The organism is Streptomyces sp. ALB3 (assembly GCF_044385685.1).
Taxonomy (GTDB): domain Bacteria; phylum Actinomycetota; class Actinomycetes; order Streptomycetales; family Streptomycetaceae; genus Streptomyces.
Window position 1 is genome coordinate 173,015 of sequence record NZ_JBISCE010000008.1, and the last position, 113,358, is coordinate 286,372.

General features: G+C 72.0%; 97 protein-coding genes, 1 pseudogene and 1 riboswitch (2 of these 99 only partly in view). Of the genes and pseudogenes, 60 read left to right on the forward strand and 38 right to left on the reverse strand.

The genetic code is table 11. From position 1 onward, the window contains the following. Together ACHFIV_RS07665 and ACHFIV_RS07670 are read right to left on the reverse strand one after the other, a co-directional pair. Window positions 1-376, reverse strand: partial view of a GNAT family N-acetyltransferase gene (locus ACHFIV_RS07665; RefSeq protein ID WP_398964938.1) — the 5' portion only. 107 nt of this gene lie to the left of the window's left edge; 376 of the gene's 483 nt are visible here — the first part of the coding sequence; its start codon is at window positions 374-376; its stop codon lies off the left edge, out of view. 335 nt (window positions 377-711) lie between these two features. After that, complete coding sequence (locus tag ACHFIV_RS07670) at window positions 712-2,451, reverse strand: SpoIIE family protein phosphatase (protein WP_398964939.1); 1,740 nt, start codon at window positions 2,449-2,451, stop codon at window positions 712-714. A gap of 941 nt (window positions 2,452-3,392) precedes the next feature. On the opposite strand from ACHFIV_RS07670, the gene ACHFIV_RS07675 reads away from it, so the two are divergent. From ACHFIV_RS07675 to ACHFIV_RS07695, 5 genes are all read left to right on the forward strand, one after another. Beyond that, the gene (locus ACHFIV_RS07675; protein WP_398964941.1) at window positions 3,393-4,118 is read left to right on the forward strand and encodes a glycoside hydrolase family 11 protein; all 726 of its coding nucleotides are present in this window, start codon (window positions 3,393-3,395) and stop codon (window positions 4,116-4,118) included. A gap of 494 nt (window positions 4,119-4,612) precedes the next feature. Next, a complete protein-coding gene (locus ACHFIV_RS07680; protein WP_398964943.1) occupies window positions 4,613-4,816 on the forward strand; it encodes a cold-shock protein in 204 nt (67 codons plus the stop codon). A gap of 337 nt (window positions 4,817-5,153) precedes the next feature. Further along, the gene (locus tag ACHFIV_RS07685) at window positions 5,154-6,647 is read left to right on the forward strand and encodes a DEAD/DEAH box helicase (protein ID WP_398964945.1); all 1,494 of its coding nucleotides are present in this window, start codon (window positions 5,154-5,156) and stop codon (window positions 6,645-6,647) included. A 210-nt stretch (window positions 6,648-6,857) separates the two neighbouring features. Beyond that, on the forward strand, window positions 6,858-7,262 hold the full coding sequence (locus tag ACHFIV_RS07690) for a CBS domain-containing protein (protein WP_398964947.1): 405 nt from the start codon (window positions 6,858-6,860) through the stop codon (window positions 7,260-7,262). Between the two features lie 54 nt (window positions 7,263-7,316). After that, a complete protein-coding gene (locus tag ACHFIV_RS07695) occupies window positions 7,317-7,625 on the forward strand; it encodes an SCO5918 family protein (RefSeq protein WP_398964948.1) in 309 nt (102 codons plus the stop codon). A 92-nt stretch (window positions 7,626-7,717) separates the two neighbouring features. Here the strand turns inward: ACHFIV_RS07695 and ACHFIV_RS07700 are convergent, their stop codons facing one another. The 5 genes from ACHFIV_RS07700 to ACHFIV_RS07720 form a co-directional block, all read right to left on the reverse strand. Continuing rightward, on the reverse strand, window positions 7,718-8,077 hold the full coding sequence (locus ACHFIV_RS07700) for a hypothetical protein (protein ID WP_398964950.1): 360 nt from the start codon (window positions 8,075-8,077) through the stop codon (window positions 7,718-7,720). Window positions 8,078-9,009: 932 nt separating this feature from the next. Continuing rightward, a complete protein-coding gene (locus tag ACHFIV_RS07705; protein ID WP_398964951.1) occupies window positions 9,010-9,885 on the reverse strand; it encodes a class I SAM-dependent methyltransferase in 876 nt (291 codons plus the stop codon). Between the two features lie 120 nt (window positions 9,886-10,005). Continuing rightward, complete coding sequence (locus tag ACHFIV_RS07710; protein WP_398964953.1) at window positions 10,006-10,617, reverse strand: helix-turn-helix domain-containing protein; 612 nt, start codon at window positions 10,615-10,617, stop codon at window positions 10,006-10,008. 99 nt (window positions 10,618-10,716) lie between these two features. Further along, window positions 10,717-12,234: a glycerol kinase GlpK gene (glpK, locus tag ACHFIV_RS07715; protein WP_398964954.1), complete on the reverse strand. Its 1,518-nt coding sequence runs from the start codon at window positions 12,232-12,234 to the stop codon at window positions 10,717-10,719. A 24-nt stretch (window positions 12,235-12,258) separates the two neighbouring features. Then, window positions 12,259-13,107, reverse strand: coding sequence for an MIP/aquaporin family protein (locus ACHFIV_RS07720; protein ID WP_398964955.1), 849 nt, complete (start codon window positions 13,105-13,107; stop codon window positions 12,259-12,261). A 286-nt stretch (window positions 13,108-13,393) separates the two neighbouring features. Here ACHFIV_RS07720 and ACHFIV_RS07725 point away from each other — a divergent pair, with 286 nt between their 5' ends. After that, a complete protein-coding gene (locus ACHFIV_RS07725) occupies window positions 13,394-14,905 on the forward strand; it encodes a cryptochrome/photolyase family protein (protein ID WP_398964957.1) in 1,512 nt (503 codons plus the stop codon). A 67-nt stretch (window positions 14,906-14,972) separates the two neighbouring features. Here ACHFIV_RS07725 and ACHFIV_RS07730 read toward each other — a convergent pair whose 3' ends face one another. Further along, complete coding sequence (locus ACHFIV_RS07730) at window positions 14,973-15,926, reverse strand: alpha/beta hydrolase family protein (protein WP_398964959.1); 954 nt, start codon at window positions 15,924-15,926, stop codon at window positions 14,973-14,975. Between the two features lie 312 nt (window positions 15,927-16,238). Between ACHFIV_RS07730 and ACHFIV_RS07735 the strand changes: the two genes are divergently transcribed. Beyond that, on the forward strand, window positions 16,239-17,207 hold the full coding sequence (locus ACHFIV_RS07735) for an AraC-like ligand-binding domain-containing protein (protein WP_398964960.1): 969 nt from the start codon (window positions 16,239-16,241) through the stop codon (window positions 17,205-17,207). A gap of 212 nt (window positions 17,208-17,419) precedes the next feature. Next, window positions 17,420-18,037, forward strand: a complete 618-nt coding sequence (locus ACHFIV_RS07740; protein ID WP_398964962.1) for a TOPRIM nucleotidyl transferase/hydrolase domain-containing protein — start codon at window positions 17,420-17,422, stop codon at window positions 18,035-18,037. Window positions 18,038-18,094: 57 nt separating this feature from the next. Here the strand turns inward: ACHFIV_RS07740 and ACHFIV_RS07745 are convergent, their stop codons facing one another. Continuing rightward, window positions 18,095-19,165 (reverse strand): glycoside hydrolase family 43 protein, encoded by a 1,071-nt coding sequence (locus ACHFIV_RS07745; protein WP_398964963.1) that lies wholly within the window; start codon window positions 19,163-19,165, stop codon window positions 18,095-18,097. A gap of 287 nt (window positions 19,166-19,452) precedes the next feature. Between ACHFIV_RS07745 and ACHFIV_RS07750 the strand changes: the two genes are divergently transcribed. The 3 genes from ACHFIV_RS07750 (at window position 19,453) to ACHFIV_RS07760 (ending at window position 24,444) form a co-directional block, all read left to right on the forward strand. After that, window positions 19,453-20,661, forward strand: coding sequence for a CaiB/BaiF CoA transferase family protein (locus ACHFIV_RS07750; protein ID WP_398965949.1), 1,209 nt, complete (start codon window positions 19,453-19,455; stop codon window positions 20,659-20,661). 565 nt (window positions 20,662-21,226) lie between these two features. Continuing rightward, window positions 21,227-22,792 carry a polysaccharide lyase family 1 protein gene (locus ACHFIV_RS07755; RefSeq protein ID WP_398964965.1) on the forward strand — a complete coding sequence of 522 codons (1,566 nt, stop codon included), beginning with the start codon at window positions 21,227-21,229 and terminating at the stop codon, window positions 22,790-22,792. A gap of 434 nt (window positions 22,793-23,226) precedes the next feature. Beyond that, window positions 23,227-24,444, forward strand: a complete 1,218-nt coding sequence (locus ACHFIV_RS07760) for a cysteine desulfurase-like protein (RefSeq protein ID WP_398964966.1) — start codon at window positions 23,227-23,229, stop codon at window positions 24,442-24,444. A gap of 77 nt (window positions 24,445-24,521) precedes the next feature. Here the strand turns inward: ACHFIV_RS07760 and ACHFIV_RS07765 are convergent, their stop codons facing one another. After that, on the reverse strand, window positions 24,522-25,310 hold the full coding sequence (locus ACHFIV_RS07765) for an IclR family transcriptional regulator (protein WP_398964967.1): 789 nt from the start codon (window positions 25,308-25,310) through the stop codon (window positions 24,522-24,524). 161 nt (window positions 25,311-25,471) lie between these two features. On the opposite strand from ACHFIV_RS07765, the pseudogene ACHFIV_RS07770 reads away from it, so the two are divergent. Beyond that, a pseudogene (locus ACHFIV_RS07770) lies at window positions 25,472-25,666 on the forward strand (GntT/GntP/DsdX family permease); the annotation flags it as partial. Between the two features lie 279 nt (window positions 25,667-25,945). Next, window positions 25,946-27,274, forward strand: a complete 1,329-nt coding sequence (locus ACHFIV_RS07775; protein WP_398965952.1) for an enolase C-terminal domain-like protein — start codon at window positions 25,946-25,948, stop codon at window positions 27,272-27,274. A gap of 120 nt (window positions 27,275-27,394) precedes the next feature. Here ACHFIV_RS07775 and ACHFIV_RS07780 read toward each other — a convergent pair whose 3' ends face one another. Next, window positions 27,395-28,270: an SDR family NAD(P)-dependent oxidoreductase gene (locus ACHFIV_RS07780; RefSeq protein WP_398964969.1), complete on the reverse strand. Its 876-nt coding sequence runs from the start codon at window positions 28,268-28,270 to the stop codon at window positions 27,395-27,397. A gap of 145 nt (window positions 28,271-28,415) precedes the next feature. Here ACHFIV_RS07780 and ACHFIV_RS07785 point away from each other — a divergent pair, with 145 nt between their 5' ends. Next, a complete protein-coding gene (locus ACHFIV_RS07785; RefSeq protein WP_398964970.1) occupies window positions 28,416-29,363 on the forward strand; it encodes a LysR family transcriptional regulator in 948 nt (315 codons plus the stop codon). 185 nt (window positions 29,364-29,548) lie between these two features. On the opposite strand, the gene ACHFIV_RS07790 is transcribed toward ACHFIV_RS07785, so the two are convergent. Then, window positions 29,549-30,502: a hypothetical protein gene (locus ACHFIV_RS07790; protein WP_398964972.1), complete on the reverse strand. Its 954-nt coding sequence runs from the start codon at window positions 30,500-30,502 to the stop codon at window positions 29,549-29,551. A gap of 184 nt (window positions 30,503-30,686) precedes the next feature. Between ACHFIV_RS07790 and ACHFIV_RS07795 the strand changes: the two genes are divergently transcribed. Together ACHFIV_RS07795 and ACHFIV_RS07800 are read left to right on the forward strand one after the other, a co-directional pair. Next, window positions 30,687-32,957 carry a heavy metal translocating P-type ATPase gene (locus ACHFIV_RS07795; RefSeq protein WP_398964974.1) on the forward strand — a complete coding sequence of 757 codons (2,271 nt, stop codon included), beginning with the start codon at window positions 30,687-30,689 and terminating at the stop codon, window positions 32,955-32,957. A gap of 74 nt (window positions 32,958-33,031) precedes the next feature. Then, window positions 33,032-33,484, forward strand: a complete 453-nt coding sequence (locus tag ACHFIV_RS07800; protein ID WP_398964976.1) for a flavodoxin family protein — start codon at window positions 33,032-33,034, stop codon at window positions 33,482-33,484. 6 nt (window positions 33,485-33,490) lie between these two features. Here the strand turns inward: ACHFIV_RS07800 and ACHFIV_RS07805 are convergent, their stop codons facing one another. The 4 genes from ACHFIV_RS07805 to ACHFIV_RS07820 form a co-directional block, all read right to left on the reverse strand. Next, the gene (locus ACHFIV_RS07805) at window positions 33,491-35,425 is read right to left on the reverse strand and encodes an ABC transporter permease (protein ID WP_398964977.1); all 1,935 of its coding nucleotides are present in this window, start codon (window positions 35,423-35,425) and stop codon (window positions 33,491-33,493) included. 28 nt (window positions 35,426-35,453) lie between these two features. After that, window positions 35,454-36,233 carry a molybdate ABC transporter substrate-binding protein gene (modA, locus tag ACHFIV_RS07810; RefSeq protein ID WP_398964979.1) on the reverse strand — a complete coding sequence of 260 codons (780 nt, stop codon included), beginning with the start codon at window positions 36,231-36,233 and terminating at the stop codon, window positions 35,454-35,456. 47 nt (window positions 36,234-36,280) lie between these two features. After that, window positions 36,281-36,676: a molybdopterin-binding protein gene (locus tag ACHFIV_RS07815; protein ID WP_398964980.1), complete on the reverse strand. Its 396-nt coding sequence runs from the start codon at window positions 36,674-36,676 to the stop codon at window positions 36,281-36,283. 369 nt (window positions 36,677-37,045) lie between these two features. After that, window positions 37,046-37,276 carry a hypothetical protein gene (locus tag ACHFIV_RS07820; RefSeq protein ID WP_398964982.1) on the reverse strand — a complete coding sequence of 77 codons (231 nt, stop codon included), beginning with the start codon at window positions 37,274-37,276 and terminating at the stop codon, window positions 37,046-37,048. Window positions 37,277-37,660: 384 nt separating this feature from the next. Next, window positions 37,661-37,820: riboswitch (cyclic di-AMP (ydaO/yuaA leader) on the forward strand. Window positions 37,821-37,822: 2 nt separating this feature from the next. Here ACHFIV_RS07820 and ACHFIV_RS07825 point away from each other — a divergent pair. Together ACHFIV_RS07825 and ACHFIV_RS07830 are read left to right on the forward strand one after the other, a co-directional pair. Then, entirely contained in the window at window positions 37,823-38,689 is an 867-nt protein-coding gene (locus ACHFIV_RS07825; protein ID WP_398964984.1) for a transglycosylase SLT domain-containing protein, read from the forward strand. Between the two features lie 216 nt (window positions 38,690-38,905). Further along, window positions 38,906-39,457: a hypothetical protein gene (locus tag ACHFIV_RS07830; protein WP_398964985.1), complete on the forward strand. Its 552-nt coding sequence runs from the start codon at window positions 38,906-38,908 to the stop codon at window positions 39,455-39,457. Window positions 39,458-39,560: 103 nt separating this feature from the next. Here ACHFIV_RS07830 and ACHFIV_RS07835 read toward each other — a convergent pair whose 3' ends face one another. Beyond that, entirely contained in the window at window positions 39,561-40,454 is an 894-nt protein-coding gene (locus ACHFIV_RS07835) for an SIS domain-containing protein (protein ID WP_398964987.1), read from the reverse strand. Between the two features lie 400 nt (window positions 40,455-40,854). Here ACHFIV_RS07835 and ACHFIV_RS07840 point away from each other — a divergent pair, with 400 nt between their 5' ends. From ACHFIV_RS07840 to ACHFIV_RS07920, 17 genes are all read left to right on the forward strand, one after another. Further along, the gene (locus ACHFIV_RS07840) at window positions 40,855-41,847 is read left to right on the forward strand and encodes an MBL fold metallo-hydrolase (RefSeq protein WP_398964989.1); all 993 of its coding nucleotides are present in this window, start codon (window positions 40,855-40,857) and stop codon (window positions 41,845-41,847) included. A gap of 66 nt (window positions 41,848-41,913) precedes the next feature. Next, window positions 41,914-43,416 (forward strand): ATP-binding protein, encoded by a 1,503-nt coding sequence (locus ACHFIV_RS07845; RefSeq protein WP_398964991.1) that lies wholly within the window; start codon window positions 41,914-41,916, stop codon window positions 43,414-43,416. Next, window positions 43,413-43,835, forward strand: a complete 423-nt coding sequence (locus ACHFIV_RS07850) for a roadblock/LC7 domain-containing protein (RefSeq protein WP_398964993.1) — start codon at window positions 43,413-43,415, stop codon at window positions 43,833-43,835. The genes ACHFIV_RS07845 and ACHFIV_RS07850 overlap by 4 nt, the downstream gene beginning before the upstream one ends. Beyond that, the gene (locus ACHFIV_RS07855) at window positions 43,832-44,185 is read left to right on the forward strand and encodes a DUF742 domain-containing protein (protein WP_398964995.1); all 354 of its coding nucleotides are present in this window, start codon (window positions 43,832-43,834) and stop codon (window positions 44,183-44,185) included. The genes ACHFIV_RS07850 and ACHFIV_RS07855 overlap by 4 nt, the downstream gene beginning before the upstream one ends. Further along, complete coding sequence (locus ACHFIV_RS07860) at window positions 44,163-44,777, forward strand: GTP-binding protein (RefSeq protein ID WP_398964997.1); 615 nt, start codon at window positions 44,163-44,165, stop codon at window positions 44,775-44,777. The genes ACHFIV_RS07855 and ACHFIV_RS07860 overlap by 23 nt, the downstream gene beginning before the upstream one ends. Next, a complete protein-coding gene (locus ACHFIV_RS07865; protein ID WP_398964999.1) occupies window positions 44,774-46,081 on the forward strand; it encodes a cytochrome P450 in 1,308 nt (435 codons plus the stop codon). The genes ACHFIV_RS07860 and ACHFIV_RS07865 overlap by 4 nt, the downstream gene beginning before the upstream one ends. A 75-nt stretch (window positions 46,082-46,156) precedes the next feature. Next, a complete protein-coding gene (locus ACHFIV_RS07870; RefSeq protein WP_398965001.1) occupies window positions 46,157-46,564 on the forward strand; it encodes a cell division protein SepF in 408 nt (135 codons plus the stop codon). 97 nt (window positions 46,565-46,661) lie between these two features. Then, a complete protein-coding gene (locus tag ACHFIV_RS07875) occupies window positions 46,662-47,882 on the forward strand; it encodes an ATP-binding protein (RefSeq protein WP_398965003.1) in 1,221 nt (406 codons plus the stop codon). Beyond that, window positions 47,879-48,238 carry a nucleotide pyrophosphohydrolase gene (locus ACHFIV_RS07880; protein ID WP_398965005.1) on the forward strand — a complete coding sequence of 120 codons (360 nt, stop codon included), beginning with the start codon at window positions 47,879-47,881 and terminating at the stop codon, window positions 48,236-48,238. The genes ACHFIV_RS07875 and ACHFIV_RS07880 overlap by 4 nt, the downstream gene beginning before the upstream one ends. A 136-nt stretch (window positions 48,239-48,374) precedes the next feature. Beyond that, window positions 48,375-48,917 (forward strand): DUF6099 family protein, encoded by a 543-nt coding sequence (locus ACHFIV_RS07885; RefSeq protein ID WP_398965007.1) that lies wholly within the window; start codon window positions 48,375-48,377, stop codon window positions 48,915-48,917. 87 nt (window positions 48,918-49,004) lie between these two features. Continuing rightward, window positions 49,005-49,928 carry an LLM class F420-dependent oxidoreductase gene (locus tag ACHFIV_RS07890; RefSeq protein WP_398965009.1) on the forward strand — a complete coding sequence of 308 codons (924 nt, stop codon included), beginning with the start codon at window positions 49,005-49,007 and terminating at the stop codon, window positions 49,926-49,928. A gap of 188 nt (window positions 49,929-50,116) precedes the next feature. Further along, window positions 50,117-51,052, forward strand: coding sequence for a homocysteine S-methyltransferase (gene mmuM, locus ACHFIV_RS07895; protein ID WP_398965010.1), 936 nt, complete (start codon window positions 50,117-50,119; stop codon window positions 51,050-51,052). A 43-nt stretch (window positions 51,053-51,095) separates the two neighbouring features. Then, window positions 51,096-52,571: a 3' terminal RNA ribose 2'-O-methyltransferase Hen1 gene (locus ACHFIV_RS07900; protein WP_398965012.1), complete on the forward strand. Its 1,476-nt coding sequence runs from the start codon at window positions 51,096-51,098 to the stop codon at window positions 52,569-52,571. Then, the gene (locus ACHFIV_RS07905) at window positions 52,568-55,129 is read left to right on the forward strand and encodes a polynucleotide kinase-phosphatase (RefSeq protein WP_398965014.1); all 2,562 of its coding nucleotides are present in this window, start codon (window positions 52,568-52,570) and stop codon (window positions 55,127-55,129) included. The genes ACHFIV_RS07900 and ACHFIV_RS07905 overlap by 4 nt, the downstream gene beginning before the upstream one ends. Before the next feature lie 67 nt (window positions 55,130-55,196). Then, window positions 55,197-56,429: an arginine deiminase gene (locus tag ACHFIV_RS07910; protein WP_398965016.1), complete on the forward strand. Its 1,233-nt coding sequence runs from the start codon at window positions 55,197-55,199 to the stop codon at window positions 56,427-56,429. Between the two features lie 163 nt (window positions 56,430-56,592). Further along, entirely contained in the window at window positions 56,593-57,609 is a 1,017-nt protein-coding gene (gene argF, locus ACHFIV_RS07915; RefSeq protein ID WP_398965018.1) for an ornithine carbamoyltransferase, read from the forward strand. A 173-nt stretch (window positions 57,610-57,782) separates the two neighbouring features. Continuing rightward, complete coding sequence (locus ACHFIV_RS07920) at window positions 57,783-59,261, forward strand: amino acid permease (protein ID WP_398965020.1); 1,479 nt, start codon at window positions 57,783-57,785, stop codon at window positions 59,259-59,261. Here ACHFIV_RS07920 and ACHFIV_RS07925 read toward each other — a convergent pair. Then, the gene (locus tag ACHFIV_RS07925) at window positions 59,209-59,667 is read right to left on the reverse strand and encodes an ATP-binding protein (RefSeq protein WP_398965021.1); all 459 of its coding nucleotides are present in this window, start codon (window positions 59,665-59,667) and stop codon (window positions 59,209-59,211) included. The genes ACHFIV_RS07920 and ACHFIV_RS07925 overlap by 53 nt on opposite strands. A gap of 290 nt (window positions 59,668-59,957) precedes the next feature. On the opposite strand from ACHFIV_RS07925, the gene ACHFIV_RS07930 reads away from it, so the two are divergent. Both ACHFIV_RS07930 and ACHFIV_RS07935 read left to right on the forward strand, forming a co-directional pair. Next, complete coding sequence (locus tag ACHFIV_RS07930) at window positions 59,958-60,785, forward strand: enoyl-CoA hydratase family protein (RefSeq protein WP_398965022.1); 828 nt, start codon at window positions 59,958-59,960, stop codon at window positions 60,783-60,785. Window positions 60,786-60,789: 4 nt separating this feature from the next. Then, entirely contained in the window at window positions 60,790-63,120 is a 2,331-nt protein-coding gene (locus ACHFIV_RS07935) for a bifunctional salicylyl-CoA 5-hydroxylase/oxidoreductase (protein ID WP_398965023.1), read from the forward strand. Here ACHFIV_RS07935 and ACHFIV_RS07940 read toward each other — a convergent pair. From ACHFIV_RS07940 to ACHFIV_RS07950, 3 genes are all read right to left on the reverse strand, one after another. Next, window positions 63,107-63,565, reverse strand: a complete 459-nt coding sequence (locus tag ACHFIV_RS07940; protein WP_398965025.1) for a hypothetical protein — start codon at window positions 63,563-63,565, stop codon at window positions 63,107-63,109. The two genes, ACHFIV_RS07935 and ACHFIV_RS07940, sit on opposite strands and share 14 nt — an antisense overlap. Next, a complete protein-coding gene (locus ACHFIV_RS07945) occupies window positions 63,562-64,383 on the reverse strand; it encodes a GNAT family N-acetyltransferase (protein ID WP_398965027.1) in 822 nt (273 codons plus the stop codon). Before ACHFIV_RS07945 ends, ACHFIV_RS07940 begins: the two co-directional genes overlap by 4 nt. A 132-nt stretch (window positions 64,384-64,515) precedes the next feature. Continuing rightward, window positions 64,516-66,135, reverse strand: a complete 1,620-nt coding sequence (locus ACHFIV_RS07950; RefSeq protein WP_398965029.1) for an AMP-binding protein — start codon at window positions 66,133-66,135, stop codon at window positions 64,516-64,518. 91 nt (window positions 66,136-66,226) lie between these two features. Here ACHFIV_RS07950 and ACHFIV_RS07955 point away from each other — a divergent pair, with 91 nt between their 5' ends. Continuing rightward, complete coding sequence (locus ACHFIV_RS07955; RefSeq protein ID WP_398965031.1) at window positions 66,227-67,360, forward strand: acyl-CoA dehydrogenase family protein; 1,134 nt, start codon at window positions 66,227-66,229, stop codon at window positions 67,358-67,360. Beyond that, complete coding sequence (locus tag ACHFIV_RS07960) at window positions 67,357-67,758, forward strand: RidA family protein (RefSeq protein WP_398965032.1); 402 nt, start codon at window positions 67,357-67,359, stop codon at window positions 67,756-67,758. Before ACHFIV_RS07955 ends, ACHFIV_RS07960 begins: the two co-directional genes overlap by 4 nt. Window positions 67,759-67,822: 64 nt before the next feature. On the opposite strand, the gene ACHFIV_RS07965 is transcribed toward ACHFIV_RS07960, so the two are convergent. The 6 genes from ACHFIV_RS07965 to ACHFIV_RS07990 all read right to left on the reverse strand — a co-directional run bounded on the left by ACHFIV_RS07965 (window position 67,823) and on the right by ACHFIV_RS07990 (window position 73,769). Then, entirely contained in the window at window positions 67,823-68,956 is a 1,134-nt protein-coding gene (locus ACHFIV_RS07965) for an FAD-dependent monooxygenase (RefSeq protein ID WP_398965034.1), read from the reverse strand. Window positions 68,957-69,000: 44 nt separating this feature from the next. Further along, window positions 69,001-69,570, reverse strand: coding sequence for a GTP-binding protein (locus ACHFIV_RS07970; RefSeq protein WP_398965036.1), 570 nt, complete (start codon window positions 69,568-69,570; stop codon window positions 69,001-69,003). A 6-nt stretch (window positions 69,571-69,576) separates the two neighbouring features. Continuing rightward, window positions 69,577-69,984 carry a DUF742 domain-containing protein gene (locus ACHFIV_RS07975; protein ID WP_398965038.1) on the reverse strand — a complete coding sequence of 136 codons (408 nt, stop codon included), beginning with the start codon at window positions 69,982-69,984 and terminating at the stop codon, window positions 69,577-69,579. Then, a complete protein-coding gene (locus ACHFIV_RS07980) occupies window positions 69,981-70,418 on the reverse strand; it encodes a roadblock/LC7 domain-containing protein (protein ID WP_398965040.1) in 438 nt (145 codons plus the stop codon). The genes ACHFIV_RS07975 and ACHFIV_RS07980 overlap by 4 nt, the downstream gene beginning before the upstream one ends. Then, complete coding sequence (locus tag ACHFIV_RS07985) at window positions 70,415-73,258, reverse strand: nitrate- and nitrite sensing domain-containing protein (protein ID WP_398965041.1); 2,844 nt, start codon at window positions 73,256-73,258, stop codon at window positions 70,415-70,417. The genes ACHFIV_RS07980 and ACHFIV_RS07985 overlap by 4 nt, the downstream gene beginning before the upstream one ends. Before the next feature lie 328 nt (window positions 73,259-73,586). Further along, window positions 73,587-73,769: a hypothetical protein gene (locus ACHFIV_RS07990; protein ID WP_398965043.1), complete on the reverse strand. Its 183-nt coding sequence runs from the start codon at window positions 73,767-73,769 to the stop codon at window positions 73,587-73,589. Window positions 73,770-73,952: 183 nt separating this feature from the next. Between ACHFIV_RS07990 and ACHFIV_RS07995 the strand changes: the two genes are divergently transcribed. The 7 genes from ACHFIV_RS07995 to ACHFIV_RS08025 all read left to right on the forward strand — a co-directional run bounded on the left by ACHFIV_RS07995 (window position 73,953) and on the right by ACHFIV_RS08025 (window position 81,350). Continuing rightward, window positions 73,953-76,856 carry a Na+/H+ antiporter subunit A gene (locus ACHFIV_RS07995; RefSeq protein WP_398965045.1) on the forward strand — a complete coding sequence of 968 codons (2,904 nt, stop codon included), beginning with the start codon at window positions 73,953-73,955 and terminating at the stop codon, window positions 76,854-76,856. Continuing rightward, window positions 76,853-77,446 carry a Na(+)/H(+) antiporter subunit C gene (locus ACHFIV_RS08000; protein WP_398965047.1) on the forward strand — a complete coding sequence of 198 codons (594 nt, stop codon included), beginning with the start codon at window positions 76,853-76,855 and terminating at the stop codon, window positions 77,444-77,446. The genes ACHFIV_RS07995 and ACHFIV_RS08000 overlap by 4 nt, the downstream gene beginning before the upstream one ends. Then, window positions 77,443-79,098 carry a Na+/H+ antiporter subunit D gene (locus ACHFIV_RS08005; protein WP_398965049.1) on the forward strand — a complete coding sequence of 552 codons (1,656 nt, stop codon included), beginning with the start codon at window positions 77,443-77,445 and terminating at the stop codon, window positions 79,096-79,098. Before ACHFIV_RS08000 ends, ACHFIV_RS08005 begins: the two co-directional genes overlap by 4 nt. After that, entirely contained in the window at window positions 79,095-79,736 is a 642-nt protein-coding gene (locus ACHFIV_RS08010) for a Na+/H+ antiporter subunit E (RefSeq protein WP_398965051.1), read from the forward strand. Before ACHFIV_RS08005 ends, ACHFIV_RS08010 begins: the two co-directional genes overlap by 4 nt. Then, window positions 79,733-80,056: a monovalent cation/H+ antiporter complex subunit F gene (locus tag ACHFIV_RS08015; protein ID WP_398965053.1), complete on the forward strand. Its 324-nt coding sequence runs from the start codon at window positions 79,733-79,735 to the stop codon at window positions 80,054-80,056. The genes ACHFIV_RS08010 and ACHFIV_RS08015 overlap by 4 nt, the downstream gene beginning before the upstream one ends. Continuing rightward, a complete protein-coding gene (mnhG, locus tag ACHFIV_RS08020; protein WP_398965055.1) occupies window positions 80,053-80,487 on the forward strand; it encodes a monovalent cation/H(+) antiporter subunit G in 435 nt (144 codons plus the stop codon). The genes ACHFIV_RS08015 and mnhG overlap by 4 nt, the downstream gene beginning before the upstream one ends. Window positions 80,488-80,618: 131 nt before the next feature. Further along, the gene (locus ACHFIV_RS08025) at window positions 80,619-81,350 is read left to right on the forward strand and encodes a CDP-alcohol phosphatidyltransferase family protein (RefSeq protein WP_398965057.1); all 732 of its coding nucleotides are present in this window, start codon (window positions 80,619-80,621) and stop codon (window positions 81,348-81,350) included. On the opposite strand, the gene ACHFIV_RS08030 is transcribed toward ACHFIV_RS08025, so the two are convergent. Continuing rightward, on the reverse strand, window positions 81,319-81,768 hold the full coding sequence (locus ACHFIV_RS08030) for an adenylyltransferase/cytidyltransferase family protein (RefSeq protein WP_203183039.1): 450 nt from the start codon (window positions 81,766-81,768) through the stop codon (window positions 81,319-81,321). The genes ACHFIV_RS08025 and ACHFIV_RS08030 overlap by 32 nt on opposite strands. 166 nt (window positions 81,769-81,934) lie before the next feature. Between ACHFIV_RS08030 and ACHFIV_RS08035 the strand changes: the two genes are divergently transcribed. The 3 genes from ACHFIV_RS08035 to ACHFIV_RS08045 are packed head-to-tail and all read left to right on the forward strand — an operon-like array spanning window position 81,935 to window position 86,102. After that, window positions 81,935-83,179, forward strand: a complete 1,245-nt coding sequence (locus tag ACHFIV_RS08035; RefSeq protein ID WP_398965955.1) for a glycosyltransferase — start codon at window positions 81,935-81,937, stop codon at window positions 83,177-83,179. After that, the gene (locus tag ACHFIV_RS08040) at window positions 83,176-84,864 is read left to right on the forward strand and encodes a lipopolysaccharide biosynthesis protein (protein ID WP_398965059.1); all 1,689 of its coding nucleotides are present in this window, start codon (window positions 83,176-83,178) and stop codon (window positions 84,862-84,864) included. Before ACHFIV_RS08035 ends, ACHFIV_RS08040 begins: the two co-directional genes overlap by 4 nt. After that, window positions 84,861-86,102, forward strand: a complete 1,242-nt coding sequence (locus ACHFIV_RS08045; RefSeq protein ID WP_398965061.1) for a hypothetical protein — start codon at window positions 84,861-84,863, stop codon at window positions 86,100-86,102. Before ACHFIV_RS08040 ends, ACHFIV_RS08045 begins: the two co-directional genes overlap by 4 nt. On the opposite strand, the gene ACHFIV_RS08050 is transcribed toward ACHFIV_RS08045, so the two are convergent. Next, window positions 86,071-87,585, reverse strand: a complete 1,515-nt coding sequence (locus ACHFIV_RS08050; protein ID WP_398965062.1) for a hypothetical protein — start codon at window positions 87,583-87,585, stop codon at window positions 86,071-86,073. The genes ACHFIV_RS08045 and ACHFIV_RS08050 overlap by 32 nt on opposite strands. Before the next feature lie 133 nt (window positions 87,586-87,718). Between ACHFIV_RS08050 and ACHFIV_RS08055 the strand changes: the two genes are divergently transcribed. Then, window positions 87,719-88,876, forward strand: coding sequence for a glycosyltransferase (locus ACHFIV_RS08055; RefSeq protein ID WP_398965064.1), 1,158 nt, complete (start codon window positions 87,719-87,721; stop codon window positions 88,874-88,876). Between the two features lie 4 nt (window positions 88,877-88,880). Here ACHFIV_RS08055 and ACHFIV_RS08060 read toward each other — a convergent pair whose 3' ends face one another. The 5 genes from ACHFIV_RS08060 to gmd are packed head-to-tail and all read right to left on the reverse strand — an operon-like array spanning window position 88,881 to window position 96,439. Then, complete coding sequence (locus ACHFIV_RS08060; protein ID WP_398965066.1) at window positions 88,881-89,708, reverse strand: glycosyltransferase family 2 protein; 828 nt, start codon at window positions 89,706-89,708, stop codon at window positions 88,881-88,883. Then, window positions 89,708-90,406 carry a hypothetical protein gene (locus ACHFIV_RS08065; RefSeq protein WP_398965068.1) on the reverse strand — a complete coding sequence of 233 codons (699 nt, stop codon included), beginning with the start codon at window positions 90,404-90,406 and terminating at the stop codon, window positions 89,708-89,710. The genes ACHFIV_RS08060 and ACHFIV_RS08065 overlap by 1 nt, the downstream gene beginning before the upstream one ends. Continuing rightward, window positions 90,403-92,658: a LamG-like jellyroll fold domain-containing protein gene (locus ACHFIV_RS08070; RefSeq protein ID WP_398965070.1), complete on the reverse strand. Its 2,256-nt coding sequence runs from the start codon at window positions 92,656-92,658 to the stop codon at window positions 90,403-90,405. The genes ACHFIV_RS08065 and ACHFIV_RS08070 overlap by 4 nt, the downstream gene beginning before the upstream one ends. Next, window positions 92,655-95,429 carry a LamG-like jellyroll fold domain-containing protein gene (locus ACHFIV_RS08075; protein WP_398965072.1) on the reverse strand — a complete coding sequence of 925 codons (2,775 nt, stop codon included), beginning with the start codon at window positions 95,427-95,429 and terminating at the stop codon, window positions 92,655-92,657. Before ACHFIV_RS08075 ends, ACHFIV_RS08070 begins: the two co-directional genes overlap by 4 nt. Continuing rightward, on the reverse strand, window positions 95,426-96,439 hold the full coding sequence (gene gmd, locus ACHFIV_RS08080; RefSeq protein ID WP_398965074.1) for a GDP-mannose 4,6-dehydratase: 1,014 nt from the start codon (window positions 96,437-96,439) through the stop codon (window positions 95,426-95,428). Before gmd ends, ACHFIV_RS08075 begins: the two co-directional genes overlap by 4 nt. Before the next feature lie 115 nt (window positions 96,440-96,554). On the opposite strand from gmd, the gene ACHFIV_RS08085 reads away from it, so the two are divergent. After that, window positions 96,555-97,538 carry a GDP-L-fucose synthase family protein gene (locus ACHFIV_RS08085; RefSeq protein WP_398965076.1) on the forward strand — a complete coding sequence of 328 codons (984 nt, stop codon included), beginning with the start codon at window positions 96,555-96,557 and terminating at the stop codon, window positions 97,536-97,538. A gap of 71 nt (window positions 97,539-97,609) precedes the next feature. Here ACHFIV_RS08085 and ACHFIV_RS08090 read toward each other — a convergent pair whose 3' ends face one another. Next, window positions 97,610-99,160 carry a sugar transferase gene (locus ACHFIV_RS08090; protein WP_398965078.1) on the reverse strand — a complete coding sequence of 517 codons (1,551 nt, stop codon included), beginning with the start codon at window positions 99,158-99,160 and terminating at the stop codon, window positions 97,610-97,612. A 201-nt stretch (window positions 99,161-99,361) separates the two neighbouring features. On the opposite strand from ACHFIV_RS08090, the gene ACHFIV_RS08095 reads away from it, so the two are divergent. After that, window positions 99,362-99,739, forward strand: a complete 378-nt coding sequence (locus ACHFIV_RS08095; RefSeq protein ID WP_398965080.1) for an ankyrin repeat domain-containing protein — start codon at window positions 99,362-99,364, stop codon at window positions 99,737-99,739. A 140-nt stretch (window positions 99,740-99,879) separates the two neighbouring features. Here ACHFIV_RS08095 and ACHFIV_RS08100 read toward each other — a convergent pair whose 3' ends face one another. After that, a complete protein-coding gene (locus ACHFIV_RS08100) occupies window positions 99,880-101,343 on the reverse strand; it encodes a catalase (protein WP_398965957.1) in 1,464 nt (487 codons plus the stop codon). Between the two features lie 25 nt (window positions 101,344-101,368). Further along, the gene (locus ACHFIV_RS08105; protein WP_398965081.1) at window positions 101,369-101,815 is read right to left on the reverse strand and encodes a Fur family transcriptional regulator; all 447 of its coding nucleotides are present in this window, start codon (window positions 101,813-101,815) and stop codon (window positions 101,369-101,371) included. A gap of 132 nt (window positions 101,816-101,947) precedes the next feature. On the opposite strand from ACHFIV_RS08105, the gene ACHFIV_RS08110 reads away from it, so the two are divergent. The 7 genes from ACHFIV_RS08110 to ACHFIV_RS08140 all read left to right on the forward strand — a co-directional run bounded on the left by ACHFIV_RS08110 (window position 101,948) and on the right by ACHFIV_RS08140 (window position 111,740). Then, a complete protein-coding gene (locus ACHFIV_RS08110; RefSeq protein WP_398965082.1) occupies window positions 101,948-103,435 on the forward strand; it encodes an AlkA N-terminal domain-containing protein in 1,488 nt (495 codons plus the stop codon). 79 nt (window positions 103,436-103,514) lie between these two features. Then, a complete protein-coding gene (locus ACHFIV_RS08115; RefSeq protein ID WP_398965084.1) occupies window positions 103,515-104,024 on the forward strand; it encodes a methylated-DNA--[protein]-cysteine S-methyltransferase in 510 nt (169 codons plus the stop codon). 421 nt (window positions 104,025-104,445) lie between these two features. After that, complete coding sequence (locus ACHFIV_RS08120; protein WP_398965086.1) at window positions 104,446-104,964, forward strand: hypothetical protein; 519 nt, start codon at window positions 104,446-104,448, stop codon at window positions 104,962-104,964. Next, window positions 104,964-106,355, forward strand: a complete 1,392-nt coding sequence (locus ACHFIV_RS08125; protein ID WP_398965088.1) for a hypothetical protein — start codon at window positions 104,964-104,966, stop codon at window positions 106,353-106,355. The genes ACHFIV_RS08120 and ACHFIV_RS08125 overlap by 1 nt, the downstream gene beginning before the upstream one ends. Beyond that, on the forward strand, window positions 106,352-107,776 hold the full coding sequence (locus ACHFIV_RS08130; protein ID WP_398965090.1) for a vWA domain-containing protein: 1,425 nt from the start codon (window positions 106,352-106,354) through the stop codon (window positions 107,774-107,776). The genes ACHFIV_RS08125 and ACHFIV_RS08130 overlap by 4 nt, the downstream gene beginning before the upstream one ends. Before the next feature lie 53 nt (window positions 107,777-107,829). Then, window positions 107,830-108,942, forward strand: a complete 1,113-nt coding sequence (locus tag ACHFIV_RS08135) for an AAA family ATPase (protein WP_398965091.1) — start codon at window positions 107,830-107,832, stop codon at window positions 108,940-108,942. Next, window positions 108,939-111,740, forward strand: a complete 2,802-nt coding sequence (locus tag ACHFIV_RS08140) for a hypothetical protein (protein ID WP_398965093.1) — start codon at window positions 108,939-108,941, stop codon at window positions 111,738-111,740. Before ACHFIV_RS08135 ends, ACHFIV_RS08140 begins: the two co-directional genes overlap by 4 nt. 450 nt (window positions 111,741-112,190) lie before the next feature. On the opposite strand, the gene ACHFIV_RS08145 is transcribed toward ACHFIV_RS08140, so the two are convergent. Continuing rightward, window positions 112,191-112,553, reverse strand: coding sequence for a hypothetical protein (locus ACHFIV_RS08145; RefSeq protein ID WP_398965094.1), 363 nt, complete (start codon window positions 112,551-112,553; stop codon window positions 112,191-112,193). 101 nt (window positions 112,554-112,654) lie between these two features. Here ACHFIV_RS08145 and sigJ point away from each other — a divergent pair, with 101 nt between their 5' ends. Next, window positions 112,655-113,358 carry the 5' portion of an RNA polymerase sigma factor SigJ gene (gene sigJ, locus ACHFIV_RS08150; protein WP_398965096.1) on the forward strand. Its footprint extends 184 nt past the window's final position, so 704 of the gene's 888 nt are visible here — the first part of the coding sequence; its start codon is at window positions 112,655-112,657; its stop codon lies beyond the right edge, outside the window.

Sequence of the window (113,358 nt, forward strand, 5' to 3'; positions counted from 1 at the left end):
CCAGCGTGGCCTTGGCGCGCAGCCCGGTGAGTCCGTACTGTGCGGCAGCGAGCCCGCGCACCTCACGCACCGCTGCGGTGGCCAGTCCCTGCCCGGCGGCCTTCCGCGCGATCCGGTAACCGAGCTCCGCCGATCCGTCCGCCACTTCGGTCAGGTTCACCCGGCCCACCACCTCACCACCCTCGGTCACCAGCACGTGGAGGTAATCCGTCCCGGCGGCCTGCCACTCGAGCAATTGCTCGAGCCGCGCGTCGAACTCGGCGAAGAACTCCTCGCCCCGGTCCGGCACCGACGCCGCGAAGTAGGCGCGGTTCTGCCGCTCGAAGTCGAGCAGGGCCGACGCGTGGCCGGGGCGGATCAACTGAAGTTCTGGCATCGGTGGTCAGAGGCGCGGTGTCGTTCCCGACCCGGTCACCCCGTCCCCCTTCCTCGTGATGTGTGTGACCGGGGTCGCTGAGGAGACGAATCCGCCCCGGTGACAATCCCGGCAGGGCCATGTGCCACGTCCGTACTCCTGCCGGCAGCGGACCGCGCGAGCTGGTGACGAACGCCGTGGCCGCCCTGCCTGAACGGGCCGGGGCCGGCGCCCGCCCCACCCGGGCCCGCGGCCTCGGGGCGCTCCAGGGAACCCCGAAGCCGACCACCTCGCGCGTCGGGCGCCCGGCCACCGGGCCGGTGAAGGCCGCCCTGCTCGCCCTCCCCACGCGCGGGTCAGGCGGGTCGTACGGCAGGGGGTGTGCGCAACGCGATCATGGCGACGTCGTCATCGTTGTCACTGGGGCGGACCTGGTCCAGCAGCAGGTCGCAGAAGGAGTCGAGGGGGCGGTGCGCGAGGGAGGCCGCGTGCCGGCTCAACCGGTCGAGCCCGTGATCGATGGAATGGTGCGGGGATTCGACCAGTCCGTCGGTGTAGAGCAGGAGCGTGGCCTCGGGTGGCAGGACGGTGACGGCGTCGGGGCGGGGCCGGGTGACCCCGGTGCCGAGGAGTATGCCGTGCGCCTCGTCGAGGTAGCGGGCCTGACCGTCGTGGGTGATGAGCAGGGGCGGAGGGTGTCCGGCGTTCGTCCAGCGCAGGTGCCACAGTGCGTCGTCGCCGAGGGTGAGTCTGGCGAGGATCATGGTGGCCATGGGGACCTCGGCCACGTGCATCACCGCCTCGTCGAGCCGGGTGACGACGGCGCTGGGTGCGGCCTCGGGCTGGGACCAGGCGAAGGCGCGCAGCATGTTGCGTACCTGTGCCATGCCGGCTGCGGCGTCGAGATCGTGTCCGACGACGTCGCCGATGGCCAGCGCGTGGACGTGGGCGGCCAGGGCGAAGGCGTCGTACCAGTCACCGCCCACGGAGGAGGCGTCCGGAGCGGGTACGTAGCGCGCGGTCATCTCCAGCCCGGGCAGGACGGGCAGCTGGGGCAGCAGGTGGCGCTGCATGGTCTCGGCGACCTTGCGCTGGCGCTGGTACAGGCGCGCGTTGTCCAGCGCCAGGCCTGCCCGGCGGGTGAGGTCCTCCAGCAGCGGAAGATCGGCGGAGGTGAAGGCGTCATGACGCCGGGCGCGGCCCAGGGTCAGGGCGCCCAGTACGTCGCGCAGTCCGCGAATGGGTGCGATGACGGCGGAGTGCATGCCTGTGGCGGTGAACAGGCGCTGCTGCTCGACCGCGATGCCGGAGTCCGGGGGGCCCTGGTAGGTGGCGGGGCCGGCGAGGGAGGAGGCGGCTCCACGCAGGGCCCGCGAGAGGGGCATCGGCGACTCCTCCGGCACGGGAGGCATCGGGCCCTGCAGGTCGTCCCGCTCGACGAGGATGCCGTCCTTGTGCTCCATCACGAGGACACGCCGTACCTCGTCACGCTCGGTGAGCAGGTCGAACACGGCCCAGTCCGCGAGCCGGGGCACGGTCAGGGCCGCCAGTCGGTGCAGCGCCTCGTCCACATCCAGGGTGGACGTGAGCTGCGTCGTCGTCTCCGCCAGCAGGCCCAGGCGGTCCAGATCCGTCAACGGAGCGGAGTGCCCGGCGTCGCTGTGGCGCACGTCCGGCTGCTTCGGCTCGTACAGCAGCGTCAGCGCACCCGCCCCACCCGGGCCGGACGCGTAGGGCGTGACCAGCCAGGACAACCGGACCAGGGCGCCGTCGCCGCGGGCGAACCACTCGCCGTCGCCCTGACCGGTGTCGCCCGCCAGGAGCGCCTTCCTGATCCGGCAGCGCGTGCGCGGCACCGAGTGCCCGTATCTGTCCCGGTGCAGCAGGTCGTGGAAGTCCTGACCGACGAGCTCCGAGGCTTCCCTGCCCAGCAGGCCTCGGGCCGCCTTGTTGACCGCGACGATGAGGCCGTCGTCATCGACCGCGAGGGCGGACGCCCGCAGGTCTTCCAGCGTTCCGTCGAGCAGGGCGTCGGCACGCGCCTGGTGCCCGGACAGGGAAAAGCCCTCCCTGCCTGGATCGGCGACGTCGTCCATGTCCCTCCTCTGCTGGAACTCCGATCAGGTCGATTACCCCGACCGGATACCGCCATGCGCCGGAGGGGCGTCATCCCCGCTGCGACGGCCTGAGCACATTCCCATGGTGCGGGAAGAACGTGCTGTCCTCAAAGACTCGCATGCCGAGCGCGATTGCGGACGGGGGAGGGAACGCCGGCCGTGACGCTTCGCGCACGTACGCGGAGCTATGCCGCACAACGGACCCTGATCCGAGGGCCCTTCGTGACTCGCGCGGCCGGCCGCTTCTCGATGACCACCACGTGGAGTGCGCGGGGAGTCAGGGGCTCGCCGCGGAAGTGGACCGTACGCAGGCCGGGCCGCCGGTCAGGCCGTGGACCGGCTGCCGAGGGGCGGCGGCAACCGATGGCAGGAGGCCGACTCCACCCGCGGGCTCGCCGACGTCGAGGGTCCAGGCCGGGGGGCAGGGCGAATTTCCCCGCGCCACCGCGTCCGGACGTCGGCGAAGGTCGCGGACCCCGCCGGGTCGTACACGGTGAGCCGGGCCGGGGCCGTCCGCGCGAAGCCGTTACGAGTGGCGCGCCGCCGTGGTGGCCTCACACCTCTCGAAAGTTTCGAAAGCAGTACCCATGCTTACGTTGCGTACCTCCCGGAACTCGTTCGACCTCTCGCGTCGGCTCGTTCACCAGGCAGCTTGACCAGCGCGTCAGTACGCGTCAAGGCTTCGCGCGGCACTCGATTCATTTCCGAAACATTGCCGAAAGTGTTGACAGGTTCATGAGGTGCTACGAAAACTATGGCCACCGAACGGCAGGAGTCCGTCGTCCCCGTCGCGCCATGTGGCCGGGAGCGGCGGTCGGTCACCACCGCACGAGGGCGGCCGACACCCCCGCCGTGTTTCATGCAAGGCCGCCGGGCGGCAGAAGCCGCCCGGTCCCCATCAGCCTTCACCGGGAGGATGCATGCAGCAGGACGGCACGCAGCAGGACCAGATCCGGCAGAACCCCGCTCCCCTCAACGGCCTGAGCCGAAGAGGCTTCCTCGGCGGCGCCGGCACCGTCGCGCTCGCCACCGCGTCCGGGCTGCTGCTGCCCGGCACCGCCCACGCCGCCACCACCATCACGACCAACCAGACCGGCACCGACGGCATGTACTACTCGTTCTGGACCGACGGCGGCGGCTCCGTCTCCATGACGCTCAACGGCGGGGGCAGCTACAGCACCAGGTGGACCAACTGCGGCAACTTCGTCGCCGGCAAGGGCTGGAGCACCGGCGGACGCAGGACGGTCCGCTACAACGGCTACTTCAACCCGTCGGGCAACGGTTACGGCTGCCTCTACGGCTGGACCTCGAACCCGCTGGTGGAGTACTACATCGTCGACAACTGGGGCAGCTACCGGCCCACCGGCACCCACAAGGGCACCGTCCACAGTGACGGCGGCACGTACGACATCTATCAGACGACCCGGTACAACGCCCCCTCCGTGGAAGGCACCAAGACCTTCCAGCAGTACTGGAGCGTCCGGCAGTCGAAGGTGACCAGCGGCTCCGGCACCATCACCACCGGCAACCACTTCGACGCCTGGGCGCGCGCGGGCATGAACATGGGCCAGTTCAGGTACTACATGATCATGGCCACCGAGGGCTACCAGAGCAGCGGGAGCTCCACCATCACGGTCAGCGGCTGACCACTGTCCGGCGGACGACCGCCTGCGGGCCCCGTCCTCGTGACGGGTCCCGCAGGCGTGGACGACGCGGACGGCGTGGGGCCCCAGGCGGCCGCGCGGTCCTGCCACCTCGACGCCCCGGCCGCGGCGCGACGCCCGGCGCCGCACCGTGAGGAGCCGCCGGCCGCCCCCTGGGGTGACGTGGGTGGGCCGTCCGGATTGTGCGCTCCGGGTGAATCAATATCTGTGCCCGTGAAATGAGGGTTCCACGGGCCCCGTGGTGAGAGTTATTGCCGCGGTGAGCAGGGTGAAATTACGCGGCGCGTGCAGGCCGTTCCTGCGTGCTACTGTCATCTCAGTTGCAGTTGTGGTTCCCAAAACTTCAAGTGCCTCCACCGGCTTCTGCCGGAGGAGCACTTCTGTATTTCCGGTCATTTCCGGTCGGGGTAATCATCGCGGCGACACGGCATCCGTACATTGCGGATCCCGATGTACTGCCCCAAAGGAGATATGACATGGCTGCTGGTACCGTGAAGTGGTTCAACGCGGAAAAGGGCTTCGGCTTCATCGAGCAGGACGGTGGCGGCCCCGACGTGTTCGCCCACTACTCGAACATCGCCGCGCAGGGCTTCCGCGAGCTGCTCGAAGGCCAGAAGGTGACCTTCGAGATCGCGCAGGGCCAGAAGGGCCCGACGGCCGAGAACATCGTCCCGGCCTGACCGCTGACGCACCTTGTGTAGCTGGGGCCCGCATCCTCCGGGGTGCGGGCCCCAGCTGTACGCATTTCCCGTACAAGCCGCACCGGCGGACGCGGAGGTACCGCGATCGCGCCCCGCGCGGATTTCCCCTCAGGGCGCAGGCCCCTCCCGAGGCGGCACACCGCGGCTCGACGCCCGGTTCTCACGCCCGTCGCTTCACCCACTCGGCACCTGCACCGGCGTGTATTCCCGCCGGGCAGATCTGCTCTCTCCACTCTTCGGTCCATTCTCGAAATTCGCCGAGCTGCTTCTTGCTGCGGGAATTCCTTGATATGCGCCGTATCGAGGAAGGTTCCGCATGAACCGCACACGTACGAACGACCGCAACGCCCGCACCCGGAACAGCGGTGTCGATGCCGGAAAAGCTGGAAGCCGCTACGGCTCGTCGGCACCGCGCCGGGCCGGCGGCCCGGCCCGCTCCGGCGGTCACGGCCGCAGGCCCGCGCCGACACAGGGTGAGTTCGCGCTCCCGGAGACGGTCACTCCCGCCCTGCCCGCCGTCGAGAGTTTCGCCGACCTCGGAATGCCCGAGCAACTGCTGGCCGAGCTCGGCCGGCAGGGTGTGACCGTGCCGTTCCCGATCCAGGGCGCGACGCTGCCGAACTCCCTGGCGGGCCGGGACGTCCTGGGCCGTGGACGCACCGGTTCCGGCAAGACCCTCGCCTTCGGGCTCGCTCTCATCGCCCGCACCGCAGGGCAGCGCGCCGAACCCCGCCAGCCGCTGGGACTGATCCTCGTACCCACGCGTGAACTGGCGCAGCAGGTGACGGACGCGCTGACGCCGTACGCGCGGTCCGTCAAGCTGCGGCTGTCCACGGTCGTGGGCGGGATGTCGATCGGGAGGCAGGCCGGCGCGCTTCGCAGCGGCACGGAGATCGTCGTCGCGACCCCTGGCCGGCTCAAGGACCTCATCGACCGTGGCGACTGCCGACTGAACCAGGTGGGCGTCACCGTCCTGGACGAGGCCGACCAGATGGCTGACATGGGGTTCATGCCGCAGGTCACCGCGTTGCTCGACCAGGTGCGTCCGGAGGGGCAGCGGATGCTGTTCTCCGCCACCCTGGACCGCAACGTCGACCTGCTGGTGCGCCGCTATCTGACCGACCCCGTCGTGCACTCGGTCGACCCGTCGGCGGGCGCGGTGACGACGATGGAGCACCACGTCCTGCACGTCCAGGGGGCCGACAAGCACGCGGCCACGACCGAGATCGCCGCCCGTGACGGCCGGGTGATCATGTTCCTCGACACCAAGCACGCCGTGGACCGGCTCACCCAGGACCTGCTCGACAGCGGCGTCCGGGCAGCAGCGCTGCACGGCGGCAAGTCGCAGCCGCAGCGCACCCGCACGCTGGCGCAGTTCAAGTCCGGGCACGTCGGCGTGCTGGTGGCGACCAATGTCGCGGCGCGCGGCATCCACGTCGACCACCTCGACCTCGTCGTCAACGTCGATCCGCCGACCGACCACAAGGACTACCTCCACCGCGGCGGCCGTACCGCCCGCGCCGGCGAGTCGGGCAGCGTCGTCACCCTCGTGACGCCCCGCCAGCGTCGTGACATGGTCCGCCTCATGGCGGACGCCGGTATCCGGCCGCAGACCACCCAGATCCACTCGGGCGGCGAGGCCCTGAGCCGGATCACCGGCGCCCAGGCCCCCACCGGGATCCCGGTCGTCATCACCGCACCGGTGTCCGAACGCCCCAAGCGCGCCGCCTCCTCGCGAGGCCGGCGCCGCCCCGCTCCGGCAGCGCGGCGCACGCCGGCAGGCGGGTCCGGCCTCGGCGCGGCAGCCTGAAAGCTGTCCCGTCATCCCCGGCGGACGCACGACGACAGCTACGGCACCTCGCCGTGCTGTCGGAACGCCCGCATACATCCGGTGTGCGGACGTCCCTCCGCCCTGCGGCGCACCGCATCTGACGCCGGACGCTGATGCGCCAGGGATACGGGACAGCCCCAAGGGACGCACGTGATCAGGAAGCTGACCCACCACCTCAGGAGGCACCCTTTGACGCCGGTTCAGACGCAGCTCCTCGTGACGGGCGCCGACCCCGCACACCGTCCGGTGACCGAGGCCATGGACGCGGCCGGGCCGCAGGTGTGCGACGACATGAGCGTCGAGGTCGCTCTGGCTGTCATGGCCGCCGCCCGCACGGGCCGGCTGGTCGTCTGCGACCAGGACGGCCGACGCACCGGACTGGTCACCCTGGCCGAACTCGCCGCCGTCCGGGACGGTCACGCCTACACGGACCGGGTCCGCCTGCGCGACCTTCTCGTCGACCACCGATCGCTCACCTCACCCGTGACCGGCGGGGCAGGAGCCGGGCAGGCGACGCGCCACCTCCGGCTCGGTTCCCGTCCGGTGGCCGCCGGGCGAGGCGGCGCCCCGGGCGCCCCTGGCCTTTCCCGCTGACCCGCTCACCCGTGGTCGGACCGTTCCGTTCCCCACTTCTCACCGTGAGGTCACATGCGCTGTGTCATCGCCCGCTTCCCGTTCGATCTCACCAGGAGTGGCGTGCTGGACTCGATGAGGGGAGTCAAACCGGAGCCGGGTGCGGGTGAATCCGTGATCATCGGCCGCCGCCACTACCCCGTCAAGCAGGTCGGTCAGGTCATCACGCACCAGGACCGACGCGACTTCAGTGCGGCAGAGGTCCTCCGGGCCATGAGCAAGCTCGGCTTCACCTGCCGGACTTCTCCCACGGCCGCCCCCGAGGTCACCCTCAGTCCGCTCCAGCGGGCTTCCGCGATGCTGGGCACTCCCGACGCGGCCTGAGCCGCAGGGGACAGCGGGATCCCGGACACCCGGGAAGGGCCTGACCGGCATGCCGGTCAGGCCCTTCTGCGTGCGACTACCGCCGGAACCGCTCAGAGGTCCGAATAGCTGAAGTCGCCCACCGTCCAGGCGCTGACGTCCTCGATCGCCACACGGTACATTCCGCCCGTCTCCGGGATCCCCACCGTGCCCTGCAGGATCCGGGCGACATGGAAGTGCAGATGTGTGGGAACCCCGTCCTTCTTCGCGGGTGCCTTGAAGACGGCGGAGAACTCGCCCAGGCGGGCCGAATCCGTGAGGACATCCGACACCCTCTGCCTCCACACGGCTTCAGGGGCCAGCCGACCGGTGATGACAGCGCCACCGGTGACCACGGTCATTGACATCTGGTTGCTCTGCCCGGATTCCACCAAGGTGGCGATGTCAGCGAGCAGCTCGTCAGGCTTCGACATGGAGCAGATTATATTCGCTGGTCGTCCGGCCGCCCCGGCGGTGGCGGTACGGGCTGGACGGGCCGCTTCGAAGTACGTGCGGGAGCCCGGTGGCCGTGCGGTACCGGGCGGGGCCGGCGGGGGTGCCGACTGCGATCCGGGGCCGGCCCGCAGGCCGGGGCGCCCGTGTTCCGCTGTCACGTGCACCTCTCCGCCGGGCGCGTGGAGGGGCCCTGGTGCCGTTGGCACCAGGGCCCCGAAGGAACTGCTACACCATCTGCCGGCCTGTCAGTGACGCGCCGGCCTTCTGTTTCCGCGTGCCCGGCCCGAAGGCTGCCGGGGGTGCGGGGATCGCGGTTGCCTGACCGGAGACCACCTCACTTCGATGTCCTGCGGTACCGGGCTCATGACGTCCGCCCGGGCGATCCTGATGGCGTGGCGCCTGGCTCCTCCGTTTCTTCCCTCTGGGGTCACGCACGTGCCCTGTTGCCCTACTCCCGGTGCGCGCGTCCGCAGCCGACGCCTTCACCGGGGAACTGCTCACCGACTTCGCTGCGGGGTACTTCGCACTGCGTCCGGTACTGCTTCGCGGCGGCCCCTGATCACTGCGGGCCACCCGGTCCGGTCGTCAGCCCCGTCGCCGTCCCGCGACAACCCTGGCTTCGGAACTCCACCACCGAACCGTCCTGCGTACTGCGGCAATCCGTACTGCTGCCCGGCAGTTCGTCTCTGCCGGGCCCTGCTGTCCTTCTGGCTACGTGAGAAACCATAACCACACCGCCCCCGGATGTCTACTCTGCCCACGATAGATTTCTGTGTCTGCGGTGGTGAGGTAATCGACCCCGAACGCCGACGTACGGCGATGCGCGGCGAGGCGCGGGAAGGATGCGCAGGAGGGCGGACACCGGCACGGCGGCGTTCCACCTGCTCCAACGGGCCGGACGTGCCGCGCATCAGTTGCCGCGGCGTGCGGCCCAGACGGTGCGTTCGGTGCGTACGGCAAGGTCGGTGCGGCGCAGGATGCTGTGAGGGCTGTCGGTGTCGAGGAGTTGGTCGAGGGCGGTGAGGTCCTCGTGCGGCAGCGCGGGCGCGGCGGTGTCCCGGATGCCTCGCAGGACGCTCAGGGCGTAGCGGCCGATCGCATCGGTGCGGGAGCCCTCGATGTCCACGGTGATGGTCCGTTCCCCTTCCACGGTGAAGCCGGCGGCAGTGAGCATCGGCCCCCAGTCGGCGCCGCGGTGCGGGACGTGCTCGGTGTGGAAGCGGTCGGTCGCCGCGTGGCAGCGGTCCTCCAGGCCGGGCCGGCCCTCCGGTGCGCTCCCGGGCAGGAAGCGCGGGAAGCCGGCCAGTTCCACGACGGCGAACAGGCCGCCGGGTGCGAGCACGTCATGGACGTGGCGCAGGGCGCGGCCGGGGTCGGCCATGTGGTGCATGGAGGCGGACGCCCATACGAGGCCGGGCCTGCCCAGTGCGGGCCAGTCGGCGGCGTCGAGGTCGGCCTGTACGGTGCGCACGCGCTCCCGCACCCCCTTCGAGCGCGCCTTCTCCCTCAGGCGGTGCAGGTACTCGGCCGAGGTGTCCACCGCGGTGACATGTGCGTCCGGGAAGCGGTCGAGGAGGGCGAAGGTGCCGGTGCCGGTCCCGCAGCCGAGGTCCACGATCTCGTGGGGGGCCGGCTCGACGGGCAGCCACGCGGTGATCGCGGCGGTGTGCTCGGCGAGGACTTCCGCGTCCAGGTCGAGGATCTCCGCCTGTGTGCCGGAGTCGGCGGAGGGCTGGTGAGCGTGGTGTGCCCCGTGGTGGGGGGTGTGCTGATGCGTGTGGGCCATGCGTTCACGGTAGGACGAGGTTGCCGCACAAGCATGATCAGTTGCCGGATACGCAAGAAAACGGTGGTGGGCGGTGCCGTACGCGCACGCGCCCGAGCGGCGACGCCGCGAGGGGAGACGTCACGTACGGGGGACCCCTGGCCCGGAGTTCCCGGTGGCGTCTGCGTCGGCGCCGTCGCGCTGGTGGCCGCGGCGGGCGTCACGGTCGAAGATGCCGAGGATCTCGCAGGGGCCGCCCTCCGCTCCGATGGCGTGCGGCAGCATGGTGGGGAACTCCGCGGCATGGTCGGTCTCGACGCGGAAGCGGCGGTGTCCCAGCATGAGGAGCGCGGTACCGGACAGGACGACGAGCCATTCCCGGCCCGGATGGGCGCGCATGCGCGAGGGGCTGTCGGGAGGGGGTTCGGTGATGCGCCGGCGCACGACCGTCATGCCGGGGTCTGCCTTGACGTGCCAGCGCATCGATCCGTGGGCGCTGTCGATCTGCGGACTCGTGACCACGTCGTCCGGCGCGGTCTCCACGAGCTGGTCCAGGGACGTGTCCAGGGCGCGGGCCAGGGTGACCAGCTGGTCCAGCGCGAGGCGGCGCTGACCGTTCTCGATGCGGCTCAGGGTGGACTGGCTCACGTGGGCGCGGGCGGCCAGTTCTTCCAGGGACCAGCCCTGCGCCACACGCAGGGCCCGGATCCGTTTGCGCACCAGGCTGTCCAGCTCGGCATCGGGGGGCGTCATGGGCGTCAGCGTATGCCCGTGCGGCAGGACAGGAGCGGGGCGGCTGCGGTGTCCGCGGCAGGCGCGAACGGTCGCGGACCCACGTCGGCAGCCGGACGCTCAGGGGACGTTCACCCAGTCCAGTGTGCGTTCCACGGCCCTTCTCCAGCCGGCGTACCCGTCCGCGCGCTGTTCGTCGGACCACTGGGGCGACCACCGCCGGGATTCGTGCCAGTGGGTGCGCAGTTCGTCGGTGTTCGCCCAGAAGCCCGTCGCCAGTCCCGCCGCGTAGGCGGCGCCGAGCGCGGTCGTCTCCGCGACGACGGGGCGGCTGACGGGGACGCCCAGGACGTCGGCCTGGATCTGCATGCAGAGGTCGTTGGCGGTGACACCGCCGTCGACCTTGAGGACGTCGAGGTGGACGCCGGAGTCCTGCTCCATGGCCTCGACGACATCGCGGCTCTGGTAGCAGATGGCCTCCAGGGTGGCTCGTGCCAGGTGCGCGTTGTCGTTGTACCTCGCCAGGCCGACGATCGCGCCTCGGGCGTCGGACCGCCAGTAGGGTGCGAACAGGCCCGAGAAGGCGGGGACGAAGTACATCCCGCCGTTGTCGTCGACCGTACGGGCGAGGTCCTCGCTCTCGGCCGCGGTCTTGATGATCTTCATCTGGTCGCGCAGCCACTGCACCGCGGAGCCGGTCACCGCGATGGATCCCTCCAGCGCGTAGACCGGAGGGCTGTCACCGAACCGGTACGCCACGGTGGTGAGCAGACCGTGCTGGGAGCGGACCAGCTCCGTGCCGGTGTTGAGGAGCAGGAAGTTGCCCGTGCCGTAGGTGTTCTTGGCCTCGCCGGGTGAGAAGCAGACCTGCCCGACCGTGGCCGCCTGCTGGTCGCCCAGGACCCCGCCGATGGGGACGGCGGCCCGCAACGGCCGGGAGGTGCGTGTCGTGCCGAAGGCCTCCGGGTGCGACGAGGGGTGGATGGCGGGCAGCATCGCCCGGGGGATGCCGAAGAAGCCGAGGAGCTCGTCGTCCCAGTCGAGGGTCTCCAGGTCCATCAGCATGGTGCGGCTCGCGTTGGTCACGTCGGTGGCGTGGATGCCGCCGTCAGGACCGCCGGTCAGGTTCCACAGGACCCAGGCGTCCGTGTTGCCGAAGAGGGCGTGGCCCTTCTCCGCCGCCGCCCGCACGCCGTCCACGTTCTCCAGGATCCACTGGACCTTCCCGGCGGAGAAGTAGGTGGCCGGCGGCAGTCCGGCCTTGCGGCGGATCACCTCGCCCCGGCCCGTGCGTTCGAGGTTCGCCGCGATCGTGTCGGTCCGGGTGTCCTGCCAGACGATCGCGTTGTAGTAGGGCCGCCCGTTGCGCGGGTCCCAGACGACCGTGGTCTCACGCTGGTTGGTGATGCCGATCGCCGCGAGGTCCTGGGGGGACAGGCCGCCGTAACGCAGGGCGTTCTGCATCACCGAGTTGGTGCGCTCCCAGATCTCCACCGGATCGTGCTCCACCCAGCCGGAACGGGGGAGGATCTGTGCGTGCTCCAACTGGTGCTTGGCGACCTCGTTGCCGCCGTGGTCGAAGATCATGAATCGGGTGCTGGTGGTTCCCTGATCCACCGCGCCGATGAAGTCCGCCATGGTGTGCCACCTCTCCGGCCGGTGTTATCGGTGCTCGCTCGCCGGGACCCGTCCCGGCGGTTCGGGCTCCGCGGTCGGCAGGAACCGGCCGACGAGGCCCTTGTACAGGCCCGCGCCGAGCAGGCCGCCGATCAGCGGGCCCAGGATGGGCACCCAGAAGTAGAGATTTCCGTACTGGTCCCGCCACGCTCCGCCGTAGCCGGTGATGAAGCTCGCCAGCCGGGGGCCGAAGTCGCGGGCCGGGTTGATCGCGTAACCCGCGTTGGTCCCGAACGCCATTCCGATCGCGACCACGACCAGGCCGATGACGAACGGAGCCAGGTTCGCACCGGGCGGGGTGTTCAGCATGTCGGTGATGGCCATGATCAGCAGCAGCAGGATGGCGGTACCGATGACCTGGTCGCGGAAGGCACCCCATTCGTGCACCGGCAGGGCGGGGTTGCCGTTGGCCGGGAGCGTGGAGAACACGGTCTGTGTCTTGACGGTGTGTCCGGGGTCGGCCTTCGCCAGTGCCTCGCTGTAGTTCCAGCGCACCAGAAGGGCCGCCACGAACGCCCCGGCCGTCTGCGCGAGCGCGTACGGAGCCACCTTGCTCCAGGGGAACCCCTTGAACGCGGCGAGTGAGAGCGTCACCGCGGGATTGAGATGGGCGCCGCTCAGCCGCGCCGCCACGTACACGCCCAGAGTGACACCCAGGCCCCAGGCCCAGGCGATGCTGTCGTGGTCCCCGAGGCCGCCGGGCGGATCGGTCAGTGCACCGCCCGCCGCCACCTGGGCCACCACACCGCACCCGAAGAGGATGAGGATCATCGTGCCCGCGAACTCGGCCGACAGCTCGCCCAGCAGGCCGGATCCCGTACGTCGTTCAGCCATGGAAGCTCGCCCTCCGCCGGCCGGACCGGCCGTCGACCGCCCAGCAGTACGAGCAGGCTAAGGCGCCGGGAGAAAGTGCGCATATCGGGGCGCGAGTGCCGAGGGCGGTGCGCGTGCCGAGGGGGCGGGCCGCGCACCACGCGGTGCGGACGGACCGGCGGGAAGCGAGGTGACCGGCGTGTGCGGGGCCCGGGCCACCACCTCGTGCGCTTTGATCTGTGAGGGAGAGCGGCGTCGCGTCGCGGTGCGCCGGCCACGCAACAGTTCGTCAACGGAGCGCTCGCCCATGACCGATGAAGAGTCCCGCACGCCCCACTGGCTTTTCGGCGATCAGCTCGGCCCCCATTTCACCGATCCGGCGCGAGGCGGTCCACGCCGGGACGCGCCCCTGCTGATGATCGAGTCCCGCGGTGTGTTCCGGCGCCGGCGATTCCACCGCGCCAAGGCCCATCTGATCCTTTCGGCGATGCGCCATCGAGCCGCCGAGCTCGGTGACCGCGTGCGGTACGTCAAGGCGGACACCTATGGCCAGGGCTTGCGCGAGGCGGTGGGGGACGGTCCGGTGACCGTGCACCACCCCACGTCCCGGGCGGCACTCGCATTCGTGCGCGCCCAGCCCTCCGTACGCGTTCTGCCGGCGCGCGGCTTCCTCGTGACGCATGACGAGTTCAGGGCCTGGGCGGACGGCCGTGGCACGAGACACCTGCGCCAGGAGGACTTCTACCGGTGGGTCCGCCGGACGCACGACCTTCTGATGGAGGGCGATCACCCGGCTGGGGGGCGATGGAACCTCGACCACGACAACCGGCGGCCACCGCCACGCGGTGCCACCGGCCTGGGCGTCCCGGCCCCTTACCGGCCCAGGGAGAGCGACATCGACGCCGAGGTGCGGTCGGACCTCGACCGCTGGGCACGTGACGGGGACGTCCAGTTCGTCGGTCAGGACGCACCGCGCGGGTTCCCCGCCACGCGCCGCGAGGCGCTCGCGGCGCTCCACCGCTTCGCCGGGCACCGGCTCGCCACGTTCGGGGCGTACGAGGACGCGGTACTCGCCGGCGACGCGACCATGAGCCACAGTCTGCTCTCCTCCTCGCTCAACCTCGGCCTGCTGGACCCGGCGGAATGCGTCGAACAGGCGGAGGCGCGATGGCGTGCCGGCGACGTGCCGCTCAACAGCGCCGAGGGATTCGTCCGGCAGATCGCCGGATGGCGTGAGTTCGTCTGGCACGTCTACTGGTACTTCGGCCAGCGATACCGGACGAGCAACGCCCTGGGGCATCACGTGCCACTGCCCGACTGGTTCACGGAGCTGTCCCCGGACGGGACCGGGGCGAACTGCCTCTCGCACGCCCTGGAGCAGGTCCGGGCGACGGGCTGGACCCATCACATCCCGCGCCTGATGATCCTCGGCAGTTTCGCCCTGCAGCGGGGATGGGACCCCGGCGCGGTCACCGACTGGTTCCACCGCAGCTTCGTCGACGGCTACGACTGGGTCATGGTCCCCAACGTGGTGGGCATGTCGCAGTACGCGGACGGGGGCCGCATGACCACCAAGCCCTACACGTCCGGCGGCGCGTACATCGACCGCATGAGCGACCTGTGCGGCCCCTGCCGCTACAAGCCGTCCGTACGGGTCGGGGAGGACGCGTGCCCCTTCACCGCCGGGTACTGGCACTTGCTGCACCGCCACCGCGGCCGTTTCGAGCACAACGCGCGGATGACTCAGGCCGTCCGGGGGCTCGACCGGCTCAAGGATCTCGACGCACTGCTGGAACAGGAGCGCGACCGCCGGGACTGAGACCTTCGGCGCGACGCAGGCGTCCTGCGGGTGTCCCGCCGGGCCGGTCGCGGCAGGGCCGCCGGACCTACTTGGTCCGGATGTCGCCGACCGGTTCGTCGCAGGCCGCCAGATCCTCGCGTGCGGTCCGCCAGGTGTGGTCGCCGGGGTGGAGCCGGGTGCGGAGGTAGGCCGAGGTGAGCCGCCCGACGGCGGCGACGCGCGCGGGGCTCTCGTCCGTGGTCTCGGCGGCGTCGTAGCCGGATATCCCACCGAGTGAGTGCCCCGCGCCGAACAGAGTGAGCAGGGCCTTGGGGCCCGGAGCGAGGGTGTAGGGGTCGGCGTGCCAGGACGGTCCCACGTCCGTGAAGTGACGGGGGTCGTCCTCGTCGCCGGCGACCACCAGGGCGGGCGTGGTCATCGTCGAGAAGTCGACGGTCCGCAGGACCGGCAGCCGTTCGGCCATCGGCCCGTCGAGGACGTCGCCCCTGCCGGGTGCGGCGAGCAGGACGCCGGCACTGATCCTGGGCTCGAGGAGGTTCACCACCTTCCCGTTGCCGGGATCGGTGAGCCTCGCGCCGAGCAGGAGGCCGGCGGTGAAGCCGCCGAACGAGTGTCCGGCGACGGCGATGCTGCTGTGATCGATCCGCCCGGCGAGTTGCGGCACCGCTGCTTCGATCACGTCGAGCCGGTCGAGGACGTGTGTCATGTCCTCAGCGCGTGACCGCCAGAAGAAGGGCGCGCCGGGGGCGTCGGCGACCAGATGGCTGAGGGTCCTGGAGCTGAGGTGGGTGGGCTGCACGACGACGAATCCGTGGGCGGCCCAGAAGTCGGCGAGGGGTGCGTAGCCGTGGGAGGAGGAGAGGTTGTTCGAGGGGCCCTGCCCGTGGGACAGGAGGATGACGGGAAGGCCGGTTCCGGTCACCGGCGCGGAGACGCGTACCTGCAGGACCACGGGCCGTCCGGGTACGGACAGCTCCACCGGGCCCAGGGACAGGACCGGGACGGGCGGGCCGGAGATACCGGCGGTGGATGTGCTCATGATGCGTCGACTCCCTTGCGGTGGGCCCTGCCCGGCGTTCCGGTGCAACCGGTGGAGGGCACGGCGAGCAGGCGGTCGCCACCTCGGCCGACCCGAAGTGGAACGCTGCTCCGGATCACTATCCGGAACAGTGCTCCGTATTGTCAAGCGGTCAAGAACCGTCGCGTGCCCGGGGTGGCGTTGTTGTGCGGCACCGGGGAGGACCGACAGACTGCGGTCGGGAACCGTCCGTGGGCGAGGGGGATCTGTGGGGGAGCGGGCCGGGGCGCCGCCAGGCCGGCGTCATTACCGACGCGGGCGGAGGGATGCCTCGTGAGTCCGGTCCTGGACACCGCGTTCATCGCGCCGCGGGACCGGGAGGAAGTGGTCCGGAACGCGGTGTGGGAGTCCGTGGTGGCCGTCGACATCGATCACGGCCCTCCCGCCGAGGACCTCTCCGTGCGCATAGGACTGGGTGCTGTGGGGCCCCTCAGGATCTGCTCGGCGCGGGCGACCGCCGTCACCATCCGCCGGACGGACCGGCTGGCCCGGCAGGACGAGGAGCCGGCCGTCTTCCTCGGCCTCCAGGTGACGGGCACCAGCCTGGTCGCGCAGAACGGTCGCGAATGTGTGCTGCGGCCGGGGGAGTTCGCCCTCTACGAATCGATCGCTCCGTACACACTTCTCTTCGACGAGGGAGTCGACCACCACTTCCTGCGGTTCCCCCGCGCGGCACTCGCGCTCCCGGACCGGTTGTTACGGGACACCGGCGCAGTCGCCCTGGGGCCGGACAACCCCGTCGCGCGCCTCGCGTTCACCTACTTCTCCCAGCTGGCCGCCAGTGGCGAGTTGCACCAGGGCCCGCACGCCGAAGCCGTCGTGGAACCCAGTGTCGACCTCCTCCGTGCCGTCCTGACATCCCAGCGAGGTGACTCCGCCCTGGCCAGGGCGCCGTTGGAGGCGACACTCGGCCTGCGGGTCACTCAGTACGTCAGGGAGCATCTGGCTGATCCCGATCTGTCGGCGGCACGGATAGCCTCCGCGCACGGCATCTCCGTACGTCACCTCTACGCCGTGCTGTCACGGTCGGGGATCAGCCTCGGGGACTGGATCCGCACGCGCCGGCTGGCCGAGTGCAGGCGAGAGCTGGCGGGTCCGTACGGCCGGCTGCGGACGATCGCGGCGACCGGACGGAGATGGGGCTTCGTGAACGCCGCCCACTTCAGCAAGGTCTTCAGGCAGACGTACGGCATCTCGCCCCGGGAGTGGCGCGACCGGAATCATCCCCGCCCCTCCGCGTGAGATCGCCGCGTGGCCACGTGTCCGCGCCCGGCCCCGGGCGCGGCCCGGGCGGGATCGGGACCGCGCGGGATCGGGACCGCGCGGACCGGTGGGGCCGGTCGGCCCCTTGAGGCCACGGGCGGTCAGGTGCTCGCCGGATACGGATGCTGAACCGGCCCGGAGGCCCCCGAAAACGCCTGTCGCCGGGACGTCGAGTGGCGGAGACTCGTCCCATGGCTGACATGGGGGCGTTCAGGGAAGCGGTCACCGCGTGGGCGGCGGGTGGCCCCGGTGACCCGGCGTGCGGTATCGCCGCGCGGCTGTCCGTCCGGGCGGCCGTCCTGCTCGAAGGGCCGAGTGACGTCGCGGCGGTCGGCGCCCTGGCTGCGCGCCGGGGCCGGGATCTGGCGGCCGAAGGGATCTGCGTCCTGTCGATGGGCGGTGCGATGAGCGTCGGACGCTACGCGCACATCCTCGGGCCCCCCGGCCTCGGCCTCCGTCTGGCGGGGCTGTGCGACGAGGCCGAGCACCCCTTCTACGTCCGGGGTCTGGAGCGGGCCGGTGCACCGCAACGGGGCTTCTTCGTCTGTGCGGCGGATCTGGAGGACGAACTCATCCGTGCCCTGGGCGCCGCCCGGGTGGAGGAGCTCGTCCGCGCGGAAGGCGACCTGCGCGCCCTGCGGACGTTCCTGAACCAGCCAGCGCAGCGGGGGCGCACGTCCCAGCAGCAGTTGCGGCGCTTCTTCGGCACCAAGAAGGGGCGCAAGATCCACTACGGCCGGGTCCTCGTCGAGGCCCTCGGCCCCGGCCAGGTGCCCGCCCCGCTCGACGGGCTGCTCGCGGCCCTCTGACCGGCGGGCGCCCCCGCATGTGTCAGAACGCGCGTGCCCGGCACCGGCTTCGACGGCTCACTCGAAGAACTTCAGGCTCCACCCCGTATCGGCGCCGGAGCCCGGGACGTTCGCGCGCCTGTAGGTGGTGCCGCCCCACCAGCTGAACGTCCCCGTGTACCAGTACCGGTTCTCCCAGGAGTACGGCGTCCCCTTCGCGACCGCGTGGAACATGAGGGGGAACCGCGGACCGGCAGGCGGGCTGGTCGCGATGTCACCGTCGAGAAGGACGAAACTGTGGTGGCCCGGACCGTCGACGTGCAGGGTGGGATCCCAGCCGGTCATCATCGTGGCTCGGTCGGAGCCGAACAGGCAGCCGTTCGACTTGTACCAGTCCCATACGTACGTGGGGTCGCCGCCGGCCCGGAGCCGCAGGTCCGCCAGGCAGTACCGGTCGCTCCAGCTGCCGTTGGCCGAGTAGACGATGTGCAGCTGCCCGTTCGGATCCTTGACCGCCTCGGGTGCCTCGTTGATGAACGGGTTGCCGACCACCCGCTCCCAGCTCTCCCTCGGCTGTGAGATGACGTACCGCGCGCCCGTCGGTGTGGTCGGGGTGCTCATCCGGGTGATGTAGAGGTTCTGCTCGACGTTCGTGTCCCCGGCCCAGCCGGACCAGACGAACCAGCGCTGTCCGCCGAAGGTGAACAGCGTGCCGTCGATGGCCCACTTGTCGTCGGCCAGCGCGAGTCCGGTCTCGGTGGTGTAACCGCTGTCGGGTACGGCCGAGCTGATGACGTACATCCGGTGGGCGGGCCCTCGTCCGGCCGAGAAGTAGATGTAGTAGCGGCCGCCGTCCCTGACGATCTCCGGGGCCCAGACCTCGCCGAGGCCCCGGGCGTCCGACCAGACCTGGCGGGCGGGCGCCGAGGCCAGGGCCGCCGTCGACGGAGCCTGCCGGACGGCGATGCCGCCCCCGGTCGACTGCGCCGAGATGTAGGTGCCGCCGACGCGGAGCACGCTGGGATCCGCGGCCCGGAGCCCGGTCCGCTCCGCCCGTGCGGTCCCGGCGGAGGAGAGCGTCATCGCCGCGGCGATGACGACGGACAGGGCGAAGGCGGCGATACCGGAAAGGTGACGAGAGAGCTTCATGTCCCGCTCCATGGTCGGCCCCCGCGCCGGCCCGGCACCGCGAGTGCGGCCGGCGCGCGGGCAGGGGCTGGTGGGTCACGCCGACGGCGGCTGCGGAGACGGCTCCACCGTCCCTCCCGCCTCCCCGCCGACGTGTACATCGATGCAAAGAGCGCTCTCACAGCATCGTAAGTCGTCCTGCTCATGTCAATACTGCGGAACCCGCCGGGGTTGCCGTCTCCCCGGACCCCGCAGGAGTGCGCATGATGGAGCCCACTCGGATCGCCGACACCTCCGGAGGACGACGTATGGCCGGGAACCCAGCGCCCGCCGACGACCTGCCGCTGTCCGGCATCACGGTCGTGAGTGTCGAACAGGCGGTGGCCGCCCCTCTCGCCACCCGTCAGCTCGCCGATCTCGGAGCGCGGGTGATCAAGGTGGAGCGCCCGGGTGACGGTGACTTCGCCCGCCGTTACGACACCACCGTGCACGGCCAGTCCAGCTACTTCGTGTGGCTGAACCGCTCCAAGGAATCGCTGACCCTGGACCTGAAGTCGGAGGAGGGGCGGGGGATCCTGGAGGAACTCCTGGCGCGGGCGGACGTGTTCGTGCAGAACCTGGCTCCCGGCGCGGCCGCGCGGATGGGCCTGGGCGCGGACGACCTGGCGAAGCGGTTCCCGTCACTGATCCCGTGTGCGGTCACCGGCTACGGATCGAGCGGGCCCTGGGCGGACCGCAAGGCCTACGACCTGCTGGTGCAGTGCCAGACCGGCCTCGTGTCGCTGACCGGCAGCGCCCAGGAGGCCGCCCGGGTCGGGGTGTCGGTCGCGGACATCGCCGCAGGCATGTACGCGTACAGCGGCATCCTCACCGCCCTGTTCACCCGGGCGACCCGGGGCTCCGTACGCGCCGTCGAGGTCTCGCTCTTCGAAGCGCTGGCCGAATGGATGAGCCAGCCCGCCTACTACACGGCGTACAGCGGCGCGCAGCCGCCCCGGGTCGGCACCCGGCACGCCACCATCGCCCCCTACGGCACCTACACCGCGGCGGACGGCAGGGACGTCCTGCTCTCGGTGCAGAACGAGCGCGAGTGGGCCGCCCTCTGCGAGCGTTTCCTCGGCTCCCCGGACCTCGTCGGTGACCCGCGCTTCGCCACCGGTTCCGCCCGGGTGCGCCACCGCGAGGAGGTCGACGCGCTCCTGGCCGAGCGGATCGCCGCGTCGGACAGCGGCGAGGTGATGAGGCTGCTCGACAGCATCGGCATCGCCAACGCACCGGTCAACGACGTCCAGCAGTTCCTGGAGCACCCCGTACTGGCCGGACGCGACCGCTGGCGCGACGTGCTCCTGCCCGGCGGGGAGACGATGACGGCCCTGCTGCCGCCCGTCGACCTGGCCGGCGCCGTCCCGCGCATGGGCGCCGTCCCCTCCGTCGGCGAACACACCGAAGCCATCCTGGCCGAGCTGGGCCACACCCCTGCCCGGATCGACGCGTTGCGCGCCCGCGGCGCCGTCTGAGGGCCAGGCACGCGAGCGGGACGGCAGGGGCATCGAGCCCGTCGCGCGGGTCCCCGGCCGCGCCGGCACCTGCCCGGAGGCCCCCGTCGGGCGGACGAAGGGACCGGCACCCGGGATCTCCGGCTCCCGGCAGTCGGGCCGGTCCCGCGGAAAGCACGGCGGAGTCCTGTTCCGCAAGTGTCATGAACCTTGTCAGTTCGGCGGCGTGCGCTCTATTGTCGCGGACAGAAAGCGCTTTCCCCTTCTGGTTCAGTCCGGTGGAGGCGTCCGTCGCGAAGGCCATCGCGACCGGGCGCGCATGAGCCGCCGCCGGGCCGCTCCAGGGCTTCATCAAGGACGTCGACGACAGCGGGACGAAGGTGCGCGACACCGGTCCGCCGCTGTGGCCGACAACCTCGCACGTCCGGGCCGGGCAGGTACCGCCGGCTCGATCGCATCGAGAAGTACACGCACAACCGGCCCACGAGGGCCGCCCGGTGACAGGCCGGCGGCCTCGGTGGCTTCGCCGTTGCGACCGCGGCATGGAGCAGCAACACAGCTTGTGAAGATGAATGGGGACACGAAGATGAGACGACCAGGCGCACTGCGACTCAACGCCGCGCTGGCCACGTTGGCCGTGGCTGCCGCGACCGGTGTGGTGCTGACGATGCCCGAGGCGTCGGCCGCGGTCACCGGCAGTGCCACCGGCTACGCGACCCAGAACGGCGGGACCACCGGCGGTGCCGGCGGGACGACGGTGCGGGCCACCACGGGTACCGCGATCCACGCGGCCCTGTGCGGCCGGGCCAGCAGCAGTACCCCGATCACCATCGAGGTCGAGGGCACGATCAACCACGGCAACACCGCGAAGGTGTCGGGCGAGAGCTGCAACACGGCCGCCGGTGTGATCGAGCTCAAGCAGATCAGCAACGTGACGCTCGTCGGCGTCGGCAGCGGGGCGGTCTTCGACCAGCTGGGCATCCACATCCGCCAGTCCAGCAACATCATCATCCAGAACGTGACCGTCAAGAACGTCAAGAAGTCCGGCTCGCCCACCTCCAACGGCGGTGACGCGATCAGCATGGAGAGCGACGTCCGCAACGTCTGGGTCGACCACACCACGCTCGAGGCGTCGGGCGGTGAGTCGGAGGGGTACGACGGCCTCTTCGACATGAAGGACAACACCCAGTACGTCACGCTGTCCTACAGCACCCTGCGCAACTCCGGCCGCGGTGGCCTCATCGGATCCAGCGAGTCCGACGTCTCGAACGGTTACGTCACCTTCCACCACAACCTGTACGAGAACCTCGACTCGCGCGCACCCCTGCTGCGGGGCGGCATCGCGCACATCTACAACAACCACTACGTGAAGCTCAACGAGTCGGGCATCAACTCCCGGGCCGGCGCGCGCGCCAAGGTGGACAACAACTACTTCGAGGACTCCAAGGACGTCCTGGGCACGTTCTACACCGACGCGGCCGGATACTGGCAGGTCAGCGGCAACACCTTCGACAACGTGACCTGGTCGGCGCCGGGCACCGACAACAAGCCCGCCGGGCCGAACCCGACGTCCAACACCACCGTCAGCATCCCCTACTCCTACAAGCTCGACGGTGCGAGCTGCGTGCCGGGGATCGTGGCCGGGACCGCGGGCGCCAACAAGGGGCTGAAGGTGTCGGACGGCAACTGCTCGCCGCAGACGCCGGACCCCACGCCCGACCCCACCGACCCGACGCCGGACCCGACGGACCCGACGCCGGACCCGACGGACCCCACGCCGCCCACCGGGACCAACCTCAGCATCGGCGCGGGCGCCGACGGCTCGAGCAAGGCCAGCGGTTCCAGCTACGGCAACGTGCGCGACGGTGACATGAGCACCTACTGGTCGCCGGCGGGTTCGACCGGTTCGGTCTCGGTCAAGTGGGGAACCGCCACCTCCGTCTCCAAGGTCAACATCCGCGAGGCGTCGGGCTCCGCCGGCAGCATCAGGACCTGGAGGGTCCTCAACGGCGACACCGGTGCCGTCCTCGCCTCCGGCAGCGGGGCCGGTGTCATCACGGTTCCCCGGACCTCGCTGAAGAAGATCACCTTCGAGATCACCGGCTCCACCGGGGCGCCGAAGGTCGCCGAGTTCGAGACGTACGCAGGCTAGTGGCACGGTCCCGGCGTCCGCCCGGGATCCTGGTGGGCCCCGGGGCACTCAGGGCCGCCGGACACGCGTGAGGCGGCACGCCGGGACCCCGGCGTGCCGCTGACCGCCCGGGAGCGGGGGCCGTCGTACGCGACGGCCCCCGCTCCCGTGTGCCGGGAACCGGGCGGGGCGGGCCGTGGCGGAAGCCTGCGAACGCCTGCCCGGCGGGGCGGGCGGGGGACGGGGCCCCCTCGCACGGTGCCCGCCGCTCACGGGCGCCGCGCGCGTCCCCCGTCCCCCTTGCCGGCCTGGCCGGTGCTGCGATCATGAGTGCCAGTCCCCGGTCCGGCGCGGTGTGCGTCCGAGCCGGGTCGGCCGCCTGCCGCCCGGGTCAAGGAACGCGACGGCCGACCCGTACCGTCCCGGCTGCCCGTACTTCCCCTCATGGAGTCCCCTTGAGCACCGACACCGGCCACACCCTCGACGTCCAGGCCGTCCGTGCCTGCTTCCCGGCGCTGAAGGCGGGTACCGCCCGATTCGACGCGCCGGGCGGCACCCAGACGCCCCAGCAGGTCATCGACGCGATCACCCGGGCCCTCACCCGCCCGCTGGCCAACCGAGGGGCGCTCACGGAGGGCGGCCGGAACGCCGAGGCACTCGTGACCGGCGCGCGCCGGGCCCTGGCCGACCTGCTCGGGTCGGAGGCCGGGACGGTCGTGTTCGGACGCAGCGCCACGCAGCTCGTCTACGACCTTGCGCGCACCCTGGCCAAGGACTGGGGCCCGGGGGACGAGGTGGTGGTGTGCCGACTGGACCACGACTCGAACATACGGCCCTGGGTCCAGGCCGCCGAAGCGGTGGGGGCCACGGTCCGGTGGGCCGACTTCGACCCCGCGACGGGTGAGCTCGACGCCGGTCACATCGCGGCCGTGCTGTCCGGCCGCACCCGGCTCGTCGCGGTCACCGCCGCCTCCAACCTCATCGGTACCCGCCCCGACATCCCGGCCCTCGCCGCCCTGGTGCACGGCGCGGGGTCGCTCCTCCACGTGGACGCGGTGCACTACGCCTCGCACGTCACGGTCGACCTGGCCGCCCTCGGCGCGGACACCCTCGTCTGCTCGCCGTACAAATTCCTCGGACCGCATCTCGGTGTGCTCACCGGCCGGCGGGAACTGCTCCACAGCCTGCGGCCGGACAAGCTGCTGCCCTCGAGCGACGCCGTCCCCGAGCGCTTCGAGCTGGGCACGCTGCCCTACGAACTGCTGGCGGGCGCGACTGCGGCGGTGGACTTCCTCGCCGGGCTCGTCCCCGGCGAGGGCAGCCGGCGCGAGCGCCTGGTCCGCGCGTTCGCGGCGCTCGCCTCGCACGAGGACCGGCTGCGCGGCCGTATCGAGGAGGGCCTGGCGACGCTGGACGGTGTCACCGTGCACTCCCGCGCGGCGCGACGCACCCCCACCACCCTGTTCACGGTGGCGGGCAGGGACCCCGGGGACGTGTCACGGCATCTGGCCGGACGCGGAGTGGACGCACCGGCCGGATCCTTCTACGCGTGGGAGGCCTCCCACCGGCTCGGACTGGGCGAGGAGGGCGGCGTACGGGTGGGGCTCGCACCGTACACCTGCGACGAGGACGTCGACCGGCTCCTGAACGCGCTCGACGTGCCCCGTCGGTGACGCGGCGGCAGCCGCCGGGGAAGACGCCGCACCGCTCGGGGGCGCGACCCGCCCCCTCGCCCCGGGAGGTGCGGCGATCAGCGCCAGTCGGGCGCACCGGAGGCGGGGGAGAGGGCGCTCTCGATCCTCGTCCTGATCTCCCGCATGACGGTCACGACCCGGGCCTCGTGCGCGTCGCTGAGCCGCGCCACCGGCACCGAGCAACTGATGGCGTCGACGGCCGGGGTGTCGTACCGCAGGGCGAACCCGAAGCCCGCGAGGCCTGTCACGGTCTCCTCGCGGTCGATGGAGTATCCGCGCTCGCGCACACCGGCGAGGTCGGCCAGCAGGGTGGTGCGATCGGTGTGGGTGTTCTCCGTCCAGGGCGTCAGGGGCCCCGGGGCGAGCGGTAGTCCGTCATCCGGGCGCTCGGCGAGCAGCGCCTTGCCGAGCGCTCCCGCATGGGCCGGGACGCGACGGCCCACCCGGCTGATGGTGCGCAGGTACTCATGCGATTCGCGGGTCGCGAGATAGACGACGCTGGGGCCGTCGAGCCGGGCGAGATGGACGGTCTCGCCGAGTGCGTCCGAGGCCTCGTCGAGATAGGGGCGGGCGGCACGCACGTGCGGATCGGTGTCCAGGTAGCTCGTCCCGGTGTGGAGGGCGCGGATGCCGATGCCGTAGAGGGACCCGGTCGTGTCGGTGCGCACCCAGCCGCAGTCGATGAGGGTCCGCAGCAACTGGTACATGCTGCTGCGCGGGACGCCCAGTTCCTCCGCGAGTTCGTCCAGGCGGGCCGGCCGGTCGCCACGGGCGGCGAGGAGTTCGAGCAGCGCGACGGTTCGGGACGCCGACTTCACCCCACGGACTCCGCTGTTCCCCCGCATCCGCTCATCCTAGATCGGCGTCGTCCCACCCATTGACCCCGCTGCGTTCACACGCCTAACCTCTGTTCTCATACATGTACGCCATCTGCGTATGAGGATGAGTGGGTGGAGCGGTTCAACGCGGTCACGGAAGCGCCTCCCGCGCGTCGGCGGCTGAGGCGATGGCGACGACCCTCCTGGTCATCGGCGCGGGCGGCGCCTTCGGACACGTCCTCGTCGAAGGCGGGACATCCGGCTGCACCAAGGAGGCCACCGAGCACTGGGCGGTCTCGCCGATCATCCTGGCCCGGCTCGTCGCCGCCGTCCTCCGGACCGCGCCCGGTTCGGCGAACGTCGCCGTGGTCACCGCCTCCGGCGTGGTGCCGCCACTCCTGGCGGGCGGCGGCGTCCACCCCGAGATGATGGTGCTCGCCGTCCCCCATCGCCCTCTCCCACGGCGAAGACCCCGGATCACGGCTGTTCACGGAGTACTTCGACCCCTCGGTCACCCAGGCCGTCAAGGTCCCGTGCCGGCTGCACGGCGGTGCTCGCGGTGCTCGGCCTCGGCGGGGTCCTCGCGACCGGGCGGGCCCTCGCCGCCCTCGGCCTTTGACCCCCGCCCCCGGCCCCCTCCCGCTCCCGAGGAAGACGACCAGATGAACCAGCCCACCATCACCCACTTCGCCGTCTACCCCGTCGCCGGCCGCGACTGCATGGAGCTGAACCTCTCCGGTGCCCACGGCCCCTTCTTCACCCGCAACGTCGTCGTCCTCAAGGACTCCGAGGGCCGTACGGGGCTGGGGGAGGTGCCCGGCGGAGAGAAGATCACCCGCACTCTGCGGGACTCGGAACCGCTGGTCGTGGGCGCGAAGCTGGGCGACTACCAGCGTGTCCTGCGCGAGATCGGGAGCCGCTTCGCGGACCGTGACGCGGGCGGACGAGGCGCTCAGACCTTCGACCTGCGGACCACCGTGCACGCCGTCACGGCTGTCGAGTCGGCACTGCTCGACCTGCTGGGCCAGCACCTCGGCGTACCCGTCGCGGCGCTGCTGGGCGACGGTCAGCAGCGTGCCTCCGTGCGGGTCCTGGGCTATCTCTTCTACGTCGGTGACCCGGACCGCACCGACCTGGACTACGCCCGCGAACCCGCGTCCGACGTCGACTGGTACCGCGTCCGGCACGAGGAGGCCCTCACGTCCGGGGCGATCGTCCGCCAGGCCGAGGCCGCCCACGAGCTGTACGGCTTCCGGGACTTCAAGCTCAAGGGCGGAGTGCTCGCCGGCGCGGAGGAGGTCGAGGCCGTCCGGGCGCTCAAGAACCGCTTCCCGGAGGCGCGCATCACCCTGGACCCGAACGGTGCCTGGTCACTGCGCGAGGCGGTCGAACTGTGCTCCCCGCTGGTGGGCACCCTGGCCTACGCCGAGGACCCCTGCGGGGCGGAGGACGGCTACTCGGGGCGCGAGGTCCTCGCCGAGTTCCGCCGGGCGACAGGCCTTCCGACCGCGACCAACATGATCGCCACCGACTGGCGGCAACTGACCCACGCCCTGGCCCTGCAGTCGGTGTCCATCCCGTTGGCGGACCCGCACTTCTGGACCATGCGGGGATCGGTGCGCGTCGCCCAGCTGTGCAACGCGATGGGTCTGACCTGGGGCTGTCACTCGAACAACCACTTCGACATCTCGCTCGCCATGATCACGCACTGCGGTGCCGCCGCCCCGGGGGAGTACAACGCACTGGACACGCACTGGATCTGGCAGGAGGGCCTGGAGAGGCTGACGGTCACCCCGCCCCGCATCTCCGGCGGTGAGATCGAGGTCCCGGACGTCCCCGGCCTGGGGGTCGAACTCGACATGGACCGCCTCCTCGCGGCCCACGAGCTCTACAGGAGGGAGGCGCTGGGGGCGCGGGACGACGCCGAGGCCATGCAGTACCTCGTCCCCGGCTGGGCGTTCGACGCCAAACGGCCCTGCCTGGTCCGGTAGTGCCGCCCGGAGGGGCCGGTGAGGCCACCGGCGCCCGTCCGGCGGACCGTCGCGGTCCGCCGGACGGGCGAGGCGCGGGGAGCGGGCGGGTCAGGTCCACCCGAGGCGCGTCGCGACCTGTCAGGACGGCCGGGCCGCCGTCGCCAGGAGCTCCGCGGTCCACCTGCTCACGGCCTTCGTCAGTTCAGGCGTGACGTAGGCCAGGAGCGTGTCGTCCACGGTCCCGTCGGGCCCGACGACCAGGCCGGTGCGTCCCTCCAGAGCCGGGTCGGTGGCAGCCGCCAGGGGAGCCCTCGCGGCGTCCGCGACGGGCGCCGAGACGCCCTTGAGGATCGCGTCCCAATGCGGACGCAGTGCGGGCGGCAGGATGTCGATGGTCATCTGTGCGGCGTTGTCGGTCGCGGCGGCGCCGGGATCCGCGGCGAGTACCGAGACGCCTCGCGGTCCGAGACGCCCGGCGAGCTCCATGGTGTACGCCAGATGGGCCAGCTTCGCCCGGCCCGTGGCGGCCAGGCCGTAGTGGGGGCCCGGGGGTTCGGCGTCGTCGAACACGGTCTGAGCCGCGGCGATGGCGCTCGACGTGACGGTGACGACGCGGCTCGGGGCCGCCGCGGCGAGCGAGTCGAGAAGCGCCTCGGTGAGGACGTAGGGCGAGAGGTGGTTCAGGGCGATGCTCGCCTCGACGCCCTCCGAAGTCTCCCTGCGCCCGGTCCACATGCCGCCCACGTTGTTCACCAGCAGGTCGAGGCCGCCGTCACCGGCGAGCCGTTCGCCCAGCCGCCGGGTCTCCGCGAGCGAGGACAGGTCCGCGCCGACGAAACGCCCGGCCCGGCGTCCGGCGGCCTCGTCGACGCGCGCCACCGCCGCCTCCCCCCGGCCCGGGTCACGTGCGACGAGGGTGAGGTCCCATCCCTGGCGTGCCAGTCCGAGGGCCGTCTCCAGGCCTATGCCGCCGGTGCCGGCTGTCACCACTGCCCTCGGGGCGTGCTCAGTCATCCTGTGCTCCCGTTCGATGCTCCGTCCGTGGGCGGTCGCCCAACGGCCGTACCTCCAGCAGACAGGCCGGACGACGGCCATGGAAGTTCCGATCCGGCATGGCCCGATGCCGCGCCGGCATGACCGCCGGTGGGACAATGCCCGCATGGGTGATGTGGAGATCCGCCAGGTCCACTACTTCGTCGCCGTAGCGGAGGAGGGCAACTTCACCCGTGCCGCGCGACGGCTGGCGATGACCCAACCCGCGCTCTCCCGGGCCGTCCTGGCCCTGGAGAGGACCATGGGTGCCACCCTGCTGCTGCGCACACCGAAGGGCGTCACGCTCACCGCCGCCGGGCACGCGATGCTCGAAGAGGGCAGGTCACTGCTGGCCCAGGCGGGGAACGTGACCTCGCGGGTACGCCGGGCGGCCGAGCAGCAGGCCTCGGTGACGCTCACCGGCCCCGGCTGTGACGCGGCGCTGCTGGACGCGATCGTCCGGTCCTACAACGAAACGGCCCCGCCGCACCCCGCCCGGATGTCCGTCGGCACGATCGACGACCAGCTCGACCGGCTCCGCTCGGGCCGGGCCGACATCGCGCTCCGGCGCGGCTCCCCGCAAGGCCACGGACTGGACAGTGTGGTGCTGCGCCAGGAGGAGATCCGAGTCCTGGTGGGCGCCCGGCACCCGCTGGCGGGCAGGGAGACTCTGAAGACCGCCGATCTCGCCGGTCAGCCCCTGCTCGGCTGGCTCGGCCCCGGGGCCCAGCTCGACGACCCGGCCCTCTGGCCGGACGGACTGCCGGGCACGCCGGGGCCCCGGGTGAGCGACGGTCTGCAGATGCTGGCGGTCGTGGGACTCGGGCAGGCGGTCGCTCTCGCGCCCAGCCTGCCGGACGGGGTCGCCGCGCCCGCAGGGACGGTGAGCATCCGGCTGGAGGACGGGCCGGCCGTGCCCCTCCGGCTGACCTGGCCGAGCGACCGGACGACGCCGGGCATCCGGGGCTTCGTCAGGCACACCGTCGCGTCGTTCCGGGCACAGGCACGGAGGCAGGGCGGCACGGTCTCGCCGGACGGAACGGCCGAGGTCCGGCCCGCCGCGTCGGCAGGCTGAACCAGGGGCGCAGCCCCGCCACGAGGCGACCGGGGCGAGGCGCCGTGCCGCGCCGTTCGCCGGTCCGTACCCGCCGGTGGTACCGAGGGCAGGCGTCCCAGCCCTGCGGCGACCACCGACCGGCGCGAGGACGCGTGGCCGGGGCGTGTCGACGGCCGAGGGACGCCCCGGTGTCCGAAGGGCCGTCAGTGCCCGTGTTCCTCGCTCTCCTGGCGGGCCGGGGCGCCGTTTCCGTGTCCGTCCGACGGCGCGGCCGGACGGGGGGTCTCCGACGCCGCGGACGGCACGGTGAAGGCCGCCGTCCGGACCGTGCCGTTGTGCTTGAACTCCAGGAACAGCCGGTAGGTGGCCGGGCCCGGTGCGGTCGCGGTGAACGAGACGTCCGGTCCGGGCCTCGTGGCGCCGTCGGGGTGGACGTGCAGATACGCCAGGTCGCCGGCGCGCAGGGCGACGAGATGTCCGTACGCCCCCAGGTAGGGCTGCAGATCGGCGACCGGCCGGCCGTCCTTCCGCACCGTGAAGGTGACGTGCTCGGGCACTCCCGGGCGCAGAGCGCCGTTCAGGGAGACCGTGTACCCGTCGTCGACCGTGGACGTCCGGGCGGGCTTCGGGAGTTCCGCCGGCTTGTACGCGCCTGACACGGCCAGGTCCGCGCCCAGTGTCACCCCGGCGTTGCCGGTGCCCGACGGGGTGAAATCGGCGAGGACCCGGTAGTCGCCCGCCGCGGGCAGCTGGACCGGGGTGCTCCACGTGCCGTCGGCGGCCCGGACCGGGTGCAGGTGGCGGTAGGTGCCCAGATCCCTCGAGGCGAGGATCAGGTGGAGCTCCTTGTCGTGCTCGCGCTCGAAGGCCGTGACCTGTCGCCCCGCCCGGTCGAGTACGGCGAAACGGAGCTCGCTCCGCTGCTCCGCCGCCACCCGCGGGGTCCGGAGGTCGAGCGTGTAACCGCTCTCCGAGGTCTGCAGGCCACCGACGGAAGGGCCGGTGCTGCCGTCGCCGGTGTGCGGCGCGGCGCTCCCGGTGTGGGCGGGGCCGGCGGGGCCCGTCTCCGGGCCGACGGTGAGCCCGATGCCGTAGGCGGCGCTGAAGGACGCCGCGAGTGCGGTGGCGAACGCGGTGATCTTTGCGGCGGGGTTCATGACTGCTCCTGTGCCTTCTGCGCGGAGTGCCCGCGATGGTCCGACGCTCCCGAGCGTATACCCGCCAGGGGTATGCGCAAGTCCCTCGGAAAACTTGCCACGGATACGGGAGGGGGGTATACCTGGAGGTCGGGACACAGGTACCCGCCAGGGGTATACTGACCAGTACGACGAGGAGCGGGAAATGGCCTCAACGACTTCCGGCGCCACCCGGGTGGAGCTCGCCATAGGCGGCATGACCTGCGCTTCGTGCGCGGCGCGGATCGAGAAGAAGCTCAACCGCCTGGACGGGGTCGAAGCCACGGTCAACTACGCCACGGAGAAGGCCAGGGTGGCCTTCTCCGGAGGGGTCTCGGTCGACGACCTGATCGCCACGGTCGAGGCCACCGGCTACACCGCTCAGCGGCCGGACCCGCCCCGCACCGGACCCGATGACGCCGGGACCCCCGCGGGCGGCCGGGAGGAGGACGAGCGTGCCGACGCCGGACTGCGGTCCCTGCGGCAGCGCCTCGTCACTGCGGCCCTGCTCGCCGCACCGGTCATCGCGATGGCGATGGTCCCGGCCCTCCAGTTCGAGTACTGGCAGTGGCTCTCCCTCACGCTGGCGGCGCCCGTCGTCACCTACGCGGCCTGGCCCTTCCACCGGGCCGCGTGGACCAACGCCAGACACGGTGCGGCCACCATGGACACCCTGATCTCCGTCGGCACGTCGGCCGCGTTCCTGTGGTCGCTGTGGGCGCTGTTCTTCGGGACGGCGGGGATGCCGGGCATGACGCATCCCTTCGAGTTCACGATCAGCCGCAGCGACGGAGCGGGGAACATCTACCTGGAGGCCGCCGCCGGCGTCACGGCGTTCATCCTGGCCGGCCGGTACTTCGAGGTCCGCTCGAAGCGCAGGGCGGGCGCCGCGCTCAAGGCCCTCATGGAGCTGGGCGCCAAGGAGGTCACGGTGCTGCGTGAGGGCCGCGAGGTCGTCCTTCCGACGGCCGGACTCCGGACCGGCGACCACTTCCTGGTCCGCCCCGGCGAGAAGATCGCCACGGACGGGACGGTGGTGCAGGGCTCCTCGGCCGTCGACGTCTCGATGCTCACCGGTGAGTCGGTCCCCGTCGAGGTCTCGGCCGGCGACTCCGTCACCGGCGCGACCCTCAACGCCGGCGGCCGCCTGGTGGTCGAGGCCACCAGTGTCGGCGCCGACACCCGACTGGCCAGGATGGCCGCACTCGTGGAGGAGGCGCAGAGCGGCAAGGCCGCCGCCCAGCGCCTGGCCGACAGGGTCTCCGCGGTGTTCGTGCCGGTCGTCATCGGGCTGTCGCTCGCGACACTCGGCTTCTGGCTCGGCTCGGGAGCCGGACTCACCGCGGCCTTCACGGCGGCCGTCGCCGTACTGATCATCGCCTGTCCCTGCGCACTCGGGCTGGCCACACCCACCGCCCTGCTGGTCGGCACCGGACGCGGCGCCCAGCTCGGCATCCTGATCAAAGGGCCCGAGGTTCTGGAGACCACCCGCAAGGCCGACACGATCCTCCTCGACAAGACGGGCACCGTCACCACAGGCCGCATGACGCTGCTCGAGGTCCATGCCGCCCGGTCCACGGACGAGGCCGAAGTGCTCCGCCTGGCGGGCGCGCTGGAACACGCCTCCGAGCACCCGGTCGCCCGGGCCGTCGCCGAGGCCGCAGCCGCGGGGGGAGCGCTGCCCGTCCCCGAGGACTTCGTCAACGTGCCCGGCCTCGGTGTCCAGGGTGTCGTGGAGGGCCACGCCGTGCTCGTCGGCCGCGAGAAGCTGCTGGACGCATGGGCCATCGGGCTCCCCGAAGAGCTCAGGACCGCCATGGACGCGGCGGAGAAGGGCGGCAGGACCGCGATCGCGGTGGCCTGGGACGGCGAGGCGCGCGCGGTCCTGGAGGTCGCCGACGCGGTCAAGGAGACCAGCGCCGAAGCGGTCCGGAGGCTGCGCGCCCTCGGGCTGACACCCGTCCTGCTGACCGGTGACAACCAGGCGGTCGCCATGTCCGTCGCGGGCCAGGTCGGTATCGACGAGGTCATCGCGGAGGTCATGCCGCAGGACAAGGCCGAAGTCGTCAGGAAGCTCCAGGCGCAAGGCCGGAGTGTCGCCATGGTCGGTGACGGCGTTAACGACGCCGCGGCGCTCGCGCAGGCGGACCTCGGTCTGGCCATGGGGACCGGCACGGACGCCGCGATCGAGGCCGGCGACCTGACCCTCGTGCGCGGGGACCTGCGCGTGGCAGCCGACGCGATCCGGCTCTCCCGCAGGACGCTGGGCACGATCCGCACAAATCTGTTCTGGGCCTTCGCCTACAACGTGGCAGCTCTTCCCCTCGCCGCCGCCGGTCTGCTCAGTCCCATGATCGCCGGAGCGGCCATGGCCTTCTCGTCCGTCTTCGTCGTGGGCAACAGCCTGCGCCTGCGCGGCTTCCGCGCCGCAGCCTGAGGCACCGCCCGCGCCCCGTGACCCGCCGCGCCCCGGCAGGGCGCGGGGCCCGGCGGGCAGGTAGGTTCGGTGCCGTGGCCACTCTGCTGATCGTGCATCACACGCCGTCGCCCAACTGCCAGGCACTGTTCGAAGCAGTGGTCGCCGGCGCGACGGCGGAGGACATCGACGGCGTGCGGGTCGTGCGCCGGGCGGCGCTCTCCGCGACGGCGTCCGATGTGCTCGAGGCCGACGGCTACCTGCTCGGCACCCCGGCGAACCTCGGATACATGTCCGGAGCCCTGAAGCACTTCTTCGACCAGGTCTACTACCCCTGCCTGGACGGGACGAAAGGCCGGCCCTTCGGCTACTACGTGCACGGCGGCAACGACGTCACCGGCGCCGTGCGGGGCATCGAGACGATCACCACGGGCCTGGGCTGGCGCCGTGCGGCCGGCGCCGTGACCGTCACCGGCGAGCCGGGCAGGGCCGACACCGAGGCGTGCTGGGAACTGGGGGCGACGGTGGCCGCCGGCCTGATGGACTGACGGGCGCTACCTCGGGACGAGGCTCACCTCCGTCGCCTTCACCCCGGTCCAGACCGCTACCCCGTCGGCCAGGCCGAGCTCCGATGCGGCCTGCGGAGTGATCTCCGCGACGAGGTCGGGTGCCTCGCCGGAGGAGACCAGGACTCGCAGCCGGCTGCCACTGGCCGTGATCTCGCGGACCGTACCCGGCCAGACGTTGCGCGGGCTGCCACCCGGCCTCTCACGGTGCACGGAGACGGCCTCGGGGCCGATGACCGCGAGGGCGGGGACACCGGCGGGCAGCGGCTCCGCCGCGACGATGTGCCCCCCGCCGGGGAGCCGGAGGCCCTCGGTGGTGGCCGTGCCGGGCCACGCGTTGCGTCCGAGCATCCGGGCGACCCAGGGCGAGCGCGGGTGGCGGGTGACCTCACCGGGTGGCGCGTCCTGCACCGCCCGCCCCTCGTCGAGCACGAGAACGCGGTCGGCCAGCGAAACCGCCTCGACGGGATCATGGGTGACGATCAGGCAGACGCCGCCGAAGCCGTCGAGATGGGTGCGCAGGGTGTGGCGTACCTGGGCACGGGTGGTCTGGTCGAGTGCGGCGAGCGGCTCGTCCAGGAGCAGCAGCCGGGGGCGCGCGGCCAGCGCGCGGGCGAGCGCGACGCGCTGTGCCTGCCCGCCGGAGAGCTGGGCGGGCCTACGGGCGGCGAGGTGACCGACGCCTAGACGGTCGAGCCACTGCCGGGCGCCGTGCCGGGCCTCGGCGCGCGGTACGCCGTGCGCGCGGAGCCCGTAGGCGGTGTTGGCCAGGGCGGAGAGGTGCGGGAAGAGGGCACCGTCCTGCGGGACCCAGGCGACGCCCCGCCGGTGCGGGGGCAGGCTGCCGGTGTCGGTGTCCCCGAGGCGCAGCACGGCGTGGGCGCGCGGCGTCAGGCCGAGGAGTGCGCGCAGCAGCGTCGTCTTGCCCGCGCCGTTCGGACCGACGACCGCGATCGTCGTACCCGGCTCGGCGTCGAGGGTCAGCTGGTCGAAGCCGGTGACCTCGGCGTGCAGCGGCCAGCTCCCACGGGGGGCGGGGGGCGCGGCGGCAGGCGTGGCGTCCGCGGGCTGCCGCGGGCCGGGCTCCTCGACGGTGGGGCGCGGGCTCCCGGCGGAGCGGGGCGCGCCCGCCCAGCGTCCGCGCAGGGCGACGAGCACCGCCATGGCGATGGCCAGCAGGAGCAGGGAGACGGATGTGGCGGCCTCCGGGGAGTCCTGGAGCAGCAGATACACCTGCAGGGGCAGGGTCTGCGTGGTGCCCGGCAGGTTGCCGGCGAAGGTGATGGTCGCACCGAACTCGCCCAGGGCCCGCGCCCAGGTCAGCGCCGCGCCCGCGGCCAGGCCGGGGGTGACCATCGGCAGCGTGACGGTGAAGAAGACGCGCACCGGAGAGGCTCCCAGGGAGGCGGCCGTCTCCTCGTAGCGGATGTGCAGGCCGCCCAGGGCCCCCTCCAGGCTGATGACGAGGAACGGCATCGCGACGAAGGTCGCCGCGAGGACCGCGCCCGAGGTGTGGAACGGCAGGGTGAGGCCGAAGGTGTCCTCCAGCCAGGGTCCGAGTAGCCCGCGACGCCCGAACGCGAGCAGGAGCGCCACCCCGCCGACGGTCGGTGGCAGCACCATGGGCAGCAGCACGAGCGAGCGCACCAGGGCCTTGCCGGGGAAGTCGACGCGGGCCAGCAACCAGGCCAGGGGCACACCCAGCACGAGCGAGAGCCCGAGAGCCCAGGCGGAGACCAGCAGCGACAGCTTCAGGGCCCTCGTGGTGCCGGGGCTCGCCAGATGGGTGCCGAGTTCGCCCCACGACGTGCGCGCCAGGATGCCGGCCAGGGGCAGCATCAGGAACACCACGGCGAGCAGTGCGGGCATCACCAGAGTCAGCGGGGCGCGCGGGCGCGACGGGCGGCTGCGGAGCTGTCTCATCGCGTCTCCCTCGCGCCCGGCCAGGTCGTCATGGTGTCTGGAAACCCGCGTCCTGGAGGATCCCCTGTGCCCGGGGAGTGGACAGCCAGGAGACGAACGCGGCGGCGGCCCCGGCGTTCCGGGACGACTTCAGGGTCGCGGCCGGATAACTCGCGATGGCGTTCTGAGCGTCGGGGATGTCGACCGCGTCGACCTTGTCGGCGGCAGCGGCGGCGTCCGTCCTGTAGACGAGGCCGGCGTCCGCCTCACCCAGCTCGACCTTGCTGAGGACGGCGCGGACGCTGGGCTCCTGGGAGACCGGCTTCACGTCGATCCCCTGGGAGTCGAGTATCTGTTCGCCGTAGCGCCCGACCGGCACCTCGGGCGCGGCCAGAACCACCTTGAGCGCGGGATCGGCAAGATCCGTGAGGCCGCCGATCTTCTCGGGGTTTCCTTCTCCTGTGGCGATGACCAGGCGGTTCTTCGCGATGACCGCCGGCTTCCCGGTGTCCGCGGCCAGCCCGTCCATGGTCCTGGTGTCGGCGGTGACCAGTGCGTCCGCGGGCGCGCCCTGTCCGACCTGGGCGGCCAGCTCCTGCGACCCGGCGAAGGAGAACGTCACCTTCGTCCCGGGGTGCTCCTTCTCGTAGGCGGCGCCGGCGGTCGCGAAGACGTCGGTCAGTGAGGACGCGGCCAGCACGGTGAGCTCGGTCCCCGCCGCCGCGGACCCCTCGTCCTCGCCGTCGCTGCCGCACGCGGCCAGAGTGGCGAGCGCGAGCCCCGACAGGACCGCGGCGCCCGCCCGGCGGCCGGTGAGTGTGAGAAACATCTGGACAACTCCTCGGTGTGAGCCGCCGCTCGCGGGCGGCGTGCCCCTCAGGTGCGGTCGATGTGGACGCTGGTCGACTTCACGCGGGCCGTGGCCCGCATGCCGACCTCCAGTCCGAGCTCCTCCACGGCTTCCCTGGTCAGCAGCGAGACGAGACGGTGCGGGCCGGCCTGGATCTCGACCTGGGCCGCGACGTCGCCGAGTTTCACCGCGGTGACGATGCCCGGGAAGGCGTTGCGCGCCGAGGTGTACGGGACCTCGTCCTCGCCGGGACCGGCCTGGGCGACCTCGACCGAGAAGGCGGCCAGATCGCCGCCGTCGATGAGGCGCCGCCCGCTCTCGTCGCGATGGGTCGCGACCCGGCCGGCATCCGCCCAGCGGCGGGCGGTGTCGGGGCTCACGCCGAGCAGACGCGCCGCCTGCCCGATGGTGTAGGACTGCATGTGCGACACCGTATGCGTCTGCCATTGGCATTTACAAGGCTTTAATGTCCTTGACCTGGCAGATGCGGTGTTGTGGTGGGGTGGCTCACCCGTGAGGGCGGCGAGGTCGGCTCCTCGGCGGCGGTGTCGTGAGTGGTGTGCGTGCCGGGACGTCGCGGTCGGCGACATCCCGGCCGGGGGCGTGTCGACCGCGACGCCCCGGCGCGCACGGACTCGCGGTCCGCGACGGAGGCCGCACGGCGCGGGCCGGCGACACCGGAGGCGGCTGGACGAGCGAGCCGCACGCGTGGACCGGCTGGGTCCCTCACCCGGAGCGCCGCTCGGGACCGCTCGGCCACCGCAGTCCCCCGGTCGCCGCCGCGGCCGTCATCAGTGCGGCATCCAGCTGAGCTTGCCTCCGCCCACCCATCGGACGACAGCCGGGTCGTCGAGGTCGTGGACCGGGATGCCGGCCGCGGCGGCCGCGATCAGGACGTCCGTCATGGCGGTCGCGCTTCCGATCACCTCACCGTCGATCTCCACGATGCGGAAGGGCGGATCGCCGGGCTGCACGGGCAGGACGGTGATCCGCGGGGCCGATGCGTAAGGGCTGTCAGTCATACGCGGATCGGTTCCACGGGAAGACTCCCGGTATGCCCCTGCGTGATAGTTGTGAGTCGTATGCCCGATTTGCAGTACTTCTTGGAATTGATCCCGTAATCCATAAAAAGCCATTTCGTGCGACCTGGGGTCCTTCGCGTGGGAGCAAAACGCCCGAATCGGACTCCGTGACCAGCGTCACTTCCCGGGGGCCGACGTGGCGGTGTGCCGACCGGTTCCCTTCTGCGCCAAGAGGAATGGGGAACGCCGTGTGCGGTGGATTACATGAATTCCCGTAAATCGATCTTGTCAATGAATTGTGATCACTCCGGCGAGCTTGTTCCTTTCCCTATTTCTCGCTTACGGTCACCATCACTCCGGGCGGAACGCCGAATCCTGCCGCCGTCCGGTTACCCGACCACTTCTCGTACGGCAGGAGCGGGGGACCCAAGTAAGCGCCGATCCGGTTTCCGGAGCGGCTCGGGGTGAAGTCGCAGCAGCTTGCGGCCGGGCATCTCCAGCCCGAACCCGACAGCTCACTTCGCAGGCGACGGAGAGGAATCCAGCATGCCCGAAAACGGTAAGCACCGTCGTTCCAGGACCAGTTCGCTGACCCGCGGCATCATCGCCGTGAGCACGGGCGGAGCCGCCCTGGCCCTCCCCGTGCTCGGTGCGACCAGCGCCTTCGCGGCCCCGGCCCAGCCGGCCGCCGTCGAAAAGGCCGCGACGTCGACTGCCGCGTCCGGCAAGGGAATTGCCGCACAGAAGGCCGAGTCCGCCACCTATTCCGTGATCTTGGGTGACACGCTCGCCAAGATCGCCCGCGAGCATTCCGTGAGCGGTGGCTGGAAGGCCCTGTACGAGGACAACGAGAAGGTGGTCGGAGGAAACCCCGACCTGATTCACCCCGGCCTGAAGCTGGTTATCGGCGGTAAGGCCGATGACACGTCGGCGGACAAGGCCGAAAAGGCCGAATCGAAGGCTTCCGCCTCCTCCGACCGTGCCGAGGAGAGCGCTGACCGCGCCGACCGCTCGGAGCGCGCGAGCACCACCGTCGCCGCCGAGGGCGCCCCCGCCGCCGAAGCGGCTCCTGCCGCCGAGCCGGTCGCGTACACCGACGACCTCGACGGCTGGATCAAGGAGTCGCTGGCCGTCATGGCCGAGCACGGCATCCCCGGCAGCTACGAGGGCATCCACCGCAACATCATCCGCGAGTCCGGTGGCAACCCGCAGGCCATCAACAACTGGGACTCGAACGCCGCTGCCGGCATCCCGTCGAAGGGCCTGCTGCAGGTCATCGACCCGACCTTCGAGGCCTACCACGTGCCCGGCACGTCGACCGACAGCTACGACCCGGTCGCCAACATCACGGCCGCGTGCAACTACGCCGCGGACCGGTACGGGTCGATCGACAACGTCTTCGGTGCCTACTGAGTCCTCGCGGGCGCGGGACCGCCGACGCGCGGACGTGTGACGGAGGGACAGAGCTGACGGGTGGTACGGGTTCGGCGGAACCCGTACCACCCGTCGGCCGTTTCCGGCCCGGTTCGTGTCCGAGGACCGCCGAATGGCCGTGTCACGGCGGTCGGCGCCCCGGGCGACGGGCCGGGTGACTGGTCTCGTACAGGTTCGTCGTCCATACTGCCCGCCGTGGAGCAGCGCATAGATTCGAACACCCAGCCCGAGTTCGCCGCGGGGACAGACCCGGCGTACATCCCCGGCCTGACGGCCCCTGCCCCCGCGCGGACGGAGGCGGGAGCGGAGACGGAGGAGCCCGGTGCGACCCCGGAGACCGAGGCAGCGGAGGTGCTCGCCGAGGGGGCGGCCGAGGAGGCCGGGGACGGGGCCCCGGACGGCGGGACGGCCCCTGACGCCGGGTCCGTCCAGGACGCCGGGGCGGTGCGCGAGGAGACGGAGGGCGAAGGCCCTGTCTTCGAGGTCAGCGACCGCCGCGGATCCATCAGGGTGGACGCCGCAGGTGTCCGCTTCCGGCTCGACGACCAGGAGGCGGAGTTCGACTGGACCGAGATCGGCGCGGTCGAGGTCAGGACCGCCCGCTTCGGGCGCCGGTTCACCGTGACCGTCCATCTGTCGAGCCGCCGGTGGTTCAACGCCGAGGTCGAGGCGGGTTCGCGGAGCGACCTCAAGAAGTGGACGGTGGAACTGGACGAGGCACTGGACGCCCACTTCGAAGAGGCCTGACCTCCTCGGCGGCCGCAGTCGCGCACCGGGCCGCCCGCCGGCCCGGTGCGCGACATGCCTGACGCCTGCCTGACGCCTGCCTGACGGCGCCCGTGACGGGGCCTCAGGGCGCGGCGGTCGTGCCGAGCACCACCGACCGCGTCAGGTGGCGCGGCCGGTCGGGATCGAGGCCGCGGGCAGCCGCGCGGGCGACCGCGAGCCGCTGGACCCGGACCAGCTCGGCCAGCGGGTCGAGGCCGCTCTCCACCCACCGTGCCCCGGTCGCCAGCACCTCGTCCCGCAGGCCCTGCGGAGCCGATCCGAACATCCAGGTGGCGGTTCCCGCCGTGGCGATGCTGATGGGGCCGTGGCGGTACTCCATCGCCGGGTAGGACTCCGTCCAGGACAGTGACGCCTCCTTCATCTTCAGCGCCGCCTCGTTGGCGAGGCCCACCGTCCAGCCGCTGCCCAGGAAGCTGAACTGGGAGCACTCCACGAGCCCTTCGGGCAGGGGCTCCGCCAGGGCGGTCTCCGCGTCCCGGACGACGTCGTCCGTGTGCAGCCCGAGGTGGGCGCGGAACAGGGTCAGGGCCGTGGTCGCGAACCGCGTCTGGACCACGGACCGTTCGTCGGCGAAGTCGAGGACGACCAGCTCGTCGGCGGCGGTCATCACCGGAGTCCGTGGATCGGCGGTCACGGCGACGGTCCGGGTGGTGCCCCGCAGCCGTGACAGCAGACCGAGCACCTCGGTCGTCGTCCCCGAACGCGTCAGCGTGACGACCCGGTCGTACGCGCGTCCGAAGGGGAACTCCGAGGCGGCGTAGGCGTCCGACTCGCCCTGCCCGGATGCCTCGCGCAGTGAGGCGTAGGCCTGGGCCATGTAGAACGACGTCCCGCAGCCGACGACGGCGATGCGCTCACCGGTGGCGGGAAGGGACGCCTTCCGGTCGGCGGCGACCTCCGCGGCGCGGCGCCAGCACTCCGGCTGGCCGGCTGTCTCGGTCTCGACATGCGACATGTCCGCACTCCGCTTCCGCTGCTGCTCGCACCTGGTGGGGTGGGTGAAATCGAGGTTCGTTTGTTCAATTCTGCATGTTACATGGGTCGATCGAGCAGAAACAAGCAAACTGCTTTCGCTGTCGTGATCGGTATGGAGGCTGTTTTCGGCCATGCTCGGTGGGTAGTCGGCGCAATCCGGTTCTGTCGCACCCGCGTGGGTAACCAGAGCGTGGCGTGGATCCGGTGGCCGACATCTCGCGCATCGGGCGGAAAATGCCCTGGAGGGATGAGTCGGGGCAACCCCGGACGGTCACCGCCGCCCGGAAGACGGGGCGGCGTAGGGGCAGTTTCCGGCCACAGGGTCGGCGCATTGGCCGAGTTCGAACACGCGGCCGCACGGAGGTCGGCATAATCACCCCATGTCGATCACGGGTGGGGACGTCGTGGACCTCGGCAGGGGTCTGTCCGCCTGGCTGCCGCCGAAGCGCGGCTGGGGCCTGGCCAACTGCGGTCTTCTCGTGTCGCCGCGTGGCGCCCTGTGGATCGACACCCCGTACGACCCCTTCCTGGCCGGTCAGTTCCTCGTGGAGAGCCGGAAGCGGCTGCCCGACGGGGTGGACGTCGACCGGGTGATCGTCACCCATGCCAACGGGGACCACTTCTGGGGCGCCGGGGTGCTGCCGGAAGCCGAGATCATCGCGACCCGGGGAGCCCGGGAACACCTCCACTACGACCCCACCCCGCAGCAACAGCACGCCCTGGTGGCCGGAAGTGATCCGTCCACACCCCTCGGCGCCTACCTCCGTCGTCACTTCGGTGCCTTCGACTGGTCGGCCACCGAGGAGGTGCGGCCGACGACCTACTTCACCGGAGAGCTCGAACTCACGGTGGGGGAGTACACGGTCCAGGTGTCGTCCCTGCCGCCCGCGCACACGACGGGCGACCTCATGGTGTACCTGCCCGCACAGCGCACGGCCTTCAGCGGAGACGTCATCTTCTCGTCCACCCCGCAGCAGCCCGGGGACCATCCGGTGCACTGGTCAGGTCCCCTGAGCAACGTCATCGACGCGTGCGCACGCGTCCTGGCCACCGGCGCCGAGGTGATCGTGCCCGGCCACGGGCCGGTGCTCGATCCGGCGGGGGTGCGGGAGCACATGGGCTACCTGGCGTACGTACGCGAACGCGCCCACGTCCTCCACGCGGCCGGTGTCCCCGTGACCGAGGCGGCCCGGCGGGTCATCGGCGAGGGCCGGTACCCGGCACTGGGCCTGCCGGAACGGCTCGTGGTGACCATCGGGAGCGAGTACCGGCATCTCGACGGCTCCGCACTCCCCGGTGTCCTCCAGGTGATGGCCGACGTCGCCGCGGTCGCCCAGGAGACCGGCGCGGTGTGTACCGGCGGGCCCGCGTGACGGCCGGCCGGTGCGACGGCCCGGCCCCCCGCAGGCCGTTTCCGACGACAGAGAAGCGGTGACGCGGTGGTGGCATGGATCGTGACCCTGATCGCCGTCGCCGTGGCGATATGGTCGACCACCCGTATGTACCAGGCCAGGCGGGAGGCGTACGGTGCCTCCGCCCGCGCCGAGCTGGCCGAGCGTCAGGCCAGGGCGGCCGAGGCGCGCACCGTCGCCCTCGCCGAGGAGATCCGCCAGCTCGCCCGGAAGCGGATACCCGCCGCGGCCACCGCGCTCTCCCACCGGGCGGCGCCCGTTCCCGGACTGCGCGAGGCCGCCGGGATCGAGGGGGACGCCGCACGTCTGCTGACCGAGGCCGTCCAAGCCGCGCGCACGGCTGTTCTGGAGGAACGCGGACGCGTCGACGCGGCGGCGCGGTCGGCCATGCGCGGCACGTCCGCCAAGATCCAGTCCCTGCTCAACCAGTCGCAGCACCTGCTGCAGGAGCTCCAGCACGAGTACGACGACCCACGGATCCTGCAGCTCGACTTCCGCAACGAACTGGCGCTGCGCCGGACCCAGGCCACGGCCGTGCTCTGCGACGCCTGGCCAGGACTCGCCCGGCAGAACTCCTCGCTGGTCGAGGTCGTGCTCGGCGCGCAGTCCCGGGTCGCCGGATACGAGCGGATCAAGGTCGCCAACCATCTGCGCCAGGAAAGGCTCGCGCTGGTCGCCCGGGCCGCCGAACCGCTCGCCATCGCGCTCGCCGAGCTGCTGGCCAACGCGACGGCGTACTCGCACCCGGACACCGAGGTGCCGGTGACGGTCCAGCAGACCGCCGGCCGCGGCGCTCTGATCCTGGTCGACGACGCCGGGATCGGCATGGACGACGACGCGCTGAAGCGTGCCCGCGCCCTGCTGAAGGGGCCCTCCGAGATGCTCCTCACCGAACTCGGCGATCCGCCGCAGACCGGTTTCGCCGTGGTGGGGCGGCTCATCGCGCGGTACGGCTTCAGCTGCCACATCGAGTCGTCGCCGTACGGGGGGATGCGCACGATGCTGCGCATCCCGGCCCATCTGCTGACCGTGATGGACGACGACCGCACCCTGTCCGTGCTCGCGCCGAAGCCGGTGGACGCGCGGGGGGACGGGGCGGTGGCCCACGCCCCCGCGTCAGCCGAGCCCTCCGCGTCAGCCGTGCCCGTGCCCGCCGAGCCCTCCGCGCCCGCGCCCGCCGCGCCCTCGGCACCTGCCGTACCCTCGGCGCCCGCTTCCGGCGCGTCAGCCCCACCGGAACCCGTCACCGCCGCACCGACCGCGCCCGTACTCGCCGAACCCGCTCCGGACCCGGCCGCCGGGGACGCGGCGCGGCCGGTGGACCTGCCCACCCGGCGGCGCAGGCCGCCCCGGACGGCCTCCCCGGAGGCCTCGACGACGCGGCAGCACGCGGAGGAGCCCGTGCTCCGTACACCCGAGCAGGCCGGAGCAGCCTGGGCCGCCCTCCAGCAGGGCACCCTCAGCGGCAGGGAGGCGCCCGCGCCACCCCCGGCCTCCCCATCGGACGACCAAGGAGACGACGAGACGTGAGCACCACCCCCACCGCCGGTGATCTCGCCTGGGTGCTGACTCCCCTGCTGGAGCTGCCCGGAGTACAGCACGCCGTGGTCGCCACCGGCGACGGACTCGTCGAGGGCGCGTCGCCCGGTCTGGATCGCGCGTCCGCGGAGCGCGTCGCCGCGATGACGGCCACCCTGCACGCGGCGGCCCGTGCCTTCACCACCGCCTTCACCGAGGCCGAGGCGCCACGCCTGGCCCAGACGGTCGTCGAGTCCGACCTGGGCTTCGCCATCGTCGTACCGGCCGGCAGGAACACCACCCTCGCCCTGTTCGCGGCCCCCGACGCACACCTGGGGAACATCGCCTACCAGATGCAGGTGCAGGTCACCGCGCTGACCCGGGCCATGCACGCCGCCACCCGCCAACCGGACGCTGCCACCCGGCCATGACCCCCGGCCCAGGGCGCCGCCTGATTCCCGCCTACCTGGTCACCGGTGGCCGCTCCGCACCCACCGGTCCGGTGCTCGACCGTCTCGCCGTGCTCATCCGTACGGGATCGGCCCTGCCGGCGCGTACGGGCTCGGAGCAGCGCAGGCTGTGTGAGCTCCTGGACCCCGGAGCCCTCACCGTCGTCGAATGCGCCGCCCATCTGGACCTGCCGGTCAGCGCCACGGTCTTCCTGGCCACGGACCTCGTGGCCGCGGGACACCTGCACGCCCGACCACCGATCCCCAGCGCCGGTGAGATCGACCGGTCGCTCGTCGAGAGGCTGCTCGTTGGACTCCGTTCCCTCCACTGACCGGGGCGGCGTCGGCTATCTGCCGAATACCGCCGAGACCCTGATGAAACTCGTCGTCACGGGTCCCTTCGGCGTGGGCAAGACGACCCTGATCCGTACGCTGTCGGAGATCCCGACCCTGCACACGGAAGAGGCGATGACGCAGTCCAGTACGGGAGTCGACGACACCGCCGGGCTTCCGGAGAAGACCACGACCACCGTCGCCGTCGACTTCGGCCGGCTGACCGTCCAGGACGACCTGGTGCTGTACATGTTCGGCACGCCCGGCCAGGAGCGCTTCCTCCCTCTCTGGGAGGACATCGCCCGCGGGGCGCTGGGCGCCCTCGTCATGGTCGACACGCGCAGGCTCGAGGACTCCTTCGCGGTCATGGACATGGTGGAGGAGCAGGGACTTCCGTACGCCGTCGCCGTGAACCGCTTCCCCGACGCCCCCGCCCACGCGGACGAGGTCCTGCGCAAGCACCTCGACCTCGATGCCCGCACCCCGCTCGTGCAGTGCGACGCCCGGGAGCGCCGGGGCAGCATCGACGCCCTGATCGCCCTGGCCGAGCACGCGCTGACCTGTCTGCCCGCGTCCCAGGAATCCTCATGACCCCTCCGGAGACCGGCACCACGGCCGGCACCGCTTCCCCGCTTCTGGAACCGCTCGCGCTGTACGGCGCCGGCTTCGCCGCCGATCCGCACGGCCACTACCGCACGCTGCGCGCCCAGGGCCCGCTGGCCAGGGTGCGCATCGCCCCCGATGTCGACGCGCTGCTGGTCACCGACTACCAGGCGGCCTTGGACCTGCTGCGGGACACCGAGACCTTCACCAAGGACCCGCGTGCCTGGCAGGCGGGCGTACCGGCCGGCTCACCGGTCCTGCCCGTGCTCGGCCACCGGCCGACCGCGCTCTTCACCGACGGGGCCGAGCACGCCCGTTACCGCGAGGTGATCAACGACACCCTCGCCCTGATCGAACCCCACCTGCTGCGAGCCGAGGTCGCCCGGGTCGCTCAGCGGCTCATCGCCGCCTTCTCGGCCGCCGGCACCGGTGACCTCATCGCCCAGTACGCCGGCCGGCTCCCCCTGCACGTGTTCACCACCTCCTTCGGCGTGGCACCGCAGGACACGGAGCGGGTGGTCCGCGCGACCGCCGGGATGATGAACTCCGCTCCGGACGCGACCGCCGCCTACGACGACCTGGTCGGTGTCGTCACCGCTCTCGTCGCCGAACGCCGGCGCAGACCGGGCCGTGACCTCACCACGTACCTGCTCGGGCATCCAGCAGGTCTCGACGACGAGGAGGCCGTGCGGCAGATCACGCTCATCATGAGCGCGGGCCACGACCCCACGACCAATCTGATCGGCAACGCACTGCTGCGCATGCTCAGCGACACCGGGTACGGGCGCTCCCTGCACGGTGGCGCCGTCACGGCGCGCGAGGCGGTCGACGACGTGCTCTGGCGGGACCCGCCGCTGGCCAACATGGGGGCGCACTTCCCACGCCACGACACGGAATTCCACGGAGTCCCGCTGCGTGCGGGACAGTTGGTCCTGGTCTCCTTCGCCGCGGCCAACACGCAGTCGCCGCCCTCGGTGCTGGATCCCGCCGTGCGTTCCGGTGACGGTGCCCACCTGGCGTGGTCGGCCGGACCGCACCGGTGCCCGGCCAGGCAGCCCGCCCTGCTGATGGCGACGACCGCGATCGAACAGCTCACCAGCCAGCTCTGCGACCTGCGACTTGCGGTCGAGCCCGGCGCGCTGGTCTGGCGGCCCGGCCCCTTCCACCGCGCCCCGGCCCATCTCCCGGTCCGTTTCACACCACTCGACACGCTGGCCGGTCCGGACGGCTCGGACGCCCCGGAAGCCGCCGATCCCCTTCCGGACCGTGTCGGTGGTACGCCGAACGGGTGAGGGGCGAGAGAATTGCCCGATGAACAGCGAGCGCAGCCGGCGCACAGCCAACCGGCATATGGACGGGGTGGTTCTGTGAGCAGGTACGACAGGTACGACAGGTACGACGCCACCGACGAACAGTGGGAAGGGCTCGCCCAGGTCGTACCCCTGAGGGGCCGCAACGAATGGCCCTCCCGGGTCGACCACGGCACGGTCCCGGACCAGCCGGAGTCGGCCGAGCAGCGGCGCCTGGTCGTGCTGAGGGTCCAGGTGTTCGCGGACGCGCGCGAGGTGGCCGAGTACCTGGTGGCGCAGATCCCGGTCCTGCTGGACCTCACCGGCGCCGAGAGCGACGTGGCGAAGCGGATCCTCGACTTCAGCAGCGGTGTGGTCTTCGGGCTCGGCAGCGGGATGCACCGGGTGGACCGCAACGTGTTCCTGCTCGCGCCGGTCGGCATGGAGGTCGAGGGGGTCACCGCGGCGGGCGTGCCCCAGTCGTAGGAACGCCGTGCGGGTGTGCCGTCGGCGTAGGAACGCCGTGCGGGTGTGCCGCCGGCGTGGGAACGCCGTGCGGACGTGCCCCGATCGTGGGAACGCCGTGCGGGCGGAACGGTTCGCCGGTCGCCGGCGTGCGTACGGTCCGCTCATGACTGTCATTCCTCCGGGGCGGACGGCTCCGCCGCCACCCGGCGCCGTCCGCCCGGCCCGCCCCTTCGTCGGTGAACTCCGGCTCGGTGCCTTCGCCGCGCACCGCCGCGCCGTCATCCCTCTGGGGCCGCTCACGTTGCTCACGGGAGACAGCGGCAGCGGGAAGTCGACCGCCCTCCGCGGATACGAGGCGCTCGCGCGGCTGGCCGCCGGTGACACCCTGGAGGAGGTGTTTCCCGACCCGGCGGCCTGGGTGCCCGAACGCGTCGGCCCCGATGCGCAGGGGCGGCGCGGATTCAGACTCGGCTGCACCGTGGAGGGCCCGGCGGGCCCGGTGGGACTGGATCTCGCCGTGCAGGCCGAACCCGCCCTCCGCGTCGTGGGGGAGCGGCTGACGGACTCCGGCGAGATCCTGCTGAGCACGGCGCTGCGGGACCCCGGGCGTTCCTCCGTCCAGGCAGCCTGGCACACCGCCGGGGCGGTGCCGGTGACGCGGGCGCCCTTCCCCGACGACCGGCTCGGTACGGCGCTGCTGCCGTTGCGGGTCGCCGGGACGACGGACGGTCAGCTCCGGGTGCTGGCCGCCGCCGAGCAGGTGGTGGTGGCGCTGAGGTCGGCCTTCGTCTGCGATCCCCAGCCGCGGCGGATGCGTGCGGCGGTGCCCGTCGGAGAGGGGCGGCTGACGACGTCCTGCGACAACCTGGCGGACGTCCTGTACCGGACCCGCAGCCAGTGCGCCCAGCGGCACGCCAGGCTGGTCGCGGGCGCGGACACCGGGTGCGCGGGGCAGGTGACGGGGCTGACCGTCGAGCGTCTGGCGGACGGGACCGTGCGGGCCCTGGCAGGCCGTGGCCCGGGACGCGGCACACCGATCGGCCGGCTCGGGGACGGCGAACTGCGCTACCTCGCCTACACGCTGGTACTGCTGACCGGCCCCCACGTCCTGGCGGTGGACCCGGCGGCTGAGGTGCCCTCGGCCATGCAGGCCCTCACCGTCCTGGCCGACGGGCTCGACCGGAGCCTGGACGTGAGGCAGACCGGGGAACTGCTCGCGCTGGCCGCGTCGGTCTGTGCGGGCGGGCACATGCGCCTGCTGGGGACGGTCGGCGGGACGGCCGCGGCGGCGGCACGCGGGACGGCCGGCGTGACGGTGGTAGACCTGACACCGTGACGGAACTGGATGTAGCCCAACTGCAGCAACGACTCGCCGACTTCGCGGCGTCCCGGGACTGGGAGCCGTACCACACCCCCAAGAACCTCTGCGTCGCGCTGAGCGTCGAGGCGTCCGAACTCCTGGAGATCTTCCAGTGGCTGACGCCGGAGCAGTCGGCCGGGGTCATGGAGGACCCGGAGACGGCGTTCCGGGTCAGGGACGAGGTGGCGGACGTCCTGGCGTACCTGCTGCAGTTCTGCGAGGTCCTCGGCATCGACGTGCTGGCGGCGCTGGCGGCGAAGATCGACCGGAATGAACAACGCTTTCCGGTGCCGGGACGTGCCGAGCCGACGGATCGTCACTCTTCGGAGTGATCGACTTACGCACAATCGATTTCCTGTCCACAGATTTCCGATTTCCTCTGGCTTTCAGGTGCCATGCACCTCACTGTGGGTAATGAAGAGGTGAGCGGGTTTCTTTCACGGGTGGTCTCGGCGACGGGGGAATCGCATGGAAGCGGAGCGACTGATCGCGGCGGGCAGGAGCGCGCTGGCGGGGAGCAGGGGAGCGCCGGCCGTCATGGCGGAGGCGTGGCAGGCGCAGGCGCTCGCCCGTGCGGTCGGGGGCCGGCTGGCGAGGTGCGGGCCGTCGGAATTACGGACGGAGGCGCGCGCCCTCAGCGAGACCTGCGCCCTGGGTAGCGCCGTGCTCGACCACCCCATGGTTCCGGTGGGGGGCGTGCGGGCGTCGCAGCTCACCGAAGTGGCGGACATCGCCGGTGCGTTGGGCGCTCTCGTACTGCTGCTGGGCGAGGCGGGCATCGCGCTGGTGGGCGTCGCCTGCGGCACGGAGGAGGAGGGGCTCTACTGGCAGTGCATCGAGGCGATAGACGCCGTCGACGAGTCCGTCGACCGGGTCCACGGCATGCTGAGACGGCTTGCCGAACAGGAGCGTGAGAGCGAGCAGGAAGGCGGTCAGGAAGCGGACCGGGAGTACGACGGCCCCTTCGGAGTGATCCACGGACCGGCGGGTTTCGTATCCGGCCAGCCGTGAGCCGGTCATCCGGGAGTGGCGCGCCCCGTTGCGGCGGATGAGGCAGGGGAGACGGGAGCGGCGCCCTCGAAGGTGCAGGATGGAGGTATGGATCTTCGAATTTTCACCGAGCCCCAGCAGGGGGCGAGCTACGACACCCTGCTGACCGTCGCCAAGGCCACCGAGGACCTCGGCTTCGATGCCTTCTACCGGTCGGACCACTACCTGCGCATGGGATCCGGAGACGGCCTGCCCGGCCCGACCGACGCGTGGATCACCCTGGCCGGGCTGGCCCGTGAGACCAGGCGGATTCGCCTCGGCACCCTGATGACGGCGGGTACGTTCCGTCTCCCCGGGGTTCTGGCCATCCAGGTCGCCCAGGTGGACCAGATGTCCGGTGGCCGGGTCGAGCTGGGGCTGGGTGCCGGATGGTTCGAGGAGGAGCACAAGGCGTACGGCATTCCGTTCCCCAAGGAGAAGTTCGGCCGGCTGGAGGAGCAGCTGGAGATCATCACGGGCCTGTGGGGGACCGAGACAGGCAAGACGTTCAGCTACGACGGGACGTACTACCAGCTCACCGACTCGCCGGCGTTGCCGAAGCCCGCACAGACGAAGGTGCCCATCCTGATCGGCGGCCACGGCGCGGTCCGGACGCCGAGACTGGCCGCGCGGTACGCGGACGAGTTCAACATCCCCTTCGCGTCCGTCGAGGACAGTGAGAAGCAGTTCGGCCGGGTCAGGGACGCGGCCGTGACGGCCGGCCGTGCTGCCGACGACCTGGTGTACTCCAACGCCCTGGTGGTGTGCGCCGGGAAGAACGACGCCGAGGTGGCGCGGCGCGCCTCCGCCATCGGACGGGAGGTGGAGGAGATCAAGGCGAACGGCCTGGCGGGCTCGCCGGACGAGGTGGTCGACAAGATCGGCCGGTACGCCGCCATCGGCTCGTCCCGGATCTACCTCCAGGTCCTCGACCTCGGCGACCTGGACCACCTGGAACTGATCGCGTCGCAGGTCCAGTCCCAGCTGGGCTGACAGGTCCAGCCGGCCGGTGGCCCGGCGGCCCGGCCGCGGGCGGAGCCCGCGCGAGAACTCGTCCGCAGCGCGGACCGCGCGACCGGCCAGGTGATCCGGCGGGCCGCCGCACCGAAAGCCACCAGCCGACCGACCGGATGTGACCGACCGCGGTCCTCCCGGAACCCAGCCGACAGCAAGGAGCAGTTGTGCACTCCGCCCGGACACCGGATCTCCCACCCGGCCGTACCCTCGGCGACGCGCTCGCCGAGGGGACCGTCCTGCTGGACGGGGGTCTCTCCAACCAGTTGGAGGCGCAGGGCTGCGACCTGTCCGACGCCCTGTGGTCGGCCCGGTTGCTGAGCGACGCGCCCCAGCAGATCGAGGCCGCCCACACGGCATACGCGCGGGCAGGGGCGCAGGTCCTCATCACCGCCAGCTATCAGGCGACCTTCGAGGGGTTCGCGCGGCGCGGAATCGGACGGGCCCGGGCGGCGGAGCTGCTGGCCGGCAGCGTGGAGTCGGCGCGCCGGGCGGGAGCGGTGGCGGAGCGGGAGGTATGGGTCGCCGCATCGGTCGGGCCGTACGGCGCGATGCTCGCCGACGGCAGCGAGTACCGGGGCCGGTACGGACTGACCGTCAGGGAGCTGGCGCGCTTCCACCGGCCCCGGGTGGAGACCCTGGCCGCGGCGGCCCCCGATGTGCTGGCCCTGGAGACGGTGCCGGACATCGTCGAGGCCGAGGCCCTGCTGCGGGTGGTCCAGGACGTCGCGGTGCCGGTGTGGCTCTCCTACAGCGTGGCGGGAGACCGGACCAGGGCCGGGCAGCCTCTGGGCGAGGCCTTCGGGCTCGTCGCCGGCATCGACCAGGTGGTGGCCGTCGGGGTCAACTGCTGCGATCCCGCCGACGCGGACCGCGCGGTGGAGGTGGCGTCCGCCGCCACCGGCAAGCCCGTCGTCGTCTACCCGAACAGTGGGGAGGAGTGGGACGCGGAGGCCCGGGGCTGGGCGGGGAGTGGCACGTTCGAACCGGGAAGGGTGCGGGACTGGCAGCGGGCGGGCGCGCGGCTGGTCGGTGGCTGCTGCCGGGTGGGCCCGTCCGCGATCGCGGCACTGGCCGAGCGCCTGCAGTCGTCGGAAACGTGAAAATGCCTGGTGGGGGACAGGGCCCCGGACCATACTCGGACACGTGTTCCTGACTATCAGCACGACCGGCACCCCTGAGCGTCCCGCCACCGATCTCGGTTACCTGCTGCACAAGCATCCCGACAAGGCGCAGACGTTCTCCACCTCGCACGGAACCGCCCATGTGTTCTACCCCGAGGCGACCGCGCAACGTTGCACGGCCGCCCTGCTGCTGGAGGTGGATCCGGTGGCGCTCGTGAGGCGCGGCAAGGGGAAGGGCCGGGGCGGAGCTCCCGACGCGGCGCTCGCACAGTACGTGAACGACCGGCCGTACGCGGCGTCCTCGCTGCTCTCCGTAGCCATGACGACGGTGTTCAAGTCCGCCCTCAACGGCGTGTGCCGGGCGATGCCGGAGCGGGCCCGGGAAGCGCTGCCGCTGCGGATCGAGGTGCCGGCGCTGCCCGCACGCGGCGGTGCGGCGCTGGTGCGCGCACTCTTCGCTCCACTCGGCTGGACAGGCGTGGACGCCGTGGCCGTACCGCTGGACGAGCAGTTCCCGGAGTGGGGTGACTCCCGCTACGTACGGCTCGTGCTGGAAGGCGAGTTGCGGCTCGCGGACGCGCTGCGTCAGCTGTACGTCCTGTTGCCCGTGCTCGACGACGCCAAGCACTACTGGGTCGCTCCCGACGAGGTGGACAAGCTGCTCCGGGCCGGTGAGGGCTGGCTGGCGGGTCACCCCGAGCAGAACCTGATCACCAGTCGTTACCTCTCCCGCCGCCGGGGGCTCACGCGGCAGGCGACGGAGCGGCTCGAGCTGGTCCGGCTGGCGGAGTCGGACGACCTTGAGGTGGAGAGCGTCGACAACGCGGTGGACGAGACCACCGACACCGAGGAGAGGCCGGTGCCGCTCGCCGAGCAGCGCCGCGCGGCGATCCTGGAGGCACTGCGGACCGCCGGAGCGAGCCGGGTCCTCGATCTCGGCTGCGGCCAGGGGCAGTTGGTGAAGGCACTGCTCAAGGACGTGCGCTTCACCGAGATCGTCGGGGTCGACGTGTCGATGCGCGCCCTGACCGTCGCCGCACGCCGTCTGGATCTCGACCGGATGGGTGAGCGGCAGGCCGGGCGGGTCACCCTCCGCCAGGGCGCGCTCACCTACACCGACAAGCAGCTGAAGGGGTACGACGCCGCTGTGCTGAGCGAGGTGATCGAGCACCTCGACCTGCCGCGCCTCCCGGCCCTGGAGTACGCGGTGTTCGGCTCCGCGCGCCCGCGGACGGTCCTGGTGACGACGCCCAACGTCCAGTACAACGTCCGCTGGGAGACGCTGCCCGCCGGGCACGTACGCCACGGTGACCACCGCTTCGAATGGACCCGGGAGGAATTCCGGGACTGGGCGGGCCAGGTGGCGGGACGCCACGGTTACGCGGTGGAGTTCGTGCCCGTGGGGCCCGACGACCCCGAGGTGGGGCCGCCCACGCAGATGGCCGTGTTCACGATGACCACCGCTCAGGGGACGACGAAGGAGGCGAAGGCCGCATGACCGGTACCTCGCGCACGCTGCCGGTGACCGACCTGTCCCTCGTGGTCCTCGTCGGCGCCAGCGGATCGGGCAAGACCACCTTCGCCCGCAAGCACTTCAAGCCGACCGAGATCGTCTCCTCGGACTTCTGCCGGGGTCTCGTCGCCGACGACGAGAACGACCAGAGCGCCAGCGGTGACGCCTTCGACGTGCTGCACTACATCGCGGGCAAGCGCCTCGCCGCCGGCCGGCTCACCGTCGTCGACGCCACCAACGTGCAGCCGGAGAGCCGCAAGCAGCTCGTGCGGCTGGCCCGGCAGTACGACGTGCTGCCCATCGCCATCGTCCTGGACCTGCCGGAAGAGCTGTGCCTGGCGCGCAACGCCACGCGTCCCGACCGCGCCGGCATGCCCCGCCACGTCGTGCAGCGCCACCGCCGCGAACTGCGCCGCTCGCTGCGCGGCCTGGAGCGTGAGGGCTTCCGCAAGGTGCACGTCCTGCGCACCGAGGAGGAGGCCGACACCGCCGAAGTCGTCCTGGAGCGCCGCTACAACGACCTCCGGCACCTCACCGGCCCCTTCGACATCATCGGTGACATCCACGGTTGCAGCTCCGAGCTGGACACCCTGCTCGGCCGGCTGGGCTACAAGGACGGTACGCACCCCGAGGGCCGTACCGCCGTGTTCGTGGGCGACCTCGTCGACCGGGGCCCCGACAGCCCCGGTGTCCTGCGCCGCGTGATGTCCATGGTGGCCTCGGGGGACGCGCTGTGCGTCCCCGGCAATCACGAGAACAAGCTCGGCCGTTATCTCAGGGGGAAGCAGGTCCAGATCAGATACGGCCTCGCCGAGACCATCGAGCAGCTGGAGAGGGAGGACGCCGAGCACCCCGAGTTCCGCGAACACGTCGCGGAGTTCATCGACGGGCTGGTCAGCCACTACGTCCTGGACGGCGGCAAGCTGGTCGTCTGCCACGCGGGGCTTCCCGAGAAGTACCACGGCCGCACCTCCGGACGGGTCCGCTCGCACGCGCTGTACGGGGACACGACAGGTGAGACGGACGAGTTCGGCCTCCCTGTGCGCTACCCGTGGGCGGAGGACTACCGGGGCGGTGCGGCAGTGGTCTACGGCCACACGCCGGTGCCCACCGCCTCCTGGGTGAACAACACCCTCTGCCTGGACACCGGAGCGGTCTTCGGCGGGAAGATGACCGCACTGCGCTGGCCCGAGCGCGAGATCGTCGACGTGCCGGCCGAACGCGTCTGGTACGAGCCGGTGAAGCCGCTGACCACCGAAGCACCCGGAGGCCGGGAAGGCCGGCCGCTCGATCTCGCGGACGTGCAGGGCCGCCGCGTCGTGGAGACCCGGCACATGGGCCGCGTCGCGGTGCGTGAGGAGAACGCGGCGGCTGCCCTCGAGGTCATGAGCCGGTTCGCCGTCGATCCCCGGCTGCTGACCTACCTCCCGCCGACCATGGCGCCGACCGCCGCCTCGCACGAGGAGGGCTTCCTGGAGCACCCGGCCGAGGCCTTCGCCCAGTACCGCGCGGACGGTGTCACCAAGGTCGTCTGCGAGGAGAAGCACATGGGCTCCCGCGCCGTGGCACTGGTCTGCCGCGACGCCGCCACCGCCCGGGAGCGCTTCGGTACCGGTGGGACCTCCCCCGGGGGAAGCCCCACCGGCGCCCTGTACACCCGTACCGGGCGGCCCTTCCTGGACGACACGGCACTCACCGAGGTCGTCCTCGGACGGCTGCGCGCGGCCGTCACCGCCGCCGGGCTCTGGGAGGAGTGGAACACCGACTGGGTGGTCCTCGACGCCGAGCTGATGCCCTGGTCCCTCAAGGCAGCCGGGCTGCTGCGCTCGCAGTACGCGGCGGTGGGCGCCGCCGCCGGAGCGGCGCTGCCCGCGGCGCGGGGAGCCCTGGCCGCGGCGGCCGCCCGTGGTGTCGACGTCGCCGCCCTGGCGGGCCGCCAGCGGGGGCGCGCCGAGGACGCCGCCGCCTTCACGGAGGCCTACCGTCGCTACTGCTGGAGCACCGAAGGGCTCGACGGTGTGCGGCTCGCGCCGTTCCAGATCCTGGCGGTGCAGGGCCGCTCGCTCGCCTCCGTGCCGCACGACGAGCAGCTGGCGTGGCTGGACCGTCTCGTCGAGCACGACCCGACCGGACTGCTCCAGGTCACCCGGCGTCTCGTCGTCGACACGGGCGACGAGGACTCCGTGCGCTCCGGCACCGACTGGTGGCTGGAGATGACCGGCCGCGGCGGTGAGGGCATGGTCGTCAAGCCCCTCGGCGCCCTCGTCCGGGACCCGAAGGGCAGGCTCGTCCAGCCGGGTGTCAAGGTGCGCGGCCGGGAGTACCTGCGGATCATCTACGGCCCCGAGTACACGCGGCCGGAGAACCTCGAGCGGCTGCGGTCCCGGTTCCTCGGCCACAAGCGGTCGCTGGCCCTGCGGGAGTACGCCCTCGGACTGGAGGCGCTCGACCGGCTGGCCGACGGGGAACCGCTGTGGCGGATCCACGAGGCGGTCTTCGCGGTCCTGGCCCTGGAGTCGGAACCCGTCGACCCCCGGCTGTAGGACGGCCGGCCGGAATCCGGTGGCCGTTCGCAGGGTGAACGGTGCCCCGCGCGGTGAGGATGATGACATGGGATTCCATGTCGATTCCGAGGCCGGGCGGCTGCGCCGCGTCATCCTGCACCGCCCCGATCTGGAGCTGAAGAGGCTCACCCCCAGCAACAAGGACGCGCTCCTGTTCGACGACGTGCTGTGGGTGCGCCGGGCCAGGGAGGAGCACGACGGTTTCGCCGACGTGCTGCGTGACCGGGGTGTGGAGGTGCATTTCTTCGGGGAGCTGCTCCGGGAGGCCCTCGACATCCCGGTGGCGAGGCGGCTCGTCCTCGACCGGGTCTTCGCGGAGAAGGAGTACGGCCCGCTCGCCACCGAGCACCTGCGCGCCGCCTTCGAGGAGCTGTCCGCCGCGGAGCTGACGGAGGCGCTGGTCGGCGGGATGACGAAGCGGGAGTTCCTGGAGCGGCACGCCGAACCGACCTCGGTCCGCTTCCACGTCATGGACCTCGACGACTTCCTGCTCAGCCCCCTGCCCAACCACATCTTCACCCGTGACACCTCCGCCTGGATCTACGACGGCGTCTCCATCAACGCGATGCGATGGCCGGCCAGACAGCGCGAGACCGTCCACTTCGAGGCGATCTACCGGCACCACCCGCTGTTCACCGGCCCCGAGGCGGGCGTCTTCCACCACTGGTCGGAGGGACAGGACGACTATCCGTCGACCATCGAGGGCGGTGACGTCCTCGTCATCGGACGGGGCGCCGTCCTGATCGGGATGAGCGAACGGACCACTCCCCAGGCCGTGGAGATGCTGGCCAGAGGGCTCTTCGACGCGGGGTCGGCAAGGACGATCGTGGCGCTCGACATGCCCAAGCGCCGGGCGTTCATGCACCTCGACACGGTGATGACGATGATCGACGGGGACACGTTCACCAAGTACGCCGGACTCGGCATGCTCCGCTCCTACACGATCGAACCCGGCATCGGCCCACGTGAGCTGAAGGTCACCGATCATCCGCCCGAGCACATGCACCGGGCCATCGCCGCCGCGCTCGGCCTGGACACGATCCGGGTGCTCACCGCCACCCAGGACGTGCACGCCGCCGAGCGGGAGCAGTGGGACGACGGCTGCAACGTGCTGGCCGTGGAACCCGGGGTCGTCGTCGCGTACGAGCGGAACGCCACCACCAACACGTTTCTGCGCAAGGAGGGCATCGAGGTCATCGAGATCCGGGGCAGTGAGCTGGGGCGGGGCCGGGGCGGTCCCCGCTGTATGAGCTGTCCCGTGGTGCGCGACCCGGTGTGAGGCCGCTCGTCGGCCGGTCTCCCGGCCGCCGGCCGGGAGACGGCGGCACGAGGGGTCCCGCGGCAGGGTGCGTGGAGCCCCGCCCCTGTATAGCAATACGGTGGCTCGTATAGACTTCCAGGACACGTGCCCCACGCCCCACGCCCGACCCAGGAGCAGTCCCATGGCCATAGACCTCACAGGCCGCCATTTCCTCAAGGAGCTGGACTTCACGGCCGAGGAGTTCCGCGGTCTGATCGCCCTCTCAGCCGAGCTGAAGGCCGCCAAGAAGGCGGGCGAGGAAGTGCAGCGGCTGCGCGGCAGGAACATCGCGCTGATCTTCGAGAAGACCTCGACGCGTACGCGCTGCGCCTTCGAGGTGGCCGCCGCCGACCAGGGCGCGTCGACGACCTACCTCGACCCCTCGGGTTCGCAGATCGGGCACAAGGAGTCGGTGAAGGACACCGCCAGGGTGCTCGGCCGGATGTTCGACGGTATCGAGTACCGGGGTGACAGCCAGCAGGCCGTCGAGGAACTGGCGGCACACGGCGGTGTGCCCGTCTACAACGGGCTCACCGACGACTGGCACCCCACCCAGATGCTCGCCGACGTCCTCACGATGACGGAGCACAGCCCGAAGCCCCTGGAGCGGATGTCCTTCGCCTACCTGGGCGACGCCCGCTTCAACATGGGCAACTCCTACCTGGTCACCGGTGCCCTGCTCGGCATGGACGTCCGGATCGTCGCGCCCGTCGCCTACTGGCCGGCCCGGGAGGTCATCGACCGGGCCCACGAGCTCGCGGAGTCCAGCGGCGCGCGCGTCACCCTCACCGAGGACGTCACCGAGGGGGTCCGCGGCGCGGACTTCGTCGTCACGGACGTCTGGGTGTCCATGGGCGAGCCCAAGGAGGTCTGGGACGAGCGCATCACCGCCCTCGCCCCGTATGCCGTGACCATGGACGTCCTGCGCGCCACGGGCAACGACGACGTCAAGTTCCTGCACTGCCTCCCGGCCTACCACGACCTCGGTACGAAGGTGGCCAGGGAGATCCACGAGCGGTACGGCCTTGCGGAGCTGGAGGTCACCGACGAGGTCTTCGAGTCCCCGCACTCGGTCGTCTTCGACGAGGCCGAGAACCGGATGCACACGATCAAGGCGGTGCTCGTCGCCACGCTGGCCGGCGACGCGTCGACCGCATGAACATGCACCCGATTGGGTGAACATGCGTGCAAGTGGCTACGATGGTGCCACTTGGTGGGGTTCGGACTCGCACGTCCGGACCCCTTTTCATGTGCCCGGTCCGGAGCGCATGCCAGGAGTGAGCCCCCCACGGGCTCCGTCCCCCGCACCGCCAGAGAAGAGAACGTCCCCCCATGAGTCCCGCCTCCCCCGCCCCGCCGGCCCCGCAGCGCCGGACCGGAGCGCGCATCAAGAGCCCCGGCCTGCTGCTCGCCGAGTCCGGAACCGACCTCGAAGGGCACGGCCTGCGACGCACCATGGGGCTGTTCCAGCTCGTGTGCTTCGGCGTCGGGGCGATCGTCGGTACCGGGATCTTCGTCGGGCTGTCCGACAGTGTCGCCGAGGCGGGTCCCGCCGTGGTGGTCTCGTTCGTCCTCGCGGCGATCACCTGTGTGTTCACCGCCTTCTCCTTCGCCGAGCTCGGCGGCGCCATTCCGGTCTCCGGCAGTTCCTACTCGTTCGCCTACGCCACGCTCGGGGAGCGGGTCGCGTTCCTGGTCGGCTGGTGCCTGCTGCTGGAGTACGGCGTCTCGGTCTCCGCCGTCGCGGTCGGCTGGAGCCAGTACGTCAACGAACTGCTGGACGGGATCATCGGCTGGAGCCTTCCGGCGGCGCTCTCCTCCGGACCTGGCGACGGGGGCGTGATCAACCTCCCGGCGGTCGTCGTCGTCATGATGGCGGCCACCCTCCTGGTGCGCGGCATCAGGGAGAGTGCGGGGGCCACGGCGGCGATGGCGGTGCTGAAGATCGGCATCCTCGTCGCGTTCTGCGCGATCGCCTTCACCGCGTTCCAGGACGGCCATCTCTCCCCCTTCGCCCCCCACGGCATGGCGGGCGTGACCGCGGGCGCGTCCGTGGCGTTCTTCTCCTACATCGGCTTCGACGCCATCACCACGGCCGGTGAGGAGGTCAAGAACCCGCGCCGGAACATCCCCATCGCGATCATGATCTGCATCGGCCTGGTCACGCTGCTCTACTGCGCGGTCGCCCTCGGGGCGATCGGGGCGCTGGGCGCGGACGACGTGTCGGACAAGCCGGCCGCTCTCTCCCTGGTCGTCGACACGGTCACGGAGTCGGGTGTGGGAGGAGGCGTCATCGCCTTCGGCGCGGTCGTCGCCATCGCTTCCGTCGTCCTCGCGGTGATGTACGGACAGACCCGGATCCTGATGTCGATGTCCCGCGACGGGCTGATCCCCAGGGTCTTCGAACGGGTGTCGCCCACCACGCACACGCCCGTCGCCAACACGTGGATCGTGGCTGTCGTCTTCGCCGTCCCGGCCGCGTTCTCCTCCCTCGACGTCGTCGTGAACCTGACGACGATCGGCACGCTCGCGACCATGGCCGTGGTCAATGTCGCCGTCATCGTGCTGCGCCGCCGCAACCCGGAGCTGAAGCGCTCGTTCCGGGTGCCGCTCTACCCCGTCAGCCCGATTCTGGGTGTCGGTTTCTGTCTGTACCTGATGTACGGGACGGGCTGGACGACCTGGCTGCAGTTCGTGGTGTTCCTGGGGGTGGGCGCCCTGGTGTACGCCGGGTACGGCCGCAGCCGTTCGCGGCTCGTCAGCCCCGGGGAGCCGCAGGACCGGACGGCGCCGGGCCCGACCGAAGGGTGAACCACACCGCCTTGCCGTGCTCGGTGGGACGGTGGCCGCAGGCGGAGCTCAGGGCGCGTATCAGGAGCAGGCCCCGGCCGTGCTCCTGCCAGGGGTCCGGCGCACTGCCCGGCAGCAGGCGGGACAGGTCCCCGGGCGGCCCCGGATCGTGGTCGTGGACCTCCACCTGGCAGCCGGACGCCAGGAGCTCGACCACCAGCTCGATGGGCCCCGAGCCGTCGGTGTGCTCCACGGCGTTGGCGACCAGCTCGGCGGTCAGCAGCTCCGCCGTGTCGCTGTCCGCGGGCGCGTCGAGGTCGGCCAGCGCCGTACGGACGAGGGCGCGGGCGATCGGCACCGCGGCCGTGGAGTGCGGCAGGGCGATGCGCCAGGAGGGGGGCGGTGGCGCGGGGACGTCGGGCGGCAAGGCGGGGGTTCCGTTCGGGAGCGGGGGTCCGGCGGGGGACCTTCGTCCCGCGCCGGCTGCGTCCATGGACGTTCCCTCCGTCGCCGGAGGGAACGGGTTCTGTACCAGGACTTCCTGCGACCAACCATACGAAGGGCGACGCCGCAGACATAGAGGCAGCCGACCGGCACAAAAGGGACCTTCGACACAGTGGCCGCGCCGCCTATCGTGTGCTCGTGACGGAAGTCACAGATGGGTGATAGCTTCGAAACGCCATCAGCACCAGCCCGACGGCCGGAGGGGACCCTCCCATGAGCCCGTTCACCGGCTCCGCCCCGCGCGCGGAGCGCTGGAAGCACCTGCGCCTGACGACGGACGACGGCGTGGCGACCGTCACGCTCGCCCGTCCCGAGAAGCTCAACGCGCTCACCTTCGGCGCCTACGCCGACCTGCGCGACCTCCTCGCGCAACTCTCCCGCGAACGCTCGGTGCGTGCCCTCGTGCTCGCCGGTGAGGGGCGCGGGTTCTGTTCCGGCGGCGACGTCGACGAGATCATCGGCGCCACGCTCGCGATGGACACCGCACAGCTCCTGGACTTCAACCGGATGACCGGACAGGTCGTACGGGCCCTGCGTGAGTGCCCCTTCCCCGTCGTCGCGGCCGTCCACGGAGTGGCCGCCGGGGCCGGGGCGGTCCTCGCGCTGGCCGCCGACTTCCGGATCGCCGCCCCCTCCGCGCGGTTCGCCTTCCTGTTCACCGCCGTCGGCCTGTCCGGCGGTGACATGGGTGCCGCCTACCTCCTGCCCCGGGTCGTCGGCCTCGGCCACGCCACCCGCATCCTGATGCTCGGCGAACCCGTCCGCGCACCCGAGGCCGAGCGCATCGGACTGATCAGCGAGCTGACCGGTGAGGGAGAGGCGGACGCCCGCGCGGCCGCCCTGGCCAGGCGGCTCGCCGACGGTCCCGCGCTCGCCCTCGCCCAGACGAAGGCACTGCTCACCGCCGAGCTCGACATGCCGCTCGCCGCAGCGGTGGAGATGGACGCGGCCACCCAGGCGCTCCTGATGAACAGCGAGGACTACGCCGAGTTCCACGCAGCCTTCACCGAGAAGCGGCCGCCGAAGTGGCGGGGCAGGTAGCGCGATGCCCTCCTCGGACACGCGGCGGATCGCGGTCATCGGCGGCGGGCCGGGCGGACTCTACGCCGCCGCACTCCTCAAGCGGCTGGACCCGGGCCGCGAGGTCACCGTATGGGAGCGCAACGCCCCCGACGACACCTTCGGCTTCGGCGTCGTCCTCTCCGACGAGACACTCGGCGGCATCGAGCACGCCGATCCCGTCGTGTACCAGGCGCTGAGCAGGGCCTTCGTGCGCTGGGACACCATCGACGTCGTCCACCGGGGCGTCACCCAGACCTCAGGCGGGCACGGGTTCGCCGCACTGGGCCGCCGCACCCTGCTGCGGATCCTGCACGAGCGCTGCGCGTCACTCGGCGTCCGTCTCCGCTTCCGGACCGAGGCACCGCCCGCCGCCGAGCTCGCCGCCGGCCACGACCTGGTCATCGCCGCCGACGGGGTGCACAGCGCCACCCGCCAGGCCCACGCCCGCCACTTCCGCCCCGTGGTCACCGGCCACCGCAACCGCTACATCTGGCTGGCCGCCGACTTCGCGCTCGACGCCTTCCGCTTCGAGATCGCCGAGACCCGGTACGGCGTGATGCAGTTGCACGCCTACCCCTTCTCCCGCCCGTCGCCCGGCCACCACTCCCGGACGACGCCGCAGCACGCGAGCGGCGCCTCCACCGTCATCGTCGAGATGCGCGAAGAGGTCTGGCGGGCGGCCGGACTCGACGTCTGCGACACGGCGCGGTCGGCCGGACTCTGCGCCGAGGTCTTCGCCCAAGCCCTCGGCGGCCGTCCGCTGCGCTCCAACAGGTCCTCCTGGCTCACCTTCACCACCGTGACCAACGCCCGCTGGTCGCACGGCAGGACCGTCCTGCTCGGCGACGCCGCGCACACCGCCCACTTCTCGATCGGCTCGGGCACCAAACTCGCCGTCGAGGACGCCCTCGCCCTGGCCGCCGCCATCGAGGAACAGCCCGATCTGCCCACCGCCCTCACCGTGTACGAGGCCGAACGCCGCCCCGTCGTCCTGTCGACCCAGCGCGCGGCCGCCGCCAGCCTGCGCTGGTTCGAGGAACTCCCGCACTACGTGGACCAGCCGCCCCGGCGGTTCGCCTTCAACCTCCTCACCCGCAGCCGCCGTGTCACCCATGACAACCTGCGCCTGCGCGACCCCGGCTTCACCGGGGCCGTCGAGGAGGAGTTCGGCTGCCCGCCGGGCACCCCGCCGATGTTCACCCCGCTGCGGCTGCGCGGCCTGGAACTCCGCAACCGAATCGTCGTCTCGCCCATGGACATGTACTCCGCCGTCGACGGGAGGCCCGGTGACTTCCACCTCGTGCACCTCGGGGCCCGTGCGCTCGGCGGCGCCGGACTCGTCATGACCGAGATGGTCTGCGTCAGCCCGGAGGGCCGCATCACCCCCGGCTGCACCGGACTGTGGACCGACGGACAGGCCGGGGAATGGGCCAGGATCACCGGCTTCGTCCACGACGCGGTCCCCGGTGCCGCGATCGGCGTCCAGCTGGGCCACTCCGGCCGCAAAGGATCGACCCGGCTGATGTGGGAGGGCATGGACCTACCCCTGGAGGAGGGAAACTGGCCGGTCAGCGCCGCGTCCCCCCTCCCGTACGCGCAAGGGGTCAACCAGATCCCGCGGGCCCTGGACAGAGCCGGCATGGACGTGGTCAGGGAGCAGTTCACCGAGGCCGCGCGGCGGGCCGCCCGCTCCGGATTCGACCTCCTCGAACTCCACTGCGCCCACGGCTATCTGCTCTCCGGCTTCCTCTCCCCGCTCACCAACGTGCGCACCGACGCCTACGGCGGGCCCCTGGAGAACCGGCTGCGCTTCCCCCTGGAGGTGTTCGACGCCGTCCGTGAGGTGTGGCCCGCGGACCGCCCCATGACCGTGCGGATCTCCGCCACGGACTGGGCACGGGGCGGCACGAGCGACGAGGACGCCCTAACGGTCGCCCGGGCCTTCGCCACCCACGGCGCGGACGCCATCGACGTCTCCACCGGCCAGGTCGTGTCCGGCGAACGCCCCGAGTACGGCCGCTCGTACCAGACCCCGTACGCCGACCGGATCCGCAACGCCCTGGAGGTACCCGTCATCGCCGTCGGCGCCATCTCGTCCTGGGACGACGTGAACTCACTGCTGCTCGCCGGCCGCGCAGACCTCTGCGCCCTCGCCCGCCCCCATCTCTACGACCCGCACTGGACTCTGCACGCGGCGGCCGAGCAGGGCTACGCGGGACCGGGCGTGTCCTGGCCGCTCCCGTACCGCGCGGGCAGCCGGACTCCGCCGACGGGCCGCACCGACGCTCCCAGGCCCCGGCTCACGCTGAACTGAGCGTCAGGCACTCGTGGCAGCGGCACGGGGTGGGATGGGGCGTGGCCCAGTGTGCGGTCCGGTACTCGAGGGCCAGCCGGCCGAGGCGGTGCGCCAGCTCCTCGGCGTCCTGACGCTCCGTCCACCAGCCGCCCACGCCCGCCTCCTCGCACAGCCGCAGCACGGTCGGGCTGTGGACCGGTACGGCCCGGAAGGTGTGCAGATTGCGCGTCGCCATGTCGATCGTGATGTACGTGCCCGTGTGGCGGCCGCGTCCGACGGTCGTCAACTGCTCGTGGCCCGTGCCCGGGTAGGTGTCGATCACGTACACCTTGGAGCCGCCCCGGTAGGACTTGGTGCCGGGCCGCAGTTCCTGGCCGCCCTCGCCGTAGCGCCGCCACCGCACGACGTTCGCGGCGACCAGCCACGGCTGGCGGGCCGGCGCCCCGCCGGCCGGGGCCGTCACCTGGGCTCCGCGGTGATCAGCAGGCGGTCGCCGACCGGCTCGTAACCGATGCGCCGGTACACGCCGTTGCTCGTCGGATTCGCGAGGTCAGTGAAGAGCAGCACCTCCCGGGCGCCCGCGTCCCGGGCCGCGCGGCTGACCTCCGCGGTCACCGCGGCCGCGTAGCCCCGGCCCCGGAGCCCCGGCGGCGTGTAGACGTTCGCCACCCGCACGGTGCCGGCGACCATGGGGGAGACGCCCGCCACCGAGACCGGTCCTCCGCCGGCCTCCCAGAGCGTCAGCCCGCCGTGCGCGGTGCGTTCGTCCACGATCCGCTCCGCCCGGTCACCCGGCTGTCCGGTCTCCGCACCGAAGGCGCGGATCCAGTCGACCAGCAGCGCCCGGTCGGCGGTGGTGGCGGTCCTGGGCCGGCCCGGGGGCGCGGGGGAGGGCGGCACCAGCGTGCCCAGCCGGTACAGCCGGTGCTCCTCGTCGACCCGGTGGCGGGGCCAGCGGGCGGCCAGGGCGCGTGCAGTTTCGCGGTCCGCGTTGACGCCTGGCAGCGGCAGGGCGTCGGCCAGCGGGCCGAGCGCCTCGGGTGGCACCGCGCCCAGGACGGGCGGGAACGGCGGTGTACGCACCAGGGCCCCGGTCACCTCGCCGCCCGCCCCGCGCCACCAGCCCAGCACCGGTGGCTCCGTGCCGTAGGCGTGCGGCCCGCTGTCCCGGAGTGTGGCCGTCACGGTCAGCAGCAGGGTGTTCTCGGCGGGACGGGCGGCCATGGTGGCTCCCGCCGCGTCGAGGAAGACGTCGACGTCGTCCGTGAAGGTCCAGGTCATGCCCTCATCCTGGACGGCCGCAGGGCCCCGGGGCATCCGTGTTCCGACGGGCGGACAGGGGCTCTCACCGGCGGACCGGCCCACGGCGACCCGGTCGCGAGCGGCGGACGGCCGGGTGGGCGGAGCCCGTGATCACTCCCGGGAGGCGGTGCCGCGCAGCAGGAAGCGCTGGAGCTTTCCCGTGGCGGTCCTCGGGAGCGCGGGCAGGAACTCGATGGAGCGCGGGCACTTGTGGGGCGCCAGCTCGGCCTTCATGTGGGCACGCAGGCCGTCGGCCGACGGCCGGGCGCCCTCGCGTGGCACGACGTACGCGGCGACGATCTGTCCGCGCAGTTCGTCGGTCAGCCCCACCACCGCGGCCTCGGCCACGTCGGGGTGGCGCAGGAGCGCCTCCTCGACCTCGGGCCCGGCGATGTTGTACCCGGCGGAGATGATCATGTCGTCGGCGCGGGCCACGTAGCGGAAGTAGCCGTCGGCCTCGCGGACGTAGGTGTCTCCGGTGATGTTCCATCCGTGGCGCACGTAGTCCCGCTGGCGGTCGTCGGCGAGGTAACGGCAGCCGACGGGACCGCGTACGGCCAGCAGGCCGGGTTCGCCGTCGGGCAGCTCCTCGCCCCCCTCGTCCACCACGCGCGCCTGCCAGCCGGGCACGGGGACGCCGGTGGTGCCGGGCCGGATCGCCCCGTCGGCGGCGGAGATGAAGATGTGCAGCAGCTCGGTGGCTCCGATGCCGTTGATGATGCGCAGACCCGTCCGCTCGTACCAGGCCCGCCAGGTGGCGGCGGGGAGGTTCTCCCCGGCCGAGACACAGCGGCGCAGCGCGGACAGGTCGTGTCCGTCGAGCGCGTCGAGCATGACGCGGTAGGCGGTCGGCGCGGTGAACAGGACGGAGACCCGGTGGGCGGCGAGGGCGGGCAACAGCTGCTTGGGTCCGGCCTGTTCCAGCAGGAGGGAGGAGGCGCCGGCCCGCATCGGGAAGATGACCAGCCCTCCGAGCCCGAAGGTGAAGCCGAGCGGCGGGCTGCCCGCGAAGACGTCGTCGGGGCCCGGCCGCAGGACATGGCGGGCGAACGTGTCGGCGACGGCCAGCACGTCCCGGTGGGCGTGCATGCAGCCTTTGGGCCGCCCGGTGGTGCCCGAGGTGAAGGCGATGAGCGCGATGTCGTCGGCGGCGGTGTCCACGGCCCGGCACGGGCCTCGCCGGGCCGCTGCGAGCTCCGTCAGATCACCGGGTCCCCCGCCCCCGTACGTCGTGACGCGCAGGCCGGGCACCCCGGCGGCCAGCAGGTCGTCGACCGACCTGACGTCGCACAGGGCGTGGCCGACGCGGGCGATGGAGCAGATGGTGGCCAGTTCCGACGCCCGCTGGCGGTCCAGCACCGTCACGGCGACCGCGCCTGCCTTCATCACCGCGAGCCAGCAGGCCGCGAGATACGGCGTGGTCGGCCCGCGCAGCAGTACGCGGTTGCCGGGGACGACGCCCAGGTCGTGGCTGAGCACCTGGGCGATGCGGTCCACCCGGTCCCGCAGCTCCCCGTAGCTCCAGACCTCGCCGTCGGCACTCCGGAAGGCGGGGCGGTCGGGGCCGAAGCGGTCGGCGGTGCGGTCCAGCAGCTCGTGACCGCAGTTCAGCCGGGCCGGATAGGCCAGTCCGGGGAGGTCGAAGACCAGCTCGGGCCGGTCTCCGGCGGGCGGGAGATGGTCGCGCGCGAAGGTGTCGGTGTGCGCGCTCGCGGTACCTGACGGCTTCATGAAGCTTCGCCCCCTTGTCGCCCTTGGAGCGTATCGTTTGAGTGACGGTAGTCAACGGTCCGCGATAAGTCGTGACAAGAGAGGCGCCGGTATGACGGCATTCTCCCTCGATCCCGGTCAAACCGCCTGGTGCGACGAGCTGTACGCCCTCGCCCGTGACGAGCTTCGCCCCCTCGCCGAGAAGGGCGAGCCCGGCCACGTCAACCGGCCGCTCGTCGCCGCGCTCGGCGGACTCGGACTGCTGGACCGTCTCCTCGGATCGGGCGCGCTCGACCTCTGCCTGTTGCGTGAATCCCTGGCGCGCGGCTGCACCGAGGCGGAGACCGCCCTGGCGCTCCAGGGGCTCGGAGCGGGTCCGGTCCGCCGGGCGGGCACCGAGGCGCAGCGCGCACGGTGGCTCCCCGAGGTGCGCGCGGGCCGGGCCGTCGCCGCCTTCGCGCTCAGTGAGCCGGGCGCGGGATCCGACGCGGCGGCGCTCGCCCTCGCGGCACGGCCCGCCCCGGAGGGACACGGCTGGCGGCTCACCGGCGAGAAGTGCTGGATCTCCAACGCGCCCGAGGCCGACTTCTACACCGTCTTCGCCCGGACGGGCGAGGGCGCCGGAGCCCGTGGCGTGACGGCGTTCCTCGTCCCCGCCGACCGGCCCGGGCTCACCGGGACGGCCCTGGACATGCTTTCCCCGCACCCCCTCGGAGCTCTGGACTTCGACGCCGTACCCGTCACCGCCGACGACGTGCTCGGGGAGCCCGGCCGGGGCTTCCGGGTCGCCATGGACACCCTGAACCTCTTCCGGCCCAGCGTCGGGGCGTTCGCCGTCGGCATGGCGCGCGCGGCCCTGGACGCCACCCTGGAACACACGGCGCAGCGCGCCGCCTTCGGGGGCCCGCTCAAGGACCTGCAGGCCGTCTCGCACCAGGTCGCGGAGATGGCCACCCGCACCGAGGCCGCCCGGCTCCTGGTGTACGCGGCCGCCGCCGCACACGACGCGGGGGAGCCGGGCGTGCCACGGCGGGCCGCCATGGCCAAGCTCTACGCGACCGAGACCGCCCAGTACGTCGTCGACGCGGCGGTGCAGCTGCACGGCGCCCGCGCTCTGCGCCGGGGGCACCTGCTCGAGCACCTCTACCGGGAGGTCCGTGCGCCCCGGATCTACGAGGGCGCCACCGAAGTGCAGCGCACCATCATCGCCAAGGAGCTGTACGCGACCCAGGAGACGCCCGCATGAACCCGATCACCCGGATCAATCCCGCCGAACTCGCCCCGCCCACCGGTTTCTCGCACGCCGTCACGGCCACCGGCGGCCGACTGGTCTTCCTCGCCGGTCAGACCGCGCTGGACGGCGACGGGAAGGTCGTGGGAGCCACACTGCCCGAGCAGTTCGAGACGGCCCTCGGGAATCTGCTGACCGCCCTGCGCGCGGCGGGCGGCGCCCCGGCGGCCCTCGCCAGGGTCACCGTGTACGCCACCGACGTGGCCGACTACCGCGCCCACGCCCCCGAACTGGGCGCCGTCTGGCGGAGGCTGGCCGGGCGGGAGTACCCGGCGATGGCCGTCGTCGGAGCGGTCAGGCTCTGGGACGAGCAGGCCATGGTCGAGATCGACGGGATCGCCGTGCTGGACTGAGACGGTGGGCACGAGGGGCGGTGCGGCAGGCCGCACCGCCCCTTCGCCGGCCTGTGGTGCGGGATCAGTAGGGCTGGACCAGCACGTGTGCGGCGCCGGGCATCCCGACCTTGAGGAGTTCGTCCTCCTCGGGCGTCGTCGGGCTGCCGGTCTCCTCCTTCAGGAGAGCGCGGGACAGGTTCTGCACGAACATCGCGCGGGGACGGCGGCGCTCCTCCCACGCGGCCAGAGCCGCCGCGACTCCGTCCTCCGCGTCGAGCGACCGGGCGAGGACCAGGGCGTCCTCCACCGCCATCGCCGCCCCCTGGGCGAGGTTGGGGGTGCTGGCGTGCGCGGCGTCACCGGCGATGACCACCCGGCCCACGTGCCAGGGCGCGTCGACCGTGACCTGCGAGATACGCGAGTACACGACGTCGGCCCCCGAGGTGACCGAGGTCAGCGCCTCGGCGACGGGCCCGCCGAACGCGGCGAGACGTTCCTTGAGCTCCTCGTGCGCCAGCTCCGGGTCAGGGCGGAAGCCGGGCTCCTCGGCGGTCACGGCGGCCAGATACATCAGCTCGTCCGTGATGGGGGTGAGGAGCGCCTTCGTCGACGACCGGCCGGCGCTGACCACGACACCCTGGACCTCGGGCAGGCGGGGCACGGTGACCCGCCAGTTGGCGAAGCCGGTGTACTCGGGGACGAAGCGGTCGCCGTGGAGCCGGGTCCGCAGCGGTGAGCCGATGCCGTCGAAGCCGACGACGAGGTCCCAGCGGGCGGAGGATCCGTCGGACAGCGTCACGCCGACCCCGGAACCGTCGTCGGTCATCTCCGCGATCGTCGTCCCGAAGCGGATCGGGACCCCGGCGGCCGCGGTGGCGTCGCCCAGCACCCGGGCCAGGGCGGGGCGCGGTATGCCGTGGCTGGCGGGGACGCCGTCCATGCGGGGCTGCGGGATCTTGGCGAGCGTGGTGCCGGCCGGGTCGCAGACGGTCAGCACCTCCCAGGGGAATCCGGCCGCCACGCACGCGTCGAGCACGCCGATCTCACGCATGACGTGCAGGGCGTTGGACGGCTGGATGATGCCGACGCCAAGGGCGTCCAGCTGGTCACGGAGCTCGACGACCTCGACCGTGTGCCCGCCGCGGGCGAGCGCGACGGCGAGGGTGAGCCCGCCGATCCCGCCGCCGTGCACGAGTACACGCAGGGGTGTTTCCATCTCAGGTCTCTCCAGGCGAGAAGAAGAAGGGGAAGGGAGGCGGGTCAGCCGACGGCCGCGGGCAGGCTCATCAGATGGTCGACCAGGGCGAGCAGCACGTCGCGGCCGAAGGACCGTGCCCGGACGTCTCCGATCAGCAGGGGGACATGCGGATCCAGGTCCAGGGCGGCACGGATCTCGTCCGGGGTGCGGGTGTTGTGCCCGTGGAAGCAGTTGATCGCCACCACGAAGGGGATGTCCCGGCTCTCGAAGAAGTCGATCGAGGCGAAACTCGTCTCGAGCCGGCGGGTGTCGGCGATCACGACTCCGCCGAGCGCGCCGTTGACCAGGTCGTTCCACATGAACCAGAAACGTTCCTGGCCAGGTGTGCCGAAGAGGTAGACCACCAGTTCCGGACTGACCGTGATGCGGCCGAAGTCCAGCGCCACGGTGGTGGTGTTCTTCTGCCCGACGCCGGCGAGGCTGTCGACACCGATGCTCGCCCGGGTGAGGTATTCCTCGGTACGCAGGGGCGCCACCTCGCTGACGGCGCCCACCAGAGTGGTCTTTCCCACGCCGAAGCCACCGGCTATGAGGATCTTGACGGCGGAAGGCGCCGTCTGACTGGTTGTCATATCGGTTCAGAGTCTCCGGAGTCCGTCACGTACGGCGGCGAGCAGGCCCATGCCGGCGCCGCCCGACGCCCGCGCCACCGTCAGGGGGGCGCGGGCCAGCAGCAGGCCTTGGGCGACCAGGTCGGCCAGCAGGATCTTGGTCACCGAGACCGGCAGGTCGAGCCCGGCGGAGACCTCGGCGACCGCGGCCGGCCGGCGGCAGCGCTCCAGGATCATCCGGTGCTCCGGCTGGAGCCGGCCCGCCCGCAGGGGGGCACCGTGCTCGTCCACCGGCTGTTCGGCCGTGGTGAGCACGGTGATGAGGCTGAAGTCGTCCCGCTCGGGAGCGGTCCGGCCGCGGGTGATCGTGTACGGGCGCACCATCGTGCCCGCACCGTCCTCCTCGGTCTCCTCCTCGTCCCAGTAGGAGGTCACACCCGCTGCCCGTCCCCGGTACCGAAGGCGTCGAAGTCGCCGCGGGCCGGTGCGGTGAGCTTCTGGCCGACCTGCTGGACGAGGTTGTGCATCGCCAGGGACATGACTTCGGCGTCGACCTCCTGGGAGGCGATGACGGCCAGGTGGGTGCCCTGGCCTGCGGCGATGATGAAGAGCCAGAGGTCTGCCAGTTCGACGATCACCTGGTGGACCGATCCACCGTCGAAGAGCTGGCCAACCCCGCGCGCGAGGCTCTGCTGGCCGGTGCAGATCGCGGCGAGCCGCTCGGCGTCGGCGCGTTCGATGGTGCGCGAGTGGCTCACCACCAGCCCGTCGTCGGACAGCAGCACGGCGTTCAGCGTCTCGGCGACCGAGTCCACCAGACCGTCGAGCAGCCAGTCCAGATCCTGGAGGGTGGCCGTTGTGCGTGTCATGACCGTTCTTCTCTCGTAGGGGAGGGTGCGGAGGAGGCGGGGCCCGGCGGCTCCTCGGCCGCACGCGCCGCGCGTGAGCGCCGCTGGAATGCCCCGATCGCCGCACCGGCCCGCCGGGGGACGGGGCGCAGCAGCGGGTTCTCGTCCCAGCTCGGGGGCTTGGGTGCCGCCGTGCCGGCGGCCGGGTTCACCCGTAGCTCGTCCACCAGGCTGGCCTGGCGTACACGGCGGGGGAGCGGGGGCTCCCCGCCGGCGGGCGGGGCGGCCGGCTGCTCCGCCACGGGGAGGTCCGGGCCGGGATGGGAGGGCACACCGTAGGCGTGCGTGCCAGTGGTGCCGCCCTCCGCCGGGTACGGCTGCGGGTAGGCCGGTTCCGGTGCCGTGTACGTGTCATCGGCCGGCTCGGCGTAGGCGTGTCCTGGCACCGGGTACTGGCCCGCGGCCGTCATGTAGGGCTGTTCCTGGCCGGCGTAGGACTGACCGCTCCCGGAGTACGGCTGCTCGGATCCGGCGTACCGGCCGTCGTCGTACGGCTGCTCGGATCCGGCGTACCGGCCGTCGTCGTACGGCTGCTCGGATGCGAGGTACGGGCCGTCGCCGTACGGCTGTCCGTCGCCCTGGTACGCGGCGTCGCCGGTGGAGTACGGCTGGTCCGCGTCGGGGTAGGGAGTGTCGTCGGGCGGGAAGGGCTGTCCGTCCGCCGGGAAGGGCCGGCCGGGCACGGGGAACGGGTCGCCGGAGCCGGAGTAGGGCTGCTCGGCGGCGGACCGTTCCTCGCCGGCGGGCGCCGGCCTGGCGGTGTGGTCGGCCAGGGCCGTGACCCCCGCCATCGCCCGCCCCTGGACCCGGGTCGGCAGAGCGCCCGCAGGGGCGGGTGCGGCTGCCGGCTCCACCGCCGGGGGCGGCGCGGCCGACGGTACGCCGACCGGGCCGGTGCCGGGCTCGGGGACGGTCAGCTCGTCCGGGACCAGGACGACCACCCTGGTGCCACCGAAGGCGGAGGGCCGGAACTCGACCCTCAGACCGTGCTGGTCGGCGAGGCGCGAGATCACGTAGAGGCCGAGCCGGATGTCCTCCGAGTGGGCCAGCACGTCCATCCGGGGCGGACGGCTCATCAGTTCGTTGGCCTCGGTGAGCTGTTCCTCGTCCATGCCCAGGCCTCGGTCCTCGACCTCGATGGCCAGGCCCCGGCTCACCTTCGCCGCGCGCACCTCGACCGGGCTGGGCGGCCGGGAGAACGTCAGCGCGTTCTCGATCAGCTCCGCCAGGACGTGGGAGACCGGACCGACGGCCCGCTCGGCCAGCCACGGAGCGCCGTCGAGGTCCAGCACCACCCGGCGGTAGTCCTGCACCTCGCCCTGGGCGGAACGCATGACGTCCAGCAGGGGCACCGGCTTGCGCCAGCGCCGGTGCGGTGAGCCGCCCGCGAGGATCACCAGGTTCTCCTCGTAACGGCGCAGACGTGCCGTCAGGTGGTCGAGGTCGAAGAGGCCGTCGAGCACCTCGGGGTCCTCGTGCCTGCGCTCCAGCTCGTCCAGCTTCTTGAGCTGCTGGCCGATCAGCTGCTGCGTACGGCGCGCGATGCGCTGCAGCAGCCGTTCGAAGCCCCGGTGCTGGTCGGCCTGTCTGACGGCGGCCTGCAAAGCGCTGGCACGGGCCTGGTTGAGCGCGCCGCCGAGCCGGGTGAGCTCGTCACCGCCCTCGCCGTCGGTGTCGATCGCGCGGGCCTCGGCCTCCGGATCGATCTTCTCCCCCCGCGCCAGCCGTTCGATGACGTCCGGCAGCGCCTTCTCGAGCTCCTCGGCCCGTTCCTGGAGCCCGGAGACGCGTTGCCGCAGGTTGCGGGTGAGGCGCCAGGTGGTCCAGACGACCGCGACGACCGCGAGCAGTCCGATCACCGAGGTGAGGACCATTCTGAGGAGCAGGGACATGACCGTGTCCTTGCCTGTCACCACGACCGCGTCGGTGCGCTTCTCCAGCAGCGCCACCAACTGCGGGGTCACACCGTCCATGGCCTCGCGCCAGGTCTTCTCCTCGGCCTTCAGCTCGACGAAGCCGGACCGGTCCGCGGCGGCGGGGCGCAGGATCTGCTTCTCGACCTCCGTCTTGGCCTTCCAGGCGGAGCTCTCGGTCAGCTCTCTCCACTGCTCCTGCTCGTCCTCGGGCAGGTGCGGAATCACCTTCGTGCCGGTCTGGAAGGCCTGGCCGGAGACGGCGTCCCTGACCTCCCGCAGCTCGTCGGTGCTGAGCTTGCCGGTGGGCCAGCCACGGGCGAGGATCGCGTCCGAGCGGGAGATCATCTCCTTGGCCCAGAAGAGGTCCACCAGAGGCTGGCCCAGGGTGGTCACCTCGCCGTTGTCCACACGGCTGAGAGCCGAGAACAGCTCGAGGTCCACGGCGATCAGGTCGGTGTAGTAGCCGTAGACGACAGCCTGCTGGTCGCTGTCACCCTCGTCGACGAGAGTGCGCTGGGCGGGCAGCCGGCTGATCGCCTCCCGGGCCCTGCCGACGGCGTTCCGCACCTCTTCGGGCGCGTCGTCCGCGCTCACGTCCGAGAGGGACTCGAAGGCCGTGATGGCCTCGTCGGTGCGCGTGCGCTGCTGCTTCAGCGCCGTACCGGAGTCACCGGGCCGGGCGAGCGCCTCCGCGCTGAGCCGGCGCTCCTCCTGCAGGTTGTAGTACACGATGTTGGACGGTTGGCCCGCTTGCTCGGCCAAGAGTCCCTGGGCTGCCTGGCGTTGGAAGTCCAGGAGTGTCTGTCCACTGGTGACGGCCCACAGGGCCGCCAGTGCGACTCCGGGGACGATCGCCAGTACGAGAAGGGCCGTCCGCAACGACATGGGTGCCGAGTCGGTCCGCCGTGACGCGCGCGTGCGCAGGGGATTCTCCTTGACGATGATGCCAGCCGGTGACTGGTCAAATACGTTGAGAACTTGGACACATGGATATTAGTCACAGTGCAAAAAAGAAGAAAAAGTGGCCTCACATGAACCACACGAGGTGCACACGGCGTGCACGCAAGCCTGCCGAAGTGTCGGGGATGCCTGTCATGCCCAGGTAGCGGCGGGCACGCTCCGGAGTGAGGCTGAAAGGGCACGCGCATCTGCCGCGGTGGGCCAGGAGGTGACGAGGATGCCGGGCGGTCCGCCTCCGCACCCCGTGCAGAGGTCACCCGAGGGGGACGGTTTCGCCGTGTGTCCCGACGCGCACGGCGGTCGTCCGCGCGTCGCCCCGGGCCCCCACGGGATGCCCGACGAGATGCCCGACGAACCGCTCCATCTCTCCCTCGACGCCGACCGGGTGCTGGGCGGGGAAGGGGGCCGCGCGACGGCCGTGCCGGAAAAGCCCCATGTCATGCCGTGTGCCGCAGGGCGGACAGGGCAGACGCCGTTCTGTGACCACAGCGGGGCAGGAGCCGTCCATCACCGGCGCGGAACGGAAGCAGCGGACGGGCCGCCGCGCGGCGCGCCGGACGGGTGAACCAGGCCGGGGGATATATCTGTATTCGGTGCCCTTTGTTCCGGATCGCCCGTCGTGATCGCCCTCGTCCTCTGCCATTTCGCACTGGCCGCGTGCGCGGCGCCGCTGGTGCGGCGATCGGGCCGGTACGCGTTCGTCGTGCTCGCGCTCCCCCCGGCGGCCACCACCGTGTGGGCGGTCACCGAGTGGAACGGCACCGAGGCCGGCCGCGCACTCACCTGGTCCTGGGAGTGGATCGGCACGTACGACGTGTCGGTCGCCCTCCGCCTGGACGCGCTCTCCGAGCTGATGGTGCTGCTGGCGGCAGGCGTCGGCATGCTCGTCCTGCTGTACTGCGCCTCCTACTTCACCGATCGTTCACCGCAACTGGCCCCCTTCGCGGGGAACCTGCTCGCGTTCGCCGGCGCCATGCTCGGACTCGTCCTCGCGGACGACCTGATCTCCCTGTACGTCTTCTGGGAACTCACCACCGTCTTCTCCTACCTCCTGATCGGGCACGGCAGCCAGCAGAAGAAGAACCGCCGCTCCGCCCTCCAGGCCCTGACGGTCACCACACTCGGCGGCCTCGCCATGCTCGTCGGCTTCCTGATCCTCGGTGAGGCCGCCGGCACCTACCGGATCTCCGCGATCGTCGCCGATCCGCCCGAGACGACCCTCGCCGTCTCCGTGGGCGTCGTCCTCGTCCTGTGCGGGGCCCTGTCCAAGTCGGCGATCTGGCCGTTCAGCCTCTGGCTGCCGAACGCCATGGCCGCACCGACCCCCGTCAGCGCCTACCTGCACGCCGCGGCCATGGTGAAGGCCGGCGTCTACCTGGTGGCGCGCCTCGCACCCGCCTTCGCCGACGTGCCCGCCTGGCGGCCCGCCGTCCTCGTCCTGGGGGGAGCGACCATGCTCCTCGGAGGCTGGCGCGCCCTGCGCCTGAACGACCTGAAGCTCGTCCTCGCCTACGGCACCGTCAGCCAGCTCGGCTTCCTCATCGTGCTGGCAGGAGCGGGCAACCGCAACGCCGCGCTCGCCGCCGTCGCGATGATCCTGGCGCACGCCCTGTTCAAGGCCGCGCTGTTCCTCCTCACCGGCATCGTGGACCACGCGGCCGGCACCCGCGATCTGCGCCGGCTCTCCGGCCTCGGCCGCACCATGCCGTACGTCTGCGCGGTCACGGTGCTCGCCGCCGCCTCCATGGCCGCCCTGCCGCCGTTCCTCGGATTCGCGGCCAAGGAAGCCGCCTTCGACGCCTTGCTGCACGGGGACACCGCCGACCGCTGGGTCCTGGCCGTCACCGTCGTCGGCTCGGTGCTGACCGTGGCGTACACCCTCCGCTTCCTCTGGGGGGCGTTCGCCCGCAAGCCCGGCCTCGCCGACACCCCGGTCCGGCGCGTCGGCGCGGCGCTCCTGGCCCCACCCGCCGTCATGGCCGTCGCCGGCCTGGTCCTCGGCCCCGGCGTCGGATGGACGGACCGTCTGTTCGCCGCCTACGCCGACGCCTTCCCCGCCCCCGCCCACCCCTACCACCTCGCCCTCTGGCACGGCTTCAACGTGGTCCTGCTGCTGTCCGCCCTGACGTGGGCGGGTGGCGCGGTGCTCTTCGCGGGCCGTACGGCGGTCGTCCGGGTCTCCCGGCGCGTCGCCTGGCCGACCGCGGACAGTGTCTTCGGACACCTCCTTCTCGGCCTGGAACGACTGGCCCTGCAGGTCACCGGCTTCGTCCAGCGCGGCTCCCTCTCCGGATACCTGGCCATCACCCTGACGGTGCTGCTGGCCGGGCAGCTGGCGGTCCTGATCACGGACCGGCCGTGGGAAGGAGCGGTCGCCCCCCGCGTGTGGGACGCTCCGCTCCAGGGGGCGGTGGCCCTGCTCACCTGCGCGGCCGCACTCTCCTGCCTGACCGTCAGCCGCCGGATGAAGGCCGTCGTCCTGGCGGGCCTGACCGGCTACGGGGCCGCACTGCTCTTCGTCGTACAGGGCGCGCCCGACCTGGCACTCACCCAGTTCTGCGTCGAGACCGTGTCGATGATCGTGTTCGTGCTCGTCCTGCGCCGGCTGCCTGTGCGCTTCGAGGAGTCCATCGGCACCTGGCGGCGGGCGCTGCGGATCCCGGTCGCCCTGGCCGCCGCCGCGACCGTCGGCGTGGCCGTCTGGGTGGCGGGCGCCGCGCGTGTCGCCGAGCCCGCGGGCGCGGCGATGGTCGAGGAGGTCGCCCATCACGGCCTCAAGGACGTCGTGGCCACCATCCTGGTCGATCTGCGGGCATGGGACACGATGGGGGAGTCCGCCGTGCTGGCTGCGGCGGCGATCGGGGTGACCAGTCTGATCTACCTCCACCGTCGTGGCGAGGCGTCCATGAACCGGGAGGAGCTGCAGGGAGAGACCGCCTGGGCGCTGTCGGGACGACGGCTGACCGGTCTCCCGCAGGGTGACGACACCGCGCCCGAACGCAGCTGGCTGGCCGCCGGATCCACCCTCGCGCCCGAACACCGCTCGATCGTCTTCGAAGTCGTGGCCCGGCTGCTCTTCCACCCCATCCTGGTGCTCTCCCTCTACCTCCTGTTCTGCGCGGAGAACATGCCGGGGGGCGGCTTCGTGGCCGGCCTCGTGGCAGGGCTGGCGCTCATCACCCGGTACCTGGCGGGCGGCAGGTTCGAGCTCGCCGAGGCCGCGCCGCTCCAGCCCGGACTCTTCACCGGACTCGGACTGTTCGTGTCCACCGCGGTCGCCCTGGGCGGCCTCGCGGAAGGGACGGTGCTGCACGCCTGGACCTATCACGGGCACCTGCCCGTCTTCGGTGACTACCACCTGAGCACCTCGGTGCTCTTCGACTTCGGTGTCTACCTGCTGGTCCTCGGCGTGGTCCTGGACATCGTGAGGGCACTGGGGGCCAAGATCGACCGGCAGATCGAACGGGCGGCGGGCGCGCTCGCCCCCGCCACGGACTCCGGGACGGGGGAGCCCCGCCGATGACCATGAGCGTCTCGCTCCTCGTCACGGCCGTCGTCCTGTGCGCGGTCGGCGGCATCCTCATGCTCACCCGGCCGCTCACCCGCATCCTGCTCGGCGCGGTGATCGCGGGCAACGGCATCAACCTGCTGGTCCTCGCCTCGACCGGCTCGGCAGGCGCGGCACCCCTGCTCTACGGGGTACCGCTGCGACGGATCACCGACCCGCTGCCCCAGGCCATCGCCCTCACCGCCATCGTCATCACCCTCGCCACCACGGCCTTCCTGCTCGCCATGGCCTACCGCAGCTACCAGCTGACGGGCACCGACGAGGTCCATGACGACCTGGAGGACCGGCGCATCTTCCTGCGCGCCGAGGTGATGGGGCAGCGGGCCGAACTGCGTGAGGAGTACCGGGCGGAACCCGCCCGCAGCCCCAAGGACCGGGCCCGCTACCGGCAGGAGCACCGCCGGCTCCGTGCCCGGCTCCGTGCCGACCGCGCGCTGCAGGCCCGGGGCCGTGACGCCAGTGGCGATCTGTGGCACGACGTGCTGGGAGCCGACCCCGAGGACTACCTGAACGACACGGACGACGACCGAGGAGCCGCCCGATGAACGCGCTCGTCCCGCTGCCGGTCCTGCTGCCGCTCTGCGCCACCGGACTCAGCCTCGCCTTCGGAACCCGGCTCGCACGCTTCCAGCGCTTCATCAGCGTGGCCGTGCTCAGCGCCGTCCTCTGCCTGTCGGTGACCCTGATGATCGCCGCCGACCGGCAGGGCCCCCTCTCCGTCCACCTCGGCGACTTCGCCCCGCCGCTCGGCATCACGCTGGTCGCGGACCGGCTGGCCGGGCTGATGCTGACCGTCTCCTCGGCGGTCACCCTCTGCGTCCTGGTCTACTCACTCGGCCAGGGCATGGCCGACCGGGACAAGGAGACGCCCGTCGCCGTCTTCCACCCCGCCTACCTCATCCTGGTCGCGGGGGTCTCCCTCACCTTCATCGCGGGCGACCTCGTCAATCTGTACGTCGGCTTCGAGATCATGCTGGTCGCCAGCTTCGTCCTGCTCACGCTCGGAGGTACCGGCCCCCGGATCCGGGCCGGCTCCACCTATGTGATCATCTCGCTGTTCTCCTCGATGCTGTTCCTGACGGCGATCGCCATGACCTACTCCGCCACCGGCACGGCCAACTTCGCCCAGCTGGCCGTCCGGCTGCCCGACCTCCCCCTCGGTGTGCAGACCCTGGTGCAGGCCATGCTGCTCACCGTCTTCGCCGTCAAGGCAGCGGTGTTCCCCCTGGCCGCCTGGCTCCCCGACTCCTACCCGACCGCGCCCGCCCCCGTCACCGCCGTCTTCGCCGGCCTGCTGACGAAGGTCGGCATCTACTGCATGCTGCGGGTCGAGACGCTCTTCTTCCCCGGCAACCGGCTCGGCGACCTGCTGATGGCCCTCGCCCTCGCCTCGATGACCGTGGGCATTCTCGGGGCGGTCGCCCAGACGGACCTGAAGCGGCTCTTCTCCTTCACCCTCATCAGCCACATCGGCTACATGGTCTTCGGGATCGGCCTCGCCACCCGCGAGGCGTACGGCGGCGCGATCTTCTACGTCGCCCACCACATCACCGTCCAGACCACCCTCTTCCTCGTGGCCGGGCTCATCGAACGCCGGGGCGGCACCAACGAGCTCACCCGCCTCGGCGGGCTGGCCAGGGCGGCCCCCCTGCTCGCGGTCCTCTTCTTCGTCCCCGCGATGAACTTCGCCGGGATCCCGCCGCTCTCCGGGTTCATCGGGAAGCTCGGACTCATGCGCGCGGGTGTCGCCGACGGCGGTGTGTGGGCCTGGATCCTCGTCGCGGGCGCCACCGTCACGAGCCTGCTCACCCTGTACGTGATGGCCAAGATCTGGAACCTGGCCTTCTGGCGCACCGCGCCCCCGGGACAGGCCGCGTACGGCACCGTCCTCGAGGCCGCCGACGACAGCGACGACGACGATGCCGACACCGGCCCCGACCGGATCCCCGGCACGGGCGACGAAGGCGTGAGGCCGCCGCGGGCGCCCGCGGGGCAGGCCGTGGCCGCCACCCTGCAGGGCAGGACCGTCACCACCACGGTCCGCCCGCCCGTGGCCATGGCCGCCGCGACGGCGGGCGCCGTCGTGCTCGGCCTGGCCTTCACCGTCCTGGCCGGTCCGCTGACGGCCTTCACCGACCGCGCGGCAGCCGAACTCATCGAACGCCGGCCCTATGTGGAGGAGGTGCTCGGCCGGTGAGGCGCCTGATCACCCTGTCGTACCGCAACCCCGACCTGCCCCCGTTCAGTGTCGAGTTCGCCGGCCGCCGGCGCCGCGTACTCGACCTTCCGCTGATCGCCTGGCTCACCCTGATCTGGGTCCTGCTGTGGTCCACCCTGACCTGGGCCAACGTCATCACCGGTGTCGTCGTCGCGGTGTCCGTCTGTCTGGCGTTCCCGCTGCCGCAGGTCGACATGGGACTGCGGCTGCACCCCTGGGGCATCGTCCGGCTCGCCGGCTACCTGCTCTACGACATGTACACCTCGGGCGTGAAGGTCACACGGCAGATCTTCGCCGACCGGCCGCACCGGCCGGCCGTCATCGGCGTACGACTGCGCTGCCGCAGCGACCTGATGCTCGCCGCGACGGCCGTCACCGTCTCGAACGTGCCGGGCGGCTCCGTCATCGAGGTGCGCAGGGCCACGGCGACGCTCTTCCTGCACGTCCTGGACGCGGACCGGCCGGAGGAGCTGGAGGCCGCCCGGCGCACCGTCTGGAAGCTGGAGGAGCTGACGGTGCGGGCCTTCGGGACCCGGGACGAGATCGGCCGGGTCTCCGAGCCACCACCTGCGCCCGACTCCGACTCCGACTCCGGCACAGGGCAGGAGGGGACATGAGTGGTCCCGAGACCGTCGACCGGGTGCTGATCAGCGCCGCCGTCGTGTTCGTCGTCGTCGCGGGTGCGCTGCTGCTCTTCCGGATCAGCCGTGGGCCCTCGATGCTGGACCGGGCCATCGCGCTCGACGTCTTCGCCGCCGTCGTCATCGCCGGCCTCGGCGCCAAGTCCGCCTTCGCCCGGGACTCGTTCTACTTCCCGATCATGCTGGTGCTCGCGTTCCTCGGCTTCACCGGGTCGGTGGGCATCGCCCGCTTCATCGCCGTGCGGGACAAGCCTCTGTCACGCGGGAAGCCCGCCCGCAAGGAGGGACGGACATGAGTGCCTGGCTCCAGGTCCTGGACACGGCAGGAGCGGTCCTCGTCTTCTTCGGCGCGGCGATCTGCCTGCTCGGGGTGGTCGGCATGGTGAAGCTGCCCGACGTCCTGTCGCGCAGCCACGCCGCGACGAAGCCGCAGACCCTGGGGCTGCTGCTGGTGCTGGCCGGGGTCGCCCTGAGACTGCGCGGCGGCATGGATCTCGCGACCCTGGCCCTCATCGGCTTCTTCCAGCTGATGACAGGTCCGGTGGCTGCCCATCTGGTGGCGCGGTCGGCGTACCGGACGGGGCAGATCGAGCGCGGTGAGCTGCTCTTCGACGACCTGGACGCTCAGCTCACCGAACCGGGACCGGAGCCGGACTCGGACGCGGAGCCGGACTCGGAGCCCGGTGCGGGGACGGAACCCGGTGAGGGCTCCGGCCGGAACCGATGACCGTCGGCCCGCCAGCCGCCCCGGACCGGGGACTCGCCCCCCGCCGCTCGGGCCGCGTCTCCGTAACGCCACGCCGGTCACCCTGTGTCTGCGATGATGCGGCGGGGAAACAACCGGGCGCTGGGGGGCGTATGGGAAGCACGGGTACGGTGCTGCGCGAACTGCGCGGCGCACAGAAGTCGTCCAAGGGTGTCTCGCTCTACTCCAGGTACGTGAACCGGCCGGCCGGCCGGCTGCTCGCGGCGGGTGCTCACCGCGCCGGGCTCTCGCCCAACCAGGTGACGCTGACGAGCGCCGCGTTCACGTTCACCGCGATCGCGGGAGTGGCCGTCCTGGAGCCGTCCTGGTGGCTCGGGGTGGCCGTCTACGCGGGTCTCGCCGTCGGCTTCGCCTTCGACTCGGCCGACGGGCAGCTCGCCCGGCTGACCGGGCGCGGCGGTCCGGACGGTGAGTGGCTCGACCACGTCGTGGACTGCGCGAAGATGATCCTCGTCCACAGCGCCGTGCTGATCTCGTTCCACCGGTTCGGCGGCCTGCCGGGCGGGGGATGGCTGCTCCTGCCGCTCGGTTTCCTCTTCGTCGCCGTGCTCACCTTCTGCGCGGGACTGCTCAGGGAGCAGCTGGGCAAGGCGGCGGCCCGCGCCGCACCGGCTCCGTCCGGTTCCCCGGCTCCGGTGTCCAGGGTCCGGGCCGTGGCCCTGCTGCCCGCGGACTACGGGGTCTTCTGTCTCGTCTTCCTGCTGCTCGGCGCACCCGGGGCCTTCCGGGCCGGGTACGCCGTGCTCGCGGCCGTGCACGCCTTGTTCCTCGTGGCGTTCCTGGTCAAGTGGTTCAGGGAGCTGAAAGCGCTCCGGGCCGGGTGACGAGTACGTCCAGTGCCCGGCGCAGCTGGGTGCTGGACGTGTGCACCGTGTACGGGAAGTAGACGACCTCCACCCCGACCTCGGCGAAGTCACGCTCCAGGCGCTGTCCCTTCTCGGTACCTCGCCAGTCGTCGCCCTTGAAGATGACGTCGAAGCGGACCTGCTGCCAGGTCTCCACCTTGTCCGGAACGGTCTCCACGAACGCCGCGTCCACGTACCGCACACTGCGCACGATCTCCAGCCGTTCGGGCAGCGGGATCACCGGTGTGTGGCCCTTGGCCAGCGCGGCCATCTCGTCCGAGACGACTCCGGCCACCAGGTAGTCGCACTGGCTGCGGGCGTGGCGCAGGATGTTCAGGTGACCGACGTGGAACAAGTCGTACACCCCCGGCGCGTAACCGACTCTGTGCTGCACCATCCGTTCTCTCCCCCCACGGTGGAACTGGTTCAACGACCTTACTTTGAAGAACACTTGTGCATCCCGTGAACGGATAAGCTCGGAGAAGAGGCTGTTCCGGGGGGAAGGCGATCATCCGTTGTCCGCTGCTGAGCATCAGAGGCCGTTCGAGAACCGCAGACTTCTCGTGGTGTCCACCAACTACGCCCCCGAACTGACGGGCATAGGCCCGTACGCGACCCAGCTCGCCGAGCACTGGGCGGCGAGCGGGGCGAGGACCGAGGTCCTGACCGGTATGCCGCACTACCCCGCCTGGCGTGTGGACCCGGGGTACCGGGGAGCGTGGCGCAGGGAGGAGAACCGTGAGGGTGTGCGTGTGCACCGGCGGCGCCACTACGTGCCGTCACGTCAGACGGCGCTGAGACGAGCGGCCTTCGAGGCGTCCGTGCTCGCCCACGGGATGCTCGCCCCTCCGCCGGGCCGCCCCGACGCCGTGATCTCCCAGATGCCGAGCCTGGCGGGAGGCGTGATCGGTGCCCGGCTCGCGCGCCGCCACGGCGTGCCCCACATACCCGTCGTCCAGGACCTGATGGGCGCCGCCGCCGCGCAGAGCGGTATCCGCGGGGGAGACAGGGCAGCGGCCGTCGCCGCCGGGGCCGAACGGTACGCACTGAGCGGCGCCGCCCTCGTCGGCGTCATCCACGAGAGCTTCGTGGAGGGCGTCACCGCCCTCGGCGTCGACCCGGGGCGCGTGCGTGTGGTCCCCAACTGGACCCATGTGCAGAGCCCTTCGGCCGACCGCGCCGCCACCCGGGCCCGGCTGGGCTGGGCCGAGGGCACCCCCGTCCTGCTGCACTCCGGGAACATGGGCCTCAAGCAGGGGCTCGACGTGCTGACCGGCCTCGCACGGCTGGCACCGGACATCCGGGTCGTCCTCATGGGCGACGGCAACCAGCGCGAAGGACTGCGCGAGCGTGCCGCGGGGCTGCCCAACGTCGACTTCCTGCCGCCGGCCGGCGCGGAGGACTTCACCGATGTGCTCGCCGCCGCCGACGTGCTCGCGGTGACCCAGCGGGCGTCCGTGCTCGACATGAGCGTCCCGTCCAAGCTCACCTCGTACTTCGTCTCCGGACGCCCCGTCGTCGCCTCCGTGGCCGGCGAGGGCGGTACGGCGGACGAGGTGCGCCGTTCCGGTGCGGGGGTCCTCGTGCGGCCGGAGGACCCGGCCGCGCTCCTCGCCGCCGTACGGCGCCTGGCCGCCGATCCGACGGCCGCCGCGGAACTGGGAGCACACGGCCCGCGGTACGTCGCACAGCACCTGGGCAAGGAAGCGGGCCTCGCACGGTTCGACGCCCTGCTCACCGAAGCACTCGGGAGCGCACCGGCCGGGGCCCCGGGAACCGGCGACACACGAGGGGAAGCACGCCGATGACGCATCAGATCCGGCCCCCGGACGACCATGACGAACCGGCACTGCTGCGCGATCAGTTCCGCCAGCTCCTGCGCTACCGCGCGCTGCTCGCCGGGGGCGTCGCCGTGGGCCTCCTCGGCGGAGGTTTCCTCGCCCTGAGCGGCGACGACACGTACACGGCCGCCGGCGAGGTGCAGGTGCGCTCCGCGACCGCCGACCCCTTCGCCACCGGCGCGTCCGCCGACAAGGGCATCAACATCGGCTCCGAGCGGCAGACCGCCGTCAGTGACACCGTCGGGGAGCTCGCCGCCGGGACGCTGCTCAAGAAGGGCGACGACGTCACCGCCCGGAAGCTGCTCGCCGGGCTCCAGGTCACCAACCCGCCCAACACCCTCACGCTCCGCTTCTCGTACACCGGGGCCACACCCGAGCAGGCCCGGTCCCGTGCCGAGGCCCTCGCCAACGGCTACCTCGCGCACCGCAAGGCGCGCACCGAGGAGAGCATCGAGAACATGGCGAACGGGTACCGCGCCCAGCTGGACCCGCTCGAGGAGAAGCGGGACCTGCTGGAGAAGCGGACCGGGGTCGACGCCGCGGACGACGTCAGCAGCGCCCGCGCCAACATCATCGTCTCCATCTCCGAGCTGAGCCGGAAGATCTCCGAACTCAAGGCGCTCGACACCACCCCCGGCTACCTCAACAAGAAGCCCGTCGCCCCCACCGAGCCCGCCGGAGCGGGCCTGCCGCTGCTCCTGGGGCTCGGCGCGGTCGTCGGCCTCGCCCTCGGACTGCTGCTGTCCTGGGTGCGGCTGGTCTTCGACCCCGCCGTCCGCTCCCCCCGCGAGCTCGTCCGCTCGCTCGGGGCCCCGCTGCTCGGCACGCTGCCCAGGGAACGCGCCGCCGCCGGAACCCTCCTCGCCATCGGCCGCAGTGGTTCGCGGCTCGCCGAGGAGTACCGTGCGGTCGCCTTCAGGCTCGCCTACGACCCCGCCTTCGCGGAACGGCGCAGACTCCTGGTCACCGCACCGCGCGGGGACAACGCGGCGGCGGCCGCCGCCGCGGTCAACCTGGCCGCCGCCTTCGCCGAGATGGGCCGTGACGTCCTGCTCGTGGAGGCCGATCTGCGCACCCCGTCCCTGGCCCGTGACCTGGGACCGGCCGCCCACGAGGTCCGGCCGCCGCGCTGGGCCGCGGAGGAGGGCGACCGCAGCTGGCCGGCGGGCGGACGTTCCAACGTGGACGTCCCTGGCTCCGGGGCGTTCGCCCTGGTGGCCGGGACCACCGCGGACAACGTGCCGCGCGCCCTGACCTCGGCCTCCGTCGGACGGATCGTCGCTGAGGCGGACCGCCCCGGCGCCGTGGTCGTCGTCCTCGCCCCGCCGGTGCTGTCGTACGCCGACGCGGTCGCCCTGGTCGACCGGGTCGAAGGGGTCATGATCGTCTGCGACCCGCGCGAGGTGCACCGCAGCGACCTGGAACGCATCCGCGAGATCATCGGCGCCTCCGGCGGCTCGGTGCTCGGCGCCCTCCTCCACCCCGGCAGGCGCCGGCTGCGCCGCGCGGAGCGCAGGCCCCCGCCCGGCAGGCGCCGCACGGGCGGCGGGCCGGACGGACCGGTCTCCGACGCGGACGCGCCGGAGACCACCGGACGTCCCGACGAGACCATGGGGCTGCGCTCGTTCACCCTGCCGGGGGCGCGCCGGTGAGAGCCCGCACCGCGATCCTCTGCTCGGTCGCGGACCAGGGCGTGGCGGCGCTCACCAACATCCTGGTGCTCGTGGCCGCGGCCCGGCTCTCCACCGTGGCCGACTTCGCCCGGTTCTCCGCGGTCTACCTCGTCTTCACGGTGTTCCTGGGCGCCGCCGGCGCGTACACCGGCCAGCCCCTGGTCCTCCGGCGTGGCGCGGGCGAGGACACCCGGGGCGCATGCCGTTCGGCCGTCGTGTTCACCGTCGGCGCCGCGGCGGTACTCGGCGCCCTCCTGGCCGCCGTCTCCCTGGCGGTCCCGGGGGACACCGCGCGCGCCCTGGTGGTGCTCGGCCTCGTCCTGCCGGTGGTGCTGGGGCAGGACGCCGTGCGCTACGCCTTCTCCACCCTCCAGCGGCCCCACCTCGCCCTCTGTGCCGATCTGCTGAGACTGGCCTGCGCACTGGGCGCCCTGTCCGCGCAGGAGTACGGGGCCACCCCGGCCCGCCTGATCGCGGTCTGGGGCCTGTCCGCCCTGCCGGCCCTCCTCCTGTCAGCCGTGCTGCTGCACCGCTCGACCGGCGGGGTTCCGCTGCTGCTCCGCCCGATGCTGAGGCGCGGCCACCTCGGGCGGCGCTTCGTCGTCGAGTTCGGTGTCGGCAACGCCACCAGCCAGCTGTCCGTCCTCGGGCTCGGTGCCGTCGGCAATCCGCTCCTCGTGGGCGCCCTGCGCGGGGCGACCACGCTCTTCGGGCCGCTCAACGTGCTGTTCACCTCGGCCACGTCCTTCGGCCCGCCGCTGCTCGGCCGCATCGGTGACGAGCGCCGCCGGATCAGGGCCACCGCGGGACTCGCGGCCGTTCTCGCCGCGACCGCCGCGCTCTGGGCCACCACGCTCGCCCTGCTGCCCGACAGAGCGGGACGCGAACTGCTCGGCGACACGTGGCCCACCGCCGCCGCCCTGCTCCCGGCGACCGGCAGCCAGTACGCGGCGATGGCCGTCGGCACCTGCGGACTGCTCGCCCTGCGCATGCTCGACCCGCGTACGACGCTGGGCATCCAGGTGCTCTTCTCGCTCACCGCCGTGGTGTTCATGGCGGGGGGCTACGTCCTGGGCGGTGTGCCGGGAGCCGCCTGGGGACTGTGTCTCGGCTCCCTCTGCAAGGCCGCCGCCACCTGGACCCGGGTGGCGAGGCTGCGCCGCCGGAGCCCCGCGGAGGAGACGGTCAGCGCCGGCGCGCTGCCCTCCGCTCCCTGAACGTGGTGATCAGCACCAGGCACAGCGCGCCGATCGCCAGCTTCCCCGCCGCCTGGAGCAGCGGGCCACGCAACAGGATGAAGGTGTACCCGGCGATCAGCGGGGCCGCGATCGCCAGAACGCTGCCCGGCCCGGGGCCCGCCCGGGTGACGGCCAGCGCGTACCTGCGGTCCGTACGGGCCGCCACGTAACCGATCAGCGCCAGCCCGCCGATCATGCCGGGCGCCCCGAAGTCCACCCAGAACTCCGTCCACAGCGGCGCCGACAGGTTGGTCATGTTCATACCCATCCACTCGCCGACCCTGACCCCGGTGTCCTCCGGCTTCCCGCTCCACACCGCCCTGGGGACGAAGAAGAGCGCGGAACCGGCGAGTTGGCGGCCGTAGGTGTGGCCCCGGGTCTCCACCCAGGAGATGGTGTTGGCGAACATCACCGTCTGGTCGTAGTCCTTGGTCGCCAGGGGCTCGAACACGGAGGCCGACTGCACGGGCCGGTACCCCTCGTCGTCGTAGCGGAACCGGTCGGCGTACGGGAACAGCACCAGAGCGCCCACCACACCCATGGTCAGCACCGAGCGGTACATCGCCGCGCTGCTCGGGAACGCCGTGAAGAGCAGCGCGACCAGCACGGTCAGGAACCAGTAACGGGCGTTGGAGATCGGGTTGTTCACGACCAGGTTGACCGCCGCGAGCACCACCCACACCAGCACCGTCGCAGGGGAGCGCCGCGCCCGTCGCGAGGTCACCAGACGCCGGGTGAAGAAGAGGAACGCCAGCAGCGCCGGGACGGTGCCGAAGCCCTTCAGGAAGGCGGAGCCGACGTTCGACTCCGCCGAGGCCACCCCGCTCTGCGCCACCGTGTCACTGATCTCCTGACGGCTGGAGAAGAAGACGCCCGGCCCCCCCAGCTTGAGCACGTAGTACCCGCTCGCCAGCAGCGCGACCACCACCAGCAGCCGAAGCCGCACCGGGTGTGCCACGGCCGGCCCCCCCGAGCCGCGCGTGACGGCGCGCCGCCGCAGCGGCCTGCGCGAGGCCAGCAGCGCCCCGAGGTCGAACGCCGCGCACCCCACCAGGATCATCGCGATCGCCGTCACCAGGTCCTGGCGCGGTCCCACCATCGGCGTCGGGGTCTGCCCGATCACCAGCTGGGCGAACGGCGCGACGCCCATGGCGATGTACACGAACATCCAGAAGACACCCTGGAGCAGCCGCCGCCGGGTGGACAGGATCATCGTGGCGAGACGGGCGCCCGCGTAACACGTCAGGACGAGCTGCAGCCAGTAGGCGGTGTCCCGTACCCCCGCGCCCGGCTGGGCGGCGATCACCGCGGGGAGGAAGCAGACCAGGCCCAGGATCAGCGGCACGGACACGGCTCGCGAGAGCATCGCCCAGGTCGGAGGTCTTGCCGGAGGTTCGTCCGGCGGGCGCGGAGCCCCCGGCGGGGCGGCAGCGGTCCCCACGGACTCCTGTACGGACGTCATGACCCCCCGATCACCGGCCCCGAAGGCCCCGTTCGCCGGGCTCCCGGCCCCTGAGCACTCTAACGAATCAGCCCACTCGAGGTGATGCGATGACTAGTCTGTGAACAGTCGGCCGAGGTTGAGGGGAACCCTGGTGAAGGTCCTGCACATCGTCACTCTGCACACACCGGACCACGCGTTCGGCGGCCCGACCAGGGTCGCGCTCAACCTGTCGAAGGTCCAGCGGGCCCACGGCGACGACGCCCGCATCATGGCGCTGGGAGACGGTTTCGGGGACGCGCTGCCGGGCGAGGTCGAAGGAGTGCCCGTCCACCTCTTCCAGGCCCGGCACCTGCTCCCGATGTTCGAGGTCAGCGGCATCACCTCCGGCGCCCTGCTGCGTACGGCGCGCCGCATGATGCGCGGCGCCGACCTCGTCCACGTGCACCTGATGCGCGATCTGGTGACCCTGCCGGCCGCACTGCTCGCCCTGGCCACCCGCACCCCGCTCGTCGTCCAGACACACGGCATGGTCGACCCGACCGAGAAACGGGTCGCCCAGCTCACCGACCTGCTGGGTGTGCGCACGGTGCTGCGCCGCGCCGACGCCGTGCTCCACCTCACCGAAGCCGAGCGCCTCGACGTGAACGCGGTCGCCGCCCCCGTCGCCCTGACCCGCACCGTGCGGCTCGTCAACGGCGTACGGCCGCAGGAACGCAAACCCGCCCGCGAGCCCGGGCGCCCGCCCACCGTCCTCTTCCTGGCCCGCATCCAGGAGCGCAAGCGCCCCGAGGACTTCGTCGCCGCCATGCCGGCCGTCCTGGCCAGGCACCCGGACGCCCGCTTCGTCCTCGCCGGACCGGACACCGGCGCACTCCCCGGCACGCTCGCGCTCGCCCGCGACCTCGGCGTCATGGACGCTCTGGACCATGTGGGTCCCCTCGGCCACGAGGAGGTGCTCGACGCGGGCCGGCAGGCCGACGTGTACGTCCTGCCGTCGATCGAGGAGCCGCTCGGCGTCTCGGTCCTGGAAGCCATGTCCGTCGGTACGCCGGCCGTCATCACCCGGACCTGCGGGCTCGCTCCGGACGTGGCGGCGGCGGGCGCGGGCAGAGTGATCGACAGCAGGGTCGGTGAGGACGCGGCGAACGCCCGCAAGGTCGCCGAAGCGGTCCTGGAACTGCTGGAGCCCGGGGCCAACGACCGCGCGGGCAAGGCGGCGTGGAGCCTGGTCAATGAGCACTTCACGATCGAGGCCGTCACGCAGACCCTCCGGCAGACCTACGAGGACGTGGTCCGCCGGAGGGCGTGATGGATCAACCGGTCTTGCCCTCACGCGACTTGAGCGCGATCTGCCACCGGTAGAAGCTCATCGCGAGCGCGAAGTCCAGGCCCGCACGCCCGTCGAGGAACCCCCGCCGGTAGACGTACATGTAGGCGAAGGACACCAGCGGCTTGAACGGCGCCTTGTGGAAGAGCTGCCCCTGACGCGACTTGACCTTCCGCACCTGCTCCTTCACGTCGGGGTGGTGCTCCAGCCACGCCTCCCAGTCGGAGTACCGGTTGTGCCGCTCGAACCACGCGGTGACGGGGTCGAGGTCCTGGTGCTCGATGGGGTTGCTCAGCGCCTCGACCGTGGCCGCGACCGGCTGGTAGTGGCCCTCGACCTCTCCGATTCCCGGTGCCGCGAGGTCGCCGACCTCCGGGTAGTGACACCGGGTCCGGTCGGTCAGGGACCGCTTGCGGATCGTGTAGCCGTGCCGCAGCCTCTTCCCCGAGAACCAGTAGCCGAGCGGGATGTCGTACGCCGCCGGCTTCGGGCTGTCCTGATCGGCGAAGATCCTGCGCAGCTCGGCCAGCAGCCCGGGGCTGAGCCGCTCGTCACCGTCCAGCAGCAGGATCCAGTCCAGGTCGGTGCGGACGTTCTCCAGGCACCACTGCTTCTTCCGGGGGTGCCCCCCGTCCCAGGTGTACGTCACCACCTCGGCCCCGCACTCCTCGGCGATCTTCGCCGTGTCGTCGGTGCTGTGGGAGTCCACGACGACGACCGCCTCGAAGTGGCCGAGGACCGACTTCACCGCCTCGGCGATGTTCAGACCCTCGTTCTTCGTGGGGATCGCCACGGCGATGGGCAGCTTGCGCATCAGTTGTCTCCTTGCGGCAGCCAGGCGTAGCAGCCTGTGGAGGTGAAGGTGTGGGCGGAGTCCGGAACGGTGATCTCCACCCGCGCACCGGTGTCGGAGGAGCCCGAACCCAGCTCCTTGCCGTTCGCCCCGGTCAGCTGCCAGCTGCAGGCCTTCGTGGGGGACGGTGCCAGGTAGCCGCCGGGCCTGAGCTCCTTGCCGGTGTGGGTGCCGTCGGCGTGACCGAGCGCGGCCTCGTCGACGAGGGCCTGGTGCTGCGGGCACAGGTGCGCCACGGCGGGTTTCGCGTCCGCGATCTCGCCGGAGACGATCGCGGCGACCGCGATGTCCCGGTCGGCCTTGACCAGGTAGCGGAGTCTGTCGCAGGTCTCCTGGCCCGTCTGGAGCACCGCGGCCGGGTCCATCCCCTTGGGGACGCGGTCGGTCAGGTACTCCCTCTGCTTCTTCGTGAAGGACCCCGTGGCCGGGGTGACGTCCCCGGCGGACGCCTTCGGCGCGGTGCCGGGCTCGGTGGCCCGCGTGGAGGGCGGGGTGACGGCCGGGCCCGCCACGGAGGGCGCGGGGGAGGCCGCGACGGACGGCGTGCTGTCCGCCGCGGCCTCCACGCCCCGGTCGCCGGACCCGCCGGACGAGCCGCAGGCGGCCAGCACCGCCGTCGCGAGGGCGACGGCGGCACCGGCCAGGAACGGATATCTCATTCAGCCGTCCTCAGGGCGTAGTGCGCGCTGACCTGGGAAGCGCTCAGCGCGGTCGGGTACACCGCGGTCTCGTCGATCTGCCCGGCGAAGAAGTTGCTGGTCGGGCGGTTCGGCCAGTTGGCCAGGTTGTCGCCTCCGATCCGCCAGTAACCGGGGTAGTTCTCGTTGCCGGTGTAGAAGAAGTTGTAGGCCCTGAGCTGTCCGTCCACGTACAGGGACATGCCGCCGGTGCCCTGGGTGGCGACGACGTGGTGCCAGGCACCGTCGTTGAAGGCGCCGCTCGTGGTGACCGTGCGGTAGCCGCCGCTGTAGACGCCGAACACCAGCCGCCCGTTGTTGGCCATGTAGACCTGCTTGTCGTAGCGGGTGCTGTTCTGCATGGTCAGGTTGCCGAACCCGATGACCTTCCCGCCGCGTGTGGTGGTGGTCTTGATCCAGGTCTCCACGGAGAAGCGGGTGGGCGAGGCGTGCAGCTTGTTGCTGTAGGCGTACTCGGCCGAGCCGTCGAATGCGATGGCGGTCGATTCGCCGGCGATCGCCGCCGGGGTCTGCCGGTAGGCGGGCGCGTTGCGCAGGAATCCGTTGTTCAGCCCGCCCGTGGTGTCCGCCGCGAAGGTGGACGTGCCCTCGTCGTAGCGCCAGTACAGCGAGGCACCGTCGGACAGTACCCGCGCCGGGTAGCCCTGGGTGGACGCGGCGACGGTGGCCGACTGGGCGGGTGACTTGGCGCTGGTGTTGGTGCCGTCGCTCGCGGTGACACGGTACGAGTGCGTCTCACCCACCGCCACGTCGGTGTCGGTCCACCTGAGCTGCGGGCGGTCCCAGAAGAGCGAGTGACCCGTGACCGTGTGGACGGGTGTGCTCGCGCCGTCCTTGTAGATCCGGTAGGTCAGCTCCCCGTCGTCGGTGTCGAAGCTGGTCTGCCAGCTGACGTCGACACGCCCCGGGGTGACCGTGGAGAGACTGACGTTGGGCACCCAGGGAGCCCCCGTGTCGGGGCCGTCGGCGAACCGGGTCAGCCCCTGCTGGCCGGCCCCGTTGACGGTGGTGAACTCCCCGCCGACCCAGAGGTAGTGACGGCCCCCCGCGTCGGTCTGGGCCATCACCCGGGGGCCGACCGGCTCGCCGATGCCGTCGTTGGTGTCGGGGAACCACGGCAGGAGCGCCGGGTCGTCGACGGACTGCGCCAGCAGGTGCTTGCGCGGCTGGTCGGGGAAGCCGCCCATGCTGGCGCAGTCATGGGCGTGGCTACCGCTGTACAGCACGCCGGAGTGGACCAGGACGGCCTGGGTGGCGCCCAGGCAGGTGTCGCGCCACCGCTGCTGGTAGTCGTCGAGGTCGATGGCGATCCGGCCGTCGAACACCCCGCCGCCGGTGCCCTCGTTGGCGGTGTAGAGACCGGTCGCGTCCGTCGTGAGGTCCTGCACCGTCGAGGTGTTGGGGATGAAGCCGGGGTAGCTCTTGGTGAGCGCGCCCGTGGTGGCGTCCACGACCGCCAGGGCGTGCGAGGAGGTGCCGTTGACGGTGAAGAAGTCACCGCCGAGTGCCACGCGCTGCCCGTCGGGTGTCACCTGGACGGCGCGCGCCACCTCGTCGGCGTTGGCCGTCCACGGCAGCAGGTCGGCGCCCGTGGTGACCGCGGCGAACTTGTTCCTCGTCTGTCCGCCCACGCTGTTGAAGTCACCGGCCAGGTAGACGGTGTCCCCGGTGGCGTCCAGGGCCCGGACCGTGGCCGATACGGAGATCTTGAAGTCCTGGCGAGGCGCGCAGGTGGCGGTGTCGATCGCCGCGATGTTGCTGACGCCCTCCCCGTTGACCGCCCCGAACTGCCCGCCCGCGTAGAGGGTCGCGCCGTCGGGTGAGAGGGCCAGCGCCCGTACGGTGGCGGTCCCCGAGGACAGGGTGAACGACAGGTCGCACCCCGTGGGCGCGCCCGTGGCGGCGTCGAACGCCGCGAAGTTGACCGCGGGCTCCTCCGAGGTGCCCGCCGCGGCGTCCGGCGGCCGGATGGTGGAGAAGGTGCCGCCGGCGTAGACGACCCCGTCCGTCGCGGCCATCGACCAGACGATGCCGTTGGTCTGCCAGGTGGTGAGGTCGTCCGCGGTGATGGACACCGGCGGTGTGAGCGCCGCCGCCGGGGAGGCCCCGGCCGCTGTCGCGGTCAGGGCTCCGGCGAACAGGCAGAGTGCGGCGGAGGCGGCCCGCACACGGCCGCTCCCCCTCGATCTCCGCCCCGTGCTTCCGTTCATCATTCATCTCCGAAGGTGAGGACGAGCTGCGGCCGGTAGGCCGTGGTTGCCTCGCTCGACCAGATGCGGAGACTGTCCGTCCCGCTGCTGGTCAGGGCGAGTGAGGAGACGGAGCCGAGGGCCCCGTCCAGTGCGGACGCGTCCAGCTCCGCCGAATAACCGGTGGAGGCCGAGGTCGCGCCGGTGATGGTCCCCAGCACGGACGTGGAGAGCGCCGGCCGGGTGGTGTAGGTGACCGCCGATTCGGTCCACGTACCGGTGACCGGCACGATGCTGTGGCTGTCGGCCGAACCCGCCGTCGAATCCGACGAGGTGCGGAAGGTGAGCCGCGCGCCTCTGAGCACCTGGCCCGCGGGGGCGGGCGGCAGGGTGAAGCGCAGATAACCCAGGTAGGCCGTGGTCCCCCGGGAGGCGAGCTGGTTGTCGTCGTAGTTCGTGTTCGCCGCCACGCTGTTGACGTAGGCGTCCTCGTCCGGGGTGAGGGTGACGGTGCTGTCACCCGGGCCGGGGGGTGTGCCGGCCAGCTCGTGGTGTCCGGCGACCTGCGCGGCGGTCAGAGCCGAGGGGTAGACCGCGGTCTCGTCGACCTGCCCGGCGAAGTAGTCGCTCGCGGGGCGGTTCGGCCAGGCGCTGCTCATGGCGTCGCCGCCCACCCGCCAGTAGCCGTTGTACGAGCGGTTGCCGGTCGCCGGAGCCGTGCCGGCCACCCGCCCGTCCACGTACAGCACCATGCCCGACGGTCCCTGGGTGGCGACGGCGTGGTGCCAGGCCCCGTCGTTGTAGGAGCCGGCCGAGGTGATGGTGGGCCGCGTCCCGCCGCTCTGGACGCCGAACGCCAGCCGGCCGTCGTTCGTCAGGTAGACCAGCTTGTCGGAGATGCTGCTGGTGTGGCCGCGCTCCGTGCCGATGTTGTTGCCGTGTCCGACGATGCGCCCGCCGCTCGTCGACGTCGTGCGGAACCACGTCTCGACCGAGAACGGCGTCGGGGAGGTGTAGTGGTGCAGCCGGTCGCTGTAGACGTACTCGTTCGTGCCGTTGAGGGAGAGGGCTGTGGAACCGGCCACCGCGGACGGCGTGGCGCGGTAGGACGGCGCGTTGACGTACACCCCTCCGTTGCCGCTCGCCGAGGCGTCGGCGGCGAAGGCACCACCCGCCTCGTCGTAGCGCCAGTACAGGTCGGCGCCGTCCGCGAGCACCCGCTCCTGGTAGGGGGAGGCCGAGGACGCGGCGGTGACCGAGGCGGCGGCGGAGAGCCCGCTGGTGTTCGTGCCGTCGCTCGCCGTGATCCGGTAGCTGTACGTCCGGCCCGCCACCACGTTCCGGTCGGTGAAGGTCAGCTGCGGCCGGCTGAAGAACAGTGAGGAGCCCGTCGTCGTGTACACCGGCGTCGCACCGCCGTCGCGGTGGACCCGGTAGGTCAGCAGGCTGTCGTCCAGGTCGAGGCTGCTGCGCCAGCTGACCTTGACCTCGCCGGCCCGTGGCGCGGACACGCTCACCGCCGGAGCGGCCGGCGCCCCGGTGTCCGGGGTGTTCGCGAACCGCGTCAGCGCCTGCTGGCCGACCCCGTTGACCGTCGTGAACTCACCACCGACCCAGAGGAAGTCCCGTCCGCCGCGCGAGGACACGGTCAGCGCGCGGGGACCCACCGGTTCGCCGATGCCGTCGTTGGTGTCCGGGAGCCAGCCCAGCAGATCCGGGTCGTCGACGGACTGCGCCGTCAGGTGCTTCCGGACCTGGTTGGGGAAGCCGCCCATGGTCGAGCAGTCGTGCACGTGGCTGGCCGCGTACAGCACCCCCCGGTGGACCCGGAGCGCCTGCGTCGCGCCCTGGCAGGTGTCACGCCACCGCTTGCCGAAGCCGTCGAGCTCCATGGCGAGCCGGCCGTCGAACGACGCGCCGCCCGCGCCCTCGCCCGCCGCGTACCAGCCGTCCGACTCCGCGTCCGTGACGATGTCCTTGATGACGGCGGAGGACGGGATGAACGTGGCACCGTAGGCGCGGGTGACGGCACCTGTGGAGGGGCTGGTGACGGCGAGCGCGTGGGAGGCGGTGCCGCCGACGGTGAAGAAGTCACCGCCGATGAGGACGTCGTCCCCGTCCGGCGTCACCCGCAGGGTGCGGCCGGGCTCGTCGGCGCCGGGGTTCCAGCCGGTGAGTGCCCCGGACGCGGTGACGGCGCCGAAGAAGCCCCGGGGCGTGCCGTCGACCGTCCGGAAGTCACCGCCCGCGTAGACGGTGCCGTCCGCCGCCACGTCGAGGGCACGCACCGTCGCCCCGAACTGCGGCGAGAAGCCCGGGCGCGGCCGGCAGGTGGCGGTGTCGATCGCGGCCAGACCGTTGACGGGCGTCCCGTTCACGGCGTTGAAGTAACCGCCGGCGTAGAGCGTGGCCTTGTCGGGCGACACGGCGAGCGCCCGGACCGTGGCCGTGCCACTGCCGCGCGTGAAGGAGAGCGAGCACCCGGTGGGCGCGCCGGTCGCGGCGTCGAACGCGGCGAAGTTCACGGCGGGCGTCGTGCCGCTCCCCGCCGGGGAGCCGGCCGGCCGGATGCTGGAGAAGGTGCCGCCCGCGTAGACCACCCCACCGGCCTCGGCGAGTGTCCACACGATGCCGTTGGTCTGGTACGTGGACAGGTGGTCGGCGGTGAAGCCGACCGGCGGGGTGAGCGCGGCGGCCGACGGGGCGGAGAGGGCCGTGAGAGTGCCCGCGGCGAGGCCCATGACGGCGGCGAGGACGCCGCCCCGGGTGCGTCTGAGACGTCTGCTCCCCCTCATCGGTCCACCCGGACCGCGGACCCCGCGAGCTGGTCGCTCAGCTGACGGATGTCCGCGTCCACCATGATCCGGGCCAGCTCGCGCGACTTCACCTCCGGCTTCCAGCCGAGGAGTTCCTCAGCCTTGGACGCGTCACCGATCAGCGCGTCGACCTCGCTGGGACGCTCGTACTTCGGGTCGTAGCGGACGTGTTCCGCCCAGTCGAGCCCCGCGTGCTCGAAGGCGTACTCGAGGAACTGACGGACGCTGACCCCTTCTCCGGTGGCCACCACGTAGTCGTCGGGGGTGTCGCACTGGAGCATCCGCCACATCGCCTCCACGTACTCGGGGGCGTACCCCCAGTCGCGTACGGCGTCGAGGTTGCCCAGATGCAGCCGGTCCTGCAGACCCGCCTTGATCCTGGCCACCCCACGGGTGATCTTGCGCGTCACGAAGGTCTCCCCGCGGCGCGGGGACTCGTGGTTGAACAGGATCCCGTTGGTGGCGAACATGCCGTAGGCCTCACGGTAGTTGACCGTCGCCCAGTAGGCGTAGACCTTGGCCACGCTGTACGGGCTGCGCGGGTGGAACGGGGTCCTCTCGTTCTGAGGCGGCGGGCTGGCGCCGAACATCTCGGACGAGGACGCCTGGTAGACCCGGGTGTCGATGCCGCTGGCCCGGACCGCCTCCAGCAGGCGCACCGTACCGAGGCCCGTGACGTCCCCGGTGTACAGCGGCGCGTCGAAGGACACCCGGACGTGGGACTGGGCACCGAGGTTGTAGACCTCGTCGGGCTGTATGTCCCGCAGCAGGTTCACCAGAGCTACGCCGTCGGAGAGGTCGGCGTGATGGAGCACGAACGAGCGGTCCGCTTCCTCGGGCCCCTGGTAGATGTGATCGATCCGCTCCGTGTTGAAGCTCGACGAACGGCGTATCAGGCCGTGGACCGTGTACCCCTTCTCGAGCAGCAGCTCCGACAGGTACGAACCGTCCTGTCCGGTCACACCTGTGATGAGTGCGGTCTTCGCCACGACTTCCCCCCTCTGTGGTCGCCCTGTGGGCGATGTGGTTCACCGAAATATCTGGATGTGAGCGGAATGCGGCAAAGGGTCACCAGGGTGCCGCGCTGCTGGCAGAATCCGAGCCATGACGACTGATCCCCCCGGACCTGCCATGGATTCCGCCCGCCCCCTGCTGCGCCCCGGTGCCCGCATATTCGTCGCCGGTCACCGCGGCCTCGTCGGCTCGGCGCTGGTGCGCCGCCTCGCCGCCGACGGCCACGAGGTGATCACCCGCGGCCGGGACGAACTCGACCTGCGCGAGGCCGCGCCGACCGAGGCGTTCCTGCGGGACACCCGTCCGGACGCGGTCGTACTGGCCGCCGCCAAGGTGGGTGGCATCATGGCCAACAGCACCCGCCCGGTGCAGTTCCTCGAGGACAACCTCCGCATCCAGCTCGCCGTGATCGCGGGTGCGCACGCCGCCGGGGTCCAGCGGCTGCTCTTCCTGGGCTCGTCGTGCATCTACCCCAAGCACGCCCCGCAGCCGATCTCCGAGGACGCCCTGCTCACGGGCCCCCTCGAACCGACCAACGAGGCGTACGCGCTGGCCAAGATCGCCGGGATCGTGCAGGTCCAGTCCTATCGCCGTCAGTACGGCGCCTCGTACATCAGCGCCATGCCCACCAATCTCTACGGACCGGGGGACAACTTCGACCTGGAGACCTCGCACGTGCTGCCGGCCCTGATCCGCCGCTTCCACGAGGCGAAGCGGGACGGCGCCGACGAGGTGACCCTGTGGGGATCCGGAAGCCCTCGCCGGGAGTTCCTCCACGTCGACGACCTCGCCGCCGCCTGCGTGCGCCTGCTGGAGGTGTACGACGGCGCCGAGCCGGTCAACGTCGGCTGCGGCGAGGACCTCACGATCCGCGAACTCGCGCGCACCGTGCGGGAGGTGACGGAGTACCAGGGGCGCGTGGTCTGGGACACCTCGAAGCCCGACGGGACCCCGCGCAAGCTCCTCGACGTGTCCCGGCTCTCCTCCCTGGGCTTCGCGCCCCGGATCCCCCTGCGCGACGGCATCGCCCGCACCTACGCGTGGTGGCTCGGCAGTCAGGCCCCTCAGGGCTGACGGTCCGGCCGGGCGGCCGCGGCGCGTCCTGATCCCGTGCACGCGGCCCCCCTCGCCTCCCCCCGCCACGCTCAGTACGCCCCGCGGCCGTCGGTGACGGCACGCACCGTACGGGCGAGGAGCCCCATGTCAGTGGCGACCGACCAGTTGTCGACGTACCAGAGGTCGAGCGAGACCGTCTCCTGCCAGGACAGGTCCGACCGTCCGCTGACCTGCCACAGGCCGGTCAGGCCCGGGCGCACCGCCAGCCGCCGCAGCTCCCTCTCGTCGTAGCGCGACACCTCCTCCGGCAGCGGCGGACGCGGACCTACCAGGGACATGTCACCCCGCAGCACGTTGAGGAGCTGCGGGAGCTCGTCCACGGAGGTCCGGCGCAGTGCGTGGCCGATCCTGGTCACCCGTGGATCGCGGCGCATCTTGAACATCGGCCCCTCGCTCTCGTTCACCGCCGTGAGCTGCTCCCGGCGCGCCTCGGCGTCCGCGACCATCGTGCGGAACTTCCACATGGTGAAAGGCCTGCTGTGGCGGCCGTGACGGGTCTGCCGGTGGAAGACCGGACCCGGCGACGAGAGCCGCACCGCGAGAGCCACCACGCAGAGCACCGGGGCGAGCGCCAGCAGCCCGAGCGCGGCACCGGCCCGGTCCACGACGGTCTTGAGCGCGGCCTGAGGGCCGTACCGCAGCGGCGGCGCGACGTGCAGCAGCGTCAGTCCGGCCGCGGAGGCCGGCCGTACGCGGGCCGCGGCGACCCCCGTCAGGTCCGACAGCACGCAGAGCGCCAGTCCCCCGTCGTGGAGGCCCCACGCCAGCCGGCGCAGCCGGTCGGCGTCGAGCTGTGGACCGGGTGCGACGAGCACCAGGTCCGCGTCGTGGGCGAAGGCGCTGCCGAGCACCGTGGACACGTCGTCGTCGGCCGGTGCGGGCGCCAGCCGCCCCGGCACCGGTGTCCCGCAGTCCGGAGCCGCCGGCCCCACCGGGACCACCGCCACCGCCGCATACGGGTGGTCACTACGGGAGTTGAGCAGGCGGACCGCACGGTCCAGGCCCGCTGCCTCGCCGACCACCAGGACCCGGCGCGCTCCCCGCCGCCCCGCGCTCCGCCGGAGGCGGCCCGCGGTTCCGGCCAGGACGGCGAGAGCCAGGCCGGGTACCAGCGCCGCGACGGCGGTGGCCGGGTCGAGGCCACCACCCGTCACGGCCAGCAGCACGGCCAGCACGCCGATGAGCGCCAGCCAGTCGCCGACGGGGCCGTAGGCCCCCCCGGCGGATTCCCCCGGCAGTCGCGGCGCGTACCGGCCGCGCACCGCGCGGACCGCGGCCCACACGAGTGCGGCCGACGCCGCGGCGACCGGTGCTCCCGGCTGTTCACCGGCCCGCAGCACGAGCCAGGCCGGAACTCCCAGGCCCAGCAGGTCGGTCAGGACCAGGAAGGGCACGCGCGGACCGGGCGTCTTCTTCGCCCGTGGTCTCTCCGCGTGATCGCGCCCCACGGTCGTCCGGGTTCTCCGCACCCGCTCCGGAGCCACCGTACGGTTCCGGGAAGCGGCGGTACGCGGTCGTGGTGCCCCCGCGAGCCCGACCGGCCCGGATATATCCGATTCAGGTATTTCGACATGCCCCATGAACCCCCCAGCCACAGTTGCATCCCCACAAACGGGGCGCATCCGCCGATCTCATGGACTGACGGATGCGCCCTCGCTCGGTGCACGATATCCACACACGTGCCATTTCGCTGGAGTTCCCGTGAAGTTCAGACGGGGCGGACGCTGTGATCCGCGTCGCCCTGTCCGGCCGGTTCCACGGGGCCCGCCTAAAGTAGGGGCATGGAACCGCTTTCCGAGGAACAGACCGGCCGGCTCGTCGTGATCGTGACCGACCTGGCCAGGCAGGGGCGCACCCAGGAGCTCCTGGAGTTCCTCGACCACGGGCTGCCGGTCGACGTCCAGGACGGCGAGGGCAACACCCCGCTCATGCTCGCCGCGTACCACGGTCGCACGGAGACGGTGCGCGCGCTCATCGGGCGTGGTGCCGACGTCGACCTGCGCAACGGCCGGGACCAGTCACCGGTCGCCGGGGCTCTGTTCAAGGGTGAGGACGAGATCGTGGGAGCCCTGGTCGCCGCGGGCGCCGACCTCGACGCGGGGACCCCCAGCGCGAGGGCGACGGCGGAGATGTTCGGGAGGACGGCCCTGCTCGGCTAGCCGGTGCGCGCGAGGGGCCCCGGGCGGCGCACCTCGGGTTCAAGGGGTCCTCGCGACTCCCGCAGATCGCGGGTGTCGCGAGGACCGTCAGAACCCGAGCACGGCCGCCCGGGGCCCCTCGTGTCCGGTGGCGGACGGCGCTACCGCGCGGCCCGCAGCGCCTCGATGGCCTTGCGGACACCCTCACCGTAGGCCGGGTCGGCCTGCGTGCAGTGGTTGATGTGCCGCTCGACGGTGGCCTGTGAGGCACCGTCGATGGCCCGGGCGGTGTTGCCGAACAGGGCGTCCTGCTCCTCCGGGGTCATCTGGCGGAACAGGTTCCCCGGCTGCTCGAAGTAGTTGTCGTCGTCCTCGCGGTAGTCGAACCGGTCGGCGGCGCCGTCGAGCGCCAGCCCCGGCTCGGCGAACTGCGGCTGCTCGGCCCAGCGGCCGTAGCTGTTCGGGGTGTAACCGGGCACGGCGCCCTGGTTGCCGTCCACACGCAGCTGGCCGTCGCGGTGGTAGGTGTTGACGTTCTTCGCGCCGCGCGGCTGGTTCACCGGGATCTGGTGGTGGTTGACCCCGACGCGGTAACGGGCCGCGTCACCGTACGAGAACAGCCGGCCCTGCAGCATGCGGTCGGGCGAGGCGCCCACGCCGGGAACGAGGTTGGCCGGCGTGAAGGCCGCCTGCTCCACGTCGGCGAAGTAGTTCTCCGGGTTGCGGTTGAGCTCCAGCTCGCCGACCTCGATGAGCGGGTAGTCCTTCTTGGACCAGACCTTGGTCAGGTCGAAGGGGTGGTAGCGGTACGTCGCCGCGTCCGCCTCCGGCATGACCTGGACGTAGAAGGTCCACTTCGGGTGGTCGCCGCGCTCGATGGCGTCGAAGAGGTCCGCCTGGGACGACTCGCGGTCCTCGGCGACGATCGCGGCGGCCTCCGCGTCGGTGAGGTTCTTGATGCCCTGCTGCGTACGGAAGTGGAACTTCACCCAGAACCGCTCGTTGCTCTCGTTGATGAACGAGTACGTGTGCGAGCCGAAACCGTGCATGTGGCGGTAGCCGTCGGGGATGCCGCGGTCCGACATCACGATGGTGACCTGGTGCAGGGCCTCGGGAAGGTTGGTCCAGAAGTCCCAGTTGTTCTCCGGCGAGCGCAGGTTGGTGCGAGGGTCGCGCTTGACGGCGCGGTTGAGGTCGGGGAAGTGGTGGGGGTCGCGGTGGAAGAAGACCGGCGTGTTGTTGCCGACGACGTCCCAGTTGCCCTCCTCCGTGTAGAAGCGGAGGGCGAAACCGCGGATGTCGCGCTCCGCGTCGGCCGCTCCGCGCTCCCCGGCGACGGTCGAGAACCGGGCGAAGAGCTCCGTCTGCTTGCCGACCTCGGAGAAGAGCGCGGCCCTGGAGTACCGGGTGATGTCCTGCGTCACCGTGAAGGTGCCGAAGGCGCCGGACCCCTTGGCGTGCATACGACGCTCCGGGATGACCTCACGGCTGAAGTGGGCCAGCTTCTCCAGGAACCAGACGTCCTGGAGCAGCATCGGGCCGCGCGGGCCCGCGGTGACGGCGTTCTCGTTGTTCGCGACCGGCGCGCCGGCGGCAGTGGTCAGCGGCTTCGTGTTGTCAGAAATTTTCCTGCTCCTCCGTGTGAAGACTTCAGTGCACCGACTCGGGATCCCGTCGGCCGCGCGCGGTCCGGCACCCAGGGCACAGGCCCCAGTACGTGACCTCCACGTGGTCGATGACGAACCCGTGATCCCGGGGCGCCTCGAGGCGCGGGGAGCCCTGCGGCACGTCCACGTCGGCGATCGTGCCGCACGAACGGCAGACCACGTGCTGATGGTCGTCCCAGGACTGTCCCTCGTACCGTGCCGGAGAGTTCGGCAGGTCGATCCGCCGCGCCAGTCCGGCGTCGACGAGCGTCTTGAGTACGTCGTAGACGGCTTGGGTCGAGACCGCCCCGATGCGTGTGCGTACCAGGGTGAGGAGGGTACTCACATCGGAGTGCGGAGCCTCGTGGACCGCCGAGAGGACGGCGACCCTGGGGCGGGTCACTCGCAACGACGCTCCGCGCAGGAGCGTCCTGGCCTCGGTTTCGATCACCCACGCAGTGAACCACCTTTCTGGAATGATTCCAATGAAAGACCGGGACCAGTCCGGCGGGCCGGGGTGCCGGCACAGTGCGACGTCCGATATCCGCCAGCACCGGGACGCGCGATGGCGCACCCTTGGGGCATGACCACGGACGACAGCAGGTACGAGGCGGTGACCAGCCGCGACGCCCGGTTCGACGGTGAGTTCTTCTTCGCCGTCGCCACCACAGGCATCTACTGCCGCCCGAGCTGTCCGGCCACTACGCCCAAGCGCCCCAACGTGACGTTCTTCCCCACCGCCGCGGCCGCCCAGGGCGCCGGCTTCCGCGCCTGCCGGCGCTGCCGCCCTGACGCCGTGCCGGGCTCCGCGGACTGGAACGCGCGCGCCGACCTCGTCGGCCGGGCGATGCGGCTGATCGGCGACGGGGTCGTCGACCGGGAGGGCGTGGCCGGTCTCGCGGCGCGCCTCGGCTACAGCGCCCGACAGGTGCAGCGCCAGCTCAACGCCGAGGTCGGCGCGGGGCCCATCGCGCTCGCCCGCGCCCAGCGCGCCCACACCGCGCGGGTCCTCCTGCAGACCACCGACCTGCGGGCCGCCGAGATCGCGTTCGCCGCCGGCTTCGCCAGCGTCCGCCAGTTCAACGACACGATCAGGGAGATCTACGCCCTCACCCCCGGTGAACTGCGTGCCACCCGGCCCGGCAGCTCGTCCCGCTTCGGCTCCGTACCCGCCACCGACGGTGCCGGGGGAGTGCCGCTGCGGCTCGCCCACCGGGGGCCGTACGCCGCGGCCGGGATCTTCGACCACCTCGCGGCCCGCGCGCTCACCGGCATCGAGGAGATGACCGGCGAGCGGGGAGACCGCACCTACCGGCGCACCCTGCGCCTGCCGCACGGCACCGGCATCGCCGAGGTCCGTGAGAGCACCGGCGACGGGTGGCTGGAATGCCGGCTGCACCTCGGTGACCTGCGCGATCTGACGACCGCCACCCAGCGGATGCGCCGCCTCTTCGACCTGGACGCCGACCCCCACGCGGTCGCCGAGCGCCTCGGCGCCCACCCCGCCCTGGCCCCGCTCGTCGCCCGCACGCCCGGACTGCGGGCCCCAGGGACCTCGGACGTCCACGAACTCACCGTCCGGGCGGTACTCGGCCGGCAGGTGTCCGTAGCCGCCGGACGCCGTCTGGGCAGCGCGCTGGTGGCAGCCTACGGAGCGCCCCTCCAGGTGCCCAGCGGAACCCTCACCCGCACCTTCCCCGACCCCGCGACACTGGCCGGAGCCGGCCTGGAGGAACTGGGCATGCCCGCCCCGAGGCGGGCCACCCTGCGGGCCGTCGCCGCCGCCCTGGCCGACGGGCGGATCGGGCTCGACCCCGGCGCCGACCGGGACCGGGCCGAGAAGGAACTCCTTGACCTTCCGGGCGTCGGCCCGTGGACGGCCGGCTACGTCCGCATGCGGGCGCTCGGTGACCCCGACGTGCTGCTGACCGGCGACGTGGCCGCCCGGACCGGGATGCGGCGCGCCGGCGCCGAGGCGGTGGACGCCGAGGCCTGGCGTCCCTGGCGCACGTACGCCATGCACCACTTCTGGAGCGCGGCGGCGGACGGGCGCCGCGTCGCACCGGCGTGATGTCCGAATCCCGCCTGATCCCTCACGACGAGCCCCGCACGACCGACACGGACGCCCGACGAACCGGAAGGACCCGACCATGACACTCCACACCACGATCGACAGCCCGCTCGGCGAGCTGCTCCTGGTGGGCGAGGAGTCGGCCACCGCCCCGGGCGGCACCGCCCTCGCCTCGCTCTCCGTGCCCGGCCAGAAGGGCGGCGCGACGCTCCAGGACGGCTGGACACGGGACGCGGACGCCTTCACCGTGATCGTCGCCGAACTGCGCGCCTACTTCGAGGGCAGCCGGACCGGCTTCGGCATCGAGTACGCCCCCGGCCGGGGCACCGACTTCCAGCGACGCGTGTGGCGGGCCCTGGACGCCATCCCGTACGGCACCACGCTCAGCTACGGCGAGATCGCCTCGCGGATCGGCGCCTCCCGTGCGGCGGTGCGCTCGGTCGGCACCGCGATCGGCGCCAATCCACTGCTGGTCGTGCGCCCGTGCCACCGCGTGATCGGGGCGAGCGGCGCCCTGTCCGGCTACGCGGGCGGCCTCGACCGCAAGCGGCAGCTCCTGGACCTGGAGCGTCACCACCAGCCGTCCTGACGGCCGGCGCACGAGGAGCCGGCCGACCCGCGCACCCCCGCGCAGGACGCGGGTCCCCGCTCCTCGGCGCCCGTGCGCAGTCCGCGTACGCGCAACTGCCCGGCCCCGCGCCCCCACACCTAGGCGTAACTCGCCGCTCCCACAGGCCCGTCGGCGTGGCCGTCGAAGTCCCCGGCCGAGACGGTCGCCGTGGGCCACGGCAGGGACGCGCCTCCCGCGCCGCCGCCTTCGCGCCGCGTGGGAGGCACACGGTGGCACGGTCCTCACCACGGTCGACCGGCCGGGGACGGCGGCGTCCTGGCGAGCGCCCTCCCCCTGCCGACGGCGCGGCCACCTCCTGGCGTGATCGCGTTGTCAGTGGCCGCCAGTAGGTTCAGTCGTGTTCCCGCCGGGTCCGGCGGAGACGACCCCTCAGCTGTGTATGGGAGATGGCGCGTTGTCCGATTGGGAGAGGTCGAGCACGGCACGGGTGATACCACCCGCGCGGCCGCGCAAGCTCGCCAAGGTTCCGTTCGTCGAGCTGGCCGACGGACGCCTGCAGGGTGTGGTGTCCAGCGGCTCGGACATCGGGCGGGTCTACGTGTCGTCGGTGGCCGCGGCGACCTACGCGTTCGCCTGCAGCACCAACAACAACCGTCCCTGCGGCGGCGCACGCGGGTCGTTCTGCAACCACATCGGCGCGTTGGTCGGCGAGGCGGTCCTGCAGTACGGCGCCGAGCGCGTCGTCCGGTATCTGAGGATCGAGGTGCCGGAGGGGGACGTGGACGGGACGGTGCTGGTTTCGGCCATGAGGAGCACCCGTCCGCAGGCGGACGCGACCAAGGCCGCAGCGTCCGTCTTCAGCAGGTTCCTGCGGCACCTGGCCTACCTCGAGCACGCGCCGGTCACGGCACCGCTGCCCGAGATGCAGTTCTTCCCGCCCACCCGGGCGGTGGCGTGATGCACGCCGGCCTCCTCTCCGCACCCGTCGAGGGACTGGACGAAGCCCTGGACGCCGTCGACGCCTTCGACAGGGCCCTCGTCGCCGGCCTGCTCCGTCCTCAGCCGGCCGAGACCGCCGGCCCGGCCCGCCTCGCCGGTGCCGTGGCCGGGACACCGCTGGCAGCCAGGGTCGCCGAGGCGGCCGCGAAAGCGGCGGCCGGAGCCGCGGGCGAGGACCACTGCGTGGCCCTGGCCGCCGCGCGGACCGCGCTGCTCGGCTCCGTCCACGACGCCCTGCTGAACGTCGTCGAGGAGGCGGCCGGCCGCGCGCGCGGCACGCAGGTGGCACCCGTCGCCACCGGGCAGCCGGCGGCGAACCTGCTGACGGCCGCCCGCGCCTGGCTCTGCGAGCTCGCGCGCTGCGGATGGCAGGGCCTCGACCACGAGGTGGTCGCCGGAGCGGCGGAGATCGTCTCCGCGATGCTGCCCGAGCCGCCCCTGCGCCGCCTCGCGACTCTCCTCGACGGCTTCGCCGCCGAGCTCGCGGCCTCCTGCCCCGGCGCGTCCGCGGAGCGCTTCCCGGTGCGCCGCTGGGCCGACCTCTGGTCGCGCGGAATGCTGCTGACGGTGCCCGGCGCGGCCGGGACGCCCGTCACGGGAACCGTCGACGGGCGCCTGCTGCCCCTCGGTGTCGACCTGCAGGAGCATGCCACCGCCGCACAGGCCCAGGTGCACGCGGTGTTCGAGCCCGCCGACGGATCCGCCCCCCGCCTCGTCCGTGCCGGCGTGTCGGTGCCGAAGCCCGACACGGTCGTCGGCGCCGGGATCTGGCAGCTGCTGCGCCCGCACATGTCGCTCCTCGCGGCGGTGGGCGAAGGCCGCTCGATGGACCTCACGGGTATGCCCGTCACCGCCGGGGGCGACCTCGTCTGGAGCGACGCGCACGCCCGCCCGGGAGAGCCGGCCGAGGCGTTCGCCACCGCCCGCGTGGCCCTGCCCACCGCGACGTCCCCGGTCACCGCGCCCCTGGACCGCCATCCGGCGCACATCGCCGTGCCCGTCTTCCTCGAGGGCTACACGGCCCGGACGGACGACGACGGCCGGGTGACCTTCACCGTCGCCGGGACCGGACTGGCCGTGGACACCGACCGCATACCGGCCGCCGGCCCGCTCACGCCCGAGACCGTCGCCAGGTCCGGCGCGTGCATCGCGCTGATCCGCTGGGACGCCGGAACGTTCCGCGTGCAGCCGCTGGCCGTCGAGACCACCGTGCGGAAGAAGGTGACCCCGGTGCACGCGGGCGCGTGGGCCGGAGGGACGGCCGACAAGGCCGGGGTCCGGGCGGAGAAGGCCGCCACCGACGCCGCGAGGGTGCTGAGCGAGCGAGCGGGAAGGCTGCTGCGCACATGACCGGACAGCACGATCCCGGAGCGGCCGGCGAGACCTCGCACGACAACCGCCGCCAGGTGATGTACTGGCGCCTCCTCGCCCGGCTCTTCGACCCCGAGGAGCAGGCGTCCCTGGAATCGGCGAGCCTCGCCGTGGTGGAGGACATCGGGCTGCCCGCCGCCTTGCTCGACCCGCAGGCCTCCGTCGACTCCCTGGTGCAGCGCCATCCGGAGCTGGCCGCCGAGCTCAGCGGTCTGATGGTGCCGGCCCCGGACGCCGGTGGAGAGGCGGAAGCCGCCGGCGCCCGTGACGGCGCGGCCGAGGTGCGGCGTGCCGCGCTCGTCTCGAAGGTGCTGCTGAACGTCTTCCACGACCCTCCCGGCAACGTCACCGCTGGCCGGCTGTCCCGGTGGCAGGCCGACGCGGGCTGGCTGGAGCGTGCGCTCGGGTGCGGGCCCGGCGAACTGCGCGGAGCACGCGCCGGAGGAGCGGGAGTCAGCCCGACCGGTACGGGCGGCGGCGGCAGGACACCCGACCTGAGCCGCCTCATCCCGGAGATCGGCCCGGAGCTCAGCTCCATCGAGGCCGGGCTCGTCAGGCGGATGCGGTTGCGCGAGGTGCTCGCCGATCCCCACCTCGCCGCACAGCTGACGCCGAGCATGTCGCTGATCGAGCAGCTGCTGCGCGACAAGGACAACCTGTCCGGTGTGGCCCTGGCCAATGCCAAGGCCCTCATCCGCCGTTTCGTCGACGAGGTCGCCGAGGTGCTGCGCACACAGGTGGAGAAGTCGACCGTCGGCGCGCTCGACCGCTCGGTCCCGCCCAAGCGGGTCTTCCGCAACCTGGACCTCGACCGCACGATCTGGAAGAACCTCACCAACTGGAGCCCGGAGGAGGAGCGGCTGTACGTCGACCGCCTCTTCTACCGCCACACCGCGCGCAGGACGACGCCCCAGCGGCTGATCGTCGTCGTCGACCAGTCGGGATCGATGGTGGACTCGATGGTCAACTGCACCATCCTGGCCTCGATCTTCGCGGGCCTGCCCAAGGTGGACGTCCATCTCATCGCGTACGACACCCAGGCGCTCGACCTCACCCCGTGGGCGCACGACCCGTTCGAGGCCCTGCTCCGCACCAACCTCGGGGGAGGCACCGACGGCACGGTGGCCATGGCCCTGGCCCAGCCGAAGATCGCCGAGCCCCGCAACACGGTCGTGGTGTGGATCTCGGACTTCTACGAATGGCAGACCGAGCCGCTGTTCGAGAGCATGGCCGCCATCCACCGCTCCGGGGCGAAGTTCATCCCGGTGGGCTCCGTGACCAGCTCCGGCCGCGCCGCCGTCAACCCGTGGTTCCGGGAGCGGTTCAAGGACCAGGGGACACCGGTCATCTCCGGCCACATCCGCAAGCTCGTCCACGAGCTGAAGACCTTCCTCACCTGAGGCCGCCCGGCCCGGTGCAGTCGAACCCGTTCTCCAGAAAGGCCCGTCCACCCATGTCCGACCTGTTGCGCGCCCCCGCCGAGATCAAGTACGCCGAAGAGCTGGACTGGCTGGAGTCGGTCGACGACGGCCCCAAGCCGTTCTCGTGGCGCCTGTCGCCGAAGATGGTCCGCCTGTTCATCCTGGGATCCGAACGCTCCGACGGCCTCGGCCGGGAGATCTCCCAGAAGTGGTACGGCGACCGCAGCTTCGTCGAGCGTTCCATCGTCACACTGGCCTCCGACCGGGGCCTGCTGCTCATCGGCGACCCGGGTACGGGCAAGAGCTGGCTGGCGGAGCTGCTGTCCGCCGCGATCTCCCGGAACTCCACCCTCGTGGTGCAGGGAACGGCCGGCACCACCGAGGACCACATCAAGTACTCGTGGAACGTCTCCATGGTGATCTCCAAGGGCCAGTCGCGGGAGTCGATGATCCCCTCCCCGATCATGACCGCGATGGAGACCGGGGCGATCGGCCGCTTCGAGGAGCTCACCCGCTCCACCAGCGACGTCCAGGACGCGCTGATCTCGATCCTGTCCGAGAAGTACATCTCGGTCCCGGAGATGGACAGCGACAACATCGTCTTCGCCAAGCCCGGCTTCTCCGTCATCGCCACGGCCAACAGCCGCGACCGCGGGGTCAACGACCTGTCCTCCGCGCTCAAGCGCCGCTTCAACTTCGTCCGGATCCCGGTGGTGACGAACAAGAAGAGCGAGGCGGAGATCGTCCGCTTCCGCACCGAGGAACTGCTGCGCCGGCATCAGATCGAGCTGGACGTCCCCCCGACCCTGCTGGACGTACTGCTGCAGAGCTTCGCCGACCTGCGGGCCTCGGCAGCCGCGGCCGGCAGTGACGACGAGAAGCTGGAGTCCGCACTGTCGAGCGCCGAACAGATCGGCGTACTGGAGGACGCGATCCTGCACAGCAACTTCTTCGGTGAACGCGCGCTGACCGCCCGCACCCTCGCCTCCTCGCTCGTCGGATCGCTGGCACGGCGCGAACCCGAGGACCTGGCCATCCTGAACAAGTACCTGCACGGCGTCGTCGAGCCGCGCAGCAAGGAGCAGGGCGGCTCCTGGCCGGAGTTCCTGGAGGGCGGCCGCGACGCGATCGCCACCCTCTCGTGAACGCCCTGAGCGCGGCAACGCCCTTCGATGCGCTGCGTGGCCAACTCCAGGCAGCCGCTTCGGAGTTCGCCGACGGGGCCGACGCTCTCCAGAGCATTCTCCTCGGCATCGTCGACGACGTCGACCGCGCCGGGCGCGAGCCGCTGGAGATCTTCCCCGTCTGCCACCACTCGCCGGCGTCGGCGGTCGCGATGGCGCGGAGGCTGAGGGAGAAGCAGCCGAAGGTGGTGTACCTGGAGCTGTGCGAGGACATGGCGCCACTTCTGCCGGAGCTCAGGAACTGCCGGCTCCCGGTGGCCGTCCAGGCGTTCGCGAGCGAGGTCGAGGGCTTCCCCGCCGCATGGGCACCGCTGTCGGTCGTCGCTCCGATCACCGAGGCGTCGGCCGAGTACCAGGCCATCGCCTACGCCCTGGACACCCCCGGCGTCGAGCTGGTCCTCGTGGACCGTTCCTCGGACCACGTGTTCCAGTGGCAGGCCGGTGCGGCGGGGCCCACGGACCCCGCCGCACCCCCCGCCGACGAGGAGGCGGCGCTGCACGGTGACGCCGTCGGGGTGGAGATCGGCGACCTGCGGCCCCGCTTCGCCGAACTGGAGGAGCACCTCCTGCACCACGGCCGCGTGCGGCACTGGTCGGAGTGGTGGCACCAGTACGTCGAACTGCCCCTCGGCGACAGCGACCACGACACCTACCGCCAGGTCATGCTCCTGATCGGCAGCCTGTTCCGCCGGCTGGCCCCCGGGGACCCCGACCGGGTGCGGGTGGACGAGGACCGGGAGCGCTACATGTGGACCCGGATCCGCGAGCACCTCGCCGCGACCGGAACCGATCCCGGGGACTGCCTCTACGTCTGCGGAGCGTTCCACGCGTCCAGCCGTGTCGAGGAGTTCGGTGTCCACGGCAGCGACACCTTCGAGATCACCCCGCCGGGTGGGAGCACCTGGCAGTACGGTCTCATCCCGTCCAGCCACGCGGCGATCGAGGCACAGTTCGGTCTCGCCGCCGGTTCGGTGTCGATCGCCGCCACCCAGTGGGCGAAGAACCTCAGGCGCACCCGGGTGCAGCCGTTCCGCCTCGCGGGCCAGGCGGGCGCCGGGAGGAAGGCGGCGAAGCCCGGCAAGGCCGTCGCCCCGCCCGTCCCCGCGACCGCGGAAGCGCCGTCCGACAGGCTCACGGGCTTCCTGCAGAGTCCGCCCGCCCTCGACCGCCTCGACGAGGCCGAACTCCTCGGCTGGTCGGTGGAGATCGTGCGCTCCGCCCGGCGCAACGGCTACCTCGCCTCCACCGCGGACGCCATCGCCGTGTTCGAGACCTCGATCCTCCTGGCGGGCATGCGGGACCGGGCCAGACCCACCCCGTACGACTTCCAGGACGCGGCGGTCACCTGCATCGAGAAGGAGTCCGTCCCGGGCAGGCGTGACGTGCGCCGACTCGTGGAGATCCTCATGGGCGGCGACCGGATCGGCCAGGTCGGCTACGACGCGCTGCCGCCACTGGCCCGGGACGTCCACGACCGCCTCGCACCGCTGGGGCTCAAGCTCCAGCAGCGCGGTGTGCGGCGAGCCCTGCTGGACATGACCTCCCAGCCCGCCCTGCGGCAGTGCTCGGACGTCCTGTGGATGCTGCGCCGGCTGATGCCCCACGGCGCCGCACGGCCGATCATGGGTGAACGGGAGCTCGGCAAGCAGTCGGTCCAGGAGTCCTGGGACCTGGCTCTGGGCACCCACCAGCGGGCGCTCATCGAGCTCGGCTACGAGGGTGTCAGCATCGAGCAGGTCCTGGAACAGCGCCTCCGCCGCGCCGCGTACGCGCCGAACGCCACCACGGCGCAGGTCCTCGGGGCGGTCGAGGACGCCCTGCTGCATCTGCGCGGCGGCCGCCTCGCAGACGAACTGGGCACCCGCGCCCTGGAGGTACTGGCCACCGAGCGCAGCGTCGACGGAGCGCCGGAGGTCCTGCGCAGGGTGCGCCGGCTCCTGGCGTACTACCGGATCAGCCGGCCGGAGCTGCCGGCGTGGATCGAGTCCTTCGCCAAGACGGGCTACGCGCACTACTGCACGCTCCTGCCGACGGCGTTCACCGACGAGGACGCGACCGTCCGCCAGGTCGCCGCGATGCTGGGCTTCCTCTTCAGCATGGAGGGCCTGGCCCTGTCGCTCGGCTGCGACCGGACCCAGCTGGACCTCGCCTTCGCGCAGTCGCACCCCCGGGAGCCGTCGAGGGTGGCACTGCTGTGGGCGGCCCGGGTACAGCTCGGGCAGCTGTCCCGCGCCGAGCTGCGGGAGCGGTGCGACGCACTGCTGGCCAACCCGCTGGTGGTGCCGGCCTATCCGCGTTACCTCAGCGGATTCCTGCACGCCCTGGAACCCGTGCCGCAACTGGCGGACTTCGTGGTGGAGGCAGTCTCGAACGCCTTCGCCCGGCTGCCGGACCCGGTGCTGCTGCCCTGGCTCCCGACGCTGATCACCACCCTGCGCTCCGAGGGCGCCGATCTCGCCCCTCTGCTGATCCGCGAGGCCGGACGCGTCTTTCCCGGCCGCCTCGCGGCACTGGACGCCTGGGTCCCGCCGTGGCGGACCGCCCCGGAAGCACCGGCCGCCTCCGCGGGTGCCCATGGAGGCACGGCCGGGCGTGCCGCACTGCTCGCGGCGCACCGGGAGACGTGCGACGGCGTGGCGGAGCTGCTCGGGTACGAGGGCACGTGGGTGGAGGAGGCGCCCGCGCCTTCCGGCGTGATACTCGCCGGCCGCCATCCCGAGACGGCGGCGGCTGTGGAGGAGCTCCTGGCGGCGGCCTGACGGAGGGCCCCGGCCGGCGAGCGGGGGACGGACCGCGCGCACCGTCCGTACGGTGCGCGCGGTCCGTCCCGCGGTGCGCGGTCACCGTCGTCCGGGCTGCGCGCGGTTGCCGTCCCGCGATGCGCGGTCTTCGGCACGGGCCGAACCGCCGGGTCGACAGCGTGCTGGGCGCGCCGCGGGAGAGTCCCGTGGGCGCGGACGGAGACGGACGTTCCATGGCGGAGAGAAACCCGGGGCGGGAGCTTGCCGAGCGGTTCCGCCAGGTCGACGGCGACCGTCCGATGACCGACGCGGACGACACCTACGCCGGTGGCAGGTCGAGGTCCTGGAGGACCTCTGCGCCACCCGAGGCCGGGATACCGACGACGTGCCCCCGCTGATGCCGCAGCGGCGCCTGCCGCTCCCGGGGCGGGGCCGGCCGCCGCTCCCGGCGGGCAGCCGCACGGGCACTCAGCGCCGCGCCAGTGCCAGCAGGCTCAGGCCGAACATCAGCACTCCCAGGGGCAGATGGGCCGACGGCAGGTGCGCGATGCCGGTCACGACCTGGAGCGAGGCGAGGACGAGGAAGCCCGACGCGTGCAGGACAGGCCGGGGGGAACCGCCACCCGGCTTCCAGGCCACCACCGCCGCGAGCACGTACAGCATCGACGCCCCGTACATCACCCGGGCCCCGGCGCTGTGCAGCGCCTCTCCGTAGGCAGAGGTCAGCAGCAGACCGGCGGAAACGGCCTGGAGGAAGATGGTCAGGGTCTGCAGGGCTATCGCGATCCGCAGGAACGGGAAGCGACGCTGTGCCGGTGCCGGGTCGGTCATGCCACGGTCCCCTTTTCTGCCTGGAGGCAGTAGATCGATAAGGTCTCACCAGCCCGACGACGCGGGCCCGCGAAAGGTAAGGCGAGGAGGCGGTCGCGAGTATGGGGGAGGCCGGGACGATCGTCGACGGGGCGGGTGAGCGGCGCCAACTGCTAAACGTGGCCTACCGGTTGCTCGGCTCGCTGGCCGAGTCCGAGGATGCCGTCCAGGAGGCCTACGCCCGTTGGTACGCACTGCCGCGAAGCCGACGGGACGAGATCGTGTCCCCCGGCGCATGGCTGACGACGGTGACCGGCCGCATCTGCCTGGACGTGCTCGGTTCCGCGCGCGCCCGGCGCGAACGCTACGTCGGCGCGTGGCTGCCCGATCCGCTGCCCGGGCACGGCGAGCGGGACCACGGCCCGGGCGCCGACCCCGCAGACCAGCTGGTGCTGGACGAATCGGTGACCATGGCCTTTCTCGTGGTCCTGGAGTCGATGACGCCCGCCGAGCGGGTGGCGTTCGTCCTGCACGACGTCTTCCGGTACCCCTTCGCGGAGATCGCCGGCATCGTCCGCCGGAGCCCCGCGGCCTGCAAACAACTCGCGGCATCCGCCAGGCGGCGGGTGCGCGACGGCCGGTCCCCGGCCACGACGGCCGGGCAGGCCGAGGTGGTGCGGCATGTCAAGGAGGCGTGGGAGGCCAAGGACATCGCTGCCCTCGTCGACATCCTCGACCCGGCCGCCGTGATGACCGCCGACGGCGGCGGCGTCGTCGGCGCAGCCCTGCGCCCGATCGAGGGCGGGACGCGCATCGCCCGGTACAT

Bases quoted from the DNA above. Each gene is read 5' to 3' on its own strand.
- ACHFIV_RS07670 (WP_398964939.1), bottom strand. From the start codon at position 2,451: ATGGACGACGTCGCCGATCCAGGCAGGGAGGGCTTTTCCCTGTCCGGG.
- ACHFIV_RS07675 (WP_398964941.1), top strand. From the start codon at position 3,393: ATGCAGCAGGACGGCACGCAGCAGGACCAGATCCGGCAGAACCCCGCT.
- ACHFIV_RS07680 (WP_398964943.1), top strand. From the start codon at position 4,613: ATGGCTGCTGGTACCGTGAAGTGGTTCAACGCGGAAAAGGGCTTCGGC.
- ACHFIV_RS07685 (WP_398964945.1), top strand. From the start codon at position 5,154: ATGAACCGCACACGTACGAACGACCGCAACGCCCGCACCCGGAACAGC.
- ACHFIV_RS07695 (WP_398964948.1), top strand. From the start codon at position 7,317: ATGCGCTGTGTCATCGCCCGCTTCCCGTTCGATCTCACCAGGAGTGGC.
- ACHFIV_RS07700 (WP_398964950.1), bottom strand. From the start codon at position 8,077: ATGTCGAAGCCTGACGAGCTGCTCGCTGACATCGCCACCTTGGTGGAA.
- ACHFIV_RS07705 (WP_398964951.1), bottom strand. From the start codon at position 9,885: ATGGCCCACACGCATCAGCACACCCCCCACCACGGGGCACACCACGCT.
- ACHFIV_RS07710 (WP_398964953.1), bottom strand. From the start codon at position 10,617: ATGACGCCCCCCGATGCCGAGCTGGACAGCCTGGTGCGCAAACGGATC.
- glpK (WP_398964954.1), bottom strand. From the start codon at position 12,234: ATGGCGGACTTCATCGGCGCGGTGGATCAGGGAACCACCAGCACCCGA.
- ACHFIV_RS07720 (WP_398964955.1), bottom strand. From the start codon at position 13,107: ATGGCTGAACGACGTACGGGATCCGGCCTGCTGGGCGAGCTGTCGGCC.
- ACHFIV_RS07725 (WP_398964957.1), top strand. From the start codon at position 13,394: ATGACCGATGAAGAGTCCCGCACGCCCCACTGGCTTTTCGGCGATCAG.
- ACHFIV_RS07730 (WP_398964959.1), bottom strand. From the start codon at position 15,926: ATGAGCACATCCACCGCCGGTATCTCCGGCCCGCCCGTCCCGGTCCTG.
- ACHFIV_RS07740 (WP_398964962.1), top strand. From the start codon at position 17,420: ATGGCTGACATGGGGGCGTTCAGGGAAGCGGTCACCGCGTGGGCGGCG.
- ACHFIV_RS07745 (WP_398964963.1), bottom strand. From the start codon at position 19,165: ATGAAGCTCTCTCGTCACCTTTCCGGTATCGCCGCCTTCGCCCTGTCC.
- ACHFIV_RS07750 (WP_398965949.1), top strand. From the start codon at position 19,453: ATGGCCGGGAACCCAGCGCCCGCCGACGACCTGCCGCTGTCCGGCATC.
- ACHFIV_RS07755 (WP_398964965.1), top strand. From the start codon at position 21,227: ATGAGACGACCAGGCGCACTGCGACTCAACGCCGCGCTGGCCACGTTG.
- ACHFIV_RS07765 (WP_398964967.1), bottom strand. From the start codon at position 25,310: ATGCGGGGGAACAGCGGAGTCCGTGGGGTGAAGTCGGCGTCCCGAACC.
- ACHFIV_RS07775 (WP_398965952.1), top strand. From the start codon at position 25,946: ATGAACCAGCCCACCATCACCCACTTCGCCGTCTACCCCGTCGCCGGC.
- ACHFIV_RS07780 (WP_398964969.1), bottom strand. From the start codon at position 28,270: ATGACTGAGCACGCCCCGAGGGCAGTGGTGACAGCCGGCACCGGCGGC.
- ACHFIV_RS07785 (WP_398964970.1), top strand. From the start codon at position 28,416: ATGGGTGATGTGGAGATCCGCCAGGTCCACTACTTCGTCGCCGTAGCG.
- ACHFIV_RS07790 (WP_398964972.1), bottom strand. From the start codon at position 30,502: ATGAACCCCGCCGCAAAGATCACCGCGTTCGCCACCGCACTCGCGGCG.
- ACHFIV_RS07795 (WP_398964974.1), top strand. From the start codon at position 30,687: ATGGCCTCAACGACTTCCGGCGCCACCCGGGTGGAGCTCGCCATAGGC.
- ACHFIV_RS07805 (WP_398964977.1), bottom strand. From the start codon at position 35,425: ATGAGACAGCTCCGCAGCCGCCCGTCGCGCCCGCGCGCCCCGCTGACT.
- modA (WP_398964979.1), bottom strand. From the start codon at position 36,233: ATGTTTCTCACACTCACCGGCCGCCGGGCGGGCGCCGCGGTCCTGTCG.
- ACHFIV_RS07815 (WP_398964980.1), bottom strand. From the start codon at position 36,676: ATGCAGTCCTACACCATCGGGCAGGCGGCGCGTCTGCTCGGCGTGAGC.
- ACHFIV_RS07820 (WP_398964982.1), bottom strand. From the start codon at position 37,276: ATGACTGACAGCCCTTACGCATCGGCCCCGCGGATCACCGTCCTGCCC.
- ACHFIV_RS07825 (WP_398964984.1), top strand. From the start codon at position 37,823: ATGCCCGAAAACGGTAAGCACCGTCGTTCCAGGACCAGTTCGCTGACC.
- ACHFIV_RS07835 (WP_398964987.1), bottom strand. From the start codon at position 40,454: ATGTCGCATGTCGAGACCGAGACAGCCGGCCAGCCGGAGTGCTGGCGC.
- ACHFIV_RS07840 (WP_398964989.1), top strand. From the start codon at position 40,855: ATGTCGATCACGGGTGGGGACGTCGTGGACCTCGGCAGGGGTCTGTCC.
- ACHFIV_RS07855 (WP_398964995.1), top strand. From the start codon at position 43,832: ATGACCCCCGGCCCAGGGCGCCGCCTGATTCCCGCCTACCTGGTCACC.
- ACHFIV_RS07865 (WP_398964999.1), top strand. From the start codon at position 44,774: ATGACCCCTCCGGAGACCGGCACCACGGCCGGCACCGCTTCCCCGCTT.
- ACHFIV_RS07885 (WP_398965007.1), top strand. From the start codon at position 48,375: ATGGAAGCGGAGCGACTGATCGCGGCGGGCAGGAGCGCGCTGGCGGGG.
- ACHFIV_RS07890 (WP_398965009.1), top strand. From the start codon at position 49,005: ATGGATCTTCGAATTTTCACCGAGCCCCAGCAGGGGGCGAGCTACGAC.
- ACHFIV_RS07905 (WP_398965014.1), top strand. From the start codon at position 52,568: ATGACCGGTACCTCGCGCACGCTGCCGGTGACCGACCTGTCCCTCGTG.
- ACHFIV_RS07910 (WP_398965016.1), top strand. From the start codon at position 55,197: ATGGGATTCCATGTCGATTCCGAGGCCGGGCGGCTGCGCCGCGTCATC.
- argF (WP_398965018.1), top strand. From the start codon at position 56,593: ATGGCCATAGACCTCACAGGCCGCCATTTCCTCAAGGAGCTGGACTTC.
- ACHFIV_RS07920 (WP_398965020.1), top strand. From the start codon at position 57,783: ATGAGTCCCGCCTCCCCCGCCCCGCCGGCCCCGCAGCGCCGGACCGGA.
- ACHFIV_RS07930 (WP_398965022.1), top strand. From the start codon at position 59,958: ATGAGCCCGTTCACCGGCTCCGCCCCGCGCGCGGAGCGCTGGAAGCAC.
- ACHFIV_RS07935 (WP_398965023.1), top strand. From the start codon at position 60,790: ATGCCCTCCTCGGACACGCGGCGGATCGCGGTCATCGGCGGCGGGCCG.
- ACHFIV_RS07945 (WP_398965027.1), bottom strand. From the start codon at position 64,383: ATGACCTGGACCTTCACGGACGACGTCGACGTCTTCCTCGACGCGGCG.
- ACHFIV_RS07950 (WP_398965029.1), bottom strand. From the start codon at position 66,135: ATGAAGCCGTCAGGTACCGCGAGCGCGCACACCGACACCTTCGCGCGC.
- ACHFIV_RS07955 (WP_398965031.1), top strand. From the start codon at position 66,227: ATGACGGCATTCTCCCTCGATCCCGGTCAAACCGCCTGGTGCGACGAG.
- ACHFIV_RS07960 (WP_398965032.1), top strand. From the start codon at position 67,357: ATGAACCCGATCACCCGGATCAATCCCGCCGAACTCGCCCCGCCCACC.
- ACHFIV_RS07965 (WP_398965034.1), bottom strand. From the start codon at position 68,956: ATGGAAACACCCCTGCGTGTACTCGTGCACGGCGGCGGGATCGGCGGG.
- ACHFIV_RS07970 (WP_398965036.1), bottom strand. From the start codon at position 69,570: ATGACAACCAGTCAGACGGCGCCTTCCGCCGTCAAGATCCTCATAGCC.
- ACHFIV_RS07980 (WP_398965040.1), bottom strand. From the start codon at position 70,418: ATGACACGCACAACGGCCACCCTCCAGGATCTGGACTGGCTGCTCGAC.
- ACHFIV_RS07985 (WP_398965041.1), bottom strand. From the start codon at position 73,258: ATGTCGTTGCGGACGGCCCTTCTCGTACTGGCGATCGTCCCCGGAGTC.
- ACHFIV_RS07990 (WP_398965043.1), bottom strand. From the start codon at position 73,769: ATGGGGCTTTTCCGGCACGGCCGTCGCGCGGCCCCCTTCCCCGCCCAG.
- ACHFIV_RS08000 (WP_398965047.1), top strand. From the start codon at position 76,853: ATGACCATGAGCGTCTCGCTCCTCGTCACGGCCGTCGTCCTGTGCGCG.
- ACHFIV_RS08005 (WP_398965049.1), top strand. From the start codon at position 77,443: ATGAACGCGCTCGTCCCGCTGCCGGTCCTGCTGCCGCTCTGCGCCACC.
- ACHFIV_RS08015 (WP_398965053.1), top strand. From the start codon at position 79,733: ATGAGTGGTCCCGAGACCGTCGACCGGGTGCTGATCAGCGCCGCCGTC.
- mnhG (WP_398965055.1), top strand. From the start codon at position 80,053: ATGAGTGCCTGGCTCCAGGTCCTGGACACGGCAGGAGCGGTCCTCGTC.
- ACHFIV_RS08025 (WP_398965057.1), top strand. From the start codon at position 80,619: ATGGGAAGCACGGGTACGGTGCTGCGCGAACTGCGCGGCGCACAGAAG.
- ACHFIV_RS08030 (WP_203183039.1), bottom strand. From the start codon at position 81,768: ATGGTGCAGCACAGAGTCGGTTACGCGCCGGGGGTGTACGACTTGTTC.
- ACHFIV_RS08040 (WP_398965059.1), top strand. From the start codon at position 83,176: ATGACGCATCAGATCCGGCCCCCGGACGACCATGACGAACCGGCACTG.
- ACHFIV_RS08050 (WP_398965062.1), bottom strand. From the start codon at position 87,585: ATGACGTCCGTACAGGAGTCCGTGGGGACCGCTGCCGCCCCGCCGGGG.
- ACHFIV_RS08060 (WP_398965066.1), bottom strand. From the start codon at position 89,708: ATGCGCAAGCTGCCCATCGCCGTGGCGATCCCCACGAAGAACGAGGGT.
- ACHFIV_RS08065 (WP_398965068.1), bottom strand. From the start codon at position 90,406: ATGAGATATCCGTTCCTGGCCGGTGCCGCCGTCGCCCTCGCGACGGCG.
- ACHFIV_RS08070 (WP_398965070.1), bottom strand. From the start codon at position 92,658: ATGATGAACGGAAGCACGGGGCGGAGATCGAGGGGGAGCGGCCGTGTG.
- ACHFIV_RS08075 (WP_398965072.1), bottom strand. From the start codon at position 95,429: ATGAGGGGGAGCAGACGTCTCAGACGCACCCGGGGCGGCGTCCTCGCC.
- ACHFIV_RS08085 (WP_398965076.1), top strand. From the start codon at position 96,555: ATGACGACTGATCCCCCCGGACCTGCCATGGATTCCGCCCGCCCCCTG.
- ACHFIV_RS08090 (WP_398965078.1), bottom strand. From the start codon at position 99,160: ATGGGGCATGTCGAAATACCTGAATCGGATATATCCGGGCCGGTCGGG.
- ACHFIV_RS08095 (WP_398965080.1), top strand. From the start codon at position 99,362: ATGGAACCGCTTTCCGAGGAACAGACCGGCCGGCTCGTCGTGATCGTG.
- ACHFIV_RS08110 (WP_398965082.1), top strand. From the start codon at position 101,948: ATGACCACGGACGACAGCAGGTACGAGGCGGTGACCAGCCGCGACGCC.
- ACHFIV_RS08115 (WP_398965084.1), top strand. From the start codon at position 103,515: ATGACACTCCACACCACGATCGACAGCCCGCTCGGCGAGCTGCTCCTG.
- ACHFIV_RS08120 (WP_398965086.1), top strand. From the start codon at position 104,446: ATGGGAGATGGCGCGTTGTCCGATTGGGAGAGGTCGAGCACGGCACGG.
- ACHFIV_RS08125 (WP_398965088.1), top strand. From the start codon at position 104,964: ATGCACGCCGGCCTCCTCTCCGCACCCGTCGAGGGACTGGACGAAGCC.
- ACHFIV_RS08130 (WP_398965090.1), top strand. From the start codon at position 106,352: ATGACCGGACAGCACGATCCCGGAGCGGCCGGCGAGACCTCGCACGAC.
- ACHFIV_RS08135 (WP_398965091.1), top strand. From the start codon at position 107,830: ATGTCCGACCTGTTGCGCGCCCCCGCCGAGATCAAGTACGCCGAAGAG.
- ACHFIV_RS08145 (WP_398965094.1), bottom strand. From the start codon at position 112,553: ATGACCGACCCGGCACCGGCACAGCGTCGCTTCCCGTTCCTGCGGATC.